The 113,337-nt window shown below is 46.6% G+C and carries 119 protein-coding genes, 3 pseudogenes and 7 riboswitches (1 of these 129 only partly in view); of the genes and pseudogenes, 86 read left to right on the forward strand and 36 right to left on the reverse strand.

Annotated features, from left to right (window positions below):
• The 15 genes from HWY38_RS07480 to HWY38_RS07550 form a co-directional block, all read left to right on the forward strand.
• The coding region (locus HWY38_RS07480) for a transglycosylase SLT domain-containing protein (RefSeq protein ID WP_263433293.1) at positions 1-4,055 on the forward strand (4,055 nt) is incomplete at its 5' end.
• Positions 4,048-4,707 (forward strand): LysM peptidoglycan-binding domain-containing protein, encoded by a 660-nt coding sequence (locus HWY38_RS07485; RefSeq protein ID WP_007610816.1) that lies wholly within the window; start codon positions 4,048-4,050, stop codon positions 4,705-4,707. The genes HWY38_RS07480 and HWY38_RS07485, both read left to right, overlap by 8 nt.
• A 13-nt stretch (positions 4,708-4,720) precedes the next feature.
• Positions 4,721-5,698, forward strand: a complete 978-nt coding sequence (locus HWY38_RS07490; protein ID WP_224181579.1) for a phage portal protein — start codon at positions 4,721-4,723, stop codon at positions 5,696-5,698.
• Positions 5,698-5,964 (forward strand): DUF2577 family protein, encoded by a 267-nt coding sequence (locus tag HWY38_RS07495; RefSeq protein WP_224181580.1) that lies wholly within the window; start codon positions 5,698-5,700, stop codon positions 5,962-5,964. Before HWY38_RS07490 ends, HWY38_RS07495 begins: the two co-directional genes overlap by 1 nt.
• 103 nt (positions 5,965-6,067) lie before the next feature.
• Positions 6,068-6,493 carry a DUF2634 domain-containing protein gene (locus HWY38_RS07500; RefSeq protein WP_003154825.1) on the forward strand — a complete coding sequence of 142 codons (426 nt, stop codon included), beginning with the start codon at positions 6,068-6,070 and terminating at the stop codon, positions 6,491-6,493.
• A complete protein-coding gene (locus tag HWY38_RS07505; protein WP_007610819.1) occupies positions 6,486-7,532 on the forward strand; it encodes a baseplate J/gp47 family protein in 1,047 nt (348 codons plus the stop codon). The genes HWY38_RS07500 and HWY38_RS07505 overlap by 8 nt, the downstream gene beginning before the upstream one ends.
• Entirely contained in the window at positions 7,516-8,094 is a 579-nt protein-coding gene (locus HWY38_RS07510) for a YmfQ family protein (RefSeq protein ID WP_007407262.1), read from the forward strand. The genes HWY38_RS07505 and HWY38_RS07510 overlap by 17 nt, the downstream gene beginning before the upstream one ends.
• Positions 8,091-8,363: a hypothetical protein gene (locus HWY38_RS07515; RefSeq protein WP_224181581.1), complete on the forward strand. Its 273-nt coding sequence runs from the start codon at positions 8,091-8,093 to the stop codon at positions 8,361-8,363. The genes HWY38_RS07510 and HWY38_RS07515 overlap by 4 nt, the downstream gene beginning before the upstream one ends.
• A 2-nt stretch (positions 8,364-8,365) precedes the next feature.
• Positions 8,366-9,988: a pyocin knob domain-containing protein gene (locus HWY38_RS07520; RefSeq protein ID WP_174737428.1), complete on the forward strand. Its 1,623-nt coding sequence runs from the start codon at positions 8,366-8,368 to the stop codon at positions 9,986-9,988.
• A 12-nt stretch (positions 9,989-10,000) separates the two neighbouring features.
• Positions 10,001-10,372, forward strand: a complete 372-nt coding sequence (locus HWY38_RS07525; protein ID WP_224181582.1) for an XkdW family protein — start codon at positions 10,001-10,003, stop codon at positions 10,370-10,372.
• Between the two features lie 4 nt (positions 10,373-10,376).
• The gene (locus tag HWY38_RS07530) at positions 10,377-10,574 is read left to right on the forward strand and encodes an XkdX family protein (RefSeq protein WP_007610833.1); all 198 of its coding nucleotides are present in this window, start codon (positions 10,377-10,379) and stop codon (positions 10,572-10,574) included.
• Positions 10,575-10,630: 56 nt separating this feature from the next.
• Entirely contained in the window at positions 10,631-11,392 is a 762-nt protein-coding gene (locus HWY38_RS07535; RefSeq protein WP_224181583.1) for a phage portal protein, read from the forward strand.
• A 51-nt stretch (positions 11,393-11,443) separates the two neighbouring features.
• Positions 11,444-11,707, forward strand: coding sequence for a hemolysin XhlA family protein (locus tag HWY38_RS07540; RefSeq protein WP_003154815.1), 264 nt, complete (start codon positions 11,444-11,446; stop codon positions 11,705-11,707).
• A 13-nt stretch (positions 11,708-11,720) separates the two neighbouring features.
• Positions 11,721-11,984, forward strand: coding sequence for a phage holin (locus tag HWY38_RS07545; RefSeq protein WP_224181584.1), 264 nt, complete (start codon positions 11,721-11,723; stop codon positions 11,982-11,984).
• A gap of 13 nt (positions 11,985-11,997) precedes the next feature.
• On the forward strand, positions 11,998-12,876 hold the full coding sequence (locus HWY38_RS07550; protein WP_007407257.1) for an N-acetylmuramoyl-L-alanine amidase: 879 nt from the start codon (positions 11,998-12,000) through the stop codon (positions 12,874-12,876).
• Between the two features lie 34 nt (positions 12,877-12,910).
• Here the strand turns inward: HWY38_RS07550 and HWY38_RS07555 are convergent, their stop codons facing one another.
• The 6 genes from HWY38_RS07555 to HWY38_RS07580 form a co-directional block, all read right to left on the reverse strand.
• Positions 12,911-13,036, reverse strand: coding sequence for a hypothetical protein (locus tag HWY38_RS07555; RefSeq protein WP_003154809.1), 126 nt, complete (start codon positions 13,034-13,036; stop codon positions 12,911-12,913).
• A gap of 96 nt (positions 13,037-13,132) precedes the next feature.
• Complete coding sequence (locus HWY38_RS07560; RefSeq protein ID WP_003154807.1) at positions 13,133-13,303, reverse strand: type II toxin-antitoxin system SpoIISB family antitoxin; 171 nt, start codon at positions 13,301-13,303, stop codon at positions 13,133-13,135.
• Positions 13,304-14,050: a type II toxin-antitoxin system SpoIISA family toxin gene (locus HWY38_RS07565; protein WP_007407256.1), complete on the reverse strand. Its 747-nt coding sequence runs from the start codon at positions 14,048-14,050 to the stop codon at positions 13,304-13,306.
• A 104-nt stretch (positions 14,051-14,154) separates the two neighbouring features.
• Positions 14,155-15,153 carry an inorganic phosphate transporter gene (locus tag HWY38_RS07570; protein WP_007610840.1) on the reverse strand — a complete coding sequence of 333 codons (999 nt, stop codon included), beginning with the start codon at positions 15,151-15,153 and terminating at the stop codon, positions 14,155-14,157.
• Positions 15,154-15,165: 12 nt separating this feature from the next.
• Positions 15,166-15,783 carry a DUF47 domain-containing protein gene (locus HWY38_RS07575; RefSeq protein WP_003154804.1) on the reverse strand — a complete coding sequence of 206 codons (618 nt, stop codon included), beginning with the start codon at positions 15,781-15,783 and terminating at the stop codon, positions 15,166-15,168.
• Positions 15,784-16,068: 285 nt separating this feature from the next.
• On the reverse strand, positions 16,069-17,385 hold the full coding sequence (locus tag HWY38_RS07580) for an APC family permease (RefSeq protein ID WP_224181585.1): 1,317 nt from the start codon (positions 17,383-17,385) through the stop codon (positions 16,069-16,071).
• A 322-nt stretch (positions 17,386-17,707) separates the two neighbouring features.
• Between HWY38_RS07580 and HWY38_RS07585 the strand changes: the two genes are divergently transcribed.
• The 3 genes from HWY38_RS07585 (at position 17,708) to HWY38_RS07595 (ending at position 21,981) form a co-directional block, all read left to right on the forward strand.
• Positions 17,708-18,658 (forward strand): ring-cleaving dioxygenase, encoded by a 951-nt coding sequence (locus HWY38_RS07585; RefSeq protein ID WP_224181586.1) that lies wholly within the window; start codon positions 17,708-17,710, stop codon positions 18,656-18,658.
• A gap of 183 nt (positions 18,659-18,841) precedes the next feature.
• On the forward strand, positions 18,842-20,998 hold the full coding sequence (locus tag HWY38_RS07590) for a glycosyltransferase family 39 protein (RefSeq protein ID WP_224181587.1): 2,157 nt from the start codon (positions 18,842-18,844) through the stop codon (positions 20,996-20,998).
• An 11-nt stretch (positions 20,999-21,009) separates the two neighbouring features.
• Entirely contained in the window at positions 21,010-21,981 is a 972-nt protein-coding gene (locus HWY38_RS07595; protein WP_224181588.1) for a glycosyltransferase family 2 protein, read from the forward strand.
• A gap of 42 nt (positions 21,982-22,023) precedes the next feature.
• Here the strand turns inward: HWY38_RS07595 and HWY38_RS07600 are convergent, their stop codons facing one another.
• Both HWY38_RS07600 and HWY38_RS07605 read right to left on the reverse strand, forming a co-directional pair.
• On the reverse strand, positions 22,024-22,200 hold the full coding sequence (locus HWY38_RS07600; protein WP_170919534.1) for a hypothetical protein: 177 nt from the start codon (positions 22,198-22,200) through the stop codon (positions 22,024-22,026).
• 99 nt (positions 22,201-22,299) lie between these two features.
• Positions 22,300-23,649 carry a S1C family serine protease gene (locus HWY38_RS07605; RefSeq protein WP_224181589.1) on the reverse strand — a complete coding sequence of 450 codons (1,350 nt, stop codon included), beginning with the start codon at positions 23,647-23,649 and terminating at the stop codon, positions 22,300-22,302.
• A gap of 285 nt (positions 23,650-23,934) precedes the next feature.
• Between HWY38_RS07605 and HWY38_RS07610 the strand changes: the two genes are divergently transcribed.
• The 10 genes from HWY38_RS07610 to HWY38_RS07655 all read left to right on the forward strand — a co-directional run bounded on the left by HWY38_RS07610 (position 23,935) and on the right by HWY38_RS07655 (position 35,016).
• A complete protein-coding gene (locus tag HWY38_RS07610; RefSeq protein ID WP_224181590.1) occupies positions 23,935-25,494 on the forward strand; it encodes an MFS transporter in 1,560 nt (519 codons plus the stop codon).
• A 155-nt stretch (positions 25,495-25,649) separates the two neighbouring features.
• The gene (locus HWY38_RS07615) at positions 25,650-26,474 is read left to right on the forward strand and encodes a M55 family metallopeptidase (protein WP_007407248.1); all 825 of its coding nucleotides are present in this window, start codon (positions 25,650-25,652) and stop codon (positions 26,472-26,474) included.
• Between the two features lie 14 nt (positions 26,475-26,488).
• Positions 26,489-27,415, forward strand: coding sequence for an ABC transporter permease (locus HWY38_RS07620; RefSeq protein WP_224181591.1), 927 nt, complete (start codon positions 26,489-26,491; stop codon positions 27,413-27,415).
• Positions 27,416-27,420: 5 nt separating this feature from the next.
• The gene (locus tag HWY38_RS07625; protein WP_024085201.1) at positions 27,421-28,368 is read left to right on the forward strand and encodes an ABC transporter permease; all 948 of its coding nucleotides are present in this window, start codon (positions 27,421-27,423) and stop codon (positions 28,366-28,368) included.
• A 5-nt stretch (positions 28,369-28,373) separates the two neighbouring features.
• A complete protein-coding gene (locus HWY38_RS07630) occupies positions 28,374-29,402 on the forward strand; it encodes an ABC transporter ATP-binding protein (protein WP_007610859.1) in 1,029 nt (342 codons plus the stop codon).
• Complete coding sequence (locus HWY38_RS07635; RefSeq protein WP_224181592.1) at positions 29,399-31,018, forward strand: peptide ABC transporter substrate-binding protein; 1,620 nt, start codon at positions 29,399-29,401, stop codon at positions 31,016-31,018. Before HWY38_RS07630 ends, HWY38_RS07635 begins: the two co-directional genes overlap by 4 nt.
• An 87-nt stretch (positions 31,019-31,105) precedes the next feature.
• Positions 31,106-32,041 carry an LD-carboxypeptidase gene (locus tag HWY38_RS07640; protein ID WP_263433303.1) on the forward strand — a complete coding sequence of 312 codons (936 nt, stop codon included), beginning with the start codon at positions 31,106-31,108 and terminating at the stop codon, positions 32,039-32,041.
• 36 nt (positions 32,042-32,077) lie between these two features.
• A complete protein-coding gene (locus HWY38_RS07645) occupies positions 32,078-33,145 on the forward strand; it encodes a dipeptide epimerase (RefSeq protein WP_263433310.1) in 1,068 nt (355 codons plus the stop codon).
• Positions 33,142-34,041, forward strand: a complete 900-nt coding sequence (locus tag HWY38_RS07650) for a C40 family peptidase (protein WP_224181594.1) — start codon at positions 33,142-33,144, stop codon at positions 34,039-34,041. Before HWY38_RS07645 ends, HWY38_RS07650 begins: the two co-directional genes overlap by 4 nt.
• A 3-nt stretch (positions 34,042-34,044) precedes the next feature.
• The gene (locus HWY38_RS07655) at positions 34,045-35,016 is read left to right on the forward strand and encodes an ABC transporter ATP-binding protein (RefSeq protein WP_032874640.1); all 972 of its coding nucleotides are present in this window, start codon (positions 34,045-34,047) and stop codon (positions 35,014-35,016) included.
• 27 nt (positions 35,017-35,043) lie between these two features.
• Here the strand turns inward: HWY38_RS07655 and HWY38_RS07660 are convergent, their stop codons facing one another.
• Both HWY38_RS07660 and HWY38_RS07665 read right to left on the reverse strand, forming a co-directional pair.
• Complete coding sequence (locus HWY38_RS07660; protein ID WP_224181595.1) at positions 35,044-36,093, reverse strand: lactonase family protein; 1,050 nt, start codon at positions 36,091-36,093, stop codon at positions 35,044-35,046.
• A gap of 70 nt (positions 36,094-36,163) precedes the next feature.
• The gene (locus tag HWY38_RS07665; protein ID WP_224181596.1) at positions 36,164-37,024 is read right to left on the reverse strand and encodes a dimethylarginine dimethylaminohydrolase family protein; all 861 of its coding nucleotides are present in this window, start codon (positions 37,022-37,024) and stop codon (positions 36,164-36,166) included.
• A gap of 189 nt (positions 37,025-37,213) precedes the next feature.
• On the opposite strand from HWY38_RS07665, the gene HWY38_RS07670 reads away from it, so the two are divergent.
• From HWY38_RS07670 to HWY38_RS07705, 8 genes are all read left to right on the forward strand, one after another.
• A complete protein-coding gene (locus HWY38_RS07670) occupies positions 37,214-37,732 on the forward strand; it encodes an acyl-CoA thioesterase (protein ID WP_021493808.1) in 519 nt (172 codons plus the stop codon).
• A 99-nt stretch (positions 37,733-37,831) separates the two neighbouring features.
• Positions 37,832-38,377: a GNAT family N-acetyltransferase gene (locus HWY38_RS07675; protein WP_044802884.1), complete on the forward strand. Its 546-nt coding sequence runs from the start codon at positions 37,832-37,834 to the stop codon at positions 38,375-38,377.
• 12 nt (positions 38,378-38,389) lie between these two features.
• Positions 38,390-38,498: riboswitch (guanidine-I (ykkC/yxkD leader) on the forward strand.
• Between the two features lie 66 nt (positions 38,499-38,564).
• Positions 38,565-38,903 carry a DMT family transporter gene (locus HWY38_RS07680; protein WP_007407236.1) on the forward strand — a complete coding sequence of 113 codons (339 nt, stop codon included), beginning with the start codon at positions 38,565-38,567 and terminating at the stop codon, positions 38,901-38,903.
• Positions 38,903-39,217 (forward strand): DMT family transporter, encoded by a 315-nt coding sequence (locus HWY38_RS07685; RefSeq protein WP_007407235.1) that lies wholly within the window; start codon positions 38,903-38,905, stop codon positions 39,215-39,217. Before HWY38_RS07680 ends, HWY38_RS07685 begins: the two co-directional genes overlap by 1 nt.
• A 74-nt stretch (positions 39,218-39,291) precedes the next feature.
• Positions 39,292-40,194, forward strand: a complete 903-nt coding sequence (gene purU, locus HWY38_RS07690) for a formyltetrahydrofolate deformylase (RefSeq protein ID WP_007407234.1) — start codon at positions 39,292-39,294, stop codon at positions 40,192-40,194.
• A gap of 369 nt (positions 40,195-40,563) precedes the next feature.
• The gene (proB, locus tag HWY38_RS07695) at positions 40,564-41,676 is read left to right on the forward strand and encodes a glutamate 5-kinase (RefSeq protein ID WP_038457763.1); all 1,113 of its coding nucleotides are present in this window, start codon (positions 40,564-40,566) and stop codon (positions 41,674-41,676) included.
• On the forward strand, positions 41,673-42,920 hold the full coding sequence (proA, locus tag HWY38_RS07700) for a glutamate-5-semialdehyde dehydrogenase (protein ID WP_224181597.1): 1,248 nt from the start codon (positions 41,673-41,675) through the stop codon (positions 42,918-42,920). Before proB ends, proA begins: the two co-directional genes overlap by 4 nt.
• Before the next feature lie 113 nt (positions 42,921-43,033).
• Complete coding sequence (locus HWY38_RS07705) at positions 43,034-43,459, forward strand: organic hydroperoxide resistance protein (protein ID WP_007610880.1); 426 nt, start codon at positions 43,034-43,036, stop codon at positions 43,457-43,459.
• Positions 43,460-43,486: 27 nt separating this feature from the next.
• On the opposite strand, the gene HWY38_RS07710 is transcribed toward HWY38_RS07705, so the two are convergent.
• Positions 43,487-43,996, reverse strand: coding sequence for a MarR family winged helix-turn-helix transcriptional regulator (locus tag HWY38_RS07710; RefSeq protein ID WP_015417314.1), 510 nt, complete (start codon positions 43,994-43,996; stop codon positions 43,487-43,489).
• Positions 43,997-44,069: 73 nt separating this feature from the next.
• Here HWY38_RS07710 and HWY38_RS07715 point away from each other — a divergent pair, with 73 nt between their 5' ends.
• The 4 genes from HWY38_RS07715 to HWY38_RS07730 all read left to right on the forward strand — a co-directional run bounded on the left by HWY38_RS07715 (position 44,070) and on the right by HWY38_RS07730 (position 46,820).
• Positions 44,070-44,480: an organic hydroperoxide resistance protein gene (locus HWY38_RS07715; protein ID WP_003154758.1), complete on the forward strand. Its 411-nt coding sequence runs from the start codon at positions 44,070-44,072 to the stop codon at positions 44,478-44,480.
• A 140-nt stretch (positions 44,481-44,620) separates the two neighbouring features.
• Entirely contained in the window at positions 44,621-45,205 is a 585-nt protein-coding gene (locus HWY38_RS07720) for a hypothetical protein (protein ID WP_224181598.1), read from the forward strand.
• Positions 45,206-45,226: 21 nt separating this feature from the next.
• Complete coding sequence (locus tag HWY38_RS07725; protein WP_032874655.1) at positions 45,227-45,688, forward strand: hypothetical protein; 462 nt, start codon at positions 45,227-45,229, stop codon at positions 45,686-45,688.
• A gap of 4 nt (positions 45,689-45,692) precedes the next feature.
• The gene (locus tag HWY38_RS07730; RefSeq protein ID WP_224181599.1) at positions 45,693-46,820 is read left to right on the forward strand and encodes a glycosyltransferase; all 1,128 of its coding nucleotides are present in this window, start codon (positions 45,693-45,695) and stop codon (positions 46,818-46,820) included.
• A 20-nt stretch (positions 46,821-46,840) separates the two neighbouring features.
• Here the strand turns inward: HWY38_RS07730 and HWY38_RS07735 are convergent, their stop codons facing one another.
• Complete coding sequence (locus HWY38_RS07735) at positions 46,841-47,914, reverse strand: BclA C-terminal domain-containing protein (protein ID WP_224181600.1); 1,074 nt, start codon at positions 47,912-47,914, stop codon at positions 46,841-46,843.
• Between the two features lie 240 nt (positions 47,915-48,154).
• Complete coding sequence (locus tag HWY38_RS07740) at positions 48,155-49,339, reverse strand: MFS transporter (RefSeq protein ID WP_224181601.1); 1,185 nt, start codon at positions 49,337-49,339, stop codon at positions 48,155-48,157.
• A gap of 81 nt (positions 49,340-49,420) precedes the next feature.
• On the opposite strand from HWY38_RS07740, the gene yeiL reads away from it, so the two are divergent.
• Entirely contained in the window at positions 49,421-50,092 is a 672-nt protein-coding gene (gene yeiL, locus HWY38_RS07745; protein WP_224181602.1) for a transcriptional regulator YeiL, read from the forward strand.
• Positions 50,093-50,140: 48 nt separating this feature from the next.
• Here yeiL and metE read toward each other — a convergent pair whose 3' ends face one another.
• The gene (gene metE, locus HWY38_RS07750) at positions 50,141-52,429 is read right to left on the reverse strand and encodes a 5-methyltetrahydropteroyltriglutamate--homocysteine S-methyltransferase (RefSeq protein WP_224181603.1); all 2,289 of its coding nucleotides are present in this window, start codon (positions 52,427-52,429) and stop codon (positions 50,141-50,143) included.
• 83 nt (positions 52,430-52,512) lie between these two features.
• A riboswitch (SAM riboswitch) is annotated at positions 52,513-52,667 on the reverse strand.
• A gap of 139 nt (positions 52,668-52,806) precedes the next feature.
• Entirely contained in the window at positions 52,807-53,766 is a 960-nt protein-coding gene (locus tag HWY38_RS07755; RefSeq protein ID WP_224181604.1) for a S8 family peptidase, read from the reverse strand.
• 219 nt (positions 53,767-53,985) lie between these two features.
• Here HWY38_RS07755 and HWY38_RS07760 point away from each other — a divergent pair, with 219 nt between their 5' ends.
• A complete protein-coding gene (locus HWY38_RS07760) occupies positions 53,986-54,819 on the forward strand; it encodes an STAS domain-containing protein (RefSeq protein ID WP_224181605.1) in 834 nt (277 codons plus the stop codon).
• 45 nt (positions 54,820-54,864) lie between these two features.
• Here HWY38_RS07760 and HWY38_RS07765 read toward each other — a convergent pair whose 3' ends face one another.
• From HWY38_RS07765 to HWY38_RS07775, 3 genes are read right to left on the reverse strand one after another with little or no spacing between them, the layout of a single operon-like run.
• Entirely contained in the window at positions 54,865-55,626 is a 762-nt protein-coding gene (locus HWY38_RS07765; protein WP_032874670.1) for an energy-coupling factor transporter transmembrane component T family protein, read from the reverse strand.
• Positions 55,601-57,238: an ABC transporter ATP-binding protein gene (locus HWY38_RS07770; RefSeq protein ID WP_224181606.1), complete on the reverse strand. Its 1,638-nt coding sequence runs from the start codon at positions 57,236-57,238 to the stop codon at positions 55,601-55,603. Before HWY38_RS07770 ends, HWY38_RS07765 begins: the two co-directional genes overlap by 26 nt.
• Positions 57,225-57,824, reverse strand: coding sequence for an ECF transporter S component (locus HWY38_RS07775; RefSeq protein WP_007610905.1), 600 nt, complete (start codon positions 57,822-57,824; stop codon positions 57,225-57,227). Before HWY38_RS07775 ends, HWY38_RS07770 begins: the two co-directional genes overlap by 14 nt.
• A gap of 179 nt (positions 57,825-58,003) precedes the next feature.
• Positions 58,004-58,117: riboswitch (TPP riboswitch) on the reverse strand.
• Positions 58,118-58,265: 148 nt separating this feature from the next.
• Here HWY38_RS07775 and HWY38_RS07780 point away from each other — a divergent pair.
• From HWY38_RS07780 to mgtE, 3 genes are all read left to right on the forward strand, one after another.
• Positions 58,266-59,528 (forward strand): glycoside hydrolase family 18 protein, encoded by a 1,263-nt coding sequence (locus HWY38_RS07780; RefSeq protein ID WP_007610909.1) that lies wholly within the window; start codon positions 58,266-58,268, stop codon positions 59,526-59,528.
• An 87-nt stretch (positions 59,529-59,615) separates the two neighbouring features.
• Positions 59,616-59,753 carry a transcriptional regulator SplA domain-containing protein gene (locus HWY38_RS07785; protein ID WP_003154740.1) on the forward strand — a complete coding sequence of 46 codons (138 nt, stop codon included), beginning with the start codon at positions 59,616-59,618 and terminating at the stop codon, positions 59,751-59,753.
• Positions 59,754-59,859: 106 nt separating this feature from the next.
• Positions 59,860-60,025: riboswitch (M-box (ykoK) riboswitch) on the forward strand.
• 234 nt (positions 60,026-60,259) lie between these two features.
• A complete protein-coding gene (gene mgtE / locus HWY38_RS07790; RefSeq protein ID WP_012117400.1) occupies positions 60,260-61,615 on the forward strand; it encodes a magnesium transporter in 1,356 nt (451 codons plus the stop codon).
• Between the two features lie 35 nt (positions 61,616-61,650).
• Here mgtE and tnrA read toward each other — a convergent pair whose 3' ends face one another.
• The gene (gene tnrA / locus HWY38_RS07795) at positions 61,651-61,983 is read right to left on the reverse strand and encodes a MerR family transcriptional regulator TnrA (RefSeq protein WP_003154734.1); all 333 of its coding nucleotides are present in this window, start codon (positions 61,981-61,983) and stop codon (positions 61,651-61,653) included.
• 193 nt (positions 61,984-62,176) lie between these two features.
• Between tnrA and HWY38_RS07800 the strand changes: the two genes are divergently transcribed.
• The 4 genes from HWY38_RS07800 (at position 62,177) to HWY38_RS07815 (ending at position 63,944) form a co-directional block, all read left to right on the forward strand.
• Positions 62,177-62,332: a hypothetical protein gene (locus HWY38_RS07800; RefSeq protein WP_003154733.1), complete on the forward strand. Its 156-nt coding sequence runs from the start codon at positions 62,177-62,179 to the stop codon at positions 62,330-62,332.
• A gap of 88 nt (positions 62,333-62,420) precedes the next feature.
• Positions 62,421-62,603 carry a Fur-regulated basic protein FbpA gene (locus tag HWY38_RS07805; RefSeq protein ID WP_003154731.1) on the forward strand — a complete coding sequence of 61 codons (183 nt, stop codon included), beginning with the start codon at positions 62,421-62,423 and terminating at the stop codon, positions 62,601-62,603.
• Between the two features lie 142 nt (positions 62,604-62,745).
• A complete protein-coding gene (locus tag HWY38_RS07810; RefSeq protein WP_007610911.1) occupies positions 62,746-63,210 on the forward strand; it encodes a MarR family winged helix-turn-helix transcriptional regulator in 465 nt (154 codons plus the stop codon).
• 179 nt (positions 63,211-63,389) lie between these two features.
• The gene (locus HWY38_RS07815; RefSeq protein ID WP_007407215.1) at positions 63,390-63,944 is read left to right on the forward strand and encodes a YkoP family protein; all 555 of its coding nucleotides are present in this window, start codon (positions 63,390-63,392) and stop codon (positions 63,942-63,944) included.
• Between the two features lie 9 nt (positions 63,945-63,953).
• Here HWY38_RS07815 and HWY38_RS07820 read toward each other — a convergent pair whose 3' ends face one another.
• Together HWY38_RS07820 and HWY38_RS07825 are read right to left on the reverse strand one after the other, a co-directional pair.
• On the reverse strand, positions 63,954-65,789 hold the full coding sequence (locus HWY38_RS07820; RefSeq protein WP_224181607.1) for a DNA ligase D: 1,836 nt from the start codon (positions 65,787-65,789) through the stop codon (positions 63,954-63,956).
• Positions 65,790-65,791: 2 nt separating this feature from the next.
• Positions 65,792-66,673, reverse strand: coding sequence for a Ku protein (locus HWY38_RS07825; protein WP_007610913.1), 882 nt, complete (start codon positions 66,671-66,673; stop codon positions 65,792-65,794).
• Between the two features lie 514 nt (positions 66,674-67,187).
• Between HWY38_RS07825 and HWY38_RS07830 the strand changes: the two genes are divergently transcribed.
• The 4 genes from HWY38_RS07830 (at position 67,188) to HWY38_RS07845 (ending at position 71,050) form a co-directional block, all read left to right on the forward strand.
• Positions 67,188-67,823, forward strand: coding sequence for a DedA family protein (locus HWY38_RS07830; protein WP_369878818.1), 636 nt, complete (start codon positions 67,188-67,190; stop codon positions 67,821-67,823).
• A 246-nt stretch (positions 67,824-68,069) separates the two neighbouring features.
• Entirely contained in the window at positions 68,070-68,852 is a 783-nt protein-coding gene (locus tag HWY38_RS07835) for a TerC family protein (protein WP_411908469.1), read from the forward strand.
• Positions 68,853-69,128: 276 nt separating this feature from the next.
• Positions 69,129-69,884, forward strand: a complete 756-nt coding sequence (gene sigI / locus HWY38_RS07840) for an RNA polymerase sigma factor SigI (protein ID WP_003154719.1) — start codon at positions 69,129-69,131, stop codon at positions 69,882-69,884.
• Positions 69,881-71,050 (forward strand): anti-sigma factor domain-containing protein, encoded by a 1,170-nt coding sequence (locus HWY38_RS07845; RefSeq protein ID WP_224181608.1) that lies wholly within the window; start codon positions 69,881-69,883, stop codon positions 71,048-71,050. Before sigI ends, HWY38_RS07845 begins: the two co-directional genes overlap by 4 nt.
• A 6-nt stretch (positions 71,051-71,056) precedes the next feature.
• Here HWY38_RS07845 and HWY38_RS07850 read toward each other — a convergent pair whose 3' ends face one another.
• On the reverse strand, positions 71,057-71,251 hold the full coding sequence (locus HWY38_RS07850) for an alpha/beta-type small acid-soluble spore protein (protein ID WP_003154717.1): 195 nt from the start codon (positions 71,249-71,251) through the stop codon (positions 71,057-71,059).
• A 135-nt stretch (positions 71,252-71,386) separates the two neighbouring features.
• A complete protein-coding gene (locus tag HWY38_RS07855) occupies positions 71,387-72,088 on the reverse strand; it encodes a DUF1836 domain-containing protein (RefSeq protein WP_061581983.1) in 702 nt (233 codons plus the stop codon).
• Between the two features lie 147 nt (positions 72,089-72,235).
• Between HWY38_RS07855 and htpX the strand changes: the two genes are divergently transcribed.
• The 4 genes from htpX (at position 72,236) to HWY38_RS07875 (ending at position 75,581) form a co-directional block, all read left to right on the forward strand.
• Positions 72,236-73,129, forward strand: a complete 894-nt coding sequence (gene htpX / locus HWY38_RS07860; protein WP_224181609.1) for a protease HtpX — start codon at positions 72,236-72,238, stop codon at positions 73,127-73,129.
• 157 nt (positions 73,130-73,286) lie between these two features.
• Complete coding sequence (locus HWY38_RS07865; protein ID WP_007610933.1) at positions 73,287-74,639, forward strand: TrkH family potassium uptake protein; 1,353 nt, start codon at positions 73,287-73,289, stop codon at positions 74,637-74,639.
• A gap of 95 nt (positions 74,640-74,734) precedes the next feature.
• On the forward strand, positions 74,735-75,409 hold the full coding sequence (locus HWY38_RS07870; protein WP_224181610.1) for a DUF421 domain-containing protein: 675 nt from the start codon (positions 74,735-74,737) through the stop codon (positions 75,407-75,409).
• 1 nt (position 75,410) lies between these two features.
• On the forward strand, positions 75,411-75,581 hold the full coding sequence (locus HWY38_RS07875) for a hypothetical protein (protein WP_007610936.1): 171 nt from the start codon (positions 75,411-75,413) through the stop codon (positions 75,579-75,581).
• Positions 75,582-75,622: 41 nt separating this feature from the next.
• Here HWY38_RS07875 and HWY38_RS07880 read toward each other — a convergent pair whose 3' ends face one another.
• Entirely contained in the window at positions 75,623-76,645 is a 1,023-nt protein-coding gene (locus HWY38_RS07880) for an acyltransferase family protein (RefSeq protein ID WP_224181611.1), read from the reverse strand.
• 255 nt (positions 76,646-76,900) lie between these two features.
• Between HWY38_RS07880 and HWY38_RS07885 the strand changes: the two genes are divergently transcribed.
• Positions 76,901-79,120 (forward strand): PAS domain-containing sensor histidine kinase, encoded by a 2,220-nt coding sequence (locus HWY38_RS07885; protein ID WP_032874693.1) that lies wholly within the window; start codon positions 76,901-76,903, stop codon positions 79,118-79,120.
• Positions 79,117-79,614, forward strand: a complete 498-nt coding sequence (locus tag HWY38_RS07890) for a methylated-DNA--[protein]-cysteine S-methyltransferase (protein ID WP_224181612.1) — start codon at positions 79,117-79,119, stop codon at positions 79,612-79,614. Before HWY38_RS07885 ends, HWY38_RS07890 begins: the two co-directional genes overlap by 4 nt.
• 241 nt (positions 79,615-79,855) lie before the next feature.
• Here HWY38_RS07890 and mtnA read toward each other — a convergent pair whose 3' ends face one another.
• The 3 genes from mtnA to HWY38_RS07910 all read right to left on the reverse strand — a co-directional run bounded on the left by mtnA (position 79,856) and on the right by HWY38_RS07910 (position 83,244).
• Complete coding sequence (mtnA, locus tag HWY38_RS07900; RefSeq protein WP_224181613.1) at positions 79,856-80,917, reverse strand: S-methyl-5-thioribose-1-phosphate isomerase; 1,062 nt, start codon at positions 80,915-80,917, stop codon at positions 79,856-79,858.
• A 6-nt stretch (positions 80,918-80,923) separates the two neighbouring features.
• Positions 80,924-82,108, reverse strand: coding sequence for an S-methyl-5-thioribose kinase (gene mtnK, locus HWY38_RS07905; RefSeq protein WP_224181614.1), 1,185 nt, complete (start codon positions 82,106-82,108; stop codon positions 80,924-80,926).
• Positions 82,109-82,217: 109 nt separating this feature from the next.
• Positions 82,218-82,372, reverse strand: a riboswitch (SAM riboswitch).
• 92 nt (positions 82,373-82,464) lie between these two features.
• Entirely contained in the window at positions 82,465-83,244 is a 780-nt protein-coding gene (locus HWY38_RS07910; RefSeq protein WP_224181615.1) for a carbon-nitrogen family hydrolase, read from the reverse strand.
• Between the two features lie 91 nt (positions 83,245-83,335).
• Here HWY38_RS07910 and HWY38_RS07915 point away from each other — a divergent pair, with 91 nt between their 5' ends.
• The 6 genes from HWY38_RS07915 (at position 83,336) to HWY38_RS07940 (ending at position 88,344) form a co-directional block, all read left to right on the forward strand.
• A complete protein-coding gene (locus HWY38_RS07915) occupies positions 83,336-84,532 on the forward strand; it encodes a pyridoxal phosphate-dependent aminotransferase (protein WP_224181616.1) in 1,197 nt (398 codons plus the stop codon).
• A 36-nt stretch (positions 84,533-84,568) separates the two neighbouring features.
• Positions 84,569-84,668, forward strand: a riboswitch (SAM riboswitch).
• Between the two features lie 81 nt (positions 84,669-84,749).
• A complete protein-coding gene (mtnW, locus tag HWY38_RS07920) occupies positions 84,750-85,964 on the forward strand; it encodes a 2,3-diketo-5-methylthiopentyl-1-phosphate enolase (RefSeq protein ID WP_224181617.1) in 1,215 nt (404 codons plus the stop codon).
• On the forward strand, positions 85,961-86,665 hold the full coding sequence (gene mtnX, locus HWY38_RS07925; protein WP_224181618.1) for a 2-hydroxy-3-keto-5-methylthiopentenyl-1-phosphate phosphatase: 705 nt from the start codon (positions 85,961-85,963) through the stop codon (positions 86,663-86,665). The genes mtnW and mtnX overlap by 4 nt, the downstream gene beginning before the upstream one ends.
• Entirely contained in the window at positions 86,623-87,252 is a 630-nt protein-coding gene (locus HWY38_RS07930; protein WP_224181619.1) for a methylthioribulose 1-phosphate dehydratase, read from the forward strand. Before mtnX ends, HWY38_RS07930 begins: the two co-directional genes overlap by 43 nt.
• A 15-nt stretch (positions 87,253-87,267) precedes the next feature.
• Positions 87,268-87,804: a 1,2-dihydroxy-3-keto-5-methylthiopentene dioxygenase gene (locus tag HWY38_RS07935; RefSeq protein WP_032874705.1), complete on the forward strand. Its 537-nt coding sequence runs from the start codon at positions 87,268-87,270 to the stop codon at positions 87,802-87,804.
• Positions 87,805-88,083: 279 nt separating this feature from the next.
• Positions 88,084-88,344 (forward strand): aspartyl-phosphate phosphatase Spo0E family protein, encoded by a 261-nt coding sequence (locus HWY38_RS07940; protein WP_003154690.1) that lies wholly within the window; start codon positions 88,084-88,086, stop codon positions 88,342-88,344.
• Positions 88,345-88,554: 210 nt separating this feature from the next.
• On the opposite strand, the gene HWY38_RS07945 is transcribed toward HWY38_RS07940, so the two are convergent.
• Positions 88,555-90,072 carry an ATP-binding protein gene (locus tag HWY38_RS07945; protein ID WP_046559543.1) on the reverse strand — a complete coding sequence of 506 codons (1,518 nt, stop codon included), beginning with the start codon at positions 90,070-90,072 and terminating at the stop codon, positions 88,555-88,557.
• Positions 90,073-90,270: 198 nt separating this feature from the next.
• On the opposite strand from HWY38_RS07945, the gene HWY38_RS07950 reads away from it, so the two are divergent.
• Complete coding sequence (locus HWY38_RS07950) at positions 90,271-90,717, forward strand: MarR family winged helix-turn-helix transcriptional regulator (protein ID WP_003154686.1); 447 nt, start codon at positions 90,271-90,273, stop codon at positions 90,715-90,717.
• 35 nt (positions 90,718-90,752) lie between these two features.
• On the opposite strand, the gene motB is transcribed toward HWY38_RS07950, so the two are convergent.
• The 3 genes from motB to clpE form a co-directional block, all read right to left on the reverse strand.
• The gene (gene motB, locus HWY38_RS07955; protein ID WP_003154685.1) at positions 90,753-91,538 is read right to left on the reverse strand and encodes a flagellar motor protein MotB; all 786 of its coding nucleotides are present in this window, start codon (positions 91,536-91,538) and stop codon (positions 90,753-90,755) included.
• Positions 91,510-92,325, reverse strand: coding sequence for a flagellar motor stator protein MotA (motA, locus tag HWY38_RS07960; protein WP_007610974.1), 816 nt, complete (start codon positions 92,323-92,325; stop codon positions 91,510-91,512). Before motA ends, motB begins: the two co-directional genes overlap by 29 nt.
• A gap of 169 nt (positions 92,326-92,494) precedes the next feature.
• Positions 92,495-94,591, reverse strand: coding sequence for an ATP-dependent protease ATP-binding subunit ClpE (gene clpE / locus HWY38_RS07965; RefSeq protein ID WP_224181620.1), 2,097 nt, complete (start codon positions 94,589-94,591; stop codon positions 92,495-92,497).
• Between the two features lie 401 nt (positions 94,592-94,992).
• On the opposite strand from clpE, the gene HWY38_RS07970 reads away from it, so the two are divergent.
• The 6 genes from HWY38_RS07970 (at position 94,993) to queF (ending at position 99,835) form a co-directional block, all read left to right on the forward strand.
• Complete coding sequence (locus HWY38_RS07970; protein WP_082997927.1) at positions 94,993-96,030, forward strand: hypothetical protein; 1,038 nt, start codon at positions 94,993-94,995, stop codon at positions 96,028-96,030.
• A gap of 97 nt (positions 96,031-96,127) precedes the next feature.
• Entirely contained in the window at positions 96,128-97,249 is a 1,122-nt protein-coding gene (locus HWY38_RS07975) for a hypothetical protein (RefSeq protein ID WP_224181621.1), read from the forward strand.
• A 108-nt stretch (positions 97,250-97,357) separates the two neighbouring features.
• Positions 97,358-97,402, forward strand: a riboswitch (PreQ1 riboswitch).
• Between the two features lie 96 nt (positions 97,403-97,498).
• Positions 97,499-98,158, forward strand: a complete 660-nt coding sequence (gene queC, locus HWY38_RS07980) for a 7-cyano-7-deazaguanine synthase QueC (RefSeq protein WP_224181622.1) — start codon at positions 97,499-97,501, stop codon at positions 98,156-98,158.
• Complete coding sequence (queD, locus tag HWY38_RS07985) at positions 98,159-98,599, forward strand: 6-carboxytetrahydropterin synthase QueD (RefSeq protein ID WP_007611020.1); 441 nt, start codon at positions 98,159-98,161, stop codon at positions 98,597-98,599.
• Positions 98,592-99,323 (forward strand): 7-carboxy-7-deazaguanine synthase QueE, encoded by a 732-nt coding sequence (gene queE, locus HWY38_RS07990; RefSeq protein ID WP_003154676.1) that lies wholly within the window; start codon positions 98,592-98,594, stop codon positions 99,321-99,323. Before queD ends, queE begins: the two co-directional genes overlap by 8 nt.
• A 17-nt stretch (positions 99,324-99,340) precedes the next feature.
• Positions 99,341-99,835, forward strand: coding sequence for a preQ(1) synthase (gene queF, locus HWY38_RS07995; protein ID WP_224181623.1), 495 nt, complete (start codon positions 99,341-99,343; stop codon positions 99,833-99,835).
• A 248-nt stretch (positions 99,836-100,083) separates the two neighbouring features.
• Here the strand turns inward: queF and HWY38_RS08000 are convergent, their stop codons facing one another.
• The gene (locus tag HWY38_RS08000) at positions 100,084-100,338 is read right to left on the reverse strand and encodes a hypothetical protein (protein ID WP_224181624.1); all 255 of its coding nucleotides are present in this window, start codon (positions 100,336-100,338) and stop codon (positions 100,084-100,086) included.
• Positions 100,322-100,663 carry a winged helix-turn-helix transcriptional regulator gene (locus HWY38_RS08005; RefSeq protein WP_007611023.1) on the reverse strand — a complete coding sequence of 114 codons (342 nt, stop codon included), beginning with the start codon at positions 100,661-100,663 and terminating at the stop codon, positions 100,322-100,324. The genes HWY38_RS08000 and HWY38_RS08005 overlap by 17 nt, the downstream gene beginning before the upstream one ends.
• Positions 100,664-100,831: 168 nt before the next feature.
• Here HWY38_RS08005 and HWY38_RS08010 point away from each other — a divergent pair, with 168 nt between their 5' ends.
• Positions 100,832-101,578 carry an SDR family NAD(P)-dependent oxidoreductase gene (locus HWY38_RS08010; protein WP_224181625.1) on the forward strand — a complete coding sequence of 249 codons (747 nt, stop codon included), beginning with the start codon at positions 100,832-100,834 and terminating at the stop codon, positions 101,576-101,578.
• 136 nt (positions 101,579-101,714) lie between these two features.
• A pseudogene (locus HWY38_RS08015) lies at positions 101,715-101,927 on the forward strand (NADPH-dependent 7-cyano-7-deazaguanine reductase QueF); the annotation flags it as partial.
• Between the two features lie 233 nt (positions 101,928-102,160).
• Here the strand turns inward: HWY38_RS08015 and HWY38_RS08020 are convergent.
• A pseudogene (locus HWY38_RS08020) lies at positions 102,161-102,370 on the reverse strand (helix-turn-helix domain-containing protein).
• A gap of 288 nt (positions 102,371-102,658) precedes the next feature.
• Between HWY38_RS08020 and HWY38_RS08025 the strand changes: the two are divergent.
• The 3 genes and pseudogenes from HWY38_RS08025 to HWY38_RS08035 all read left to right on the forward strand — a co-directional run bounded on the left by HWY38_RS08025 (position 102,659) and on the right by HWY38_RS08035 (position 103,868).
• Complete coding sequence (locus HWY38_RS08025; RefSeq protein ID WP_224181626.1) at positions 102,659-103,138, forward strand: GNAT family N-acetyltransferase; 480 nt, start codon at positions 102,659-102,661, stop codon at positions 103,136-103,138.
• Between the two features lie 30 nt (positions 103,139-103,168).
• Positions 103,169-103,279 (forward strand): annotated as a pseudogene (locus HWY38_RS08030) (hypothetical protein); the annotation flags it as partial.
• A gap of 313 nt (positions 103,280-103,592) precedes the next feature.
• Positions 103,593-103,868 carry a DUF3219 family protein gene (locus HWY38_RS08035; protein WP_045207255.1) on the forward strand — a complete coding sequence of 92 codons (276 nt, stop codon included), beginning with the start codon at positions 103,593-103,595 and terminating at the stop codon, positions 103,866-103,868.
• Between the two features lie 72 nt (positions 103,869-103,940).
• Here HWY38_RS08035 and HWY38_RS08040 read toward each other — a convergent pair whose 3' ends face one another.
• On the reverse strand, positions 103,941-104,126 hold the full coding sequence (locus HWY38_RS08040; protein ID WP_003154669.1) for a YkvS family protein: 186 nt from the start codon (positions 104,124-104,126) through the stop codon (positions 103,941-103,943).
• Between the two features lie 163 nt (positions 104,127-104,289).
• Here HWY38_RS08040 and HWY38_RS08045 point away from each other — a divergent pair, with 163 nt between their 5' ends.
• From HWY38_RS08045 to HWY38_RS08070, 6 genes are all read left to right on the forward strand, one after another.
• A complete protein-coding gene (locus HWY38_RS08045; protein ID WP_029325879.1) occupies positions 104,290-104,484 on the forward strand; it encodes a hypothetical protein in 195 nt (64 codons plus the stop codon).
• 274 nt (positions 104,485-104,758) lie between these two features.
• On the forward strand, positions 104,759-105,382 hold the full coding sequence (locus tag HWY38_RS08050; protein WP_007611030.1) for a cell wall hydrolase: 624 nt from the start codon (positions 104,759-104,761) through the stop codon (positions 105,380-105,382).
• A 115-nt stretch (positions 105,383-105,497) separates the two neighbouring features.
• The gene (locus HWY38_RS08055; RefSeq protein ID WP_007409593.1) at positions 105,498-106,838 is read left to right on the forward strand and encodes a polysaccharide biosynthesis protein; all 1,341 of its coding nucleotides are present in this window, start codon (positions 105,498-105,500) and stop codon (positions 106,836-106,838) included.
• Positions 106,839-106,900: 62 nt separating this feature from the next.
• Positions 106,901-107,395, forward strand: a complete 495-nt coding sequence (stoA, locus tag HWY38_RS08060) for an endospore biogenesis thiol-disulfide oxidoreductase StoA (protein WP_317986214.1) — start codon at positions 106,901-106,903, stop codon at positions 107,393-107,395.
• 242 nt (positions 107,396-107,637) lie between these two features.
• Positions 107,638-109,551, forward strand: a complete 1,914-nt coding sequence (locus HWY38_RS08065) for a heavy metal translocating P-type ATPase (protein ID WP_224181627.1) — start codon at positions 107,638-107,640, stop codon at positions 109,549-109,551.
• Positions 109,552-109,664: 113 nt separating this feature from the next.
• The gene (locus HWY38_RS08070) at positions 109,665-110,759 is read left to right on the forward strand and encodes a M24 family metallopeptidase (RefSeq protein ID WP_007611047.1); all 1,095 of its coding nucleotides are present in this window, start codon (positions 109,665-109,667) and stop codon (positions 110,757-110,759) included.
• 57 nt (positions 110,760-110,816) lie between these two features.
• Here HWY38_RS08070 and HWY38_RS19140 read toward each other — a convergent pair whose 3' ends face one another.
• Entirely contained in the window at positions 110,817-110,942 is a 126-nt protein-coding gene (locus tag HWY38_RS19140) for a hypothetical protein (protein ID WP_003154659.1), read from the reverse strand.
• 99 nt (positions 110,943-111,041) lie between these two features.
• On the opposite strand from HWY38_RS19140, the gene HWY38_RS08075 reads away from it, so the two are divergent.
• The 3 genes from HWY38_RS08075 to ptsG form a co-directional block, all read left to right on the forward strand.
• Positions 111,042-112,007 carry a LacI family DNA-binding transcriptional regulator gene (locus HWY38_RS08075; RefSeq protein ID WP_224181628.1) on the forward strand — a complete coding sequence of 322 codons (966 nt, stop codon included), beginning with the start codon at positions 111,042-111,044 and terminating at the stop codon, positions 112,005-112,007.
• A 50-nt stretch (positions 112,008-112,057) separates the two neighbouring features.
• Positions 112,058-112,924, forward strand: coding sequence for a glucose PTS transporter transcription antiterminator GlcT (gene glcT / locus HWY38_RS08080; RefSeq protein ID WP_224181629.1), 867 nt, complete (start codon positions 112,058-112,060; stop codon positions 112,922-112,924).
• Between the two features lie 230 nt (positions 112,925-113,154).
• Positions 113,155-113,337 carry the start of a glucose-specific PTS transporter subunit IIBC gene (ptsG, locus tag HWY38_RS08085; RefSeq protein ID WP_003154656.1) on the forward strand. The gene runs 1,914 nt beyond the window's last position, so 183 of the gene's 2,097 nt are visible here — the first part of the coding sequence; the start codon lies at positions 113,155-113,157; the stop codon falls past the right edge of the window.

Here is a 113,337-nt window from a genome sequence, read left to right on the forward strand (position 1 = left end):
GTCCTGCAACGATATTAGCCGAACTGGACAAGTTCACGACCTCATTCATGGGGAAAGTAGACGAAATCGCAAGCAAGTTCAGCCCTGCAACGATTTTAACTGAACTGGACAAGTTCACGACTTCATTCATGGGGAAAGTGGACGAAATCGTAAGCAAATTCAGTCCTGCAACGATATTAGCCGAACTGGACAAGTTCACGACCTCATTCATGGGGAAAGTAGACGAAATCGCAAGCAAGTTCAGCCCTGCAACGATATTAGCCGAACTGGACAAGTTCACGACCTCATTCATGGGAAAAGTGGATGAAATCGCGAGCAAATTCAGCCCTGAGACGATTTTAGCCGAGCTGGACAAGTTCACGACCTCATTCATGGGAAAAGTGGACGAGATCGCAAGCAAATTCAGCCCGGAGACGATTTTAGCAGAGCTGGACAAGTTCACGAGCTCATTCATGGGAAAAGTGGACGAAATCGCGAGTAAGTTCAGCCCTGAGACGATATTAGCCGAGCTGGACAAGTTCACGAGCTCATTCATGGGAAAAGTGGACGAAATCGCGAGTAAGTTCAGCCCTGAGACGATATTATCAGAACTGGATAAATTCACTGATTCATTTATGAAAAAGATAGATGACGTTGTCAGCAAATTCAGTCCGGAGGCCATATTGAAAGAGCTGGATCATTTTACTGATTCGTTTATGAAGAAAGTCGACGACGTTGTCGGTAAATTCAGTCCTGATAAGCTAATCGACCGCGCCGAACAATTTGTAAATGACACGATCGACCGAATTTCTGAGAAATGTGATTTTCTCAATCCCGATAAGATTTTGGAAAAAGTGGAGCAGTTTACATCCTCACTGTTCGGAGGCATTGATAAAAAGTTCGGCAAATTCAGTCCTGATGCGATCATCGAAAAAGCCGAGGCATTTGTTGATAAAATTGTCAGCAAGATTGCAAAGAAATTTGAGAAATTCAGCCCGGACAAAATCATCGAAAAAGCCGGGGAATTAATAGAAAAAATATTTTCAGGAATCGCTGAAAAATTAGGCAAACTCAATATCGGCGGATTATTAGGAGGCGGCACGAAAAAAGAAAAGAGTAAGGGCAACAGCCCGAAGCGTCCTGATCTGACAAAGGGTCCGCAGCGCACGGTAACAGCGCCAAAATCTTCAGGAAAGTCAGCCAAAAAAACCGGCGGGGCTTTGGGGGGCTGCTGCTGCTGTACCGGAGTGACGAGGGGCAAAAGCAGTAAAGTCGAAGAGCGGAATAAATCTTCAAAACGAGGTTCATCCGCAAAGGGAAGCAAACAGGCATCCGTAAATACGCCGAAAACAAAAGGGGCAGGTAAAGGCATCGGCGCGCTTTTGAAAGGCTTGGGAGATTCAAAGGCGCTAAAAGGCGGTATGAAAGGGTTAAAAGGTGCCGCTAAAGGAATTCCCGGCATAGGTGAATTGTTATCACTCACTGATTTAGCCGGCATCAATAAAGATAATGCAGGAGAGAAGGTCGGCTCAGCAGGCGGCGGTCTTGCCGGAGCCGCGGCCGGAGCGGCAATCGGCAGCGTTGTTCCCGGAGTGGGCACATTAATCGGCGGCGCGGTAGGCGGCATCGCCGGCAGTTTAGGCGGTTCCAGCTTGGGAGAGGCCTTTGATTCAGGAGCTTTGAAAGACACGTGGAATGATATTTCCAAAGCGGCGCAAAGTGCTTGGACAACAATACAAGATACTTGGGGAAGCGTTTCATCCTGGTTCATGGAAAATGTATGGACGCCGGTTTCATCAGCTGTCGTCGGAGTGGCGACAAGCATCTGGTCAAATATCGTGAATGCGTGGACAACGATTCAAGGGATTTTCAGCACGGTGTCATCCTGGTTCATGGAGAATGTATGGACGCCGGTTTCATCGGCTGTCGTCGGAGTGGCAACCAGCATCTGGTCAAATATCGTGAATGCGTGGACGACGATTCAGGGTGTCTTCAGCACAGTATCCGGCTGGTTTATGAGCACGGTGTGGGGGCCCGTAAAATCGGCTGTCGTCGGAGTAGCGACGTCCATTTGGAGTAAAATCACAGGAGCTTGGGATAAAATTAAATCCGTTTTCAGTACGGTTTCCGGCTGGTTCATGGATATTGTCTGGAATCCGGTGAAAGACATGGTGAAAAATGTCGGTAAAGGAATATCAGATGCTTTCCAGACTGCTTTAGATACGGTAAAGGGTATATGGAAAGGGTTAAGCGGCTGGTTTGAGAAACATATAAAAGAACCTCTTGTAAAAGTGGGAACGGCCATATCAGATGCTTTTTCTGCAGCATTCGACTGGGTGAAAAAGATTTGGGATAAAACCGGCGGCAAAATGATTTCAGGCATAATGAACTTTGTCACAGGAGGCGGCGGAGATAAAAAGAAAAAACCAGACAAAAACGCCACAGGCGGCTACATTACAAAGCCGACCATTTCCTGGATTGGTGAAGCCGGTAAAGAATTTGTCATCCCCGTCGACAACAATCGCGGACGCGGAAAGATGCTGCTTTCACAAGCTGCGTCTAAGCTCGGCATGCGTGTTGTCGATGATATGGGCGCGGCTTCGGCTCAGTCTTCTGCTGTTCCGGCGGGAACGGGCAGTGTTTCTTCTTCTGCATCTGTGTCGGCCGCAGCGTCTGTGGATTCTTCCGGATTTGCCGGGACGGCTTCATCACTCGGCAAACAGTTTACTGAAGGCTTTGACAGCGGAATCAGCGAAAAAGCGGTGGATATGGACGGCTGGAAGGAAAAAAACATCGGAACGCCGTTCAATGCCCTCATTTCGTCTTCATCCGGTTACGGAAAGCAAGTCGTTGCGGGCTATGCCAAAGGTCAGAATACTTCGCCGACGGGCACCGATTCATTTTTAAAAACAAAGGTGAAAACACCTTATCAATCGGCGGTTAACCAATCGTCATCATGGGGCGCCGCAACGGTGAAAGGATATTCGGCCGGACAGAATGCAAAAGATACGGGAACGTCGCAATACGTAAGCACACATATCAATAAACCGTTTGTGCAATCAAGAGATTCCGCGAACGGCTGGGGGTCAGGCCTGATCGGACACTTCGTATCAGGGATGACTGCAAAAGGAAGCGAAGTCAAACAGGCGGCCAAAGATATGGCCAAAAAAGTCGAGGACGCATTCAGGGAAGAGCTTGATATTCACTCTCCTTCCCGTGTCATGATGAGTCTCGGACGCTTTGCTTCAGTCGGCGTCGTCAAAGGGCTCAGCTCAGTTGACGTAAAAAAATACGCCGAAAAACAGGCAGGCTCGCTTGCAGCAGCCTTTTCCGGCATGGGTGCAGCGGGAGGAAGCGTCAAAGAGTGGCTTTTGGCCGCAATGAAAGCAACCAATACGCCGATCAGCTGGCTTCCGGGATTAATGACGATCGCACAGCATGAGTCAGGCGGCAACCCTAATTCCATTAATCTATGGGACAGCAACGCCAAAGCCGGACACCCGTCACAGGGGCTTATGCAGACGATTCCAAGCACCTTTGAAGATCACAAAGCGCCGGGCATGAATGATATCAGAAATCCAATTCACAACGCCGCTGCCGCTATCGGCTATATTAAAAGCCGATACGGCTCGATCAGCAATGTCCCCGGGATTAAAAGTATGGCTCATGGAGGCCCTTATGTCGGTTATGCCAATGGGGGTCTGATTACCAAGGAGCAGATCGCCCGTGTCGGCGAAGGGAACAAACGAGAGTGGATCATCCCTGAAGAGCGGGGCATCCGGGGCCGTTATCTGCTGCAAAAAGCGGCTCAAGCGCTCGGCATGGAAGTGTCCGATCCGTCCCAGACGGAATCGGCGGCGCTTTCAGCCGGCACGGTTTCCGCAGCCGTTAAAGGCGGCGGCCAAACCGTTCAAAAAACGGGAACAAAAGAAATTAAAATCGAATTCAGCGGCGATCAGCATTTCCATAACGGACAGGACGCCGACGGCCTCGCCGCCAAAATCAAACAGGCGCTGATTGATGAACTGCAAAAAGACATTTATACCGGAGCAAAGGGGGCTGTTGCTTTTGACTAAATCTGTTTACGAATTTTGGCTGTCTCAGGGGAAGGACAAGCTCCGGCTTCCCGTTCTTCCTGAAGCGATTGATATCGCAAACAGCGTGCAGAATGATTCCGTGAAAGTCACCGGACTTGGAGAGGTGACGTTTATCGAAGAACCGGGAGCGAAAGAAATTTCGTTCTCTTCTTTTTTTCCGAAACGGTACAGCCCGATTGCCGAATATCAAAGCATCCCTTCGCCGGAAAAAGCCATTTCAGCCATTGAAGCATGGATGAAAGCGAAAAAACCCGTTCAGTTTTTGATTACAGGGACAAAAATCAATGTCACATGCAGCATTGAAAGCTTTAATTACAGCGAAGGTGACAATGAAATCGGCGACCGGAATTTTGATATCGTACTGAAAGAATATAAAACCGCTTCGCCAAGAAAAATCAAACAAAAGAAAAAAACGAAAGCGAAGCGCCCGTCCAAAGCTTCACCCAAAACATATACCGTCAAAAAAGGGGATACGCTTTGGGACATCGCCGGCAAGTTTTACGGAAAACACACGGAGTGGCGGAAAATCTGGAACGCGAATAAAACCGCCATGATTAAGCGCAGCAAACGGAATATCCGGCAGCCGGGGCATTGGATCTTCCCGGGGCAGAAGCTGAAGATACCGCAATGAAACGGGTGAAAAGATGATTGAACTATTTGTCATAAAAGAAACGGAGTGGATCGAGCTTGTCACAGAAAGCGTAACGCTGGAAGGACACAGATATCAGGCGCCCCGCTCCATCGAAGCGACGATTGTTGTAAAGCAGGGCAGCCAGACGTATTACGGCGTATCAGAAGGGGATACGGTTTTGTTCAAATGGAACGGAAAAGAACTGTTCCGCGGCGTTGTTTTTGCAAGAACGCCTGATGAGCATACCGTCGCCTTCACCGCATACGATATGCTTCAATACCTTGTGAAAAACCAGGACGTTTACGTGTTTTCCAACAAGCGCGCCGATCAAATATTAAAAAGGATCGCCAGCGATTTTCAAATTCCCGTCACATCCATTGCCAACACAGGCCATACCATTAAATCACTCGTTTTTAAAAATGATACAAGCCTTTACGATATGATGATAAAAGCGTTAAAGCAGACAAAAAGCCAGACGGGGCGCAATTATCAGCTCTATTCAGAAAAAGGCAGGCTCGGCTTGCGTGAATGGCCGGAGCCGTCTGACATATGGGTGCTGGAAACAGGAGTTAATATTACAGGGTATCAATACAGCACCTCAATTGATGACACCGCAACCCGTGTCGTCATGCGGCTGCAAAAAGACAATAAAACGATAAAGGCTTCCGCCTCAGACAGCGCGGGCATGAAAACATTCGGCGTTTTGCAGTATACCGAAACGGTTTCTGACGACATTAATGAAGCCCAGCTGAAACAGCGCGCAAAAGTGAAGCAGGCTGAGAAAAAAGGCGTTAAGAAAGAGCTGAAAAATATACAGGCGATCGGTATTCCTGGGTTGGAAAGCGGGTTGCCTGTCTATATTTCAATTCCGGAAATCGGGCTGAAGAAAACCTATTATGTAGATACGGACCGCCATGAATTCCAAGGAACAAAACATACCATGACGATTGACGTCACGGAGAAAAATTCACTGCCGGAGGGGACATCCTGATGAGATTAAGTGATGCCATTAAACATTTAGCCGTCGGAGCGATTGACGCCGAAGCGCCGGTGGAGCTGATGCCGGCCGAAGTGACCTCCGTTTCGCCGCTCGAGCTGAAACTGAAAGATCACGACAAACTTTTGATTCCGTCTGATGCACTCATTGTGCCGAAGCGGCTGAGATCCGGAGAAGATGATCAGCTCCAGGCGGGAGATCGGGTGATGACCGCCGCTTTAACAGGAGGACAGTCTTTCTTTATACTGGACAAAATTTAACCGGCATCCGGACGGAGATGTACGAGAATATCAGCCTATTAAAGCCGCTTCATCTGCCGAAGAGGGCTTTTTTACATGAACAAATCTAAAAGGAGCGGGTGCAATGGCCCTGACACCGGAAATCGAATTTGAAGATTTGGAGGATGCGAGTGAGGCCGTTGAGACTTCACAAACCTACCGAATTGATTTTGAAAACAACCGGATTACCAATGAACTGATAAACGGACTGGACGCAATCAGACAATTCGTCTATATCGCTCTTCACACAGAACGGTATTCATATTCGGTTTTCAGCCATGATATCGGAAACGAACTTCAGGAAGTGCTTTCAGATCAGAACACGACGGATGCTTATAAAAAAATGGAGATCCCAAGACTGATAGAAGAAGCCTTGCTGTATGATGACCGTATTTTGGCCGTTACCAATTTTGAGATTGAGAAAAAAGATGATGCCTTCATCGTCTCTTTTACCGTTGAAACTGATGAGGGCATGCTTGAGATAGAGGAGGTGCTGGGTGAGGATGTTTGAAGCTCAGACGTTTGACGACATTATGGACAGAATGCTGGCGCGCGTTACGGCGGATATTGATACGAGAGAAGGCAGCGTCATTTACAATGCGCTCGCGCCTGCGGCCGCTGAGCTCGCAAAGTCTTATATTTGGCTTGATACCGTGCTGGAGCTCGTGTTCTCCGATACGGCTCAGGGAGAATTTCTGGACAGGCGTGCTGCTGAAGCGGGAATTGAACGAACACCTGCCACAAAAGCGGTCAGAGCCGGAGAATTCACAGCGGGCATCACCATTCCGCCAGGCTCCCGTTTCTTCGTTGATAACCTGTATTTTCAATATACGGGGGATGGAACGCTTGAATGTGAAACAGCCGGTGAAGCTGGCAATGCCGGCATTTCAGGGCAGAACATGCTGCCGCTTGATACGATACCCGGGCTTGAGAAAGCAGTCATGCGCGATATATTAATTCCCGGCCGTGAGGAAGAAGATGACAACAGCTTAAGGGCGCGCTATTTTACCCGTGTCCGCCGGGAAGCAGTCAGCGCAAATAAACAGCACTATAAACAATGGGCCGAAGAGGTTGACGGCGTCGGCAGGGCAAAAATCTTTCCGCTTTGGAACGGAGCCGGAACGGTGAAGGTTGTCATCACAAATGCGAATTTGGAACCGGCATCAGATATTCTGATCAAAAAAGTAAAGGATTATATTGATCCGGACGAAGGGCAGGGAGAAGGACAGGCGCCGATCGGAGCGGCAGTAACGGTGGAAAGCGCCGTATGGAAGGAAATCGAAATCTCCGCTTCCGTGCTGCCTGAGCTGAACAGCTCGATCGATGACGTAAAAGCGGAGATTGAAAAAGGCGTCCTGAATTTATTTAAGAAAATGGCCTTCGAAGAAAACACCGTCCGTTTATCACAAATTAACAACATTGTTTATAACTCGGCATCCGTCAGTGACTATGCCGATATCAAAATGAACGGTGCGGCGGAAAACCTCGTGCTCAGTGATGTGGAAATTCCTAAACTCAAAGAGGTGACAATCCTTGAGCAGACTCGATGAGATGACGGCGTACCTCCCGCCGTTTTTAACCCGATTAAAGGAGATGGCACAACTGCTTGAGGCGGAAGCTCCTGAGTTTGAGCGGCAGAATAACGATATTTTCGATTTGACAGATCAGCTCTTTATCACGACGGCGACGTGGGGGCTAGACCGCTGGGAAAAAATATTAAAAATACCGCGGGAATCAGGTGACACGGAGGATATGAGACGGCTCAGGCTGATTTCCAAGATGTCGAATATTCCGCCCATCACACATCAAGCGATCGAGCAGGCGCTAAACCGTTTTTTAAAACATCCGTCAGCTTACGTTCGGATGTTTCCGGGGCAGTATCGTTTTTATGCCGATATCGGGCTTGATGACCTGCAGCACATGAACGAGCTGATTGAAACGCTTGAAAAAATCAAACCCGCTCATTTGGCGTATACACTGAGAGCCGCATTAAACGAAACACTGGAAATCAAAGACCGGGTCATTCTCAACAATCGGAGATACCGAAAAGTCAGTGAACTGAAGGTCGGTTATTCCGTCACACTCAACAATAACGAGGTGGTCTTACCATGATATCAGCCGCTTACAGACAGCGTGCCGCAGCCGATCTGAAAAGCAGGATCACAAAAGTGCTGTTAAACGGCAAAGAAACTCCGATTGCGGACATTTCCGTAAAAGATGCCGCAGTCACCGTTCTCACACGCAGGGAAGAAGACATCAAACACATTGAAACCGTGCAGATGCTTGACGAAACAGGAAGCGTCATCACAGAACGAAAAACAAATTTAGATCTCAACAATAACAGAACGCTTGATTTAAGATTTACCTTTGAGGTGGTGTAACGATGGCTTACGAAGAAAAAACAGACTGGCTTCCGGACGATCCGATTAATGAAGATGACGTCAACCGCTGGGAAAAAGGCATAAAAGACGCCCACACGGATCTGGCGGCCCATAAAAACGACATGAACAACCCGCACAAAACGACAAAGGCGCAAATCGGCCTCGGAAACGTGGACAATGTCCAGCAGGCAGCAAAAAAAGATTTTGACCGGCACAATCAAGATCTGGACCGGCATGTGACGAAGGAAGAGCGCCAGAAGTGGAATAACGGGCAATTGTCTAAAATGACAAAAGATAATGGCTCCGCTTTTATTGATATCTCTGACGGACAGGATTTTCATCAGACCGCTGCCAGCCAGAATAAGACCTTTACTTTCTCAGCAGCTGCAACTGGAGTAAATACCCCGCCTAAACCGTCAGAGGGTATATACCTTTATTCTTCAAAGAATAACGGAGAGGCGGCCGCTTTCTCAGATGACGGGGGATTTTGGAGAAAAACGCTGAAAAACGGCATCTGGACGGAATGGATGCCATTTGAAACAGCTGCCGGAGCACAAGCAAAAGTAAATGAGCATGCCGACAAAACAGATCTTCATGTAACCAAGTCTGACAAAGACAAATGGAATGCAGGGCAGTTATTCAATCTGACTGACAATGACGGGAATGCTAAAACGGTAACGGAAACAAACTTAGACAATATAAAAACGTCCGGCATCTACTATATATCGGTTCAGCATACGGAAAATAAGCCTGCGGAATACGGACAATTAATTGTAATGCAAAGAACCCGCGGAGCATCACCGACTTTTGTCCAAATGTTTATAGACACAGCGACCGCCGGAAATCCCATATACGTCCGAAGTTTCAGCACCAAAGGCGTTTGGTCGGAGTGGAGCCAAAGAGAAACAGATGCAGGCTCTCAAGCAAAAGTAGACGCTCACGCCAATAAAAAAGACATCCATGTCACACAGGCGGATAAAAATATGTGGAACGGCGCACAGCTTTCGAAAATAACAAACGATAACGGCGGCTATCTTCTTACAATTGGTGATGATGATAACTTTCTTGAAAAAATCGTTAAAAACGGCAGGGCGTTCGGCACCTTTTATTCAACCGGCAAAGCGGCAAACAGTCCGAGCAATGCTTCGACCCGCGGCATGTTTCATTTTACCTCTCTTGACAGTGAGGGAAAGGGAACGTTTGGGTATGTCATTGCCGTTGATTATAAAAATAATATGTTCACGAACTATTTGGATTTGAACTTGGGCTGGCAGGGCTGGCGTCGCCTCGTTACTGAACTTGATACTGAGAATGTACCTTGGATAAATGTTCCTTATAAAAATGGCGCTAAATCAGGAGACAGGCCGCTTCAATACCGCAAAGTGGGAAACACCCTTCACCTGAACGGACACGTTCTTACGGACAGAGAAGTGGTATTCGGGAGTGTGCCATCCTCTTGTGCGCCGGCCAAAGGCGTTGTAACGATGGTTGCAGCCAGCGGCACCACCGGTTACAGCAAATTTATTATTTATTCTAATGGAGATATGAAGCTGACGGGAATTATGGCCAATATAGAAAATAATGTGAACGGCTATTATATTGACCTTGTTTTGGCACTCACGTAAAGGAGCGAGAATATGAAATTAATATTTCCGTATGACAATGACAACATTTATACAGGCACTCCGATTGAGCTTTATCCGGATTCTGAGACAGGAGATTATTTGATGCCGGCTAACGCTGCGGACGTTCCGCCGGAAATAAACGGCGAAGGCATGTGGCGCCCATTTTTTGATGAAGAGAAACAAGAATGGGTGGAAACGGCTGACGAAGCATATAAAGACAGCTTAAAAAAAGATACGGCGCCCGATTCAAACCAGCTTGCAGGCCTCGGGGGACAGCTGGCGAATGAGAAATTGGCCAGAAAAGCAGCCGAACAAGCGCAGCAGTCACTCGGTAGGCAATTAGCGTCTTTAAAATTAGAATTATTAAACGTAAAAGGAGAATGAAAAAATGAAGAGACTTAACTTTTGGGTTTACGCTTTGTTTTATAAGTGGGCCTCAATAGAAATGGTAAAACAGGCTATGGGCTATGATGACTGCTCTGCCGAAGATCTGGCTGAAGGTGTGGCCGCGAAATATATCACGCCTGAGGAATTTCAAGAAATAACGGGTGAAACATATGAAAATTATAAAAATGCTGTGTCATAAGCCAAACGGCTTTTTTTATTTGTCATTTTTAATAAATGAGAAAAGGAGGACGGCCGATGAAAAAGCATTCATTTGAATTTCCCGCCGATCAACTTGGCAGACCCGGCGCAGTAAAAGCTTATCGCGGTAACAAAAACGATTATGTCACACCGGTTGCTGATTTGTCCGGAATGGCAGAGCTTCTTACCAATACGCCGCTAGAAGCGATTGAAGTTTACAGCCAATTCGGACAAGACCGTTTAGGAGCCGTCTTAATAGACAGAGCACAGGGGTGGGCTTATTCGGACCGCAGCGGAACTCTTTTTATTGAAGAGAGCGAGGATAACAATTCGTGGACGGCTTCACATTCTCTCGCAGTCAAAGGCGGAGTGCTGACCGCTTCAGGGTGGGTCAGCCTGACAAAACGATATTACCGATTCCGTTTTGAAAATGGAAATCAAAAGCAGTCCGAATTTGTTTTATACCAATCTGTCGGTACAGGCGGTGATATGGCGTTTTCATATACAGACGTGATTTTTCATGAAAATGCAGAAGAGGCGGGCGAGGGAAGCATCTTCTCGGCGGGCGCTTGGAAAAAACTTCTCGTCGAAATCACCGGCACGGCTGAGTCGGGCCATGTCGCGTTTTGGGGGAGATCCATCTCGGGAAAAAATGTGCCGATCAGAGGAATCAGGTCTGAAGACGGAACATCAGCCGCCGGTACGTCAGGCACAGAAGAAGTGTGGTCATTTGATATTGCCGGTTTTAAGGAAATCATCATGGAAATCAAAAGCATTTCCGGCGGGAGCCTTTCTGTCAAAGGCACGGCATTTTCTTAAGAATGAAACTTCCGAAGGGAGGTGAGAACAATGTAAGAGGGGGGAGCGGAAGTGCTTCTGGATGAACAAGCGGTGCAAAAAGAATTCGCAGGCATCAAAGGTGAACAAAAGGTGCTTGAACAGCGGGTGGCCGCATTAGAGCGGGTATCCGACCGGCAGGATCAGCAAATCATGACGCTGAATGAAAAACTGAACAAAATTGACGAAAACACAACATGGATTAAGCGGACCATTACAGGAGCGATCGTGACAGCAATCTGCACGGGCGTCATTGGCGGAGCCATCGCCATCATGTACAATCTGTTGCAAAAGTAAGGGGGAAACCGATATGAAACTCGCGGACAAAGGCACGGTCGTCAGGACGGTGCTTCTTTTGCTTGCTTTATTGAATCAAACTTTGCTGATGTTCGGCAAATCGCCGCTGAATATTCAGGAGGACCAGGTCAGCCAGCTTGCAGATACGCTGTATGCCGCCGGGTCGGCCGTTTTTACAATCATAACGACTGCCGCCGCCTGGTTTAAAAACAATTACGTTACAGCAAAAGGGAAAAAACAGCAGGCTTTATTAAAAATAAACAACTTATCGAAATAGGAGAGATGAGAATATGGTAAAAATCACACAGGATTTTATCCCGGCAGGAAACAATAACCGCCCAGGCTATGCAATGACACCGATTTACATTACGGTGCACAATACAGCCAATACCGCAGTCGGAGCTAACGCCAAAAGTCACGCAAGTTATGTGAAAAATCCCGATACACCGACAAGCTGGCATTTCACAGTCGATGATACGGAAATTTATCAGCATCTTCCGCTGAACGAAAACGGCTGGCATGCCGGTGACGGAAACGGGGATGGCAACCGTAAATCCATCGGTATTGAAATTTGTGAAAACGCAGACGGCAACTTTTCACAGGCCGTGGCAAACGCCCAATGGCTCATCCGCACATTAATGACGTCGCACGGCATCCCGCTTGCAAATGTCGTTGCGCACAAGCATTGGTCAGGAAAGCTTTGTCCGAGAAGACTGTTGGATACATGGGATGAGTTTAAAGCGGGAATCGGTTCTGGGGAAAGACAGACGTATACCGTTCAAAAAGGAGATACGCTGTCGGCGATCGCGCGGAAATTCGGCGTCAGCGTGGCCGATCTGCAGAAATGGAATAACATCGCTGACCCGAACCTGATTAAAGTCGGACAAGTACTGATCGTCAGCCCGCCGGTTGAAGCACTGTATTCTCTTCCGGACGAGGTGATTCAGCTGACAGAGCCGTACACGTCCGGCGAAAAGGTATACCAGGTGCAAAACGCGCTCGCCGCGCTTTATTTCTATCCTGAAAAAGGAGCTGTCAATAACGGAATTGACGGTATCTACGGTCCGAAAACCGCAGATGCCGTGGCCCGCTTCCAATCTGTAAACGGACTGACGTCTGACGGCGTCTACGGCCCCGCTGTAAAAGCGAAAATTCTGATGCAGCTTTAACAAAAAAGGCTGAGTCCCGTTCATATTGCGGGATTCAGCCTTTTTTCTTTTTTAACCGGTTCAATAGCCCGAGATTCCTCGCCCGCATCCTCAGCGAATAAGCGGAAAGCCCGAAGCGTCCGTAATCCACAAACTTTACGCGCCTGACAATTTTCTTCACATCATCACCTGTCGCATCTCTTTGTTGGTTTTATTATATGAAAGATAAGGAAAAAAGGAATAAGGACAAGAGCCGTGTCTCCTGTCCTTAGTGTAATCAAGCTTTTTTTTGTTTATACTTGTCAATCAGCCGCTCGTTTTCTTTGAAAATTCTGGCGGTATGAGGGCTGACCTGGTAACTTGCGATACTTGTCATTGAACGTTTTTTAAACATTTTGAACGGTTTCGCTCTTTGTTCCGGCTGCCCGTTTTGAAATGCCTGCTCCATTTAACCGTCACCTTCCTCTTCTATTGGCAGCATTAAATCATAAATGCTCGTTAGCGATGTGAAAAGCAAATAATCGAATTCCGTCAACAGGTTCTCCGACGTGAGTTTGATCACGTAATGGCGGTTCTGGACTGTAAACGGAATAAGCACAAGCCTGCCTTTTTGATCATAGTAGACGTCTTTACGGTTAAGACGGGACTGAACGTCTGCCGCATCAGGCATATGCTCCGTCAAGCGGTCCTTATCCGATTGTGCGGAATAGTCGCACAAGGAAGCCGTGACATTCATTTTTTCGGCATAAGCGGCCAGCAGTCTGCTGATGCCTTCCGCATAAGCTTCTGTACTTCCATAATATACATGGATCGGTTCATTTTTCAACAGATATTGATAGGTTTTCAGTTTTTCAAGATAGGAGTGAAGCATTTCGTTATTTTCTTCTAAAATTTCCCGCGTATCCGTCTCTAATTCATTGCCGGCGAGCTTTTTGATATACGCGCTCAAAAAGATAAACGCATCAATAAGGGCAAAGCAGACGGCAACAATCAAATATTGTCTCCATGCGGCAAAGAGCGATTCAGGATCATATGTCCAATAGACCATGGAGCCCAGTACAAATAGTAAATACCACGTTTTACGGATGGCAAACATTTTTTCTTTTACCTTTGCCTCATACCGCCAGGATGCGTACACATATAAAATGAGTGCGGCCGCCATCGTCCACACCATGATCTGAAAAAACAAAAGCATGAGCATCCCTCACAATTTGAAAAATGGTCTGCTATGTTCATTCTATGTCATGACATCATTTTCCTGTCACAAAAAAAACCGCTTCTGTAAAGAAGCGGATGTCATCAGAAAAAGAGATCTAGGATGAAAAAGGCGATGGCGCCGAGTGTACCTGCAATCGGCAGGGTGATGACCCATGTAATGAGCATCCGTTTAGCCGTTCCCCAGTTCACGCCTTTTACGCGGTGGGAAGCGCCCACACCGAGAATGGAAGACGAAATGACGTGCGTCGTGCTGACAGGGAGATGAATAAACGTGGCCCCGAAAATAATGGCTGCGCCGGTTAAGTCGGCAGATACGCCGTTTACCGGACGGATTTTCATAATTTTTCCGCCGACGGTTTTAATGATTTTCCAGCCGCCGATGGATGTGCCGAGACCCATTGCCAGGGCACAAGAGAGCTGCACCCAAAAAGGAATGGCATCACTTTTATGTAAATTGGCCGTCATAAGCGCCATCGTAATGATACCCATCGCTTTTTGCGCGTCGTTCGTTCCGTGTGTATAGGACTGAATGGCAGCCGTCAAAATCTGCACTCTGCGGAAGCGTTTATTTGTTTTCGCCAGATTGCTGTCTTTAAAAATCAGCTTCACGATCGAATATACGATAAAGCCGAGAACAAAGGCGATGATCGGCGATAAGATAAGTGCTTCGATAATTTTAATGAACCCTTTATAATTAAGCGTCGCAAAACCTGACGCTGCAATGGCCGCTCCGGCGATCGCTCCGATAATCGCATGTGAAGAACTGCTCGGAATGCCGAAATACCATGTGACCAAGTTCCAGGCGATTGCGGCGAGTAGAGCCGCAAGAATGACAACTGACCCATTGTCTAATGTATAAGGATTCACAATGTCCTTTGTAATGGTTTTCGCCACACCGGTAAATGTCATCGCTCCGAGAAAGTTCATGATGGCGGCCATGACGATTGCGTGCCGCGGCTTCAGCGCTTTTGTCGAAACTGAGGTGGCGATTGCGTTTGCGGTATCGTGAAATCCGTTAATGAAATCAAATACCAAAGCGCATATGACAATTAATATCGTTAAAAGTAATAGAGTATCCATTATAACCCCTCGTTACGCGTTTTTCATAATAATGGTTTCAAGGTTATTGGCAACGCTTTGGCAAGAGTCGGCAATTTCCTCAAGCGTTTCGTAAATCTCGCGGTACTGAATCACTTTAATCGGATCGGTTTCTGTGCCGAACAGATTTTTTAATGATTTACGGTGCAGGTTATCACAGCTGTGCTCGTATTCCTTAATTTTAATGGCGTGAGGGTGAATGTCCTTCAATCGGTTTTCTGCAAGCAGCTCAATCGTGATTAAAATTTCCTTCGCACACTCTCTGATGTATCCGCTGAACTTATCGATATGCTCATCGGAAGAAGTGATCGAGAAAATCTCCATCATTGCTGAAAAATGTTCGATTCCGTCAAGCACGTCATCGAGGCTGTTTGTCAGCTCCAGGATGTCTTCACGTTCAATGGGAGTGATAAAAGCTTTGTTCAGCTCTTTAATCATGACATGAACATGATTATCTCCTTTTGTTTCAAACTCTTTTAACGTATCGGCAAATTCCTTTAAAGTCGTCTGGTTCGTCACTTTAAAGTTGACAAAGTATTCTGCGGTTTCGTCTATATTTTTTGCGATTTCTGTTAAAAGGAGTGAGAACTTATCTTTTTTTCTTTTTATCATTAAAAACCCTCCATTGTTTGAATGAGACAATGCACACATCAAATTATTATATAGCCTTTTGTCGAAAAAAAACAGATAAAGTCGAAAAAAACGCCTCTTGATTTTTTCGAAAAAACGTGTCTCATCCTGTTTTTCTTATGTTACCCACTTCGCCAAAAAAACGTAACATACTTCGAATTCAGACATCTTGCTTAAAAAGTATAACAAAAGATGTGAATTTGCTGTCAACTTTTGCACGTGATTTTGCCAGAAAAAAAACGGCTCCCGTAAAAGGAACCGTTTTTATCAGTTTTTTCTGCCGTTTTTCAGCCAAAAATAAAGCGGCAGCCCGGCGAGGCCGATCAAGAGGGACAGCGCGCAGCTCAGTGTATCTGTAATGATCGTGCTGATCAGCACAAACAGTGAACCCGCGATGGCCAAAACAGGAATGATCGGATACAAAGGCACGCTGTAGGCGCGCGGTTTTCCGCCGCTTTTTTTTCTGAGGATAAACACGGCGAAAAAGGCCATGACGTAAAAAATATAAATCATGAAAATAGAGATTTCAGACAGCTTATCGGGATTGCTGGCGATCATAAAAATAATGGCCAGCGCGATCTGAAATGACACGGCAATCCACGGGGTGCGGAACGTCGGATGCACCCGCGAAATCTGTCCGGCAAACGGCAGCTGTTTCCGTTCCGCCATCGCAAACGAGACACGCGGAAAAGCGAGAATCTTTCCGTTTAAACAGCCGAAGATGCTGACGATGATTCCGACGCTGATCAATTTTCCCCCGATGTCGCCAAACAGCATTCCGGCAGCGGTGCCGGTCGCATTTTCACCGAGTTTAACGATGTCGGTCGCAGGAAGAATGTGCAGCAGCGCAAAGTTAATGAAAAGATAAATGGCGGTGACGACCAAGAGTCCGCCTGTCATCGCTTTCGGGAGCAGCTTTTCCGGATTTTTCATTTCGCCGCCGAGTGCCGCAAGCAGAATCCATCCGTCATAAGCAAACAAGGTGGCCAGTATGGCAGCGCCGAAATTCATGTCCGACATGCTGCTTGTAACGGCTGTGAAAATATGCTGATCGCCTTTCCAAAGGCCGAACACGATCATGCAGATAATCGGAATCAATTTGCCGACAGTCGTAATTCCTTGTACGATGCCGCCATATTTCGTTCCGATAATGTTAATGATGCTTAAAAACAAAACGGCTGAAATCCCGATTAATTTAGACCAGCCGGAATCCCAATTGAACAAGTGCGCCATCAAAGAGCCGAAATACAAGCCGATTGCTCCGATAATCGCAGGGCCGTAAATGATAATTTGAACCCATCCGCACAAAAAGCCCCAAAATTCGCCGTACACTTCTTCGAGATATGTATAAAGTCCGCCCGTTTTCGGGATCTGAGTGCCGATTTCCGCAACGGTCAAGCCGCCGGCAAGCGTCAAAATGCCTCCTAACAGCCACGCGATAAGCGCGGTTTTCGCATCACCGGAGTAGGCAAGCACGGCGCCTGGTTTCATAAAGACGCCGGAACCGATGATGGTGCCGATAACAAGTGAGAGGGCGATGGTAAGTCCGATCTCTTTTTTAAGTCCGTTTTCTTCAATCTGCATATCCTTTCCCTCCAGATGTAAAATCGTCATGCTGAAAAAACTATTTTCCATATTGTAAACCCTAATTGCTGAAACACGAATAAAATAAATTTTCTGATTTTGTCGTTTTGCCTAAAAGATAAAGGTTTCTGCTTTTGAGAAGGAAAAAATTCTGTTTTAAAAGCGAACATTAATGGTTTTTTTATATTTAAGGTTCGTTATTTAGGGAGCGGCAGTCTGCAGACCGTCTGTGAAGCAGATGGGTTGACTTTACGATCCGGATAACATAAATTGTATATATAAAATATCTCGAAATCGAGATAATTGACTGGAGGATAACATAATGAAAGTTAATGGAATACACCATGTATCAGCATTGACGGCTGATGCGCAGAAAAATTTAGATTTCTATCGGAACATCCTGGGACTGAAGCTTGTGAAAAAGTCCGTAAACCAAGATGAACCGACGATGTATCATTTGTTTTACGGTGATGAAACAGCCAATCCGGGATCTGAATTGACGTTTTTCGAGATTCCGCGGATTGCGCCGTTTCATGCGGGGACAAACAGTATTTCTTCAATCGGCCTGCGTGTCCCGGATGCACAAGCGCTGCAATATTGGAAAAAACGATTTGAAGAGCATCAGGTCTCTCACAGTGAGATCGTGAAAATAGCGGGCAGGGACACACTCGCTTTTCAGGATCATGAAGGACAGCGGCTTGTGCTGACAGCTGACGAAAAAGGAAAAGACATCGGTGAAGCGGTGAAGCAAAGCGGTATACCGGAAGAATATTCTTTCCGCGGTCTTGGTCCCGTTGAATTGACCGTCCCGTATGCAGAACCGACGCTGCGTGTGTTAACCGATGTGCTGGGCTTCACTGAAATCGGGAAAGAAACGCATGAAGACCGGGGCGCGGTTACGGTGCTCGAATCCGGAAACGGAGGCGCGCGTACAGAAGTCCATCTCATTGAAAGAAACGATCTTCCGCGCGAGCGTCCTGGAAAAGGCAGCGTGCACCATGTGGCCTTCCGCGTTCAGAATGAAGAGGAGCTTGCTTTATGGCACCGCATCATTACGAAAGAAGGTTTCAGCAACTCAGGCATTGTAGAGCGTTATTATTTCAAAGCGCTGTACTTCCGGGAACCGAACGGAATTCTGTTTGAATTGTCAACGGACGGTCCGGGATTTATGGTTGATGAAAAACCTGAAGAGCTGGGCAAAACGGTTGCGCTCCCGCCTTATCTCGAACACCGCCGTTCTGAAATAGAAGCGCGGCTGAAACCGATTCAGTAAATTAGAAATCATGACAGATGCCTTCCGGCTTGACGGGGGCATCTTTTTTTTGATTTTTTACCCGTTTTGTCATTCTTTTTACCTATTTGTAAACGGCAAAATAATTGTCTTTGTTTATTAATAAATTTTTCACATTTGGTTGTTACACTTGTTCAAAGTTAAACAAAAGGAGTGAAAACACAGGTGAAAATGAAAAAACGCGAGATAGACGCAGTCTTAATTCTCATTTTACTCGCTTCCGCATTCTTGAATATGTACAACATCTGGAATGACGATACGGTGAATCCTTATTACACCGCAGCGGTAACGAGTATGCTTCAAAGCTTTCATAATTTCTTTTACGCTTCATTTGACGCAGCCGGGTTTATCACGGTAGATAAACCGCCTGTTACATACCAGATACAAACGATCAGCGCGCTGATATTCGGTATGCACGGGTGGAGCGTCATCCTGCCTCAGGCATTGGCGGGTGTAGGTTCAGTTCTATTCATGTACTTATTAATAAAGCCGACGTTCGGAAAAACGGCGGCGCGCATCGCCTCATTTGTCATGGCGTGTACACCGATCGCAGTAGCGGTCGCGCGGACGAACAATGTCGATGCTTTACTGGTCTTTTTCCTCTTGTTCGCCACATGGCTTCTCTTTAAAGCGATCAGAAAAGGCAGACTGATCTGGCTTTTGGCGGCATTTTTTGTCGTCGGAGCAGGCTTTAACACAAAAATGCTTCAGGCTTATATGATTTTGCCGGCCTTCTTACTGTTCTATATGATTGCGGCAAACACCACGATTAAGAAAAAAATCATTTCATTGGTAAGCGCGTTAGCCGTTTTAACAGCCGTTTCATTGTCATGGCCGCTCATTGTTGACAATATTCCTGCCAGCAAAAGGCCATATGTCGGAAGCAGCCAGACAAACTCCGTATTGGAATTGGCTTTCGGATATAACGGGATTCAGCGGCTGACAGGGCAAAGTTCCGGCGGCGGCCAAGGCGGGCCGGGCGGAAACGCATCGAAAGAGATGTCTTCTTCCGGCAGTTCTTCACAAAAGCAAAAACCGCCTGGCCAGTCTTCAAGCAGCAGTTCAGCAAGCGGAGACAAATCACAAAACGGCAGTATGACGGCACCTCCATCTAACGGGAAAATGCCAAGCGGCGATCAAGAAGGCCCTCCAAGCGGCGGAGATGGCGGCAAAGGCGGTCCTGGCGGAGGAAAAAGCGGTGCAGGCACCGGCTCGAAAATGCAATCAGGTTCAGGAATGTTCGGTACGGGAACCCCTGGTCCGCTGCGTCTTTTCCAAACGGAATTATCTGATCAGATCAGCTGGCTCCTGCCGTTTGCGATTTTTGGAATGGCCGGTTTATTGATCGCCGGGGCGAGAGAAAGAAGACGATTATCAGCAGAACAGAAGGAAACGATCTTTTGGGCAGCGTGGCTTGTGCCGATTGCCGGATTCTTCAGTGTCGCAGAATTTTTCCACCATTATTATCTCATTATGCTGGCGCCTCCGATCGCGGCACTTGTCGGTGCGGGATGGGTCGCCCTCGTTCATCTGTACCGCAAGCAGGCGGGATGGAAAACTTGGCTATTGCCGGCCGCTATTCTTGTGACAACCGGATTTGAGCTGTTTATCCTCAGAAACTACAATGATCAAATCAGCGCAGGCTGGAGCATCGGAGCAGGCGTTCTCGGCGCAGTGGCAGCAATCGCCCTGTTCGTATTCAAACAGCGCCAAAAACCGCTCAGTTACTATGTTTCACTTGCAGCCCTTCTCGTCTTGATGGTGATGCCGATTTATTGGGCGAGCACACCTCTTCTGTACGGAGGCAACAGCTCATTGCCTGAAACAGGCCCTCAGCTCGCTTCAACAAGCGGAAAAGGCATGGGAATGGATAACGCATCTGTCAATACAAAACTGATCAACTATTTAGAGAAACATAACGCCGGAGCGGACTATCTATTTGCTACAACCGATTCCAACACGGCGGCGCCTTACATTATTAAAACGAAAAAAGCGGTCATGGCGATCGGCGGATTCAGCGGGTCTGACCCGGCCATTACGCTGACTCAATTTAAAAAGCTAGTAAAACAAGGGAAAGTAAAATACTTCTTAACATCCGGAATGGGCAAAGGCGGAAATAACGATATTGTGCAGTGGGTTGAGAAAAACGGAAAGAAAGTATCTTCAGATAAATGGCAATCAAGCACAGATCAGAAAACGAAAAATCATGATGCAGCTGATACAAAAAGCAGCAAGGCCGCGGGTAAAAACAGCCGAATGAGAGGCGGGCCGGGCGGAATGAATCAATCAGCTTCACTATACGAACTTCAATCTGATGAATAGGAGGAAAAAACATGAGCAGACATATTCAATATTCAATAGTCGTCCCGGTTTATAACGAGGAACTCGTCATTCAGACAACCTATCAGCGCCTGAAAGAAGTCATGGATCAAACAAAAGAGCATTATGAATTGATCTTTGTCAATGATGGAAGCAAAGACCGCAGTATTGAGATTTTAAGAGAGCAAAGTCTGATTGATCCGAGAGTGAAAATTATTGATTTTTCCAGAAACTTCGGACATCAGATCGCGATCACAGCGGGTATGGATTATGCAGAGGGGAATGCAATCACCGTCATTGACGCCGATTTGCAGGACCCTCCTGAATTAATCCTTGATATGATTGAGCAGTGGAAAGAAGGCTACGATGTGGTGTACGCCGTCAGAACGAAACGAAAGGGAGAAACCTTTTTCAAGAAACAGACGGCCTCTATGTTTTACCGGCTGCTGCGGAGCGTGACTGATATTGATATTCCGCTCGACACCGGAGATTTCCGCCTGCTGGACAGAAAAGTCTGTGATGAGATGAAAAGGTTAAAAGAAAAAAATCCTTTTGTCAGAGGACTCGTCAGCTGGGTCGGCTTTAAGCAGACTGCTGTAGAATATGAACGAGATGAGCGGCTTGCGGGGGAAACGAAATACCCGCTTAAAAAAATGCTGAAGCTTTCCATGGACGGAATCACAACGTTCTCTCATAAACCGCTCAAGGCGGCAAGCTATGCGGGAATGATCATGTCCGGAGCGGGTTTTCTCTATATGTTTATCGTTTTATACATGAAGCTGTTTACGAACAGCACCATTACGGGCTGGTCCTCTCTGATTGTGATACAGCTGTTATTCAGCGGCATCGTTCTATTAATGCTCGGAATGATCGGCGAATATATCGGAAGGATTTATGACGAAGCAAAAGACCGTCCGCTCTATATTGTGCAAAAAGCGTACGGCATGAAAAACGAAAAGATTTATCGGGACCAGCATATGTCTTAACCGAAACACCCTGTCCGGCCAGCGGACAGGGTGCTTTTTTATTCATCTGCGGCCGGTCTGCGTGTGCAGAGAGCGCATGATCAGTCCGGTTCCCGAAAGGTTCAGTAAAATGCTTGCGCCAAGCGTCATTCCCCAAGCAGCGTTTTGCTGAGGAAGCTGAATGCTCAGCTGCAGTAAGATCAGGCCGATAACGACCAGCAAAAGTCCGGTTTGTTTCATGTGTGTGTATCCTCCTTTGTACACTAAGTCATACGGCTGATCCAGGCCTAAAGTTTCATCCGTATATAAAAAATCCAAGGCGGCTGCCTTGGATTTTTGTTAAGAAGATGTTTCTTCTTTTTGAGTCAGTTTCATTTTTTTCGTCATTTCCTTGCCGTTTCTGATAATCTTCACGTCAACGGTGCTGCCGACTTTCGTATTCTTGTAGAGAATATTGCGAAGTTCGCTGCCCGTGTCGGTTTCTTTCCCTTTTAAGCTGGTAATGATGTCTTCTGCTTTTAATCCGGCTTTGGCTGCAGGTGAGCCCTGCGCCACTTCGCGAATATAAACGCCTTTATTCAGCTGTTTGCCGAAAAGCCCGAGTGTGCCTTCCTGATAGTTTTGCGGCACTTGTTCCAAGTCGATCATGCTCACGCCGATATAAGGGCGCTCCACCTGTCCTTTCGTGAGAAGCTCTTCGGCGATCGGTTTTACATCGTTGCTCGGGATGGCAAAGCCGATGCCTTCTACATCACTTTCGCTGATTTTCATGCTGTTGATGCCGATGATTTTGCCGTCTGTATTCAAGAGCGGTCCGCCGCTGTTTCCGGGGTTGATGGCGGCATCGGTTTGGATGACGTTGATGCTTGACTCACCGGCTGACGTAGAGATCGAGACGGTTCTGTTTAAGCCGCTCACGATGCCCTGTGTGACGGTGCGGGAAAGGTCTTTGCCGAGCGGATCACCGATGGCGATCACGGATTCACCCGTTCTGAGAGCGGATGAGCTGCCGAAGCTTGCCGTTTTTGTCACGTGTTTATCACTGATTTCTAAAACGGCCAAGTCTGTCAGAGAGTCGCTGCCGACGAGTTTAGCTGTTACATCGGTGCCGTCATATAATGACACTTTAAGGGAAGAGGCGCCTTCGACCACGTGGTTATTCGTAATAATATACGCTTTGCCGTTTGCTTTCTTAAAAATAACGCCTGAACCCGATCCCGTTTCCGCATCTTCACCCGATGAATTGGAGTTTGAATCTGAGCTTGATCCGAATCCGAACAAATCGGAACTGCTTTGCTGCTTCTGCAGATTGGTGATTCCGACGATCGCCGGTGAAATGTCTTCCACCATATTCGAAATGCTGCTTGAATTTGCCGATGAGCTGTTTGCCGATTTGCCGCTGCCGGAATCAGAAGATGTCTGCTTGGCGGTTACCGATGACGTTTCCTGAGCGGGAGCCGGATTGGAAGTATCTTGAGTCTGATGGTCTCCAAGCGGCGTAAATGTATAGATGCCGAGGGCGAGCCCTCCGCCGATCACTCCGCCGAGAAGCGGTCTGAACCAGCCGAAGCTTCGTTTTTTCTTGTCCTCGTCCGGCGCGGAATATCCGGCCGGCTGCGGGTTTTCTTTTACTAAAAGGACTTCCTGTTCTTTTTGGTCTGTCCGATTTTCATCACGATAGTTATCCATCATGTTCACTCCGTTTCTCTATTTCATCATAGCATGATTTGCCTATTATTACTGACTCCATCTTAAACAAAAAGTGTGGGATAATAATGAAAAGATTGTGGGAAATTGTGAAAAAGACGAAATCGGACGGCGGCGCTTTATATTGACAATTTCCATCGGATTTGAAATAATAAATGAATATTATGTTCAATCCTTCACATGAAAAGATACGAAAATTCTGTCAAGCTAATGGGGGAAATCTGTTAGCTTTTTCACTTTGTCAAATAGTCAGAAAGGAGCTGTCACATGAAAGAAAAACATCACTGGATCATTTCTCTGCTTGCTGTATTGGCGGTCGGGCCGGGGCTGATGTCGAATACCGCTCTTTCGGCTGTCCAAAGCCTTGTCCGGCAGACGGTCGGCGGGGAAAACTTTGACTCTTTTCATCCGATTATTATCGGTAATATGGCATTTGCCTTATTCGTGCCGGCGGGGCCGTATTTAAGAAAAAGATTCGGCTCTCGGCCTGTCTATATGATTTCGATGGCCGCGGGTGTCATCGGAGCGCTCCTTGCTGCTGTGACAAATGATATTTATCCGCTCGCCGCGGGCCGTTTTTTACAGGGAGCTGCGGCGGGCACTATGCTGATGATTATGATTCCGATGCTGGTGCTTTCGTTTCCGATTGAGCGCCGGAATTACGCATTATTTGTGTTAATCGGCGGATTTTACGGTTCCGTCATTATGGGGACCGTTTTAGGCACGGCGGCGGCAAGCGCCGGCCATTGGCATTGGCTGTTCGGCATTTTTGGCCTGCTGTCTTTTTTCGGCCTCATTTTCAGTTATATGTGGCTGCGGGATGACGCTCATAAAAATGCTGAAAAATCTCCATTTGACGGCATCGGTTTTCTGTTAGCGGGTGTATCAGCCGTGCTGACCGCCTATACATTTATTCATCTGCCGAAATGGGGCTTTTCATCATGGCAGACATTGGCGGGATTTGGAGGAAGCATCGTCATTCTTCTGATCTTGCTGATCATGCAGTACAGAAACGAACATGCGCTGATTTCGATTAAACTTATGCTGATTCCAAAGCCGATTCTGGGTGTTTTCATGATCGCTGCGGGCAGTATTTCCATAGCGGTCAGTCTTTCTGCATTTCACGGGGAGCTTCAGACCGCATATCATATGTCACAAACTCAACAGATATTCCTTTATGCGAGCCTTTTAGGAGGCGTGGCCATCGCCGCTGTCATCAGTGCATTAGCATATGATAAAGTCGGTCCGGGCATGCTCGGCATAACAGGCTCTGTTATACTGGTGTTCGTGAATTTCCAATGGATGACGGCAGATCATCATATACCGCTTATTCTATTTGCGGGGCTTTTCGTGATGCTGGCGGCCGGGACAGGGCTTATTGTGGCAGCCGGACTGATGGGAGCCGCGTTGGGCGGACCGCTTCCGGAACTGGTGAAACGCATGACGGCAGTTCAGTTTTTAAGGCTGTTCATTTATATGGGCGCACCTGTTTTAATAGGGTATTTTACGAAAAGAGATGCTTCCGGCACGCTTCGGGGCGCGCGCGGCACACAATCGCCGCATGACCTGCTGATGGGGACATACAGCGATTTGTTTCTTATTGCTTTCATCTTAAGTTTGCTTTTAGTGTGTTTATCATTTGTCATGAATGCGACCGGCATGGGGCATAAGCTGGCGCATAAACCGCATGCCGTCCGTAAGCAGGCGGCTGAAGAGCCTTCGCCGCAGGCCCCTGAACCGATCAGGCATCAGGTCATTCCCGATCATGAATACAGAAGTGCGGTCAGACAGTTTCAGCGTCATCATATAAGCAAAAACAGTATGTAACTTTTTCTATCAGCAAACCCTTTTCCCGGTGAAAAGGGTTTGTTTTTTCCCATAATGGCAGAATGGTATATTGCATGTTTCATCCTTTTTTAATATAATTTGTTAGAATATTCATAATTTAATATCGAAATTTTAAGTAAAAAAGGAGGCATTATATGAAACTGTATCTATCTGTGGATATGGAAGGGATTTCCGGACTGCCTGATGAAACATTTGTCAATTCCCGCATGCACAATTATGAGCGCGGCAGGGTTCTGATGACCGAAGAAGCGAACTGGTGCATCGCAGAAGCGTTTAATAACGGATGCACGGAAGTGACCGTGAATGACAGCCACTCAAAGATGAATAATCTGCTCGCGGAAAAACTTCACCCTGAGGCAGAGCTGATTACGGGGGATGTCAAGCCGTTTTCCATGATGCAGGGGCTTGATGAATCGTATTCGGGCGTGATGTTTATCGGCTATCATGCGAGAGCGTCGATGCCGGGCGTTATGTCGCACAGCATGATATTCGGCGTCCGCCACTTTTACATAAATGATAAGCCGGTCGGTGAACTGGGGTTAAATGCCTATCTCGCGGGATTTTACGATGTCCCGGTCATCATGGCTGCCGGAGATGATTGCGCCGCAAAAGAAGCGGAGGAGCTGATCCCGAATGTGACGACTGCCGCCGTCAAACAAACCATTTCAAGAACCGCGGTCAAATGCCTGTCCCCTCAAAAAGCCGGACGGCTCCTGACGGAAAAAACAGCCTATGCGCTCAAAAATAAAGATAAGGTCAAACCGCTGACTCCGCCTGAAAGACCTGTATTAGGCATTGAATTTGCCAACTACGGACAGGCTGAATGGGCCCATTTAATGCCGGGCACAGAAATCATCCCGGGAACGACAATCGTTCAATTTCAGGCAAAAGACATGCCGGAAGCCTATCAGGCCATGCTCGTCATGACAGAACTCGCCATGAGAACAACATTCTGTTAAAGGGGTGAACGGCATTGCTGCGGTATTTTATCAAACGTTTTATCGCCATGATGATGACCGTCCTCGTCATCACCACTCTGACATTTGTCATGATGAAAGTGATACCCGGCTCGCCTTTTAACGAAGAGCGGGGCACAAACGAAGCGGTCCAGCGAAATCTCGAATCCTACTACCATCTGAACGAACCTCTTATCACTCAATACGCCATCTATCTAAAATCCATTCTTACCTTTGATTTCGGTCCTTCAATTAAAAAACCGTCAGACAGTGTAAACGCTATGCTTGAACGCGGGTTTCCGGTCTCATTTGAGCTTGGGATAACGGCGATCATCATCGCTGTTATTTCCGGGCTCGCGCTCGGCATAATGGCCGCTCTCAGGCGCGGCGGATTTCTCGATTACGCGGCTATGAGCCTTGCGGTGCTCGGGATTTCCATTCCGAATTTTATTATGGCTACACTGCTGATTCAGCAATTTGCGGTTCATCTGAAATGGTTTCCGGCAGCTACCTGGACGAGTCCCGTTCACATGGTCCTGCCGACTGTTGCGCTTGCCGTCGGTCCCATGGCCATTATCGCGAGGCTGACAAGATCAAGCATGGCCGAAGTGCTGACTCAGGATTACATCCGCACGGCAAAAGCAAAGGGGCTTTCTCCCGTCAAAATTGTGATCAAACACGCGTTGAAAAACGCTCTTATGCCTGTTGTGACAGTACTCGGGACGCTTGCCGCAAGTATTTTAACGGGCAGTTTCGTCATCGAGAAAATTTTTGCCATACCGGGAATGGGCAAATATTTCGTAGAAAGCATCAATCAGCGTGATTACCCGGTCATCATGGGAACGACCGTATTTTACAGTGTGATTCTGATCGTCCTGCTGTTTCTGGTTGATTTGGCATACGGCCTGTTAGACCCGCGCATAAAACTTCATAAGAAAGGGTGATCCTGATGAATCTCCCGCAAGAAACGGTAAAACACACAGAAGTGCCTGATGACTGGTTTCAGCCGGGCGCGGAAAGAAAGGGTGAAACCGAGTCGGTCAAGCGTCCGAGCCTGTCTTACAGTCAGGATGCGTGGCGGCGGCTTAAAAAGAACAAATTGGCGATGGCCGGACTTGTGATATTATGCTGCCTGTTTCTAGCGGCTGTGTTCGGTCCGCTGATATCACCGCACAGCGTGACAAGGCAGACGCTCGCCGAGCAGAATCTTCCGCCGTCTTTTTCACACTGGTTCGGAACCGATGAACTTGGCCGGGACGTGTTTACAAGAACATGGTACGGAGCGAGGATCTCTTTATTTGTCGGTGTGATGGCGGCGCTGATTGACTTTTTGATCGGCGTTATCTACGGAGGCGTCGCCGGCTACAAAGGGGGCCGGACAGACAGCGCCATGATGAGAATCATCGAGGTTCTCTACGGTTTGCCTTATCTGCTCGTTGTCATTTTGTTAATGGTGCTGATGGGGCCGGGGCTCAGTTCCATTATCGTCGCTCTGACCGTGACGGGATGGGTCGGCATGGCGCGGATTGTCAGAGGGCAGGTGCTGAGGATGAAGCATGATGAACACGTATTGGCTTCGAAAACGTTTGGAGCGAAAACATTTCGGATCATTAAGAAAAATCTGCTGCCGAATACGATGGGAGCCATTATTGTCCAAATGACGCTTACGGTGCCGGCGGCGATTTTTGCGGAATCATTTTTAAGTTTTCTCGGACTCGGCATTCAGGCGCCGTTTGCAAGCTGGGGAGTCATGGCAAACGACGGGCTGCCGGCGATTTTATCAGGCCATTGGTGGCGGCTGTTTTTCCCCGCTTTTTTCATTTCCTTGACGATGTACGCGTTTAACGTACTTGGAGACGGCTTGCAGGACGCGTTAGACCCGAAACTGAGGAGGTAGGAAAAATGGCGCAGCAAGTTCTTTCCGTTCAAAATCTGCATGTTACTTTTTCAACATACGGAGGCACTGTAAAAGCCGTCAGAGGCGTCAGCTTCGATTTATATAAAGGTGAAACGTTTGCGATCGTCGGCGAATCTGGCTGCGGAAAAAGCGTGACGTCACAAGCCGTGATGGGCCTTCTTCCGAAACATTCGGCAAAGATTGAATCCGGAAGCATACAATTTAAACAGAAAGACCTTTGCCAAATGTCGGATCGGGAAATGCGGGCAATCCGGGGGCGCGATATTTCTATGATCTTTCAGGACCCGATGACGGCGCTCAATCCGACTTTGACCATAGGGAATCAGCTTTCAGAAGCGCTGTTGGAACACCGCGCCATGACAAGAAAACAAGCTGAATCCGAAGTTCTCGCCATGCTGGATCTGGTCGGTATCCCGGACTCGAAATCCCGCCTGAAGCAGTACCCCCACCAATTAAGCGGGGGCATGCGGCAGCGGATCGTGATCGCGATGGCTCTGATCTGCGAGCCGGAAATTATGATCGCCGATGAACCGACAACGGCCCTTGATGTGACGATTCAAGCACAAATCCTTGAATTATTTAAGAAGATTCAAAGAAAAACAGGCGTGTCTATTATTCTGATCACACACGATCTCGGCGTCGTCGCTCAGACCGCCGACAGAGTCGCCGTCATGTATGCGGGGAAAATCGCCGAAATCGGCACGAGGCATGATATTTTTTACCGTCCGGCTCATCCATACACAAAGGGGCTGCTTCGTTCAGTGCCGCGGCTGGATATGGAGGATAGTGAGCTTTCGCCGATTGACGGGACGCCGCCTGATTTATTCGATCCGCCGCCGGGCTGCCCGTTTGCCGCCCGCTGCCCGGACAGGATGATCGTCTGTGAAAAGGTATACCCGGCAACAACCATGAAATCCAAAAGCCATATCGTCAACTGCTGGCTTCAGGATCACCGTGCAGAGCGGCTGAAGCAGCAGCTGACGGCAGCAGAGGAAAAAGGGGGATTGAAATGAAAAAGAGATGGGCGATCGGTGTGATTGCTGTTGTTTCGTTTGCTCTGATGGGCTGTACAGCCAATGAACAGACGGGGACAGAACCCGGCAAAGCAAAAGAACAGGAGGGTGAGACGGTGCTGCGGCTCAATAACGAAAATGAGCCGACCTCACTTGATCCGCCGATTGGATTTAATAATGTTTCCTGGCAGCCGCTGAATAACATCATGGAAGGATTGACGAGGCTCGGAAAAGATAATAAGCCCGAACCGGCCATGGCGGAAAGCTGGAAGGTGTCCGCTGATAAGCTGACATATACCTTCAATATCCGTGATAACGCCGAATGGACAAATGGCGATCCCGTTACGGCGGAAGACTTCGTGTACGCCTGGAAACGGATGCTCGATCCGAAAACGGGCGCATCTTCCGCATTTCTCGGCTATATGATCAAAGGCGGGGAAGAATTTAACAGCGGGAAAGGCAAACAAGAAGACGTGAAAGTCACGGCAAAAGATAAAAAAACGCTTGTCGTCACATTGGCGGCACCGCAGGATTATTTTCTGAGCGTCGTGTCCAATCCGGCGTATTTCCCGATTAATGAGAAGGTCGCCAAGGCTGATCCGAAATGGTTCACTGAAGCAAAAACTTTTGTCGGCAACGGGCCATTCAAACTGACGGAATGGAAGCATGACGACAGCATGACGATGGTCAAAAACGAGACGTATTGGGATAAAAAGACGGTGAAACTGGATAAAGTCACATGGGCGATGGTCAGTGACCGGAATACCGATTATCAGATGTTCCAGTCGGGGGATTTGGATACCGCCTTTGTGCCGGCAGAGCTGAGCGAGCAGCTGATGGGAGGAAAAAATGTCCGCACGTGGGATCAGGCCGGACTCTATTTCTATCGTTTTAACGTGAAAATGGAGCCGTTTCAAAATGAAAAGATCAGAAAAGCGTTCGCGGCAGCGATTGATCAGAAAGAAATCACGGATTATGTGACCAAAAACAGTGAAAAGCCGGCACATGCCTTTGTATCCCCTGGATTTACTCAGCCTGACGGGAAAGATTTCCGCGAAGCGGGCGGCAGTTTATTAAATCCGGATGAATCAGAAGCCAAAAAACTGCTGGAAAAAGGCATGGCGGAAGAGCATTATGACAAGCTGCCCGCCGTTACATTGACATACAGCACAAAACCGGAGCATAAGAAAATAGCGGAAGCGATTCAGCAGAAGCTCAAAAGTGTGCTCGGTATAGACGTTAAGCTCGCCAATATGGAATGGAACGTCTTTTTAGAAGAGCAGAAAGGGCTGAAGTTCCAGTTCTCTCAAAGCTCATTTTTACCGGATTACGCAGATCCGATCAGTTTTCTTGAGGCTTTCCAGACGGATAATTCCATGAACCGAACCGGCTGGGGCAGCGCGGCATACGACGGCTGCATCAAGCAGGCAAAACAGGAAGCCGATGCCAAAAAACGTTTTGCGCTCATGCATAAAGCGGAAAAACTGCTCATGAACGAGGCTCCGATCATTCCGATTTACTTTTACAATCAGGTGCATCTGCAGAACAGCGGCGTGAAGGGCATTGTCCGGCACCCCGTCGGTTACATTGATCTGAAATGGGCGGAAAAGTCCTGATCTTACAGCGGAAACATATGCCGCTCTTTTGCCGTTAAAGGAGCGGCGTGTTTCACTTTTCAATCCGGAAAGGAGATTGAAAAAGTCATGAACCATAAACCGAAAGCACTGCAAAAAGGCGACACGGTCGGTGTGATTGCGCCCGCAAGCCCGCCTGAGAGCGGGACGCTGCAAACCGCGCTGCTGTTTTTAGAGAATGAGCTTGGCCTTCATGTGAAACCCGGCCGGGCGCTGAAGACCCGTCACGGCTATTTGGCGGGAGAAGACCGGGCGCGCCTCGATGATCTCCATGACATGTTTAGTGATCAGAATGTCAAAGCGGTGATATGCGCGTGCGGAGGATTCGGCACGGGCCGCATTGCCGCCGACATCGATTTCGGCTTAATCCGCCGCAATCCGAAAATTTTCTGGGGCTACAGTGATATCACGTTTTTACATACCGCCATTCATCAAAATACGGGGCTCGTCACATTTCACGGCCCGATGCTGAGCACGGATGTCGGGCTTGAAAATGCTGATCCCCTGACGAAAGCGTCATATCATCAGCTTTTTACAGAAAAGGAATTCACCTATACGGAGGACATTTCTCCGCTTGAGGTGCTGACAGGCGGAAGGGCCGAGGGAGAGCTTGCAGGCGGCAACCTGTCGCTCATTACCTCCACGCTCGGCACGCCGTTTGAAATTGATACGAAAGACAAATTGCTGTTTATCGAGGATATTGATGAGGAGCCGTATCAAATCGACAAAATGCTGAATCAATTAAAGATGGCCGGAAAACTGTCAGACGCAGCCGGAATACTGGTCTGTGATTTTCACCAATGCGAACCGAAAAACAAAGAAAAGTCCCTCACCTTAGAGCAAGTGCTGAATGATTACATTGTCAAATCAGGGAAGCCCGCGCTTAAAGGCTTTAAAATCGGCCATTGTTCACCGAGCTTCGCCGTTCCGATCGGAGTCCGCGCGGTTATGGATACGGCGGCTAAAGCGGTAACGATTGAATCGGGGGTTTCCGGAAGGGAGTGATCAGGCGTGAGGATTACAGATATTCAAACGGGACGGATGTCCGTGCCGCTGACAAAGCCGTTTAAGACCGCTTTACGCACGGTTTACAATGCTGAATCGGTCATTGTGAAGCTCACTTTTGACAACGGTCTTACTGGCTGGGGGGAGGCGCCGCCGACGGTTGTCATTACAGGCGACAGCGCGGACGGTATTGAAAGCGCCATCCGCGATGTGCTGAAGCCTGCTCTCTTGGGACGGAGCCTTTCCGGCACGGAAGCTGTTCTGTATGATATCAGCCGGCTGTTGGAAAGAAATCAAAGCGCAAAAGCCGCGGTGGATATGGCTGTATATGACGGATGGGCGCAAATGCACGGACAGCCGCTTTACCGGCTTCTCGGCGGCTATCGGAATACACTGGAAACAGATTTTACCGTCAGCGTTAATTCTCCTGAGGAGATGGCGGGGGATGCAGACCGTTATGTGAACAAAGGATTTCATATTTTAAAGGTAAAAGTCGGCATAGGTGACATATCGGACGATGTTGCCCGGATTCAGGCGATCAGATCACGTGTCGGCGGAAACGTCAAACTGAGATTGGATGCCAACCAAGGCTGGACGCCGAAAGAAGCCGTGACTGCGATCCGAAAGATGGAAGACGCCGGCCTCGGCATTGAGCTGGTCGAGCAGCCTGTTCACAAAGACGATATCGCCGGGCTGAAGCAGGTCACAGATGCCGTAGACACGCCGATTATGGCGGATGAGAGCGTCTTTACCCCCCGTCAGGCCTTTCACGTGCTGCAGACGAGAAGCGCCGATTTAATTAATATTAAGCTGATGAAAGCGGGCGGCATAAAGCAGGCGGAAACAATCAATGCGATGGCGGAAACGTGCGGCGTGGAATGCATGGTCGGCAGCATGATTGAGACCAAGCTCGGCATCACCGCCGCGGCTCATTTTGCCGCGGGCAAACGGAATGTGACAAGGTTTGATTTTGATGCGCCGCTTATGCTGAAAGATGATTTGATTCAAGGCGGCATTACATACAGCGGCAGTCAGATTACGATTCCCGATGAACCGGGTCTCGGCATTACCGGTGTGTCGATACAAGAGGAGGCGAAAAGATGAGAGCAGCCGTTACAGCGGCGGCAGCCAACGTATGGACACTGCCGTCATCTCCCCGTTCGGATGATGCGCCGATGCTCGAAAACCCGCCGCAGATCAGAAAATGGTTAGCGTCTATGGGATATGAAGAGCGGCTGCAATTATGCACAGACAACCTTGTCCAAACGCAAGCGGTTTTCGGGGAAGAGGTGATCATTCTTAAAGAGGAAGGGGAATGGGCTTTTGTCGCCGTTCCCGGCCAGCCTTCAAACAAGGATGTGCGCGGATATCCGGGCTGGATGAAAAAAAGCCAGCTTTCAAAAGACGGCCTTCATACATCTTCCCCCGCAGTATGGATTACCAAACCGACAGCTATTTTATATCACACAAACGGCGAACCGGACTTGGAAGTAAGTTTCTTAACGCGTCTTCCGGCATCAGGACGTGAGAAAGGCTTTTTCCGGGTGGTGACGCCGCTCGGAGAACGGTTCGTAAATGAAGCTGACGCATACGAGTGCCGGCATACGGAAGGACGGGCGGCCGATGTCATCGAAACGGGCATGATGTTTCTCGGGCTTCCGTATTTATGGGGAGGACTGAGCGGTTTCGGGTTTGACTGTTCCGGGTTTATGTATTCGATATTTAAAGCAAACGGCTATACCCTTCCCCGTGATGCAAAGGACCAAGCAAAAGCCGGATGCAGCGCGGCGGTAAACGATATCCGGCCGGCTGACCTTTTGTTTTTCGCCTATGAAGAAGGAAAAGGCGCGATCCACCATGTCGGTTTGGCGCTGGGAGACGGCCGGATGCTGCACTCCCCGAAAACGGGAAAAACAATCGAAGTGCTGTCTTTGGAAGGAACCGTCTATGAAAAAGAATTATGCACCGTACGCCGCTGTATAAGCGAAAAGGGGGAATAGAAAATGACGGCATCTCCGCTCCTTGAAGTCAGCGGGCTGAAAATGCATTTTGACGCAGGAAGAAAGAAAGCCGTAAAAGCAGTCGACGGTGTCAGCTTTCACATTAAAAGAGGGGAAACATTCGGACTTGTCGGAGAATCGGGATGCGGTAAATCGACGCTCGGAAGGGTTATTCTCCGTCTGTATGACCCGACGGCCGGTTCGGTATCATATGAAGGGACGGATATACACCGTGCCGCGGCAGAACAGCGGTCGGTCTTCTTCCGCAAGCTGCAGATGATTTTCCAAGACCCTTACGCCTCGTTAAATCCGCGCCTGACCGTAAGGGAAATTATTATGGAGCCGATGGAAATTCACAATCTTTACAATACAAAAAAAGCCCGTCTGATGATGGCTGATGAACTGCTTGAAGCTGTCGGACTCCATCCGGATTTCGGCAGCCGGTATCCCCACGAATTCAGCGGCGGACAGAGGCAGAGAATCGGGATTGCCAGAGCGCTCTCTCTGCATCCCGAATTCATCGTGGCGGATGAGCCGATTTCCGCGCTGGATGTGTCGGTACAGGCTCAGGTCGTCAACCTTTTAAAAAGGCTTCAGAAAGAGAAAGGGCTGACATTTTTATTTATCGCCCACGATTTATCAATGGTCAAGCATATCAGCGACCGGATCGGCGTGATGTATTTGGGCCGCATGATGGAAATTACAGAAAGCGCTGCGCTTTACCGGGAACCGCTACACCCTTATACGAAGGCGCTTTTATCCTCAATCCCGATTCCTGATCCGCTTCTTGAGGACAAGCGTGAACGGATTATTCTGAAAGGGGAGCTGCCGAGCCCCCTTAACCCGCCGAGCGGCTGTGTATTCAGGACGCGGTGTCCTGAAGCGATGGAGCTCTGCGGTAAGATAACGCCTGAGCTTGAAGAAGTGAAGGCGGGGCGTTTTGTCGCCTGCCATTTATACAAAAAAGAAAGCTGACTTTATATTGTCAGCTTTCTTTTTTGATTAAACCTGATGCAGAAATGACACGCAGACCGGATACGGAACCGGAATGTCAGATTGGAGCAGAGTCAGTCTGCCTGTTTCGGAGTCGCGTTCAAACAAAACCAGATTTCCCGTTTCTTCGTTTGACGCGACAAGGAATGTCTCGGAAGGGTCAAACGCGAAATCACGCGGCCAGTTTCCTTCTGTCGGCACCCATTCAATAAGAGACAATTCACCGGAATATTGGTTGATCTTATAGATGGCGATGCTGTCATGTCCGCGGTTGGCGGCATAAAGAAATCTGCCGTCTTTAGATATGCGGATCGCGCTGCCTTGCGATTTGTCCGTAAAGCCTTCAGGCAAAGCGGAAATGACCTGCAGCTCTCTGAATTCACCTAAGGTCGGGTTGTATTCAAGCGCGATGACTTCATTACTGATTTCCGTCATGACATAGGCGTATTTTTCCGCCGGATGGAAAACGATGTGGCGCGGCCCTGAACCCGGTGCGAAAGAGTGAGTTTTCACCTCTGTGAGCGAACCGTTTTTCATTTGGTAAGTATACAGCGTATCCGTCCCTAAATCGACGGCTGCAATGTAGTTATGCTCAGGTGTATAGCCTGCGAAATGGGTATGCGGTTTCTCTTGTCTTTCATGAGGACCTGTTCCCGTATGAGCGGCTTCGGCAGCCGGCTCCTGCAGACTTCCGTCCTCATTGACGGGAAAGGCGTGCACTTTTCCGCTGTGGTAATTAGCGGTTAACACATATTCATGTTTATCATCAATGCTGACGTGGCATGGAGACGGGCCTTCAATCAGCTGGTGGTTCACAAAAGTTAATTCCCCGCTGTTCTGATGAATCTGATAGGCTGCGACACCGCCTTTTCCGTCTGCCTTTTCAATGGAATACAGCATGCTGTTATCAGAATTCGGAGTGACGTATGTCGGGTTGCCGAGCTTTGCTGCCAGCTTCGGCCGGCTGAGCCGTTTCACTTCTGTATCAAGTTCAAAACAATAAATGCCTTCGCTTCCGCCTTTTGTATATGTTCCCGCGTATCCTATGTACTTAGCCATTCGGTTTCCCCCTTTAGAGTCTTGTCTTCTCTATATTAACGTATCTTGAAGGAAACTGCCTTGTAAATGTTTAAGATGTTCTGACCAGCGGCAAGGTGCAGCAGCGGAAGGAACCGCCTGATTTAATAATTTCGGAAAACTCGGTTTCAATGACTGTATAACCTCTTTTTCTGAGCTCGCGGTTCGTGTGATGGTGCTGCGGCAGGCTGATAATTGTCCGATTGCCGATTGACAGGATATTCGGGCCGAGCGTGAATTGCTCTTCTTCAGGCACTTCTATCATCTCAAAACGTTCGGCGAGAAGATCAATTTCTTTCTGCCGCAAGCCATTTTTGCAGTATAGCGCTTCCGTTTCCGAGATCATATTAAATACACAGTCCAAATGTAAGAAATCCTCCTTGAGAGGGATCGGCACAACCGTCATCTCCGGCAGCGCCTCCCGCAGCTCCCGGACAGCCGCTTTATCCGTGCGCTTGCTCAGCCCGGCGTAAACGGTGCCGTCTGCGATTAAGATGTCGCCGCCTTCAATGTTCGCTTTTTTCAGTCGCGTATAAGGGATTTTCTTATTGTCAAGCAGGTTTTGAAACACTTTTTCTTCTCCCTGCCGGACTGAAGCCGCCATGTTTGAAATAAACGCCGTCTCGCCTAAGACAAATCCGATATCCCGGGTGAATACCTGCTCAGGCAATGCGGGATCGGCAGGAAGCAGGACGACTTCAATCCGGTGAGATCTTAAAATGTCAATAAACTCACTATGCTGTTTGAGGGCAACGGGTATGTTAATATTTTCTTGTTTGAAATGTTTCTGCGTTCCGTTAATAATATCCTTGATGGCCATGTGTTCCGGCCGGCATAAGATAACTGTCTGCAAAGCATCAAACTCACTGCGGCAAGCCGGTTTCCGCGTGGATTTGGGAATGGATACGTTCATGTGATATCCTCCTATCGGTATTCAATGTGCATTTATTATTCCCGGATGTGATGAATAATGAAACATTTATGAGAGAATATCTAACCAACTTAATATTTAAAATTTTAGACAAAACGGTCAAAGTATTGTTTAATAGGGTACAGATGAATGAGTCAAAACGACCAGACACCAAAGGGGAGTTTAAATAACATGAAGTTGCCAGAATCAAGATTTTGCAAAGAAACAAGGGTTGTTAAAACAAGCAGGGTTTTTCCGCTTGATACGAATAATCACAATACGCTGTTTGGCGGAAAGCTGATGAGCTACATTGATGATATCGCTTCAATTTCCGCGGCCCGCCACTGCCGGTGTGAAACAGTCACGGCTTCAATGGATTCTGTAGATTTTTTGCGCCCCATCGGCCAACAGGATTCCGTATGCCTTGAATCTTACGTCACATGGGTCGGCACATCGTCTATGGAGGTGTTTGTCAAAGTCATTAAAGAACATCTGATGACGGGCGAACGCGAGCTTGCGGCAACGTCGTTTCTGACCTTTGTCGCGCTTGATTCAAACGGGAAATCGGTACCCGTTCCGCGGATCGTGCCGGAAACCGAGGAAGAAGTCATGCTTCACAATACGGCCGTTCAGCGCGCCGGAGAACGAAAAAACCGCTTAAAACACAGCAAGGCCCTGGCCGAGGCGCTCGGAACAGATAAACCTTGGTAATCGTCAAACCGCTTTTTTAAAAAGCGGTTTTTTTATGCTGAAAAAGGACTTTTCCTGCCGGATCCATAATCTATTACAGGGAAAGGAGACGTGGCGTGCATGATGAAACATAAGTCTTCCGGCACCATCCTGACAACCGGGCGTATCCGTCTGCGGACTATGCGGGATGACGATGAAGAAAATTTGTACAGGCTGTTTACCGACAGAGAGGTCATGAAATATTATCCTTCTCTTAAAAGCAGACGGGAAACAAAGGAATGGATTGCCTGGAACAAACGATTGGCGAAAGGATACGGCGTCAGTCTTTGGATCGCAGAGGATAAAGAGACAGGCGCATTTCTCGGTCAATGCGGAATCGTTCCGCAGACGGTAAACGGAAACACTTTGATGGAAATCGGCTATATGTTTGCCCGCCGCCGCTGGGGCCGCGGCTATGCGACAGAGGCGGCGAACGCCTGTCTGGACTACGGTTTTCATACGCAGCAATACGGACGCATAGCGGCGCTGATTGATCCGGAAAACGCTGCCTCCGTCCGTGTCGCGGAAAAAATCGGTATGGTGCCCGGTGAGACCGTTACCAAATGGGAGAGGCAGCTGACGGTTTTTGACATCACATCTGACGTTGAACGTTTCGGCGAAATGTAGTATGATACGAACAGACATGTTTTCTAGGGTTCCGCATGTTCATACATGGCCTGGTCCGAGAGAAAACACATATGCGGACATATCCCGCATATGCGCACGGAGGGAAAAAAGCCCGGGAGAGTCAATCTCATGTGAGACGACTATCCGGGCTTTTTTGTATTGTCCGGATACAGAAAGGGTGAAGAACATGAAATGGGGTTTAGTGGTCATAGCGGCCGTATTTGAAGTGGTATGGGTCACCGGCCTGAAACATGCTGATTCGGCACTGGCGTGGAGCGGCACGATTACGGGAATCATCATCAGTTTTTATCTATTAATCAAGGCGACAGACAGCCTGCCCGTAGGAACGGTATATGCGGTCTTTACCGGACTCGGGACAGCGGGCACCGTGCTCAGTGAAATCCTGCTTTTCAAAGAACAGGCCGATCCGGTGAAAATCGTGCTGATCGGCGTTTTGCTGATCGGCGTCATCGGGTTAAAGCTGGTCACACAGGATAAGCCTGAGACGAAGGAGGAGAAGGCGTAATGCATTGGATCAGCCTGATAGCCGCGGGTCTTTGTGAAATGCTCGGGGTGATTTTAATGAATCAATTTCAAAAAGAAAAGAAAGTCAAATGGATTCTTTTCATTATCGCCGGATTTGCGGCTTCTTTTTCCCTGCTTTCTTATGCGATGGAGACAATCGCGATGGGCACGGCCTATGCGATCTGGACCGGTATCGGCACAGCGGGCGGCGCACTAGCCGGCATTCTCTTCTACGGCGAGCAGAAGGATGCGAAGCGCATCTTTTTCATTGCGCTTATTTTATGCGCTGCCGTAGGGCTGAAAATTCTTTCGTAAATTGATTTTTATTAAATCTTCAGTATAATCTATTAGTAAGTTACGAATTATGAAGATACGAGGGATTAAAACAGATGAATTCATATATGACACAGCGGCTGAAAGAATACCGCCGCGGGAATGAGGAAAAAGGGCGCCTGCTCGTCAGCTGCCCCGACCAGCCGGGAATTGTATCGGCCGTGTCGGCGTTTTTGTTTGAACATGGCGCAAACATTATTGAATCAAATCAATACACGACTGACCCTGAAGGCGGACGGTTTTTTCTTAGGATCGAATTCGACTGCAAAGGCATTCGTGAGAAAAAAGAGGACTTACAGCAGGCTTTCGCCTCAATCGCCCAGACATTCGGCATGACATGGAGCCTGTCTCTGGCAAGTGAGCTGAAGCGAGTGGCGATCTTTGTATCGAAGGAGCTGCACTGCCTTCATGAACTGATTTGGGAATGGCAAAGCGGCAATATGATGGCCGAAATTGCGGTCGTCATCAGCAACCATGAAGAGGCCAAAGAAGTGGTTGAACCGCTGAATATTCCGTTCCATTACATGAAAGCTAACAAAGACATCCGCGCCGAAGTGGAGAGGCGCCAGCTTGAGCTGCTGGAGCGGTATAAGATTGATGTGATCGTTCTTGCCCGCTACATGCAGATCTTGACGTCTGATTTTGTATCTGCCCATCCGAATCGGATTATTAACATCCACCATTCATTTCTGCCGGCCTTTATCGGCGCTAATCCGTATAAACGGGCTTATGAGCGCGGAGTGAAATTAATCGGCGCGACCTCTCACTATGTGACGGACGACCTTGACGAAGGGCCGATTATTGAACAGGATATTGAACGCGTCGATCACAGAGATCACGCAGAGGATCTGAAGAATATCGGCAGAACGATTGAGCGGAGCGTGTTGGCAAGAGCCGTAAAATGGCATCTGGAAGACCGCGTCATCGTTCACGGAAACAAAACGATCGTATTTAATTAATGACGGTCCGCCGGGGAGGCGGACTGTTTTTTATGGATGAAAATGTCTTGACAAGAACCTGTTTTCTTTGCATAATAAAAAAAAATCATTGAGCGTTGAAGAGGATCAGTACGCAGAACTTTCTGTGACAGAGAGCAAAATGGCCCGCTGAAACATTTTGCCGCATGAAACCTGCCGAACCTGCCTTGGAGTCCTGAGGGGAAAACTCAGGCGCGATAACCTGGCGTTACAGGAAAGCGGGACGCGTGAAAAACGCGTTCAAACAAGGTGGTACCACGGAAAGCCCATTTCGTCCTTATTTTTCAGGACGGAATGGGCTTTTTTTATTGACGAGAGCCGGTTTGGATTGATTGCCACGGAGGAGAAACGATGAAAAAACAAAGAATTGTTGTGAAAATCGGGAGCAGCTCGCTCACCAACAGTAACGGAAGTATTGATGAAGCAAAAATCAAGGAACATACGGAAGCCATTTCTTTATTAAAAGAAAACGGGCATGAAGTGATCCTCATTACCTCAGGCGCGGTGGCAGCGGGTTTTTCCGCTCTCGGCTATCCGTCGCGACCCGTTACGATAAAAGGAAAGCAGGCAGCTGCCGCAGTCGGCCAGACGCTTTTAATGCAGCAATATATGGACCATTTAAAAAGATACGGTCTGACGCCGGCACAAATTTTATTAACAAGAAATGATTTCTCAAAAAGAGAGCGGTACAGAAATGCCTATGCTACTGTAATGGAACTGTTGGAGCGCGGCGTCGTGCCGATTATTAATGAGAATGATTCCACATCAGTTGAAGAGCTGACGTTCGGTGATAACGACATGCTGTCGGCGCTTGTAAGCGGTTTGATTCATGCAGACCAATTAATGATTCTCACAGACATTAACGGGCTGTACGATGCCAATCCGAATGAAAACCCGGACGCAAAGCGGTTCGACTATCTGAATGACATCACACCAGAATTGCTCGGGTATGCCGGATCAACAGGCTCAAAGGTCGGCACCGGAGGCATGAAGTCAAAACTTCTCGCCGCCCAGACCGCATTGTCGCTCGGGGTGAAGGTGTTTATCGGAACCGGCTCCGGACGGGAAAAACTGATGGGAATTTTAGACGGAAAAGGCGATGGCACATATATCGGCGATAAAGACCTGTCCTCAGTGAATAATACACGGCAATGGATCATGTTTCATTCTCCGATATCAGGGGAAATCATCATTGATGGGGGAGCGGAGCAGGCGATGATCCATAACGGGTCAAGTCTCCTCCCGGCCGGCGTCGCCGATGTCTGCGGCAGTTTTCCGAAAGGGGCCGTAGTGGAAGTCAGAGGACCCGGGGGCATTATCGGCAAAGGGCAGACGCAGTACTCATCCGATGAAATTTTAGAAGCCAAAGGGAAGCGGAGCGACCAGCTTTCAGGAACGAAGCAGGTGGAAGTGATTCACAGAGATGATTGGGTGAATTTATTTGACGAGGGGGAACACAAATGAGTGAAGTATTGCAAAAGGCGGCTTTGGCAAAAGAAGCGGCTGCCGAAATGGTCATGAAAACGACGGCTGAAAAAAACGAAGCGCTCCAATGTATTGCAGACGGACTCAGAAATGAACGCCGGCTGATTTTAACAGCGAATCAGAAAGATATTGAAGCGGGACGGAACAGAGGACTGACACCTGACATTATTGACAGGCTGACTCTTGATGAAAAACGCCTGCTCGATATCGCGGACGCCGTGGAACTGTTAATCGGTCTTGAAGATCCCGTCGGTGAGTCGCTGGAGACCATTCAAAAAGAGAATGGATTATCCATTGAAAAAATCCGCGTGCCCCTCGGAGTAGTGGGCATGATCTATGAGGCCAGACCGAACGTTACCGTAGACGCGGCCACACTCTGCCTGAAAACCGGAAACGCGGTTGTGCTCAGAGGAAGTTCTTCCGCCATCCACAGCAACATAGCGCTTGTCAGTGTGATGAAACGCGCACTGGGGCTGTCAAAGCTTCCGATTGATGCCGTTCAGCTCATAGAAGATACAAGCAAAGAAACCGCCAAACAGCTCTTTACATTAAATGACGGGCTGGATGTATTGATCCCGCGCGGCGGTAAAAATTTAATTGATCTTGTGGTCAGGGAATCAACCGTACCCGTGTTGGAAACCGGAGCGGGCAATTGCCACGTGTACATAGATGAGTCAGCAGATCCTCAAATGGCAAGCGAGGTCGTCATCAATGCCAAAACACAGCGTCCTTCGGTCTGCAACGCGATTGAATCTCTTTTGATTCATGAAAAATGGGCCGAAGAACACGGACGAAAGCTGCTGAATCAGCTGACAGAAAAAGGGGTGGAGCTCCGAGGAGACCAGGTGATTTGCAGACTGGAGCCTCAAGCGAAACAAGCAGAAGAAGCCGATTGGGGAGCGGAGTACCTGGCGCCGATTCTCAGTGTGAAAACGGTGCAGGACGTACAGGAGGCGGTCCGCCACATTCAGCAGTACGGCACAAACCATTCAGAAGCTATTCTGACGGAGAACGCCGAGCATGCGGCTTACTTCCAGACCGCCGTTGACGCCGCCGCCGTGTATCATAATGCTTCAACCCGGTTTACGGACGGCTTTGAATTCGGATACGGAGCCGAAATCGGCATCAGCACGCAAAAGCTTCACGCGAGAGGGCCGATGGGACTTCCGGCGTTAACATCTACAAAAATCATCATCAAAGGAAACGGACAAATCCGCGTATAATCTTTTAAGCTTATCCTTCAAAAAGGGTAGGCTTTTTTTATGCGGAAAGATTGACGCCCTCTATTATATTGTGTAATATTAAATTGCACACAATATAATAGAGGTGAATTTACATGACAAAACCATTATTTACTGCAACCGTATCAGCCGCCGGCGGACGTGAAGGGAAAGTCACGTCTTCTGACGGAGTGCTGAATCTTGATGTTGCCATGCCGGGAACGCCAAGAGCAAAAAAGCTCGAGCATGCTACAAACCCTGAACAGCTATTTGCCGCAGGATATTCAGCCTGCTTTGACAGCGCTCTTCAGCTCGTAGCAAGAAAAGAGCGTCTGAGTATTGAAACAGAGGTCACTGCGCATGTTAGTCTGCTGAAAGATGAAGCAGACCAAGGATATAAACTAGGCGTTACGCTTGAGGTCAAAGCATCCGGCATTGATAAACAGGAGCTTGAAGCCCTTATCCAAAAAGCGCACGGTGTCTGTCCGTATTCAAAAGCGACAGCGGGAAATATTGAAGTGAAGCTTCTGGCAGCAGAATAAAAATAAGGATGCCCATTCGGGGCATCCTTATTTTTTGCCGTGCAGCGTATTCAAAACCTCATAAAGCGACTGCTTTAACTGCTTTAATTCCTCTTTTGACCGTCCCGTCTGTTCCAGCATGGCAATGGGAATATCCGCCGCTGTTTTCTGCAAGGCCCGTCCTTCATCTGTGAGCCTGATCGTCACGGATCGCTCGTCTTCAGCCGATCGCTTTCTCATGATGATTCCGTGCTGCTCCATCCGTTTCAGCATCGGTGTCAGCGTTCCGGAATCCAGGTACAAAAGCTCACCCATCCGTTTCACATTCAGTTCCTCGTGCTCCCATAATAAAAGCAGCGCCAAATACTGGGGATAAGTTACGTTGAGCTTATCAAGCAGCGGTTTGTACCGTTTCGTCATTTCCCTTGAGCTTGCGTACAGCAAAAAACAAAGCTGATTCTCCAGTTTCATATGTTCAAAATCTTTTTCTGCCATTACTTCTTTCACCAACTCTTTGTTTGTTAACGTTACCCCTATTGTAGCTGAAAACCGGCCCATTTCCTATTCCTCATGTTTAAAAATATGAGCAGGGGCAATATATACAGTAAGTACAATGAGGAGGCTGATAATAATGGCATTATTTACTTCAAAAGCGACCGCAGTCGGCGGACGGGCAGGACATATTAAATCCGAAGACGGGGTGCTGGATTTTGACATCATCATGCCGAATGCAAAAAAAGACGGAGAAACCGGCACAAACCCTGAACAGCTCTTTGCGGCAGGATATGCTGCCTGCTTCGGGGGAGCGCTTGAGCTCGCCGCCCAAAAACAAAAAATCGACATGACCTCTGAAATTGAAGGACAGGTCAGCCTTTTAAAAGATGAGAGTGACGGAGGTTACAAAATCGGCGTAACGCTCGTCATTGATACAAAAGATCTTGACAAAGAAACGGCGGAGAAGCTTGTGCACGCCGCTCACGAGTTCTGTCCGTATTCAAAAGCAACAAGAGGAAATGTAGACGTCAAACTTGAATTAAAATAAATCAATGAACGAATATCCCGGATTTTATATCCGGGATATTTTATTAACGAAAACATCAGTAATGATCTCTTCTCTCCCGGAATAAGAATACGATATAACACTTTTGCATAACGACACCAAGAGAAAAGAGGGAGAAATCGATGTCTCTTCCAAACATACCGAACATCACCCCCGACATTACACTCTCCAGATGTGAGACCCTGAACCTCCTTCTTTCATCCGTGGCTATGGAAGAAATCGGACTATCCCATATTCTGCAGGCGGAAGCGGAAAGGATTCAAATGTTTCTCGGCGCTTCCGGCGATCCCTCCTTGGAGGAATTGTCATCAATCAATAGAAGCACTGAACGGCTCCTGCGCACCGTCATGAAATCACAACTCCTTTTGCAGACGAAGCTTGAGGACATTATCTTCTTACAGGATTCTGAAGCCTGTATGGACCGGGACGACCCAAGTAATCCGAGTATTCCGGGCGATCCTGATGACCCGTGGAATCCGGACGACCCAAGTAATCCGAGTGATCCGGGCGATCCCGATGACCCGTGGAATCCGGACGACCCAAGTAATCCGAGTGATCCGGGCGATCCTGATGACCCGTGGAATCCAGACGATCCCAGTGATCCGGAAGATCCGTGTGACGGCCTGTTTTACGGCCGCATTGGCTGCTGTGAGTGCGGGGATTGTGAGGACTGCGGTTGGAAGAAAAAAGGCGGGGAGCGTTCATAAAAAAAGAGACGGGTGAAGCATATGCCGTATCCAAGCATTTCAAAAGCGAAACAGGCATCTTTTGAAGCCATGCATTGTCTCACGATTGCGCTGTTACATATATTATCTGTGACCGTGGATAAAAGAAGGGGTTCAAATTACAAAGAAGAAATCAGGCTGTTCTCCGCATTGTGCCGCTGGCAGATGGAAACAGGCGGCCGTCTGTTTTTAATGATCAGCTTGGAAGAAGAGCAGAAGCAGATGTATGAGCGGCACTTTCTTGAAATGAAGACAGTGACGGAACGAACGAAAAAATTCATTTTTGAAAGCCCACGCGAATTCCGGGCGCATCCCATTACGAAGCGGGCTGTCAGGCAGCTTCAGGAATGGGATGCGGAAACTGCCGAACCTGCCGTCAGATGGGTGCGGCCTGTCATCATAACGATGAACGGCACTCCTGAACGGCCTTGGTTCAATCAACAACTCCAAAATCGGGAAAGGTGAGAAAATGAGCGGAAATGCTGAATGTAAACTGACTCTTTGCATGATTGTGAAAAACGAGGAGAGATACATCTCCCGTTGTTTATCAAGTGTACAAGATATCGTTGATGAGATCGTCATCGCAGACACCGGATCACAAGATAATACAAAAGATATATGCAAAAGCTTTCAGGCAAGAGTATTTGAATTCAAATGGGAGAATGATTTCGCAAAGGCCAGAAATTACGCCCTGCAGCATGCCGAAGGAGATTGGATTTTAGTGCTTGACGCGGATGAAGAGCTCGATCAGGAGACGGGCCGCTTTTTAACTTCGCTGCTTCATGACGGATTACCGAGCCGGGGGCTTTTGAAAATCATCAATTATACGGGGAAGCAGCTCGATGAAAACGAAGCGTTTGAAAGCATGCAGCCGAGACTGTTCCGCAATCATAAAGGCCTTCTGTATCAAGGCAGAATTCACGAGAATATCTCGGCTCCCAATGAGGAAGAAAACAATGCTTTTTTCACGCTCCCATGTGTGATTCATCACTACGGCTACTTGGAGCAGGAAGAAAAGATCAAGCAAAAACATAAACGGAATATCAGCATTTTAAATGAAGAGCTTTCAGAGGAAAATCCTGATCCGTGGCTTGTCTATCATTTGGCAAGTGAATGCTACAGAATAAAAGACTATGAAAAATCATTACATCTTGTCAACGGCTCAATTTTTCAATTTTTAAGCGAAAAACGAATGCCTCCGTCTCTCCTGTATTATTTGAAATATACAATATTGCTTGAGCTCAAACGGTATGAAGAAGCCGAACAAGGGATTGAAAAAGTGCTCAAGCTATATCCTGATTACAGCAATCTTCATTATTATAAAGGCCTTGTATTATATCATTTGGAAAAGTACAGAGCGGCAATCAAAGCATTTGAAAACGGAACGCAGGTTGAAGGAGAAAACGCTGATCACTTCATTTTAAAAGGTGCCGCCGATTTCAGAGCTTTTTATTATATGGCGAAATGCCATGCTGCATTAAACCATGATATGACGGCCATCGCCTACGCCAAAAAATCGGTGAAGTTCAATCCTCAATACAAACCCGCACAAGAGCTTCTGTCTCAATTAAAAAAGGATCAGCGGACAAACGCCTGATCCTTTTTTTGCATGTTCCATTAAGATAATCGAATAATGTTTAAAGCTGCACCGGCGCTTCCTCCGAGCAATGTGACCGCACCCAATAATCCGAACAGCTGAAGCTGGATGGTGCTGCCTGCTGGCAAAGTCACAATAAAGGAGTTATTAAAGTTTGCCAAAGACGCGACCGGGGCGATAATCGAACTTGCAGGAGGAGTGCCGTTGATTAAAATACGCGAACTTACAAGCAGGCCGGCCGTTAAATTAATATGGTAGGAAATATAGTACCGTCCTGCCGGAGCAACGGTAAATATGGTATTTGCGGCATTAGCCGTAATATCTGCCGAAAGGTTTTGTTCATTCGGTAAGGAAATGGTCGTGCCGCCGGCAATAACTGCGACAACACCGCCGCCCGTATTGCTCGCATAGCCGGAAGTTGCTGTCAGACTTGTTCCGGTGATCCCGGTCGGTCCGATGCCGCCAGTAGCGCCGGTGATTCCGGTTGGTCCGGTGCCGCCAGTAGCGCCGGTGCTTCCCGCCGCAGCTAAAAGTGTATAGTCAGCTGAGGCTCCAGGGGTTCCCGCCGGGCTGTTTACGTTTGCGACGTAAGAGCTGCCGTTATACAAGACAACCTGTCCGGTTGTGTAAGTGGGGGCGATCAGCGGATTAAAAGCAACAATCCCTTGAAGACCCGCACCGGTGACCCCCGTCGGTCCGGTTGGCCCTGTCGCTCCGGCCGGTCCGATTGCTCCCGTAGGTCCTGCGGGCCCGCCGGCTGGTCCTGTCGGCCCCGTAGCACCAGTCGGTCCCGCCAGTGTAGGGATATTTGAGATACTGTCCAATTTTGAACCGAGAAGAAGCTCCTGTTTCATTAAGCTGTCAAGCGTATCACGGACGCTCTCATTCAGGTTCAGAATATCCGTGAGACTTGCCGGGGGCCCTGTTAATCCGGGAATCGTTCCGAGCGCGTATTGGATTTTTTCCCCTTCCGCATTCAGAATATGTGCCATTCCCAGCTCTTCCATTGCAATTGACGAAAGAAGAAGGTTAATGGTATCGTCTCTGGAAAGTGTAACGACAGGGGTGATATTAGGCAAATTAGGCTGTGACACAATGTCCCTCCTTATGAGTTGGCTGAAAATCATTTTATTACGAACAAAGTTCCCCGAAATAAGCGTAAGCAGTACTGTATCAGTATATTCACTGACTCTGTCCAAGTTTCTGAACGAATTCCCTTCATTAAATTCATCATATATGAAGGAAATACTTTAAATATAGAGAAAATACATCGCACAGCATTCGCAAATCGGTCAAAATGACAGCGGGACATGTGATCGTCTATAAAGCGATGGCTATATATCTTGTGCGTTTCCTGCAAAAACTCTCTTTTTCATTTCAAGTTTTCTGTATACAAGGGCGAGTAGCATGGATGGGATCGTACAAACAATCATTCCGATAAAGGCATACCGGGGTTCAATTTCATATAAAAAACCTCCGAAAATAGTAAATACCGCAGTGCTCCAGCTGAGAGCAAGCGCTGAATATATGCCTTGGGCTTTCGGGATTTGCGCGGGTGAAATATTTTTAATTAAGTATTTCATAAATGCATAGTGTCCCATCGCGAATGAACAGGCATGCAGCGTCTGCGCAATACAGAAAATGATGACATGCGGAAAGGCAAATACGAGTATCCAGCGTACGGTAGCACCAAGCGCCGCCAGGGCGAGCAAAGAGCCTGCCGTAAATTGATGAAAGTATCGGTCAGCGATTGCAAAGAAGATAATCTCCGCGATAACGGCGATGTTGATGATGATTCCGATGGCATATGCGGGCGTATCGATTTCCTTCAAAAAGAGATAACCGTAATTGTAGTAAGATGCATGTGCCGCCTGCAGTAAGATAACGATTGCAAGCACCAGACCGAAATATTTGATGCGGAATAAGGCAAACATGCCCTCTTTTCTTGCGCGGTCTGTTTCCGGCCGTTTTGAAAGAACAGCTGGCGCATGCATAAAGCTGAGGCATGCGAATATCAGGGTGCCCAAAAGCAGTGCCCATAAAATCGCTTGATCTCCGAATATACCTGTAAAGACGGACAGGATGACGCCGGCTGAAACAAAACCCGCGGACCCCCACTGGCGGCTTGTCCCATAAGCCTTTAATTCGTTATGCTGTACAAGGACGCCGCAAGCGCTGTCTAAAGCAGGCATTAAAGCAGGGTAAAACACATGCAGCACTAATGTGACAAGAAGCAGGCTTTGAAAAGAATCAGCGGGAATATAACATAAAAGTGCGAGAAGCGTCCCGATTCTGGCGCCGTTTAATAAGGCTTTGCTGCTGAATTTTCCTGATAAATAAGGGAAGAAAAATAATGTGGAAATCCCTCTTGCCGCCAAGCCCAGGCTCATAATGAAACTGGCTTCGGATACGGAAACCCCTTTTATATGCACCATCCATCCCGTCCAATAGGGCAGAAAAACACCCCATGTCATAAAAAAACTAAAAAAATGCAGACTCATCCAGCGATATGCTTTCATTCCCGTTCCTCCTTTAATTGGCATGTTATCATGTAAGGACATAAAGACAATATGAGATATCTCATATTTTTGGGGTGGACGATGGAAATTTATAAAGGCGAGAAAAAGAGACATCAGTTAGAAAAACACTCAATCGCGCATTTATTCTCTTTCCCCGCTGAAGAGTTTATGGAAGTGCGCGAATATGAGCGGGACGAATGGATTATTCAAGAGGGCAGGAGGCCTGACTTCCTGTTTTACGTGATTGAAGGAAAAGCGAAAATATATGTAACCCATCAAAACGGGAAAGTTTCTTTAATTAATTTTATCAACAAAAATGATTACATCGGAGAGATGGAACTATTACATGAAGTGTATTACACAAAAGGAATTCAAGCCTCAGCGAAGACTGTTTGTTTTGCTCTGCCTATTTACCGCTGCCGCGCGCAATTGCTGCAGGATGCGAAATTCCTGCGTGAGTTGGCTAAGTTTTTAAGTGCTAAGGCAACGCTTATGGCTTCGAAATATTCACAAAGTCTGGCGTTCCCGCTTGAAAACCGGCTGGCTGATTTTATTTTGCAGACGGCTTATGAAGGGGTTTATAAAGAGAAGCACGTAACGGTCTGTGATTATTTGGGTGTATCTTACCGTCATCTCTTGCATGTGCTGACGCAATTCTGCCAAAAAGGGCATTTGCAAAAAGAAGGGCGGGGCTATCAAATTAAGCAGTATGATTCATTATATGAACTTGCAGAAGCGCTGAAGAATAAGTAGCACGCCCAGAAAAAACAGCCACCCGCGATTTGCGGATGGCTGTTTTTTTTATACAAGCTGAGCTTGTTTTTTTCGTGCCTGTTTCGCGGCGTCGACCATATTTTTTAATGCCGCAACGGTTTCTTCCTGCTGTCTTGTTTTCAGTCCGCAGTCCGGGTTTACCCAGAAGCGGTCAGTCGGACACACTTCAAGCGCGTCATCAATAATTTGATAGATTTCTTCAGTTGCCGGCACACGCGGGCTGTGAATGTCGTATACACCGAGTCCGAGGCCTTTCACGTAAGGATGTTCTTTCAAGTATTCTAAAAATCCTCCGTGGCTTCGGCTGTGTTCGATTGTAATGACATCCGCGTCAAGATCATTGATCGTATCTACGATATCTTCAAAGTTGCTGTAACACATATGCGTATGAATCTGCGTCTCATTTTGCACAGAAGACGTCGTTAACCGGAATGCTTCTGCGGCCCAAGTTAAATATTCATCCCAATCCTGCGTTTTTAACGGCAGTCCTTCGCGGAGCGCGGGTTCATCCACTTGGATAATCTGAATACCGGCATCTTCAAGCGCTTTTACTTCTTTTCTGAGGGCAAGCCCGATCTGGAAGGCGATTTCTTTTCTTGAAATATCCACACGCGGGAATGACCAGTTTAAGATGGTGACAGGTCCCGTCAGCATGCCTTTCATGTGTTTTTCCGTCAGCGATTGGGCGTAGACCGTATCTTTTACCGTCATCGGTTCGATAAATTCGACATCTCCGAAAATGACAGGCGGACGTACGCAGCGTGAACCGTAAGACTGCACCCATGCATATTTCGTAAAGGCGAATCCGGCCAGTTTTTCACCGAAGTATTCGACCATGTCCGTACGCTCAAATTCTCCGTGAACGAGCACGTCTAAGCCGATTTCTTCCTGAATGTCAACCCAGCGCTTCGTTTCCGCATTAATAAAGGCTTGGTACTGTTCATCAGTCCAATCTTTTTTGCGCCATTTTTGCCGTGCGCTCCGCACCTCTGCAGATTGAGGGAAACTTCCGATTGTCGTCGTCGGCAGAAGGGGGAGACCGAGTGATTCATTCTGCAGCGCCAATCGTTCTTCAAAGCTTGCCGGACGGGAGAAATCTTTTTCCGTCAGCTGATTCAGCTCTTCTTTTTGAGCTGAGTTCGCTCCTGTTGCGAATGCTTTTAAAGCCTTAAGTGCCGCTTTTGATTCTTCGATCTGCTCACCGACGGCCGCTTTTCCGGACAGAAGCCCTTCTTTTAAGACGCCGAGTTCCGCCAGTTTTTCTTTAGCGTATGACAGGCCGTTCAGCAAATCCTTTTCAAGATGCTCGTCAGGGTGTTTCGCCACCGGCACGTGCAGAAGGCTGCTTGAAGGCTGAATCCATAACTCCTCAACATCAGCGTGGCTGAGGATATCCAAAGCCGCGTCAAGGCGTTCTTCAACATCGATTTTCCAAATGTTCCGGCCGTCGACCACACCGGCTGCCAGTACTTTATCTTTCGGGAAGCCGTGCTTTTTCAGCTGCTCAAGGTTTCTGCCTTTATCATGTACGAAGTCAAGCCCGATTCCCTGTACAGGATAAGAAACGAGTTCTTCATATGCATCAACCGAATCGAAGTATGTCTGCAGGAGGACATTCAGTCCTGAAAGCTCTTTTGTGATCGCCTCATAGAGGTCTTTGGCGGCGCGGACATCTTCAGAAGAAGCTGTCACAAGGGCAGGCTCATCAATCTGAACCCATTTGACGCCTTCTGCTTCAAGCTCTTTCAGCAGCTGCACATAAAGAGGAACAAGGCGCTTTTGAATCGCTTTCGCTTCTGATTCTTCGTATCCTTTCGCAAGTGTGACGAATGTGTACGGACCGACGATGACAGGTTTTGTTTCCGCTCCGAATTCTTCTTTGATCCGGCGGTAGTCGTCAAGCTGTTTGTTTCTCGTCAGACGGAATTCAATGCTTTCGTCATATTCAGGAACGATGTAATGGTAGTTGGTATTGAACCATTTCGTCATTTCACTGGAAACGGCGTCTTTTACACCGCGGGCAATCGCAAAGTATGTATCAACGGGATCCGTGATGCTGCGGAATCTTTCCGGAATCCAGTTAAAGCTGACGGCTGTATCAAGCACATGGTCATAATGGGTGAAATCAGAGACCGGCACGATATCGATATGTTGGTCAAGCTGTGTTTTGACAGCTGATAAGAATAAACCGTCAAGCTCTTTAAGAAACGTTTCTTTATCAGTGTTACCTTTCCAATAAGCCTCAAGCGCTTTTTTCCATTCTCTGTTCAAGCCGATTCTCGGAAAACCGAGGTTCGAAGTTTTGATTGTTGTCATTAAGTTTCCTCCTTTAAGTGAGATGTAACAAAAAAGCCTCTTTCTCAAGAGAGAAAGAGGCTTTAACTTCAAAATGCAAGCCTCTCTTATCTCTCAGATCACGTCTGATGGAATTAGCACCGTGCCTTATGAGACAATCGTCTCGGCGCAAAAATCACGCGCCCCATTTCACAATGGAATTACGGTCGGTTGCTGTTGGGGTCAAAAGGCCAATCCCTCGCCCAACTCTCGATAAGAGAAAATATTTCAATTTTTTTGAAAAGTTACATCATTTGTTGGTTATCTTATCAGCTTATTCAGATCACTGTCAATAGAAAATCTCACAATTTAAAAATTGGTGATATGACAAGCTGATTAATCATTATACGAGAAAAATATCAGAAAGACAGCAGCTGGGCCTGTTCGGCTCTTTCCATCAGCACTTCAGGCGCGTCTAAATACAGAAATCCGTTCCCGGCCAATGTTTTGGAGATGTCCAAAGGAAGGGTCCGCCGCACGAGCTGGGCGTAGACTTCAGCCTCAGAAAGCGTCCGCTGAAACGCGTCCTGTTCAAGCCCTTTTATTAAGGCAAGCGCTCCGCTCACATGCGGGGCGGCCATTGAAGTGCCCGTCAGCTTCCCGTATTTATGGTTGGGAAGGGTGGAGAGAATATTTTCTCCCGGAGCCACCAGGTCAATCTCTTTATTTGCGTTTGAAAATTCAGACGATTTACGGGCGATTGAGACTGATCCGACTGCGATCACTTCGTTGTAAGCGGCCGGATACGACAATTCCTCTGTACGCTCGTCTCCGTCGCCTTCGTTTCCTGCTGCGCAAACGACCAGAACACCGCTTTTTACCGCATTTGTGACGGCTTCTTTCAATTCAGGCACATCGCTTGGCCCGCCGAGTGACATGGAAATGATATCGGCCTTTTGTTCAACGGCGTAGTTGATGCCGTTAATGATCCATTCGTATTTGCCGCTGCCGTTTTGACCGCCGAGAACTTTAACGATTAAAAGGCTTGCTTCCGGCGCGACACCCGAAATTCCGCCGTTTGAATCATTGGCGGCAATCGTTCCGGAAACGTGTGTCCCGTGTCCGTTATAATCGGAAACCGCGTCTTCTTTGCCTCCGTCATCATCGGTGAAGTTTTTCCCGCCGACAATCCGGTCTTTCAAATCAGGATGATTGATGTCGCAGCCTGTGTCAAGCACCGCGATTTTAATATCCTTGCCTTTAAACCCTTTTGCCCACAACTCTGGCGCCTTAATCACTTTAATCCCCTCAGGAAGCTCGTTCACATCCATGATCTGTTCATCCGTGACATAAGGAATCAAATGCATTTCACCATTCATAAAAAAGCCCTCCTTTTTTATGCTTGCGAGTGGATACAAGGGTGTTGCTACTATTTTATGGCAGAGCATGCCGGCCGGAAAGAGTCATTTGAAGCATTTTCATAAAAAAGGCGTAATCTATCGTACTAAAAAATTTCAAATATATGGATAGTTTGACAGCTTTCATTTTCATTCATGACCCGCTGACGCTATAATTGGAAATGGGAAAGGAGAAGAGATATGAAGATAAGTGAAGCATTATACAACTATTTTTCAGAACAAGTGGATCAAATTGCGAAAGAGTGGATCGAAACGATGGAAGATTCGGATCCGAATTCGATTTATTCTTTGACAAATCCCGTCATCACAGAAGAACTGACGGAGCAGGATAAAGAATTTTACCGGCATATTAATAAAATGTATATTATGCCGCAAAAAGAATTTTTAGAAGAGTTCGAGCGGTGGGTGATTGAGCTCGCGAAAGACCAGAAGCATCTGGATACACCCGTCCAGTATGTGGTCCGTGAATTCATGAGAAACCGGAGACTATACATCAGTTATTATGATGCGTTTGCCGATAAACATGAATCTTCGTTTGCACAGGGAGAAAGGAAGAAATGGGAGAATTTAATTGTACAAGTATTTGATTTTACGATTTACACGTTTGTCGATCATGCCGAGCATAACTCGAAAATGCAGCTGAACGCGCAAAGAGAAATGATTTTGGAGTTAAGCTCGCCGGTTATCACGCTGAGCAAACGGACGGCGCTGCTGCCGCTTGTCGGCGATATTGACACGGAGCGCGCCAAATTCATTCTTGAAAATACGCTGAGCACATGTGCCAAACGGCTGATTGAACATCTGTTTATTGACTTGTCGGGTGTAGTGGTTGTCGATACGATGGTGGCGCATCAGATTTTTAAATTAATTGAGGCGCTGAACCTGATCGGCGTCACGTCCACTTTATCCGGAATCAGGCCGGAAATGGCTCAGACCGCCGTACAGCTCGGCATTAATTTCTCAGATATTACGATCAAGTCCAATCTCGCTCAGGCTCTCAATTATCATCAATAACATACATAACAAAACAGGCTGCCGAATCACTCCGGCGGCCTGTTTTTATATAAACAACAATGAAATGAGCCAGCTTGCGCCGAATAACAGAAGCACGAGCAGGAAAAAGCACCAGTCGGCGCGGCGCACAGTAACAGTTCTGTAAAACGTGCGGTTTCGGCTCCCCGTAAAGCCTTTAGATTCCATCGCGATCGCCGTGCGTTCCGCCTTTCTGATTGCGCCTGCCAATAGCGGAATGGTGAAGCGCCTGACGGCGGAGAGCTTTCCTTTCAGCCCGGAATCAGACGCCGCGCCCCTGATTCTGTGCGCCTGCCGGATGATCAGGATTTCATCTTTCAGAAGAGGGAGAAACCGGAACCCCGCGATAACGCCGTATGCAAGCTTGGGCGGCAGCTTACACTGCTGAATCAGACTGAGCATGAACAGAATCGGATCGGTTGTGAAAAGAAACATCATCGACAAAGCGGAAAAACATAAAATACGAAACGCGATAGAAATCCCGAGCGCCGCGTTATCACTGTTGACGGCAATCGGCCCGAGCTTAAACAGCAGGTTGCTTCCGGTTGTCGGGATGTTTCCGAATACGGCGGCTGTCCATAAAGAACCGAAGGCCAGAATGACAAACGGAATCGTGAACAGCAGCCATTTTTTCAGCGGCACACGCCCCGCCGAGAGGACGCCTCCCGCTATGATGATATAAAACAAAGCAGGGGTGTACGGATTATAAATAAACGACAGCATAATGACGCATAACAATACAGCCGCCGCCTTTATTGACGGGTTAACAGCCTCCAGCCGCAAGTTCATTTCTCCGCCTCCTGTCGTGTTTCATCCATTCATACCGCAGCGGCAAAGCCAAATGCGCCTGCTCGGCGATCCCGGTGTTATCAGAAAACAAAGCGTCGGGAGTTCCCCGGAATACCAGTTTCGTGCCGCAGAGCACAAGGATCGTGTCAGCATAATCTGAGACGAGTTCCATATCGTGTGTCACCATTAAAACAGCCGTTCCTTCCTTTTGAATCTCACGGAGCATTTGCATACACTCCCGCGCCGTTTTGGCATCCTGTCCGAAAGTCGGTTCATCAAGCATCAAAACGTTCACATTGTGCATAAGCATCGTCGCGACGCTGAGCCGGCGTTTTTGTCCTTGGCTTAAAGAAAACGGATGCTGTGAGGCATGGCGTCTCAGGCCGAATCGGGTTAACAGCTGAAGAGCTTTCTCCTGTGCGGCTCTGCTGCTTTCAAAACCGAACATCAGCTCTTGAATGACGGAATCTGTGACAAACTGGTGTTCAGGATTTTGGAAAACATATCCGATCAGCCGCCGCAGCTCTTTTTCAGAATAGGAATCAATCGGTCTGCCGTCTATTTTGATGTCTCCGCCCAGCGGACGGATGAGCTTGGCCGCGGCAGAAAGGAGCGTGGATTTTCCTGTTCCGTTAGGGCCGGCAATCGCGGTGATTGAACCTTTTTTTACGGAAAAGCTCACATCCTGAAAAATGACATCTGCTCCTCTTGAGAATGACAGCTCGTGAACGCTCAGCGCGTCTTCTGCCGAAAGAGCGGCGCGCCGGGATTCGGGCAGAGATGGTACAGGTTCGTGAAACAGCTTTTCTTTACACAATGTAAAAGGAATGCTGACGTGCTCCTGCAATGAGATCACACGCGGAATCGGAATGCCGAGCTGCATCAGCTCTTCAATCTTTGTTTCAAAGATAATGTCCGTTTCTCCGTCCATCACCTTCTGACCCGTTTCGTCAAGGACAATCGTCCTGTCCATCCACGGCGCCCAATGATCAAGCTGATGTTCGATAACGAGAAGGCCGAAGCCTTTTTTTGCTTGAAGATCTTTGATCAGACGCACTAATTCACGTGCGGAATATGGATCAAGCTGTGCCGTCGGTTCGTCCAAAATAATGAGTTCCGGTTCCATCGCAATGATACAGGCAAGCGCCACTTTTTGTTTTGAACCGCCTGACAGCGAAGCGATCGTTCGCGTTTTCAGATGAGTGATCTCTAATTTTTCTAAAACGTCATCGATGATTGCGTCCATATCTTCTTTTGTATATTGCAAATTTTCCAGGCCGAAGGCGATTTCATCTTCAACCGTCAGCATGCAAAACTGCTGGTCCGGATCTTGAAACACGACGCCGATGGATCTGGCGGCGGGTTCTGTCAGATGTGAAAGAGGTGTTCCGTATAAAGAAACGGTTCCCGATTGAACCCCATCGCATGCTTCCGGGTACAGACCGTTTAAACAAAGAGCGAGCGAGCTTTTGCCGCATCCGCTCGGCCCGAGCAATAAAGCCCGCTCTCCTTTGCGGAGCTGAAAGGACACGTTTTGAAGAATCGGCTTTTCATTCTGATCATAAGAAAAGGTAAGACGGCCGGCCGATAGAAGGGGTTCAGATGCCTGCATCTTGGTTCACCTGTTTCTTTTTCTTCTTGAATTGTTTTCCGAGCGCCATGCCGTTCAGCACCCCTGTGTAAGCCAGCGCATCACTGATTGCTTTGCCGAGAAGGCCGGCAAGAAGCGCACCTGAGACCAGACGGATGAGAAGCATGACGGCTAATAAACCCGGATTCAAAACAGAGTATCCCGAGACGAACAAGTCATAAATGAAGCTTGTCACAGAAGACCCCATACCGGATAAAAGAAGCACGGGCAGGGTATAAATGCGCCAGCGTGTCGCAAAAAAGACCGCTTCCGCACCGATTCCCTGTGCGATCCCGATCAGAATCACCATCGGTCCTGACGGATTTCCGAGTAAGCACTCCACAAACGCGGCGATGATTTCAGAAACGAGAGCAGCTCCCGGTTTTTGAATAATGTACGCGGCAATCACCGAGACGATAAACCAGATACCGTAAATCGGTTCGTAGCTCATCCGGCCGAAAAATCCTGCCGCTATATTGCTTGCATGAGTTGATACTAAATAAATGACAGCAAATACAACACTGATGACGGACATGACAACAATTTCTCTCATTTTCCAATTTTTCATTGTGATCTCCTGCTTTCTTATCGGATAGTCGTATGTATGAAAGAGTTGATTTTACAGGCGGTTTATATTCAGTTTCATATTGCTGTGTCCTCCCCCGTTTTTTAATGAAAAATAAAAAACTGCATATCCGAGGGAATATGCAGCAGCAGAACGAAAACGCATGGGGAAAAACCCTGCGCTCCGGTCAATCTGCACTTCCCCACGCTGGTATTATCCAGATCGGGTTATAAGGGATCAAAACACGCCTGCCGCATGTTTTATCTCAGCCGATAACAGCACCCCTAGTGCGTTTCCTATACAGTTTTTTATGATGACATCATCATAGTTGATCATGTCTGATTTGTAAACAGCCTTTCTCCGAACAGAGTTTGGAATCGGACCGGAAGATCATTCATAAAGATAAGTAGAGCCCTTTTGATCAAAAGGAAACGGAGGACATCTATGTTTGTTCATACAGTGCAGTCTGGCGACTCGTTATTTTCCATCAGCAGAAAGTACGGATACCCTGTTGACAGCATCAGAAGCGTCAACGGGCTTGAGGAAACGAATATCGTTCCGGGGCAGGCGCTTTTAATCCCTCTTAATGAATATACGGTTCAGCCGAATGATACGTATGCCGTTATCGCAGGTAAGGCTTATGTGCCGCAGATGCAGCTGATGCAAGCAAACCCGGATATTCCGCCGAACCGGCTGCGGGCGGGTATGAAAGTGAAGATCCCTGATATCTCTAACTATCTTGCGGGGACCCTGCAATTTTATGTCATTCGGACGCCTGAAGCGGATAGAGAGTTAATTAATGATTTTGCGCCGTATTCTTCGGCGATTTCTTTGTTTGAATATCATTTTGGCCCGAACGGAGATATCATTAACGATTTAAACGACAGAACCGCAATAGAAACCACATGGCAGAACAGAGTGCGCCCGCTTGCCGTCATTACGAATCTGACAGAAGGGGGATTCAGTCCGGAATTAGCCCATCAAGTGCTGCAAAATCCGACGGCAAGAACGAATCTCGTCAACAATATCGTCTCCTTAACCGTAAGAAAGGGATACGGCGGAGTAAATATCGATTTTGAACGGGTCAGAGAAGCTGACAGGGACCTCTTCACAGGATTTCTCCGGCAGTTAAAAACCCGGCTTTCAGAGCATCACCTCGCGTTAACGATATCGGTTCCGGCGAAAACAAGTGATGCAGTGCCGTGGCTGAGGGGATATGATTACGGCGGAATCGGAGCTGTCGTCGATTATATGTTCATTATGGCGTACGACTGGCACCACGCCGGCAGTGAGCCGGGACCCGTGGCGCCTTTGACAGAGGTCAGGCAAACGATCAATTTTGCTATCAGCAGGGTGCCGAGAAGAAAAGTGATTCTCGGTGTTCCGCTGTACGGGTATGATTGGGTGATTCCGTACCGTCCGGGAACGATCGGATCCGCAATCTCCAATCAGCGCGCCATGGAAACGGCCATGAAGCATCAATCAGTGATCCGTTATTCTCAGCAGGAGCGTTCCCCTTACTTCCGGTATACTGATGAAAATGGAAGAACGCATGAAGTGTGGTTTGAGGATGTACGGAGCATGAGTGAAAAAATGGTTCTCGTTCGGGAGTTCGGACTGCAGGCGATCGGCGCGTGGCAATTAACGCTCGGTTTCAAACCGGGCCCGTGGCTGCTTAGGAACTTTTTCACGATCCGAAAAATATAGCTGCATGTCCCGCTCCGCAAGTGATTTTTTTCCTATGATAACGGGTCTTCTTTTGGACAATCTAAAATTGAACAGGAGGTCTGTCATATGAAGAAAAGGGAAGAGCAGTATATCAACGAGGCTGAGTATGTACCGCATCCGACAAAAGAAGGGGAGTACGCCCTCATGCTGCATGAATCCTATCATTTCCTTTCAGAAGAGGATGAAAGCGATTTGCCGGAATAAGGGCTTTATGCCTTTATTCCGTTTATTTTATAGGCATGTGCTGAAATCACAAATTTAAGGTTGACACATTCCTTTTTTTTCTGTAATCTCAGTGTGTCAATTCAAATAAGAACTTCGTTAGGTGAGGCTCCTGTATGGAGATACGCTGCTGCCCAAAAATGTCCAAAGACGCCAATGGGTCAACAGGAATCATCGACATAAGGTGATTCTTAACGCAGCTGGATGGCTGTCCTATGCCATACAGTGCTAAAGCTCTACGATTGGAGGCCCCGCACGTTTATTTGCCGTGCTTGTTTTCGCCTTCATATCAGAAGGTTTTTTTTATGCCTCAAAACGTACACGACTGAGCATGATAAGGAGGTGCGGAGTATGGATTCTCCCCATTCGAGTATGTCAGAAGAAGTACCCATATACAGCCAGATAACCAGTGACGACATGATGAGGAGACAAACCGCCGCACTTCCCTTGACGGACGGCGCGTCTCCGTAAAGGAGGTACGAGTCCCGATGGTCCAAAACATGACCTATGACGAACTCATATTACGCATTATCATTTTATTGCGGGACGGAAAAATAAAAGAATTCCGAAACATGATAGATGAGCTTCAGCCCTATGACATGGCATTTTTGTTTAAAGAAATGCCGGAAAAGCACCGGGCCCGCTATCTGTCATATATGACGGTTGATGACATCACCGATATGATCGGAGAGCTGGAGCGGGAATTTCAGCTTGCCGTTTTGCATAAAGTCGGTAAAACGAAAGCCACTCTCGCAATGAATAAAATGGATAACGACGATCTCGCCGCATTGCTGGAAGAGATGGATGAAGAACTGAAAGAACAGCTTTTATCCAGCATGGAGGCTGAGGAATCAAAGGCCGTACAGCTTTTGATGAACTATCCGCAAGAATCGGCGGGCCGGATGATGACGAACCGCTTCGTCTGGATTCCGCAGCATTATACAGTAAAAGATGCGGTCGTGAAGCTGAAAAGCTTTGCAGAAATCGCAGAATCAATAAATTATTTGTACGTGATTAATGACAGCAAGCAGCTTGTCGGAGTGCTCTCATACAGAGATTTAATTCTCGGCGAGCCTGAGGATAAAGTGCAGGATCTCATGTTTACGCGTGTCATCTCGGCCGGGGTGCTCCAAGACCAGGAAGAAGTCGCCCGGCTGATCCAGCGGTATGACTTTTTAGCCATTCCCATCGTGGAAGAAAATCATGTGCTTGTCGGTATTGTCACTGTCGATGATATTATTGACGTCGTGATTAAAGAAGCCGATGAAGATTACGAAAAATTCGCAGCCTCCGGTAAGGCGATTACATTTGATACGAAAGCGTACGTTGCGGCGTACCGCCGTTTGCCGTGGCTCATTCTGCTTTTGTTTATCGGATTGATTTCCGGAAGCATTCTGAATTATTTTGAAGATACATTGCAAAAAGTCGTCGCCCTCGCGTTTTTCATGCCGATGATCGCGGGAACGACGGGTAATACAGGCACACAGTCACTCGCCGTCGTCATCAGAGGACTGGCTAAAGAAGAAATGAATAAAAAAACCATCTTTAAACTGATTTTCCGTGAACTAAGAACCGGTATCTATATCGGCATCGTCTGTGCGATCGCGATTACGATTGTCGCAACCGTCTGGCAGAAAGACTTAACGCTCGGTTTTGTCGTCGGTTCATCGCTGCTTGCAACGTTGATTATCGGTACGATGGCCGGAACGATCGTCCCTATTATTCTTCATAAACTGAACATTGACCCGGCGATTGCATCAGGACCGCTGATTACGACGCTGAACGATATTTTGTCCTTATTAATTTATTTCGGCATTGCAACTGCATTTCTTCATGCTTTATAAAAAAAGTCCGTCTCACAGGAGGCGGACTTTTTTGATCAGCGGTTTTTATACTTAAAATGAGCATTAAGCTGTCCTTCCAGCATTTTTTTGCGGAGCTGCGGGTCGTTTTTGAGAGCCTGTTCTTTTTTTCGCATGTCTTTTAAAATCTCAGCCGTCTGCACGCCGTCTTCCCGCTTGTTGGCAATATCCATCAGCCGCTCAACGTCCGCGAAGGAATACTTTCTCGTTCCCCGTGATGAACGCTGCGGGTAGATTAATTTCCGTTCTTCATAGTATCTGATCTGTCTGACTGACAATCCGGTTAATTCGCTTACAATGCCGATCGAGATTACTTTTTTATCTTTGTAAGATTGTTCGTCTGTCGTCATTTTTCCACCCCTGGATGTCTTTTACTCATATTATATAAGAAAAAAAGAGAAAAAACCTGACGCTTGTCAGGTTTTCTGACGCGGAATAGAAAATTTTAGAAAAAAAGCGGCAGAAAAATTGACAAGGTTAATGCATGGTTCTGTGCCCCGTTTTATGCTTACTGTACAGACACAATGAGGAGGAAGGATAGGAATGGAGAAAGAAAAAGCGGTTTCGCTGGCAAAAGAAATCATTGAATTAGATATGAAACGCGATGAAATGCTGGAGGCGTTCATGCAGCTTGCCGGGGAACACGCTTTTCCGCTGCTCAGAGCCGTCCAGAACGGACTTTACCGAAAAACATCATAATCTACAGAAGTTTTACAATGGCTTTATACATCTTTGATATAAAAGCGTTATTCTGATCATAGAATAACGGAAAACAAAGGAGGGCGCCATGAGTCGTTTGCTTCAAAATGCATTGGACAAAGAGAGAAACCATTATTCCAAAAAGCTTCTGCAGATCGGAGTCTATACGAAAGAAATACTCAATTCCATGACAATTACGGAGCTGAGAAAGGAATACGCGTATTTTTTTCGGAACATTCCCTATAAAGAACGGAACCCTTATACAAATTAAATGATGTATAAGGGTATTTTTTTATATAAAAAAGAAGGAATTCTGAAAAACGGCACGAATAGAATATAAAACAAAGAACGACTCTTATGAATTGTAAGGGTTTACATTATTTTTTTATAAAAATCTTAAATACGGGGTAGATATGATGAGATTATCATTTAACGAAGAAGAAGTGATGCGTTCGATGAATTTGTACAAAGTTTTTGCAAGGGCTTTCAAGAGTGTGTCTGAACACAGCATCCGAGACAGTAAAGAACACGGTTTTAATCCGACTGAATTTGCCGTTTTGGAGCTGCTCTATACGAGAGGACCGCAAAAGCTTCAGCAAATCGGGTCGCGTCTTTTGCTTGTCAGCGGGAATGTCACCTATGTCATCGACAAGCTTGAAAGAAACGGGTTTTTGGTCAGAGAACAAGACCCGAAGGACAAACGTTCTGTTTACGCCCATTTAACTGATAAGGGAAACGAGTATTTGGATAAAATTTATCCGATTCATTCATTGAGAATTGCGAGAGCGTTTTCAGGACTTATGCCTGAGGAACAGGAACAGCTGATAGCCCTACTGAAAAAAGCGGGAATTCACAGCCAGCATTTGCTTTTCCGTTAAAAGAAAGCGGATACAGACACTCTTCTTCACGAAGAGTGTTTTTTTTCTGTTCCGGACAGTAGAGCCTGAAGCGGTTTTTGCATAAGCTGATACAGGTCGGCATCATTATTTACCAATCATAATGTGACATGCCCCATGCCAAAATATGAGGGTGCTTTGAATATAAAGAAGGTGAACATGTGAGAAGCTGTCTGCTGTCTATATGGTACTTACTTGATCCGCTTTATTTCTTCTTTACCCGGCTGACGCTGATTGATAAACGGCAATCGAATGTATTCCGCGTCCGTTTGACTAGATATAAAGGAAAAGAAGTCATCCTGAGCGACGGAACCAGAATTAAAAAAAACGACGTGTTAGTTAAGATTCATCTTCATAATGTCAAACTCCTGAAAGAGCTGCAGCCTATTGAAAGCGCGGTCAGAAGGGGGATTATGCTATATCAGAAGGTATATCAATCCATGCCTCATTTAGCGGATTATATTAACCAGCATAAACGGAAAGACGAGATTAAGGGAGTCGTCGGCATTACAATGCTTCATAAAGGAGCGGCGAGACTCGGTTTTGATGTGATAAAACCGTCCAGCGGCTGCTACAGGCTGTTTAAGAAAGCGGCCCATATTCCCATTTTATACTTTACTGCAAAACAGCTCACCCTCAAAAACATTCCTTACTCCTGCTATTTATTTATTTCCAAAGAAAAATTGATGTGCACGTATCAGACTGAAAAGAGCTGACAAAAAGCGTCAGCTCTTTCTCTTGATTTGCTCAAGCACGATTGAAAGCGGGCCGTCCTGCGGATTCCGGTAAAAATCATAAAACGGATCTCCCTCTGTCCTGACGCGGTTCACTACTGTATCGATCGTATAATCATCAGGTGTTAAAGAGGAGTTGACTTCGCTCCAATAAAGGGGAGCCGCAACCGTTCCCAATTCGTTGCCCCGGGTCGAATAGGGGGCGATAATGGTTTTCCCTTCGGCATGCTGCAAATAATCTAGGTAGAGCCTGCCGTTTCGGTTTTTGATAAACCGCTCTGTCGTAAAAAGATCCGGACGCGTCCTGACGCAATAATCGGCGATGAGCATTGTGAACGCACGGGTTTCTTCATAGGTGAATGCTTCCGGTGAAAGCGGGATGTAGAGCTGAATGCCTTTATTTCCGGAGAGCTTCGGGAATGACGTAATACTGAATGAATCAAACAGCTGTTTCAGCACATGCGCAGCCTCCACTGCCATGGGAAAATCATTCCTTGACGGAGGATCAAGGTCAATGACAATCTCTGCGGGTCTTTCAGAATGCACTGTCTGAAACGGAACGTGAAATTCAAGCGCCAGCTGATTAGCCAGCCATAAAAGTGACGGTATGCTGCTGCATACGATGTGCTCGTGGCTCCCGTCAAACACGCTTGAGACAAAGTCCGGCGTGTAGTCCGGTTTGTTTTTTTGAAAAAAAGATTCGCCAGGCGCGCCGTGCGGATAACGGATCACCGTGACGGCCCGATCTTTAAGAAAGGGCATAAGAAAATCGCTCATTTTCACCATATAACTAAGGAAATCTGCTTTTGTTTTTTCACGTTTTTTAAAAACAATCTTATCCAGGCTTGTGAACTGCAGCTTCGGCGGCAGCGTTTTAGAGTGAAGGATAAGCTGCTGATACGTGCATTCCGTCCAATCCATTTCAAACTGAAAAGACACAAAAGATACTTCACGCAGCGTGTCCTGCAATATGGTTAAATACTGCACGGTCATGCAGATAGAAGGCTCAAGTGTATACTCGCCGCTTTTTTGTTTTTTTCCGTGGGTCTCCATAATGGTTCTGACGGCGTTTTTTTCTTCCGCCTGCATGCCGTGGGAAACGGAAGCGATCGGGACGGCGGTGCCGTCTTTTAAAACAGAGGCCGTTACATACCCGTTCTTCGGGTTAAACCCGGTTAATAGCACATGTGCCGTTTTCATATGTTTATACTTTTGCCAGTCGGGAGAGCGTTTATTTTCCGCCCAGCCGCTGGAAGCCCTTTTTGCTACGATACCTTCTCCGTCATGGCGGACGACCTTGTCCCAAAGCGCATCAAAGTCAGTGTGCTCCGGAATGTATTGAATCGCTTCTTCCGCTAAGTGATGAGGGCAGGCGGGAAGATTTGCTTCTTTAAACAGTTTGGAAAGGGCGCGTTTCCGTTTCACATACGGTAATGAGACGGTGCCGGCGCCTTCCAGAACGAGGAGATCAAATGCCAGAAAGCGGCACGGCCGTCTATCAGCGGTGCTTTCAATTGCTTCCGTCCGTTTTAAACGACCGCGGATTTGAAGATGCTCAAAATCCGCTCTGTACGGATTGATTAAATAGACAAGCTCTCCGTCAAGCGTAATGGGAAACTTGTCTTTCATGTGCTGAAAACACCGGGCCGCAAAAGCCGTGATTTCCGGAAATTGATTCGTCAGCGTCTGTCCGTTTCTGCTGGTTAATGTAACGCCGCTTTCGTCTATGCGGAGAAGACAGCGGAATCCGTCATACTTTACCTCATAGCGCCACTCACTGCCTTCAGGCGGTACAGAGATCAAAATCGGCTGCATCGTCAGCACCATGATTAAGACGTTCCGGCTTTTTGTCTGGTCGTCTTCTGCTTTTTGCCTCCGCCGCCTGCTGACGCGGCGTCTTTTGTCCGCGCCGGTGCAGCCTGTTCGCGATCCGGCCGCTTCGTCCGGTCAATGCTTGCCTGAAGCGCGCTGACAAGATCGATGACATCTTCGCGCGGGCCGGCAGCAGCCGGTGTCACGCCCGCTTCTTCATGTTCGAGCTTATCGTTAATTTTAGCGAGAAGGGCTTTCCGGTATGTGTCTTCGTATTGTTCCGGGTCAAACTCGGTTGTCAGCTCATTAATTAACGTAATCGCCGTCTGCAGCTCTTTTTCATTAACGGCTGTCTGCTCGGGAACGCCCGGCACATGTCCGGCGTTTCTGACTTCATCCGGATAATGAATGGATTCCATCACGATGCAGTTGTCATACACGCGAAGAATCGCAAGCTGCTGTTTAGAGCGGATCGTAATGGAGGCAATCCCGATTTTACCCGTCGTCCTCAGCGCTTCCCGCAGAAGTGTATAGGCTTTTGTGCCGTTATCTCCCGGCCCGACATAATAAGACCGGTTAAAATAAATCGGATCAATTTCCTGCAGCTGGACAAAGTCAACAATCTCAACCGCTTTTTCTTCATGTTCCTGTTTTACGTCTTTCAAGTCTTCGTCTGTCATAATGACGTATTTCCCTTTTACATACTCATAGCCTTTCACAATTTCATCAGGTTCCAGACTCTTTTCACATCCGGTGCAGATTTTTTCGTATTTAATCGGCGCATGGTCTTCTTTATGAAGACTGCGGAATTTTATATCTTTATCTTCAGTGGCCGCAAAGAGCTTGACCGGGATATTGACGAGGCCGAAACTGATCGAACCCTTCCACATCGTGTGCATGAATAAAAACTCCTTTTTGTCTTTATTGTGGATAAACGAGTCCGTTCCATGTGTAGCAACTTATGGGTGATGCGGCGCTTCATGGAGCGGCTGTTCCATTTCCTCAGGCGGAAATGGTCGGCTGAAAAGCAAATGAATTCTTGATTTACAATCAGTGAATCGGTAAGTTCTTTAAAGCGCTGAAGTCCCAGAAAATCATTCCCCGGGAAATGCCCCGCATTCCCATGTAGTGACTGAGAAAATTTCCCGCTCCCATATGAACTGAATCCGCGGTCAGCCGCCGCTTACCGCGAAGGGTAAATTTTTCCGGAGAACTTAAGTGATATAACCGCCGCCAGACAAGCAATCAGGAGACAGGCGGGACGTTGTATTGCGCATGTCATTCCCTCCCGCTATACCGATCTGAAACGACTCACATTTATAACGGGCATGTCTAAAAGATATTTCAGACTCAAGGTTTTGTGTTAAAATCATTCTTAAGTTTCAGAATATAGACGTAAGCCGGGAGTGATAAATCATCGAAGATTTCATCATATCAATAATTGAAGCGTTTAAAAGCTTATCTTACGCCGGGATTTTTTTGGCGCTCAGTATAGAATTCATCCCGGCGGAAATTGTTCTTCCGCTTGCGGGCTATTGGGTCTCAAAAGGGGATATGACGCTTGCCGGGACCGTGTTTGCCGGTTCGCTCGGCGGTGTTTCAGGTCCGCTTGTCTTATATGGAATCGGCAGGCTGGGCGGTCGGCCGTTTTTGCTGAAATATGGAAAGTATATATGGATAAAACCCGAATCCCTGCAGAAATCAGATGATTTCTTTCAGAAGCACGGAGGTTTGGTCGCGTTCAGCGGCCGTTTTATACCGGGGGTGAGGACGCTGATTTCTTTGCCGTGCGGCATTGCGAAGATGAATGTCTGGGTGTTCTCTCTATATACATATGCAGCGATGCTGCCGATTACATTTGCTTACGTATACCTCGGAATGAAACTCGGGGAAAATTGGAAAAGCGTCGGTTCCATCCTCGATCAATATATGCTGCCGCTCGGTATATTCATTGTGTTGCTTCTCATTCTTTGGATGTTTTTAAAGAGAAGAAAACAGCGGGCCAAAACAGAAAAAATTTCTCAATTTGTTAAAAAAGTTAAGCGTTGACAAATGATGAAACAGGCTTTATCATGAGCGTATAAACAAATATTTCTTGAAATCCCAAAGGGGAGTAGCGTCCGGATATTCCGGAAACAAAGTCGTCAATTCATGGATCATATCCATCGGCTTTGTTGGCATGCCAATCATTCATGTCTAGCAAGACCTTTGCCTTATATCGGCAAAGGTCTTTTTTGCGTAAAAAAACCGCCGGTATAAGCTCGGATGATAGAAAAAAGAAACGGAGGGAATGGATTGGACTTTGCATTATTATTGGAGTATGGATGGGTTCTTCTCGTTTTAATCGGGCTGGAAGGGATTTTGGCGGCGGATAACGCGCTGGTGATGGCTGTGATGGTGAAGCATCTTCCTGAAAAACAAAGGAAGAAGGCTTTATTTTACGGATTGGCGGGCGCATTTATTTTGCGTTTCGGGTCACTGTTCGCCATTTCTTTTCTGGTGAATGTTTGGCAGGTCCAGGCCGTCGGCGCTTTATATCTGTTTTACATTGCGGTCAGCCATTTGCTGAAGCGGTATGTATTTAAAGATAACAACGGTCAGAAAACGCAGAAAGAAAGCGGGTTTTGGCAGACTGTCTTGAAAGTGGAGCTAGCGGACATCGCTTTTGCCGTTGACTCCATTTTAGCGGCGGTCGCGCTTGCCGTAACGCTCCCGGGAACACAGCTTCCTGCCATCGGCGGCTTGGACGGCGGTCAGTTTCTCGTTATTTTAGCCGGCGGTGTAATCGGTTTAATCATTATGCGTTTTGCGGCATCAATGTTCGTATCCTTACTGAAAACCAGACCGGGCCTTGAAACGACGGCATTTGTGATTGTCGGATGGGTAGGCGTGAAGCTCGCTCTTTATACATTGGCCCATGAGGAACTCGGTATAATTCCGGCAGATGTCATCCATTCGGCGGCCTGGAAAATCATTTTCTGGGCGGTTCTGGCTGCCATTGCGATTTGCGGATGGTTTATGTCAGGAGCAAAACAAATAGAGTCTGGCGCGGAATTGGAAAAAAGAGAACACGCGTAAAATGATCAAAAAGGGAGTCTGGCTTTTTAAAAAGCAGGTTCCCTTTTTTGTTTGAAACGCTTACATTTAAGACATATGATAACAATTTTATAACAGCATTGTTACAAAAAACACAGAGAAAACCCCCTTAATTCTGCATGGGGGCACGAAATCATGTATAGTACGTCTTATTGGCTTGTCATAATTGAGACAAATGAAATCGATTTCTCTTTTTCTTCCTTTGCGAATCCCTACTAAATTAGCTATGATTATGAGTAGTTATAGGGAGGAACTGAGGTGAAACCAGTGCTTAGCCTTTTGTTTAAATTGGGAAAAAAGAAGCAAACGCTTGAAACATCTGTTGAAAAAATACAAAAAGGCGACAAAGATCTGCAGAACGATTTAATACAGCAATATAAGCCTTTTATCGCGAAGACGGTTTCATCCGTTTGTAAACGATATATAGATGAAAAAGACGACGAATTCAGCATCGGGCTGATCGCGTTTAACGAAGCCATTGAAAAATATTCGGCTGAAAAAGGTAATTCGCTGCTTGCATTTGCAGAGCTGATTATAAAAAGAAAAGTGATAGACTATATCAGAAAAGAAGCAAGAACCGCTCAGCATATCAATATGGATGTGCAGGAAGGCGACGACCAGGAATCTTCGCAGAGCCTTATTGAAGCGGAGCTTTCCATTGATGAATACCGCAAACAGATAGAACAGGAACAGCGCCGGGAAGAAATTCTTTTTTTTCAGAAGCAGCTGAAAGAATACGGCCTGTCTTTTAAAGAGCTGCTGGAACAATCGCCGAAGCATACAGATGCGAGGCAGAATGCGATTAAGGTAGCCTACACGCTTGTTGAAAATGAAGAGCTGGCGTCCATTTTGCACCAGAAAAAACAGCTTCCTGTCAAACAGCTGGAGCAGCTCGTGTCGGTCAGCAGAAAAACGATCGAACGGAACCGAAAATATATCATCGCCATGAGTATTATTATTACCGGTGATTATATTTATTTAAAAGATTATCTTAAAGGGGTGTTGCACTCATGAGAAGAGGGATCATAGTAGAGAAAAATAAAAAATTCGTCACGTTGCTAACCCCTGACGGACAATTTTTAAAAACAAAAAATGATCACCGCACTTGTGAAATCGGAGAGGAAATTACGTTCGAAGGCGAAACGCGTATGGGAAGAAGGGCCAGCTTTTTTGATTTTCTGAAACTGCGCCCTTTTAAATTGGGAGTGTTTACGATGACTGCTATTATTTTGTTTATTTTAATTTTGCTCCCGGTTTTTTCTGATAACAAAGCTTACGCGTATATGACGCTTGACATTAATCCCAGCATTGAAATGGCTTTAAACAGCAAATATGAAGTCATTGAACTGACACCGCTGAACCATGACGCCAAACAGGTCATCAGTGACATCGGAGATTGGAAAAGCAGCGATTTTAAGGAAGTCATCAGTAATATTATTACCGATTGCAGCAAGCATGGATATGTAAAGGAATCAAAAGAGATTTTAATTTCCACGGTTTATGAAAATACAGATGACAATACATATAAAAAAGGCGTTAAAAAACAGCTGGCCGACATGACTGAAAAATATAAGGGCACCTACCAGGTCCAATCGCTTGAATCTGATATGGAAACAAGAGAAAAAGCAAAACAGGAAGGGATGTCAACAGGCAGCTACATAAGAAGAAACGAAAAGAAAACAGAAGAAAAACAGCCTGAAAAGCAAACCGACGGCAATGAAACAGATCAAAAAGATACCGAAACAGACGCTGATCAAAGCGAGCAGCCGGACACAGAAAAGCCGGCGGCTGATGAAAAGACAGCTCCTGATGAAGAAAAGGCAGCAGAGAAGCCGGGAAACAATGAAACAACGCCCGGTACGGAAGAAGCGAAGCCGGACAGTCAGGACGGCAATCAGCAAACCGAAAAAAATGCAGCTTCCGGATCAGAGGAAAACACACAGAAGGAACAAGATGGGGAAACAGAGCAGCCCCCAACACAAAATCCTCAGGAAAACGGAAATGACAAAGAGCCTAAGCAAAAGTATTACAATCATTACTGGAATCATGATCGCAATGAACATAGGGAATCCTATCGGCATCATGAAGATTCGTCAGACCGAAGGAATCCGAACGGCTACCGGCACGGAAAGGAGAATGCCGATAAATATCAAAATTCGCCGAGAAATCCCGGCGAATAAGCTGCATTATTGATTTTTCCCGTTTAATTGTGATTGAGCCTGCTGTACAAGACGTTTTGTCATTTCCCCGCCTACAGAGCCGTTTGCGCGTGCTGCTGTATCAGAGCTAAGGTTCACGCCGAATTCTTGAGCCACTTCGTATTTAAATTGGTCAAGTGCCTGCTCAGCCCCTGGAACTAAGAGTTTATTTCTGCTCGCCATCTTTTTCATCTCCTTTTCTCTGGCAAGATGTGTTTTCGCATTTTAGTTTCAAACGGAACGGTATTGATTATGCTGGCAATTGTTGTACAGCAAAAAAACCCCGGCGCAGACACCGGGGCGAAGAAGCGTTATGAATTATAATAAATGGCTGATCATTTTGTAGGCTGAGGCTTGAATATGGAAAGTCAAAACGGAGAGCACCGTGACGGCGATTATGGATCTGATATCGTTCCATTGTCCGCTTCCGAGTTCTTTAAAGCAGCCTTTGAGCTTGTCCGTCTGCTCTTCGACGAGCTCCTGCAGGCTCGTTTCCTTCATCGGCGGGTTTGCCTTATGATGAAGATAATCAATCACTTGGGCGCAGCTTTCATAGTACCTGATCGGGCTGATGACGTCGTCTGATCTGTCTGTGATCGTGTTAAAAGCGATTTTTAATATGCCGCGTATATGTTCGAAGTCATAAATTGATTTTAAATCACGTACAATGAGAAGGATGACAGCTTGTTCAATTGTATATTTTTTGCCGAGTAAGGGGTGGCCGATTAAATCTTTAATATCGCGCTTTACCCAGTTTTGGACGGCGGTTGATTTTAAAGACGTCAGCTCGCACAGATTTCCCAGCTCGACAATCTCGTTAGTTGAAAGCCCGTATTCCTTTTTCTCTTTTTTTCGTTCGAATCTCGTCAGAAATTCAGGGATATGCAGACGGCTTTCCGCTTCATCCAAGGTCATATCCGCTGATTGCAATAAGATTTGGAGAGGAGTTGCGTCTCCTTGGCCTTTTAACGCGTAAAGAAGCCGGACCATATCAGTTCGGGTCAGTTTAAACGTGTTCATGGTTCACCTCTGATTGATTACGTGTTACTTTCTAATATCAATGAGAATTACATTAACATCATACGTCGAAATTGTTGCATTTTCAAACAGATCATTTATAATTTAAGTAAATAAGTTCTTTTGATCTTAAAAAAGACGGAGGTAATTATGGCGAAAAGAATATTTCTGTTTATTTTAACGAACCTTTTGGTCATTACGACAATCGGAATTGTGCTTACGATTATTACAAGCGTTACCGGTGTCGGCTCATATATTCAAAATGGCCGCATTGATCTGATGGCATTGCTCGTGTTCAGTCTTGTCGTCGGTTTTGTCGGTTCTTTTATTTCTCTCGGAATGTCCAGATGGATGGCCAAAACGATGATGGGCGTCCGGGTGTTAAATCCGAAGAAACAGTCGCTCAGCTGTGAAGAACAGCAATTGGTTGACCGTGTGCACAGATTGGCCCGTGCCGCAGGGATGACGAAAATGCCTGAAGTCGGCATTTATCATTCCCCGGAGGTCAATGCTTTTGCGACCGGGCCTTCTAAGCGCCGTTCGCTTGTCGCAGTTTCTTCAGGTTTATTGCAGCAGATGGATGATGCTGCGGTGGAAGGGGTTCTTGCCCATGAAGTCGCACACATCACAAACGGTGATATGGTCACGATGACGCTGCTGCAGGGAATCGTCAATACGTTCGTCGTATTCCTTTCCCGAATCGCGGCATGGGTTGCGAGCCGCTTTGTCAAAGAAGACCTCGCGCCGGTCGTTCATTTTATCGCGATGATCGTGTTTCAGATTATCTTTTCCATTCTCGGCAGTCTTGTCGTCTTCGCCTACTCGCGCCATAGAGAGTTTCATGCTGACCGCGGCGGTGCAGACCTTGCCGGCAAGGATAAAATGATTCACGCCCTGCGTACGCTGAAGTCTTATACAGGACATGTGAATGAAGAGGACCAGACGGCGGTGCAGACGTTAAAAATTAACGGCAAAAAGCATTCGTCACTGTTCTCCACACACCCTGATCTCGATGAGCGCATCCGCAGGCTGGAAGCAAAATAATCAACAAAACCTCTGACAATCGTTTCAGAGGTTTTTTGTTTAAAGATCGGCAAATTACATAAGGTAATGAAAAATCTTTCTAAAAGACCTTTAAAAATTCTCCCAATATCATTAGAATAATTACGTACTACATTTGAGAGGCAGAAGGAACTATCTTATGAAATTAAAACTGAAGAAATTCATACAGATCTTGTCGCCTGCACAGCTGATTGCATTATATTATTTTCTTGCTGTGACGGTGGCATTTATTTTGCTAAGTCTGCCGGCCGCCCACAAACAAGGGGCCAGCTGGTCGTTTATAGACGCGCTGTTTACGGCTGTCAGCTCAGTCAGTGTCACCGGTTTAACGGTCGTCAACACGGCTGATACATTCAGCACGGCCGGGATTGTCATTTTGGCTTTCGTGCTTCAATTCGGCGGAATCGGCATCATGACGCTCGGAACATTCGTCTGGCTCATTATGGGCAAACGGATCGGTCTGCGGGAACGGAAGCTCATCATGGTGGATCAGAATCAATCGCAGTTTTCCGGTATCGTCAACCTGATGAAGCAAGTGCTGTTTTTGATTTTATTAATCGAGTTTTTAGGCGGCATCATCTTAGGAACATATTTTTTAACGTATTATGATTCGTTTGAACAGGCGTACTTGCACGGATTCTTTGCGAGCGTCAGCGCCACGACAAACGGCGGTTTTGATATTACGGGAAATTCACTCGTCCCGTTCAGACATGACTATTTCGTGCAGTTTATTACGATGCTTCTGATTATTTTCGGTGCGATCGGTTTTCCGGTGCTCGTAGAAGTAAAAGACTTTTTGTTTTCAAAACAGCGCAGATACTCATTCACGCTGTTTACGAAAATTACGACCGTTACGTTCGGAATGCTCGTTTTGTTCGGAGCCGTGGGCATTTACGCGCTTGAAGCAAGCCATGTCATGAAGGGGAAAAGCTGGCATGATGTTTTATTTTTATGTCTCTTTCAATCAACCGCTACGCGAAGCGGCGGGCTTGCGACAATTGATATCAGCCAGCTGTCGGCGCCGACATTATTTTTCATCTGTGCCCTCATGTTTATCGGCGCATCACCGAGCTCGGTCGGCGGCGGAATCCGTACGACGACATTTGCGCTTAACCTGCTTGCCCTGTTTCATTTTGCCCGGGGGAATAAAGCGGTCAAGGTCTTTAAACGCGAGCTTCATCAGGCTGATGTCATGAAGTCGCTGGTCGTCACGATGATGGCGATTCTGCTCGTGTTCGGATCGACGCTGATTCTGTCCGTGACGGAGAAAAATCAGACGCTCCTCGGACTGCTTTTTGAAGTGTGTTCCGCATTCGGAACGACCGGCCTGTCGCTTGGGATTACTCCGCATTTAAGCGACATCGGAAAATGTGTGATCATGATTGTGATGTTTATCGGCCGGATCGGCATTTTGACGTTCCTTTATTTGATCGGCCGAAAAGAAATCGAAGCAAATTATCACTATCCGAAGGAAAGAATGATTATCGGCTGACACCGCTTTTCAGAAAGCGGTGTTTTTTTATTGCCGTAAAATGGATGTGTGGAAACAGTTTCTTTGGAGATTCTACTTGTAAAGAGGTGACGTCATTGTTTGCCGTATTTTGGAAGTCGGTAATTATGATAGCGGTCGGTACCTTTTTATTGCGGATTGCCGGACGGAAATCAATCAGCCAGCTGTCGGTGACCCAGACAGTCATCATGATTTCGATCGGCTCGATTATTATTCAGCCGTTTATTGAACATAATTTATGGGAAACCATTTTCGCGGCGGCGATTTTTATTGCGGTATTAATCCTGATGGAATATTTAGAAATCAAATCAAGCTTTTTTGAGTTTTTATTTTCAGGAAAAACCGTCGCTGTTGTCAGAAACGGAAAAATCATCCCGGAAAATTTAAAAAAAATGCGTTTTACCGAAGCTCAGCTGTCAATGAGGATCAGGCAGGAAGGCCTCGGAGACATTCAAGATTTTAAATATGTGCTGCTTGAGCCGAACGGACAGATCGGCTATGAACTCATTGATGAGGCCAAAAACGTGACAGTGCGCGACTTGAAAAAAATGCTTGATGAATTCAAAACAGATTTGCTGACAGAAGGAGGAAATCAAATGAAACGCAAAGCAGCAAAGAATGAAGCTTTGACCAACAACAACACACCGACTGAGAGCATGGACAAAGATGCATACAAAACACAATATGACGGTGATCCCGGACTGAGAGGCGCAAACCGCAAATCAAAACACGGCAAACAAGGAGGCGAGTAACATGACGAAAAAAAACCGCCACAGCAAAGACATGCAAAACCATAAAAAGCCGATGGACCCTAAATTGCTTGAAGAAGAGTTTGCAAGCGAGCTCGGTGATTATAACGCCGGAAAATGGATTGAAACGCTTGAACAGACGAAGCCAAAGAAAAAAGAAGACGGCAAACAATAAAAAATACCTCTTAGGCGGCAACGCTTAAGAGGTATTTTGCATTATTTCGAATAAGCACCGTTTCTTGTTCCTTTCACCGCTTCAAGCAAACCGGTTATCCGCAGCTCAATAAACGGCTGTGCGGCCGTTTTCACCGCATTGCTGGAGAGAATGGACGTAAGAGCGGCCGTTAAAATTAAGAGCATGACTAAATTCTGATAATCAGACAAGTGATCTTCAAGCCCGATCTGCCGCAGCGTTTTTATAATGAATCCATGCAGCAGATACACGTAAAACGTTCTCGTACCCCATTTCGTAAAGAAATAACGCCTTTGCGGAACGAGCGCCAAAAAGCTGAAAGTGGCGGCAAAGGCCAAAACATACCAGCCGATGCGCGACAGACCGCTCAACAGCGACACCGTGCCGAATGTGGAATAAGGCTCCGATCCGAACAGCCACGAGTAATCAAAATCAATACACCAGCATAACAGGAAAACAATCCCCAGTACGCCGGCGGCAATCTGCCTGCCTCCTTTAGCCCGAAGCAAATCAAAGTGCTGTTTCTTTAAATAAAACCCGACGAGAAACATCGGAAGAAAAACAAACGTCCGTGAAAGACTCAGCGTGCTGCTGATAAAATCAAGATACCCGATCATGACGGCAAGCCCGCAGCTCGCCCCAAGCGCCCACATCTTCGGCAACTTTGTAAAAGGATAAAGCAGCAGATTCCAAAAGAATAAGCTGACTAAAAACCAGAGAGACCACTGCGGATCAATTGGATTGACGCTTGCCATGCTTTCATCCTGAATCAAATAGTAAAAAACTGAGTAAATGCCCTGAAAAATCAGGTACGGAATAATCAGTTTCACAGCCAGCTTCTTCACATAACCTTTCCGCTTAAAGTTTTTTGCGAAATAGCCGGAAACCAGGATAAAGGCCGGCATATGAAAAGTATAAATGAATTTGTAGAGATGGAGCATAAACTCATTTCCGTTAATAAATGACCGGAGGATATGGCCGAACACCACCAGAAAAATCAAGATAAACTTGGCGTTGTCAAAGTAACTGTCTCGCGATTTTGTCATAGCATCACCTTCTCTTCAAAAATCATCCACTGCATGATTATTTCCTGTTGTTGTTCATTTTAAAATAAAAAATAAAAAATTGAAGGAGGACAAAAGGGATTGTTAGGATGATGTAATGGGGAGGTAAGGATCGTAGAAAAAGACTTTAACTTGTCATATCATTGAAATTTTCTGAAATGTATAGGGCGAATGAAGGAAGATGAGGTATTTTGTAGAAATATTGAAGGATAGGTTTTTGAAGAAGGAGTGTACTGAATGGCTGAAACTCTGGATTTGCAAACAAAAGAGTCGCTGAAAGAGCAGCTGAAGCGGATGAAAGAGGAAAATGACCGCCTGAAGAGTGATTTGAACCGGTATCACGTGATTATGAATAACACGCTTGATGCCATTTTTATATGCCGTAAGGAAATGAAAATCGTCCAGGCGAACGAGGCTGCGGCCCGGATGATGCAGATTGAGGCAGAGAGTCTCATTAACCGCTCCGTCCTGGATTTTTTATATTCCGTGCCTCAGGAAGAACTGAATAAGGCCGTGAAAAAGTTTTTAAAAAAAGGCCATCTGTGGAAAGAGGTGCCGATTAAGCTTGACAGCGGCGCGACGAAATACATTGAATTCCTCGCCAGAGACGGAATTGGGGAGGATTATTTTTTTGTGGTGATGAGGGATATCTCCTCTAAAAAAATATTAGAGCGCGAATTCTCCATGAACGAGCAGCTGTTTAAAGATTTGTTTGACAGGGCTGTCGACGGCATCGTGCTGTTTGATAAGGACGGCGGGTTTATTGATGCGAACCTCTCTTTTTGCAAAAGCTTTGAGATCGGCCAGAATGAATTGTCCCATCTGTCGCTCCGCCATTTTACCGACGGAGAAAACAAAAAGCATCTGAAAGAAATCTGGGAAACCCTCCGCAGAAAAGGTAACGCCAAAGGAGAACTGCCCGTCAAGCTTCGGTCCGGCGAAGAGAAGCTGTTTGAATTTACGATTACGTCCAACTTAATCAGCGGGTTCTACATGTCTATTATGAGAGACATAACAGAGAAACGGTTGATGGAATTGAAACTCTTTAAAAGCGAAGAGCGATTCCGCGAAATTTTTGAAAACGCCATGGACGCGATTGTCATTTGGTCTGATGACGGAAAGATTGCCAAAGCAAACGAATCGGCGTGCCGCATTTTCGAACTGCCGATGGATAAGCTGGTGGAGCGGAATTTATGTACGTTTATCGTTGATCCGCAGAAAAAATACAAGCAGATTAAGAAAAAATATGAAAAATACGGAGAAATCCGTGAAGAGATGCTGTTTCAGATGGCAAACGGCCAATTTAAAGAGCTGGAATTCACATCAAAACGAACCATACTTGAAGGTCAGCATTTAACCATTTTAAGAAATGTCAGCGATCGTAAGCGGATGGAAAAAGAATTGCGGGAAAGCGAGCTGAAATTCAGAAAAGTATTCAACGGCTCAATGGACGGCAAGGTCTTATTTGACAACCAATTCCGCATTATTGACGCGAATCCTCTCGCAAGCCGTATACTCGGTATGCCGGATGAGGAGCTGAGAGCGTACACCGTTCCGGATATTCTTTCTTTATTTGATATTGAAAACGCGGGTGTTCCCGCCAGAAAGATTGATTTAGAAGGAATGGATAATGAAATCCCCTTCCTGTTAAGCAGCAGCGACAGCCGCAAACTGGAATTCTCCTTCAAAAGAAATATCATTCAAAATATGAATCTGGCCATCTTTAAAGATGTCACAGAGGCCAAAGAGCTTGAAGAGAGGCTGCGGAAATCCGATACTCTTCATGTTGTAGGGGAGCTGGCGGCGGGCATCGCCCACGAAATCAGAAACCCGATGACGGCGCTGAAAGGGTTCATTCAGCTTCTTCAAGGAAGCATTGAAGGCGAATATTCTCTGTACTTTAACGTTATTACCTCAGAATTAAAACGCATCGAGTCTATCATCACTGAATTTTTAATTTTAGCGAAACCCCAGGCGATATTATATGAAGAAAAAGACGTGACGCAGATTATGAAAGACACGGCTGATCTTTTGAATGCCCAGGCCAATCTTGTCAATGTGCAGATCCATCTGAACCTGACTGGAAACATCCCGCCGATTTACTGTGAACCGAATCAATTAAAACAGGTGTTTATCAATATTTTAAAAAACGCCATTGAAGTCATGCCGGGCGGCGGCAATATCTACGTGACCATTCAGTCTTCTGATCAAGACCACATTTTGATTTCTATTCAAGATGAAGGAACAGGCATTTCCGAAGACAAATTAAAACGTCTGGGTGAACCATTTTACACGACAAAAGACAGGGGAACGGGCCTCGGTCTCATGGTCAGCTATAAAATCATCGAAGAACATCAGGGACGCATTCATGTGGAAAGTGAAGAAGGGAAGGGCACCGTTTTTCATTTGACGCTTCCGGTCCGGCAGAATACGGAAGAAAGAAGGAGCGGGGAATGATCTGTTTTACAAGTGTGAGAGCGCCGTTTGGAACCGTCATCGTAACAGAGGAAGAGAGCTTTATTACCGGCCTGTTTCTCACCGGGGAAGATTTTGAGGAATGGCGGAAAGACGCGCCCGGCGTAAAGCCGTGCGAAACCGCTTTGCTGTCGGAGGCGAAACAGCAGCTGACATCATATTTTTCAGGAGAAAGAAAGCAATTCTCTCTGCCTCTGAGACAAAAAGGCACACCCTTTCAGGAAAGAGTATGGAACGCGCTGACGATGATTCCTTACGGGGAATCCCGAAGCTACGGCGATATGGCTGAAGCGATCGGAAAACCGAAAGCGGTGCGCGCCATCGGACAAGCCAATAAACGAAACCGGCTGCCGATTTTGATCCCGTGCCATCGGGTAATCGGCAAAAACAGCGCCTTAACGGGATACGCGGGCACGAAGACGGATGTAAAAGCGGTGCTGCTGAACATCGAACAAATATCCTATAAAGAAAAATAAAGCGTATGGCACGTTCCGTTTTTTCACGTCCGACATATCATTTTATTAAGTGAAAAAAGTTGGTCTGATGAAAAAGGAGGACGAAGCCTGATGAAAATGAGCCGCCCGCAAAAGATAGCCGGTTATGCAGAACTGTTTTTTAAAATGCATCTCATTACAGCCGTCCAAAAAGATGAAGTGATTACATTGTGCAGACAAAAAAACCGCTGACATTGCCTGAGGCAATATCATCAGCGGTTTTTCAGCTCAGCTGGCAGTCAGCGAATAATTGTTCAATTTCTTCCGTGTAAGAACCGGTCACAATTCCTTTCTCGGTTATAATGCCGGAAATCAGGCTGCCCGGTGTGATGTCAAAGGCCGGATTGAAGACCGGAACATCCTCGGGAGCGGTGCGTATGCCGGAGATCTGTCTGACTTCATCCGGATCTCTTTCTTCAATCGGAATCTGATCGCCGTTTTCAATCTGCAAGTCAAATGTCGAAAGCGGTGCGGCCACAAAAAACGGAATTTGAAAGGCGTTTGCCAAAATAGCGAGGCCGTACGTTCCGATTTTGTTGGCCGTATCACCGTTTTTTGCAATTCTGTCAGCGCCGACAATGACTGCAGAAATATGTTTTTCCTTCATTGTATGGGCGGCCATGCTGTCGGTAATGAGCGTGACATCGATTCCGCCCTGCATCAGCTCCCACGCCGTCAGCCGTGATCCTTGGAGAACGGGTCTTGTTTCACATGCGTAGATATGAAGGCCGAGGTCTTTTTGTTTCGCTAAGTAAAAGGGAGCAAGCGCCGTACCGTACCGGCTTGTGGCGATCGAGCCCGCATTGCAGATGGTCATGATCTGGTCGCCTTTTTTAAAAAGGTGCAGCGCATTTTGGCCGATCATACGGCATGTTTCTTCATCCTCAATCTGAATTTGAATGGCTTCATGGACGAGCGTTGTCTTCGCTTCATTGATTGAGATCGCACCCCTGATGGAATCCGTCAGTCTGTCAAGCGCCCACGCGAGGTTGACGGCAGTGGGCCTCGAACTGTTTAAATACGCTTTGACATCCGCGAACTGACGTCGGAAATCTGAAAGGTCGCGGGCTTCAAACGACTTGGCGGAGAGCGCGAGTCCGAACGCCGCAGTTATACCGATGGCCGGGGCGCCCCTTACTTTCAGCGTGACAATCGCGTCGAATACATCTTCCTTTGTTTCAAGTTCCGCATATTCAGTGACGTCGGGAAGCTTTTGCTGATTTAAAATGCGGATGTAGGTTTCTTTCCATTCTACAGAACGGGGGATGGCAAATTCATTGGTCATGCTGCATCATTCCTTTACACGGAGCTTAAATTGGTCCAGAACCTCGGTGATATGCTTCAGTTCTTTTCTGTTTTCGATATAATAGGCGCCGATCTCAAGCGCCAGCTTCTTCCGTTCGATTCGTTTGTCAAACGGAGTGATTTCATCTAAGTCAGCCACATGGGCGAGTCCGATCGTGCGCCGGATCAATTCGCATCCCGCAAAACCGACCGCTTCCTCAAACGCGTTTTTCAGTGTGTCTTCCAGCAGGTGTCTGCGGGAAGGCAGGCAGTCTTTCTCCCATGCTTCACTGAATGTTTTCACAAATGTATCCCATACGGCGGCAGTATAGTCATATAACGGCTGTCTGTCGTCACCGTCGCGGCTGAGGGCGTTTAAGAGCAGATTGGCGATAAATTGGCCGATGTCAAACCCGATCGGTCCGAAGAAAGCAAACTCGGGATCAATCACCCTTGTTTCATGTTCATCTGCGAAGATGCTTCCCGTGTGCAGATCGCCGTGAACCAATGTTTCCGCGGAATTCAGAAAGATGGCTTTCAATTCGTCAGCGCCTTCTTTCAGCCGGGAATTGTTCCAAACTTTTTCTGCGTATGGGCGCAGCTCCTCTTCAAAATCGTTTGTCTCATGGTCGAGAAACGGTTCTGTAAACACAAGCCTTTCTGTAATATTGCAAAGCTCAGGATTTGTAAACTGCTTTGCGAGCTGCTGTTTTACTTTCGTATCAAGCGCATAATCGGATGAGTAAAAAAGCGTTTTCCCTAAAAATTCACCGATATGAACCGATAAGTTCGGATAATGCTGCCCTTCCAGCAGCCCTTTTCTTGAAATCCGCAAATGGGAGAGGTCTTCCATTACCGTGACGGCCATCTCAGTATCGGAATAGTAAACGGCCGGAACGAGGTGCGGCACGTGTTCGCCCTGGCGGATGAGGGCGCTGCTTTCGATTCTCGCCCGGTCAATGGTAAGCGGCCAGCTTTCACCGACGACTTTCGCGTAAGGAATCGCCTGTTTGATAATCAGTCCTTTTTTGTTTTCTTTATCGTAAACATGAAAGACGTAATTTAAATTGCCGTCGCCGATTTCACGGCATGTCAGAGTGCTTTTGCTTTGGAATAAGCCGAGCTTGACGGCTAACGCGGCGGCGGAGCTTTCTGTTAATTGTTCATAAAGACTTGTTTTAGTTGCTGACATGGATTTACCCTCCAATTATGTAGTGGCAGTAAGAGATCGTGACGGAGAATACGCCCGAAAAAAAGCCTCCTTCTCTGAAAGAGAAGGAGGCTGAAACAGTGCAGTCCGCCTCTTATCTCTCAGATAACATCTGATGGAATTAGCACCGTGCCTTATGAGACAATCGTCTCGGCGCAAAAATCACGCGCCCCATTTCACAATGGAATTACGGTCGGTTGCTGTTGGGGTCAAAAGGCCAATCCCTCGCCCAACTCTCGATAAGAGAAAAATATATTGATTTGTATCACAATTCGGATTAATCAGTTGATGAAAATATTAGCAGGTTCCGGATATTCTTGTCAACATTTTTTTGAAAATTAATATAAATCACGCCGCAAGTCTTGGAAAACCGGAATGGCTCCCCGCACGTCCGCGCTTTCTGACACATCGATTTCCGCCCGGACTGCGCCTTCCGTCCGGTCTCCTTCGGCTAAAATCCGGCCCCACGGGTCAATAATCAGGCTGTGGCCGGCAAATTCATTATCGGGATTGGACCCCGTGCAGTTAGAGGCTGCGACAAAACATTGGTTTTCAATTGCTCTGGCGATAAGCAGGCTTCGCCAATGATCAAGGCGGGGCAGAGGCCATTCCGCAGAGATAAACAGGACATTCGCGCCCTGGGACGTATGCTTTCTGATCCATTCGGGGAAACGGATATCATAGCAGATCAGCCCGGCGCACTTGACACCGTCAAGCTCAAAGGAACCGTCGCTGTTTCCTGCTGCCAAGTAAAGGTGTTCATCCATCAGCTGAAACAGATGGGCTTTCTGATACCGCTTCACGATCTGTCCGCTGTTATCGGCGATGTACATGGTGTTATAGACATTTTCGCCTTCTTTGACCGCAAAAGATCCGGCAACGAGGTGTACGTTGTATGTTTTTGCCGTTTCTTTAAGCCATTGTTCCGAAACTTTGCCGTTTTCATCCGCTAGCTGGTCTAGCCGTGTGAGATCATAGCCGGTTGTCCACAACTCAGGAAGCACGATTACATCCGCATGGCGGCTTTCTTGCTCAATCAAAGATTCTGCTTTTTTAAAGTTTTCTGAAGGATTTCCGTATGAAATATCAAATTGCAAACAGGAAACGGTCCATTTCATTATTTAACACCTCAAGTTTCTCTTTACTTTTTTTATTTAACCATATATGATGATGGACTATCATTTCAAGACATTTTTAGAAGGTGAAAATATGAACTTTGAAATCTCAGATGTTCTCAAACAGCTGCCAGAACAATTTTTCGCATCATTGGTGCAAAAAGTGAATCAAAAGCTGAAAGAAGGCAGAGACATCATCAACTTAGGGCAGGGAAACCCTGATCAGCCGACGCCTCAGCATATCGTTGAAGAAATGAAGCGCGCCGTCGAAAGGCCGGAAAATCATAAATACTCATCATTCCGGGGCGCTTACAGCTTCAAAAAAGCAGCCGCTGCATTTTATGAAAGGGAGTACGGGGTCACGCTTGATCCGGAAACGGAAGTCGCCGTGCTGTTCGGAGGCAAGGCGGGACTTGTTGAGCTTCCGCAATGTCTTTTAAACCCGGGAGATACCATTCTGGTGCCTGATCCCGGATATCCTGATTACTGGTCAGGCGTCGCCCTTGCGAAAGCGAAAATGGAAATGATGCCGCTGACAGAAGAAAGAGGGTTTCTCCCTGATTACAGCGTAATTCCTGAAAAGGTGCGGAGCGAGGCGAAGCTGCTGTATCTCAATTATCCGAATAATCCGACCGGCGCTGTGGCGACAGAGGCGTTTTTCGAGGAGACGGTCGGTTTTGCGGAGCAAAACGGCATTTGTGTCGTTCATGATTTCGCGTACGGAGCCGTCGGCTTTGACGGTCATAAACCGCTGAGCTTTTTGCAGACCGAAGGCGCAAAAGAGACGGGAATCGAAATCTATACCTTGTCCAAAACGTATAATATGGCGGGCTGGCGGGTCGGATTTGCCGTCGGAAACGCTTCTGTCATCGAAGCGATCAACCTTTATCAGGATCATATGTTTGTCAGCCTGTTTCCCGCGGCGCAGCAGGCGGCGGCAGCCGCTCTTTTAGCGGATCAGGCATGCGTCGCAGCGCAAAATGACAGATATGAATCGAGACGCAATGCATGGATTAAAGCCTGCCGCGATATCGGCTGGGATGTGACGGCTCCGGCGGGCTCCTTTTTTGCATGGCTCCCTGTGCCTGACGGTTATACGTCACAGTCGTTTTCAGATCTGCTGCTCGAGAAAGCGGATGTCGCGGTCGCTGCCGGAAACGGGTTCGGAAAATGGGGGGAAGGCTATATAAGAGTCGGTCTTCTGACAAGTGAAGAAAGACTTAAAGAAGCTGCGGAACGGATCGGGAAACTGAATCTTTTCACCCGAAAAAGCATTGACATATCAGGATAACAATGCGATAATTCAAAATACTTTATAAAATCATTATTCTTATCAAGAGCAGGCAGAGGGACGAGCCCGATGAAGCCCGGCAACCGACTGATAAAGCACGGTGCTAATTCTTGCAGCAGGAGCTGAGAGATAAGATTCGGACATAACACGAAGCCTCTTTCTGCTCATACGGAAGAGGTTTTTTTATGTTTTGCGAAAGAAAGAGAGGCGTTCACGCATGAGCGAAGTATTGGCAACATATCTTCTGACAGACACAACGGACAGTGAAAAGCGGGCGGAACAGATTGCGGCGGGGCTGACGGTAGGCTCCTGGACTGACCTGCCCCTGGTGAAGCAGAAACAGCTCAGAAAACATAAAGGGCGGGTCGTAAAAGTTGAGGAGAAAGAAGGAACCTCAGAAAACGAAACACAATCCGTCATCACCATCGCCTATCCCGAGGCGAACTTTTCAAGAGATATTCCGGCCGTCCTGACGACGGTATTCGGAAAGCTGTCACTGGACGGAAAAATAAAATTGACTGATCTTGAATTTTCCGAAGGGTTTAAACGCTCCCTTCCCGGGCCGAAATTCGGTATATACGGCATCCGCAAACTGCTGGGCGAATTTGAAAGACCGCTTCTGATGAGCATATTTAAAGGCGTGATCGGACGGGATCTCGCCGACATTAAAGAACAGCTCAGACAGCAGGCGCTCGGCGGCGTGGATCTTATTAAAGATGACGAAATTTTCTTTGAAAATGAACTGGCTCCGTTTGAAACCCGCATTATCGAAGGAAAACAAGTCCTGAAGGAAACCCGGGAGGAGACGGGGCATAAAACGCTGTATGCCGTAAACCTTACGGGAAGGACCGCTGAATTGCGGGATAAAGCGAGGCGCGCGGCAGAACTCGGGGCGGACGCGCTTTTATTGAATGTGTTCGCTTACGGTTTAGATGTGATGCAGAGCCTTGCTGAAGATAGGGAAATCCCCCTTCCGATCATGGCGCATCCGGCAGTCAGCGGCGCGTTCACATCATCTCCCGTTTACGGCTTGTCGCATGCGCTTTTGCTCGGCAAGCTGAACCGCTATTGCGGCGCTGATTTCAGTTTATTTCCGTCACCTTACGGATCCGTTGCTCTTCCGAAGGAGTCCGCACTTGCAATCCATGATGAATGTGTAAAAGACGATGTCTTTCATCCGTCGTTTGCCGTCCCGTCAGCAGGCATTCACCCCGGTATGGTGCCATTATTGATGCGCGATTTCGGCATCGATCACATCATCAATGCCGGCGGAGGCATTCACGGCCATCCGAAAGGAGTCGAGGGCGGCGGAAAAGCGTTCCGCGCCGTCATTGATGCGGTGCTTGAAGCACAGCCGATTGAAGAAAAAGCCGCGTCGTGCAAAGATCTTCAGCTCGCATTAGACAAATGGGGAAGGGTGGAAGCCGTATGACCCGCACACCGCTGATTATTTGTGATTTCGACGGAACGGTCACCATGAACGACAACATTGTCAGCATGATGAAAGAATTCGCGCCTCCTGAGTGGCTTGAAATAAAAGACGGTGTTCTGTCTAAAAGCATATCAATCCAAGAAGGAGTCGGACGGATGTTCGGACTGCTGCCGAGCAGCTTAAAAGAAGAACTGACCGGCTTTATCCTGAAGGATGCGAAAATACGGGACGGCTTTTTGGATTTTGTCTCGTTTGTCCGGTCAAACGGCCTCCCGTTTTATATCGTAAGCGGGGGAATGGACTTTTTTGTGCATCCGCTTTTGGAAGGGATCGTAGAAAAGGAGCGGATTTTCTGCAATCATGCATCCTTTGACAATGAATATATTCATATAGACTGGCCGCACGCCTGTGACGGAGACTGTACCAATCGATGCGGCTGCTGCAAACCGTCAGTCATCCGGAAGCTATCCGATCAGCAGAAATTTCTCGTTATGATCGGTGATTCGGTCACGGATGTCGAGGCTGCAAAGCTATCCGATATGTGTTTTGCGAGAGATTATCTTTTGAATGAATGCAAAGAACTCGGCCTCCGGCATCTGCCTTTTCAAGATTTTTATGAGGTAAAAATAGGCATTGAAAACATCGGGGAGGTGCAGGCATGGCTGCAAAAGAAGAACGCTGGCGCGAACTTGCCGAGGTAAAACGCGAGCTGGCCGAAAGAGACTGGTTCCCGGCAACGAGCGGAAATCTTTCCATCAAAGTATCCGACGGGCCGCTGACTTTTCTCGTTACGGCGAGCGGAAAAGACAAACGAAAAGAAACAGACGAAGATTTTCTCTTAATCGATGAGTACGGGAAGCCCGCTGAGACCGGCCATTCTTTAAAACCCTCAGCGGAAACGCTTCTCCATACTTACTTATACCAAAAGACAGACGCCGGCTGCTGTCTGCATGTCCATACCGTCAATAATAATGTCATCTCAGAGCTTTACGGGGATGAAAAACAAATCACTTTTCAGGGGCAGGAGATGATTAAGGCGCTCGGATTATGGGAGGAAAACGCGTCCGTGACCGTTCCGATCATTGACAATCCGGCGCACATCCCGGCATTGGCCGAAAACTTCGCGCACCATGCGGACGCCGGCGCAGGCGCGGTGTTAATCCGCAATCACGGCATTACGGCATGGGGGCGGACCGCATTTGAAGCGAAAAGGGTGCTGGAAGCCTATGAATTTTTATTCAGCTGTCACCTCAAGCTTCTGTCACTTCGTCCGCAGCTGGTAAAATAAAAGGAGGAATAGAAAATGGCGACCATCAGAATTCATGACGAAAAGAATACGCTCATTGAAAAACAGGAAGAAGTAGCGCGCTTCTTAGACGAACAAGAGGTGATCTATGAGCAGTGGAACATTGAAAAACTTCCGTCTGGGCTTTCGGAAAAATTCGATCTAACCGAAGATGAAAAAGAACGGATTCTCGCGGCGTTTGACACGGAGATTCAGGACATTTCAGCCCGGCGCGGATATCAGTCTCAGGATGTCATTTCTTTATCAGATACCACGCCGAATCTTGATGAATTATTAAAAAATTTCCAAAGAGAACATCACCACACGGATGATGAAGTCCGCTTTATCGTCAGCGGACACGGCATCTTCGTCATTCAAGGCAAAGACGGCACATTTTTCGACGTTCGTTTAAATCCGGGAGATTTGATTTCAGTTCCGGAGAACATCCGCCACTACTTTACGCTTCAGGAAGACCGCCGGGTCGTCGCAATCCGAATCTTCGTGACGACTGAGGGCTGGGTGCCGATTTACGAGAATGAAAGTGTGCAAAACTGATAGACGCCCGAACCTCTCATGCCCCCGCCGGCATGAGAGGTTTTTTATTGTAATGTAAAGTCAGCTGTGGCTGTTTTTTAAATCTTGAATATGCCGCATTCTGTTTATATCATTACCCGAATGGGTATTATTCTCGTATTCATGCAAAGATTCCAATACGAAATGAAAAAATAAGTTATTTAGTAAAAAAATGTTTACAAATAAAGTATAATCTGTAATAATGCTCAATAACCCAATCAAACTTGTTTCCTATTCTTTTAGCGGTGAGGGGTGAAGTGAATGGGCAGTTATTCTGAACAAGAAAAATTGCTTGTATCTATTGATAAAAAAAGAAAAATGATGATAGATGCGGCTAACAGGCAAGGGTTTACAGGATATGACACGATCAGGCACAGCCAGGAACTGGACTGTCTGATGAACGCGTATCAGCAGCTGGTAAACCGTGATCGCACACATCACCAAGGAATACAGGGCCTTGTGAAGAAAATAGGCTTGTTCTCCCGCGGTGACGTCATGCCTGCATATGAAGCAAACAAATGATTGATGATAAAACAGATAACGAAGACTGAATGCGCTTCCTGATCAAGCGCCGCATCCGAAAGATGACCGCGTACTGTCAGCACATTTTTCCGCTGGCACGGCTCACGAAGCGCCTCGTACTATCTGCCGGCCATGATACCGTTCCTCTGGTATATCCTCTTACACATATTCTTCTTTAAATGAAAAACACCCCGATCCAGGGTGTTTTTTTCATCGAGAAGCGGCAGGGAGGGTAATGGTGACCTCTGTGCCCTTATCGACTTCGCTTTGAATGTCAATTGAACCGCCGTACATCAGCATGATTCGTTTACATACGACAAGGCCGAGGCCGGTGCCTTTTTCCTTTGACGTTACAAACGGAAGAAAAATGTGTTCAAGCATATCTTCAGAAATGCCCATTCCGTTGTCGGCCACCTTAATGACTGCTTTATGATCGCGGGCTTCTAAATAGATGGACAGCCGGCCGCCTTCCTGCATGGATTCCAAAGCGTTTTTCGCGACATTTAAAATCACCTGTTTAATATGGTCTTTCGTGCAGTTGACCTTGAGCGGCCGATTGACGAGAATCTCCACGTTCACTTCCACATTATACAGATTCCCTTCAGAATAAATAATCGGCATAATCTCATCAAGAATATCCTGCAGCGAGTTCACTTCCAACCGTTCAGCAGTGGGTTTTCCAAGCACTAAAAACTCACTGACAATCTGATTGATCCGTTTAATCTCCTGCTCAATAATTGAGAAATACAGCTGATCTTCCTCCGATTTGTATTTTTTCTGCAAAAGCTGAATGAAGCCGCTGATCCCTGTAAGCGGGTTGCGGATTTCATGGGCGGTGCTGGCGGCAAGCGTTCCGATCAGCTCCAATTTCTGCGCTTCATTTTGAGCGCGCTCCAGCTGGGTCTTGCGCTTAAGCAGATAATATTGAACGAGAATGAACAGAATATTCAGCAGCACGGCAATACTGGACATCGGCAGCAGCACGCTTTTGGTCAGCTCATTCAGCTCAACCGGTTTCGGATAAACATTGATATTCCAATTAATATCATCCAGATAGCCGCTGACCGGTTTCACACCTTCTGATTGATCAGCCCGTCCGCTGGCAAATATCACTTTATTCTGATTGGTTGCCTTGACATAAACGTCAGGGCTCAGCATATTGATCATATTTCTCAAATAATCGACTTGTATGGCGGCTACTAAATAATCCGTGACTTCCCGTTTTGCGTCTAACACCGGCACGCAGATCGTGAAGATGCGCTGGCCTGTAATTCTGCTGGAGTAGTCATTTGTGATGACCGTTTTTTTCGTCTTTTTCGCCTTCGTAAAATACGGTCTGTCGGCCAAATTCACCTTTGATTTCAGATCAGTCGTGCTTGCGATGACATCACCTTTGGAATTCAGCATATACAGTCCGCTGAATCTGGGTTCATCCTCAAAAGCCTGATCGAGAATGTCAATGATCTTTTCTTCATTGACAGGCTTATCGACAGCGATCGCAAGTGTTGTCATCCGGGCTTTTGTTTCACCGATTAAATAATTGAGCTTATTGCGGTGAAGGTTGAGCATCATACTGGCTTCCTGTATGTGTTTATCGGCTATTTTCTGCTTTTCTTTTTCATAAATGAAAAAGCTGATAATAAGTGCCGGGATGATCACCAATATGAGATAAAGCTTGATCTTTCCCCGGGCACCTTTAAATGTATTCACTCTGCATCGCTCCAACATTACACTTGAATAGAGGTATTATATCATCTTTATACTTCTTTAATAAGAAAAAATAACCAAAATGATAGAAAAACAAATTATTTTATTAAGGTCAGACAAAAAGAAGAGAAATTTTGGAAACATTTTTGTTGACATTTTTCATTTTGTTTATTAATGTTTCTCTGTAACGGTTTCTTTTGTAAAAGGATGATTGAATGTATGACGGATAAAACAGAAAACTCATTGAAATTATTTATTGTACTGTCACGTGCGTACCGATCTATTAACGACCATATGAATAAACATATTCATAAGCACGGTCTGAACCCGACGGAATTTGCGGTGCTTGAGCTGCTGTACCACAAAGGCAACCAGCCGCTTCAGCAGATCGGCGACAAAATTTTATTAGCGAGCGGAAGTATTACATACGTTGTTGACAAATTAGAGAAAAAAGAACTTCTCATCAGAAAAGCCTCGCCGACTGACAGAAGAGTGACTTTCGCGCAGATTTCTGAAAAGGGAATCCGTCTTTTGGACGATATTTTCCCTGATCATGCTGAAGAAATTAAGGAAATGATCAGTGTGCTGAGTGATGAAGAGATAGAAATGTGTACGGAAATGCTGAAAAGAGTGGGGTTAAACGCTAAACATTTTCATCAGAAATAAAAAAGGAAGCCATTTGAAAGGCTTCCTTTTTTATATTACTGATTTTGGTCAGTCGCGGCGTTTCTAGGCTGTATCAATACCTCGACGCGCCTGTTTTTGCTGCGACCTTCAGCGGTTTTGTTTGACACGGCCGGTTTATACTCTCCGAAACCTTTGGCGCTGAATACTTTTGCGTCAAGTTTCGGGTTTTCTGTCAGAATAGCCATGAAGTTGACGGCCCGCATGACGCTTAAATGCCAGTTAGATTGATATTGTGAGTTTTTAATCGGCACATTGTCCGTATGTCCGCTGATGATAATGTTCCTCGGCGGATTCAGAACAAGGAGATTCGAGATTTCCTTGGCAAGCGGAATATCTTCCTGACGGATATCCGCCCGTCCGGAATCAAAAAAGATACTGTCTTTAATCGTAATTAAGAGTCCTTCTTTAGTCAGCTTTGTTTCCAGCTGAGTTTCAAGCTTTTTATTTTTTATAAATTGATTGACTTGCTTTTGCACGCCTTCAAGTTCTTCGCGGTCGGCTGCTTCTCTTTCTTTCTTTTTCTGTTCTTTATCTTTTTCCTTGTCTTTTTTTAACTGATCAACGCCGTCTTTTTCGTTTTCAGGAGGGGTGACGCTTGAATATTCAAGAACACCCGTGCCTCCGGTAAACACGGCGTTAAATGATTTAGACAGCATTTGGAATTTCGCCGCATCGACCGAGCTCATGGCGAACAATACAATGAACAGAGCCAAAAGAAGGGTGAGCAAATCCGCGTACGGGATCAGCCAAGACTCATCCACATGCTCGTCATCATGCTTCTTCTTCTTTTTTCTCGCCATTGTTTGTCTCTCCTTCTTGTTCAGCGACTTTTGCGCGTTCATTCGCAGGAAGATACATGAGAAGTTTTTGTTCGATCACTTTAGGGGCCTGTCCTTCAAGCACTGACAGAACGCCTTCGATCATGATTTCACGCAGTTTGACTTCCTGCTTTGATTTGCGTTTCAGTTTGTTGGCGAAGGGATGCCATAGTACATATCCTGTGAAAATCCCGAGAAGGGTGGCGACAAACGCCGCACTGATGGCATGTCCGAGCGCCTCGGTATTGTTCATGTTGGAAAGAGCGGCGATAAGGCCGATGACCGCACCCAAAACGCCGAGTGTCGGCGCATATGTGCCGGCTTGTGTAAAGATGGCTGCGCCGGCCTGGTGTCTGTCTTCCATCGCTTCAACTTCCTCAGTCATAATATCTCTGATAAATTCTGCGCTTTGTCCGTCAACCGCCATGCTCAGGCCGTTTTTCAAAAATGCGTCATCCACGTCTTCAATGCTTGCTTCCAATGCGAGCAGACCTTCACGTCTGGCGATTTGCGCCCATTGAGAGAACATAGGAATTAATTGCGCAATTGTCAGCTGTTTGTTTTCTTTAAACAGCACTTTAAAAAGGGCAGGCACTTTTTTGATTTCTTTTCCGGGGAATGCGATGATCACCGCAGAAATCGTACCGAACAAAATAATCAGAATAGCTGCCGGGTTAGCGAGTGCGCTTAAGCTGACCCCTTTCAGCACCATGCCCACGCTTAAAGCAATCAAGGCGAGGATGATACCGATAATCGATGTTTTATCCATAGTTTTCACCAAATCCTTTATACTAGCTTTCTATGGTTAATATCGGTGGCAGTGCATGGAACTTTAGGGTGATTGAGAAATTGTTCCCGAATTCTTCACAGTTTCTCCCTTCCGGCATGGAGAAAGAAACAAAAAAGCGGCTCCCCGCGAGGAGGGAACCGCTTTTTTCTTATTGTGCCCGGACTTTGATGCCGTCCTCTTCCATTACGACATGGAAGGCTTTTATTTCGTTGTCATCCAATAAGAGATCTGTCATTTCGTCCTCGATCAATTCTTGGATGGTTCTTCTGAGCGGGCGTGCTCCGAAAGCTGGGTGGTAGCCGATTTCAGCGATTTTTTCTTTCGCATCATCGGTGACGTTCAGGCTGATGCCGCGCTCTTTTAATGTGTCTTCAAGCTCTGTGAGAAGCAGGCTGACGATTTTCACGAGATGTTCTTTTTTCAGGGATTGGAATTCAATAATGCTGTCAAACCGGTTTAAAAACTCCGGTTTGAAGAACGCGCTCAGTGAATCAATCAGCGTTTGTTCTTCCAGGACGCTCTCTTCAGATTGGAATCCCACTTTCACCTGTTTTTCGCCGGTTCCAGCGTTGCTTGTCATAATCAAAACGGTATCTTTGAAGCTGACCGTTCTGCCCTGGCTGTCTGTCAGACGGCCGTCCTCCATAATCTGCAGAAACATATGCTGGACATCAGGGTGGGCTTTTTCAATCTCATCGAGCAGCACGATGCTGTACGGATTGCGGCGCACTTTTTCCGTTAATTGCCCGGCTTCATCGTGTCCGACATATCCCGGCGGTGAACCGATTATTTTTGATACGGCGTGTTTTTCCATGTATTCACTCATATCGAGACGGATAATGGAATCTTTTGTACCGAAGAGTTCATCTGCGAGTGTCTTTGATAACTCGGTTTTTCCGACTCCGGTCGGTCCGACAAAGAGGAAGGAGCCGACAGGTCTGTTTTTGGATTTTAAGCCGGCGCGGCTTCGTCTGACCGCTTTCGCCACTTTTTTCACGGCTTTTTCCTGACCGATGACGCGCTGATGAAGATGCTCTTCAAGTTCCTTCATTTTGACTTGTTCATCAGCCTGGAGTTTTCCGACCGGAATGCCTGTTTTCTGTTCAATGATGGCTTGAATATGCTCCGCCCCGATTTCAGGTGAAGAGGCCGGAGCTTCTTGCGCCAGCTGCTTTTCCAACGCCGCTTCTTCATCACGCAGTTTCGCGGCAAGCTCATAATTTTCTTCATGAAGCGCTTTTGTTTTCTCCGCGTCAATTGCTTTGAGTCTCTCAGCCGCATCTTCTTCATTTACGGTATCAAGCTCCAGGTTCGCCTTAGAGCCGGCTTCATCTAATAAGTCGATCGCTTTATCCGGCAGGTGGCGGTCCTGAATGTAACGGGATGAAAGCGTAACACAGGCGTTTATCGCTTCATTGCTGAATGTGACGCCGTGGTATTTCTCGTATTTATCTTTAATGCCTTCCAGAATGCTGATGGTTTGTTCTATTGTAGGCTCGTGAACCAAGACAGGCTGGAAGCGTCTTTCAAGCGCCGCATCTTTTTCAATCTGGCGGTACTCTTTCAGCGTTGTCGCCCCGATGACCTGCAGCTCGCCTCTGGCAAGCGCCGGTTTCAGGATGTTCCCGGCATCCATTGATCCCTCGGCAGAGCCGGCGCCTACAAGAAGGTGAATCTCATCAATGAACAAGATAACGTTTTTCCGTTCTTTTAATTCGTTCATTAATTGTTTCATTCTTTCTTCAAACTGGCCTCTGATCCCTGTATTGGCGACGAGAGAAGCGACGTCAAGCAGGTAAAGCTCTTTGTTTTTCAATTTGTTCGGCACATCGCCCTCAGCGATTTTAAGCGCGAGGCCTTCTGCAATAGCCGTTTTACCGACGCCCGGCTCACCGATCAGCACCGGATTGTTTTTATTCCGGCGGTTCAAAATTTCAATTACGCGCGCCACTTCATTATCGCGGCCGATCACAGGGTCAATCAGACCTGCTTTTGCGCCGTTTGTGACGTTTTGAGCGAGCTCGTCGAGCAGGCCTTTTTCAGGGCCGGCCTGCTGTTTATTTTGATTGGGAGCGAAACCTTGCTCAAACGGGAATCCGAATGATTGCGGCCCCATGCTCATAGACGGTTTTCGGGTTAATTCTGTATAACATGTTTCACATAAAACGAATTGTTTTTGAATGGAATTGACTTGCATGTTCAGGCGAATCGTCGCCTCGTTTTTCTGACAATGTTGACAACGCATTTGCCAAAACCTCCTCGGAAAATGTTTGATCATCTTTGACCAAATGAATTAGAAAATAAGGTCTTAACTTTGACCTTCTTTGATTAATAGTATACTCTGACCTTCTTTGACTTTCAAGCGTTTTGTTTCAAACCCTGAAAAATAAATGTTTACAGCATGATAAGTGATATTTGTGAGGTCTGATTATCTTTGACCAATATAGTCAGAAAGGAAATGAAATGCTTTGACCTTTCTTGATGAAGAGTATACGCCGGCCCTTTTTTTCTTTCAATATTTTTGCTTAGAGGAGAGAGCTGAATCTGTTTTCTCCGGGGAAGAGCGATTTGTTCGTCTTTTCAGGCAACTTGTCTCATAAGCATATATAAAGGCCTGGACAAATCTGCGCTTAGCCGGAGGGTGAAATGGGACAAACAAAAGGTTCTGCAAGTCAGCTTGCATTTGTATACGTAGGCACGGTTGTAGGAGCCGGTTTTGCCACGGGAAGGGAAATCGTTGAGTTTTTTCTGAAGTTTGGCTGGATCGGTCTGTTCGGTATCGTGGTAAGCGGTCTGATGTTTACATATTTAGGCGCCAAAATCATGATCATTTCCAAACGGATTCACGCAGCATCTTATCAGGAATTGAACACATATTTATTCGGCCAGTCCATCGGCCGCGCCGTAAACATGTTTATGATGTTTATATTGCTGGGAGTGACCTCTGTCATGCTGTCCGGAGCGGGAGCGCTGTTTCATGAACAGCTTGGCTGGCCCGCACAAGCGGGGATCCTTCTGACGATCGTACTGAGCTTTGCCGTCATGACAAGCGGCGTTAAAGGTGTGTTCGGCGTCAATATATTGGTTGTGCCGCTTTTGATTTCTTTCTCTTTTATCGTGACAGCTGATTCATTTGTATTTACAAGCACGAGAAACGCGGACGAATGGGTATGGCCTGACAAGTGGAATTGGCTTTTGTCCGCCGTCTCTTACGGCGCGTTAAATTTATCGCTCGCCCAAGCCGTCCTTGTGCCGCTTGCGAACGAAATGTCTTCAGAGAAGGTGATCAGAAGGGGGGCTTATATAGGCGGCGTTCTGTTGACACTGGTGCTTGCCGCGAGCTTTTTATCATTATCGGTGCTGCCGGATGTGCTGGAGTTTGACATTCCGATGGCTCAAGTTGTCTATTCGTATTCGCGTTCGCTTCATATCATTTATTTGTTTATTATTTTCGGGGAAGTGTTTACGTCGGTCATCGGCAATTTATACGGATTGGAAAAACAATTAAACAGTTTTCTTCATATAAGAAGTACATATATTTACGGCGGCATTTTGGCGTTTGCTTTCATTATCAGCCAAATCGGCTACGGACAGCTGATTTCCACCGTTTATCCGGTGTTTGGATATGTGAGCCTCGCTTTCATCGGCGCATTGATTTGCAAAAAAATCCCGAAAGAAAAATAAGGATATAAGGAAAACGTCTGTATTTTTTGGGAATTCCCCTTCTTTTTTCCTGGCATTTCTGTATAATGAATTGGGAAATGATGGGGAGGAGTAAGAGATGAAAGCTCGACGTGTATTATTGGGATTTATTTTTATTTGTATCGGCATTGCGTTTTTTTTACAGAAGGCGGGAGTTATACATATATCCGCAGGTTCGGCGTGGCCGTTTCTTTTCATTATAATGTCCGCAGGGTTTCACGCCGGATTTATTTTTGCGAAAAAAACGCCTGACCAGGCGGGACTGCTCGTTCCGGGCGGTATGTTTCTTGTGCTGGGCTGCCTCTTTTGTTTTGAGACCGCAACAGGATGGACGTATTCAGGCGTGACGTGGCCTGTTTATATATGGGTGCCTGCTCTCGGTCTGTTTGAGCTGTGGTATTTCGGCGGGAGGAAGTTAGGTGTATTGATTCCTGCTTTCATCCTGACAGCCGTGGGAGCACTATGCTTTGCCGGTATGCTGATGACGGGGCTGTGGCCGCTTTTGATCATCGCAGCCGCGCTTTTGTTTCACGTCGCTGCCTTTATGCAGCCGAAAAAAAGATCGGGCCTTCTTATTCCGGGCGGCATTTTGCTTGTGACGGGCGGGTTGTTATGGTTTGAAACGCTGACGGATTGGACATACGCAAATGTGACATCGCCTGTCTACCTCTTTGCCGTTGCGTTCGGCCTGTTTGAAGCCTGGCTGTTCGGCAGAAGGCAAAGAGGGCTTTTGACTGCTGCTGCGGTTCTGTGCGCCGCGGGCATTTTCGCCATATTCACCAATGTAAATGAAGTCATCAGCGAACGCGGCTGGCCCGCTCTCATTCTTTTGCTGGGCGCCGCTTTTCACATTCCGATTTTCGGCCCGAAACCTATCAAAAACGCGGGGCTTCTCGTACCGGGCGGCATCTTATTGATTACGGGGATCTTGTTTGTCTTTGAAACGGCAACCAATTGGTCCTACTCCGGTGTGACATGGCCTGTTTATCTGCTTGCAACGGCATTCGGTTTATTTGAGCTGTGGCTGTTCGGCGGGAAAGAGAAGGCGCTGCTCATCCCGGTTGCGGTGCTGACCTTGACAGCACTTTCTTTTATGATGACGAATCAGCCGATCATTCCGGTTTCTGTTTTCTGGCCTGCTTTATTTGTTCTGATCGGGATTGCGCTGATGGTATTTCCCGGGAAAAAACGCGGGGCTTAAACCCGATTTTGCAGCCTGACACAGGGTTCAGGCTGTTTTTTTATTGTCACGGGAAACAACATTATGGTATGATAGCAAAAGTGAAAAAAGAAGAAAATCCGTATTGATGCGGGAGAGGTTCTAGCTACACCCTCTATAAAAAACTAAGGACGAGCTGTATCCTTGGATACGGTTTTTTTATGTTTTTTAGGGCGCCTTCTCCGAAAAAGGCGCTTTTTTTATGGAATGATAGATAAGGGAGAGAAAGACATGAAAAAAGAAAAAGCAGTTGTGGTGTTCAGCGGAGGCCAAGACAGCACGACTTGTTTATTATGGGCTTTGCAAAACTTTGAAGAAGTGGAAACCGTTACATTCCATTATAATCAGCGTCACCAAGAAGAAATCGATGTGGCAAAATCGATTGCCGAAAAGCTCGGTGTCAAAAATCACTTGCTTGATATGTCTCTTTTAAATCAGCTCGCGCCGAATGCGCTGACAAGAGATGATATCGAAATTGAAGTGAAGGATGGGGAACTGCCGACAACCTTTGTACCGGGACGCAACCTTGTATTTTTATCCTTTGCATCGATTCTTGCATATCAAATCGGCGCGCGCCACATTATCACCGGTGTTTGCGAGACTGATTTCAGCGGCTACCCGGACTGCCGTGACGAGTTTGTCAAATCCTGCAACGTCACCGTCAACCTGGCGATGGAAAAGCCGTTCGTCATTCATACGCCGCTTATGTGGCTGAACAAAGCAGAAACGTGGAAACTTGCGGATGAGCTCGGCGCGCTTGATTTTGTAAAGAATAACACACTGACTTGCTATAACGGCATCATTGCAGACGGATGCGGCGAATGCCCGGCATGCCTGCTCCGCAATAAAGGATATGATGAATATATGAAAATGAAAGGAGAGCGGAACTAATTGCTTTCTCAAATTTACCCGCAGGTTCAGCATCCTTATTCGTTTGAGTTGAATAAGGATATGCACATTTCAGCCGCGCACTTTATTCCCCGCGAAAGCGCCGGAGCGTGCAGCAGAGTCCACGGGCACACGTATACAGTAAATATTACAGTTGCGGGGGATGAACTGGACGATTCAGGCTTTCTCGTGAATTTCAGCGTGCTGAAGAAATTGGTGCACGGCGCTTACGATCATACATTGCTGAATGACCATGACGAATTTTCTGAAGATGACAGATATTCACTGCCGACGACCGAGGTCGTGGCCAAAACGATTTACGATAAGGTGCAGTCCTACCTTGAAACACTGGAGAATCAGCCGGTCTGCGTGCAGATTTTTGTCAGGGAAACCCCGACAAGCTATTGCGTATACCGCCCGAAAAAAGGTGATAGGAATGGCTAAAGGAATTCCGGTATTAGAAATTTTCGGACCGACGATACAAGGGGAGGGCATGGTTATCGGCCAGAAAACCATGTTCGTCCGCACGGCGGGCTGCGACTACTCCTGCAGCTGGTGCGACTCCGCTTTTACATGGGACGGCTCAGCCAAAAAAGATATCCGCTGGATGACGGCGGAAGACATTTACCGCGAGCTGAGAGAAATCGGCGGAGACGCCTTTTCCCATGTCACCATCTCAGGAGGAAACCCGGCGCTGTTAAAGCAGCTTGACGCGCTGATTCTGCTGCTGAAAGAGCACGGGGTGCGCGCCGCTTTAGAAACGCAGGGAACGGTCTATCAGGATTGGTTTACAATGATTAACGACCTGACGATTTCACCGAAGCCGCCAAGTTCGGGGATGACAACCGATTTTGCAAAGCTCGATCACATTGTGTCTTCGCTTGATGCGGCAGAAAGGCTTAACGCGGTCAGCTTAAAGGTCGTCATTTTTAATGATGAAGATCTGCAATTCGCGAAAACCGTGCACAAGCGGTATCCGAATATCCCGTTTTATCTTCAGGTCGGAAACGATAACGTCCATACGACGGACGACCGGGCATTGATCGCACATCTGCTCGGAAAATACGAAACACTCGTTGATAAGGTTTCAGCCGATTCGGATCTGAATCTCGTCAGAGTCCTGCCTCAGCTGCATACATTGCTTTGGGGCAATAAACGGGGAGTTTAATAGAAAGGGAGATTTATATGACAAGAAAAGAATCAGAATTAGAAGGAGTTACGCTCCTGGGGAATCAAGGGACAAACTATTTATTTGAATATACGCCGGAGGTTTTGGAATCATTTCCGAATAAACACGTGAACCGTGATTATTTCGTTAAATTCAACTGCCCGGAATTTACGTCGCTTTGCCCCAAAACGGGACAGCCGGACTTTGCAACCATCTACATCAGCTATATTCCGGACGAAAAAATGGTGGAAAGCAAATCGCTGAAGCTGTATCTTTTCAGCTTCCGCAACCACGGAGATTTCCACGAGGACTGCATGAACATTATCATGAATGATTTGATCGAATTAATGGACCCCCGCTACATTGAAGTATGGGGCAAATTCACGCCAAGAGGCGGAATCTCCATTGACCCGTATACAAACTACGGCAGACCGGGAACAAAATATGAAAAAATGGCCGAACATCGGATGATGAATCATGATATGTATCCGGAGACGATTGATAATCGGTAATTATTCCGTTGTGTGATACGGAGTGTGAAACGAAGTGGAGTCACAGTAAAATCCGAACATTCAGTGCTGATTTTCAGCGGAATTGTGACCCGCACTAAGCTCAATAAAAGTGTGACCTGAGGTGCAACCTGAACTGTGACTTTTATGCAGTGAAAAATTGATAGTACAGAAGCAGATTAAGGCGTACAATTTGTACGTCTTTTCTTTTTTATCCGAAAGAAAAAATGCCTATCTAGAGATCATAGGCATTAAATATGATTATCAATATCTTCATTTATTTTTTGGCTAAGTTTCTGAACCTTCTCTTTAACATTTGAAACAGCTCTTTTTTGAATTTCATCAAAGTTCTCCTGAATATAGTCCATGACACTTCTTATTAGAACTTCACTTTCAAAATTGAATATCTCATTTATTTCTGACTGTTCTTCATCTGTTAGGTGATGGTATTGAAGTTGTTTAGCATTTACTTCAGCAGCTACATCAATCCTAACGTACAATTTCATATTCACCTTCTGCATACTCTTGCTCCGCATAATGGCTTCCCCATTGACAGAGCTCCTGCAAGATAGGTTTAAGAGATTCTCCAAGTTCAGTGGATGAATATTCAACCTTCGGCGGTACTTGATTATACATCTTTCTGCTCACAAGTCCACTGGCTTCAAGTTCTCTAAGTGTTTGAATCAGCATTTTCTGAGTTATATTTGGGATAATGCGCTTTAATTCACTCGTTCTCTTTGGCCCATTCATTAAAAAGTATAATACAAGGCCTTTCCATTTTCCGCCAATGACTTCCTTTGTCACTTCAAACCCACAGCTAAATTTTTTCATGTCTAAAGCTCTCCATTCCACATTTATTACTTTTTAGTTACTATATCACAAAAAAGTGGGTACTTCCGATAATGTGCTTACTGAAGGATACTATATCTTGTAAGTTGTTCTTCAAGTACTTAAAGGTACTAGACGTAAAATAAAATGAATTCTAAAGGAGTGTTAAGTATGGGTAAATTTGAAGGTAAAATAGCGCTTGTAACGGGTGGAACAAGTGGGATTGGTCTTGCTGCAGCACAAAAATTTGTAAACGAAGGTGCATATGTTTATATCACGGGACGTAGACAAAACGAACTTGATAAAGCTGTTAACCAAATTGGCAAGAATGTAACCGGTGTTCAAGGTGATATTTCTAAGCTTGAAGACTTAGACAAACTATATGACATGATAAAGCAGGAAAAAGGTAAGTTGGACATTCTTTTTGCTAATGCAGGCATCGGCAACTTCCTTCCATTAGGTGAAATTACTGAAGAGCAGGTTGATAGAACGTTCGACATTAACGTTAAAGGAACCATCTTTACTGTTCAAAAAGCGTTATCACTATTCCCGGACAAAGCAGGTTCTATTATTGTAACGGGCTCTACTGCTGGATCAATTGGCAACCCAGCGTTTAGTGTATATGGAGCATCTAAAGCAGCATTAAGAGCACTAGTTCGCAACTGGATTCTTGACCTAAAAGGTACTGAAATCCGTGTAAATGTGGTTAGTCCAGGAGCTATTCTTACACCTGCATACGATGAGCTTTTTGGCGATGCACTTGAAGGAGCAATGGAAAATGCCAGAAATACTGTTCCAGCTGGAAAAGTTGGGACACCTGAAGAAGTAGCAAACGCTGTATCTTTCCTTGCTTCAGACGAAAGCAGTTACTTGACGGGTGTTGAATTGTTCGTAGATGGCGGGCTAGCACAGGTATAATTTCACTGCGCAGAGATTACAAATAGTCCCCAAAAAAGGTTAAAATCAATCGTTTGGTAAGGTGTGAAATTGGTGTGACTTCATGATTAATGTCTAGAGCAAGTACTTATGGGACAAGACTTTGACCTGCCTTTTCTACCACGAGGACTGCATGAACATCATCATGAATGATTTGATCGAATTAATGGACCCCCGCTACATTGAAGTATGGGGCAAATTCACGCCAAGAGGCGGAATCTCGATTGACCCGTATACAAACTACGGCAGACCGGGAACAAAATATGAAAAAATGGCCGAACATCGGATGATAAATCATGATATGTATCCGGAGACGATTGACAACCGTTAATTTTCAGACGGAGTACGGTCTCGGAATATAACCTAAATACCCCCGGTTGTGGTCGGAAGTGTGAAACGGAGTGAGGTCACGGTAAAACCCGAACATTTAGCGTCAGTTTTAGACGGAAATGTGACCGAGTCACAATTTGGCGGCCCTCTTGTGACTACACCGTGACCGGAAATATACAAATGTGTGACCACGATCCCTGTCTTTTTAGGCGGGGATTTTTCAATACCTTCTATTTATTCAGCGTCCTCAATTTCGAATAGCTCATCGACTTCTACGTCGAGCGCTTTCGCAATCGAAAAAACGTGCTAGTCTTCGTGGCGACTATTCTTATCGAAGCGCGATATCGAACCTTGTGGCACACCAGATGCTTCCGAAAGTCTTACCTGCGTCCATCCTTTCGCCTTCATAACGGCGTTTAGGCGCGGCGTTGCATTTAGTTTCATTTTGACCACCTCTGCGACCATTATAAGTCTTTTTAAAAGAGCAAGTATAGTCTATTCAGTTTATTTCTAAGATTGCTTACGCTCAGGTATACAAAAATATATAAAATGCTATTCATCTAAATGGTGAAAACGAAAGCAATTGCAATAAGAGCAGTTGCTTTTTTTAGCCGGGCAGCATTCCTGTAATAAATAAAAATTTAATTTACGGAAGAAACATGGCAGTCAGCATAACAGAAAATTATAAAAAAGATATAATAGTTCTAGATAATATCAACTTGGAGGGGAAAAATGAATTTAGAAATACGATTAGCAAGTGCAGAAGAATATCAGATTGTGCATCAAATTATGTTAGAGGCATTTGAAGAATATAGATTTCTTGAAGTTCCCTCTAGTGCATTAAATGAACCGTTAGATCATCTATTAAATGCAATGAAACAAGGATTAGAAAAAGCATTGTTGTGCTTTGTAGATGGGGAACCAGTTGCTTCTTCTAGAATTACATTAAAAGATACCTCGATATATTTTTCAAGATTATCCGTTACATCACACGCAAGAGGAAAAGGGATAGCGAAAGCAATATTATTATGGATTGAGAATTATGCTATTGAAAATAAAAAAAAGAAAATAGAATGCCGTGTTCGTGCATCATTATCAAAAAATATAAGTTTGTACGAAAGAATGGGTTACATAGTTTATAAAGAAGAAACGGTTACCAACCCTAAGGGTTATGAAGTTAAAACAGTGGTAATGGAAAAAACTATACTTTAGAAACTAGGTGAACTTCTTGTAACAAATGAACCAAATTGGACAGCAGGACGATGTGATAACTGCGACTGTACGCTATTCAAAAGTTCGGTGAAGAATGGGAAGTTTCCTCGGGAGTGCCGGCGGTCTCGGAATATAACCTAAATACCCCCGCCTTTTAAGCGGGGGTATTTTTCGTCTGTGCCGCGCAGCCAAAAAGGTGCATGATATTTGCACAGAACTTCTATAAGGAAAAGAGAGATCATTTGGAGAAAAGAAAAAGACGAGTAAACCCGGGGGGAGTGTACTCGCCGCTTCAATACGTGACGGGTGCTGGATGGCAGCTCGTCTGTTTCATTATAAAATAGGGAACATACGTTTGTAAAGGCCTGCGCTGTTTTTTCTCATTCGGAGCGGATCAATTGTAAAGGAATGGTCAGCATGATAGCATGTCCTGTAAAAAGAAGGAGTGTTCGTTATGGAGCCGTTAGAGTTAAACGGTGTAAGGCTGAAAATGTATGATTGTAAAGAAAGTGCGGGCAAAAACGGCCGCATGATTTCATTTGTATTGAAGGTGACCTCTGAAACGTATCATGATATTGCCGTCCTTTTGTATGAAAAAACATTTGACATCAAGGCGCCTGAGCGCGGGCTTGAATTCCGCGGTGAAATAACCAACTACCATACATCCGTCACAAATCTTTACAATAAAGATCAGACCGGTGATTTTTTTGTAGAAATGACCGAGATCTGAATTCATTTGAAAAAGCTGCCGGACGGCAGCTTTTGTGCGGGATATGTAAATGGTTCGGATTGTTCGGGGGGTTTAATAGGAGTCTCTGATGATTTTATAATTCTTATGGTTGACGACAGTGAGGGAATCTAATTCAAGATCACGATAATTATCCATGATGGTTACATCAACGATGACGGAGTTTTCATTTACTTTTTCAACAATACCGGTTAATCCGTTTTTAAATTCAATGACGTTTCCAACCTTAGCAATTTTCACGAGCTTCCTCTCCTTTATCATAAATCCTGTTTGAAAATATTTTGCAGTATTTTCTTTAAGAAGTAAAGCGATATGGGTATCAGCCCGCTCAATCATTGTCCCGGCGGGGGAAAGATGGTATATTGATTTTCGGGAAAAAGCCGAGAAAAGGAGGCTGTGTTCGTTGCTGCCTGAGGAAATTTCAGAATCTATCAACCAAATGCGCACCGGTGAAATCAAAGAATTCAGGGTGCAGAAAGAACATTTTCTTGCATTTCGAGCAGTTTTATCGAAGCAGGAAGATTTTAAGCATTTCCGCGGTATTGCACAGCAGGGCGGAGATGTTATCTTCCAGTATTTAGAACAGCCAAGAAGCTGACGGCTCCTCGCACTTGAGGAGTCTTTTTTTTGGTTTCAGTTTCTCATTTCATCTGGCTGTAACAGATGTAAACAAAATGTAAAATCCCTCCGATGGATACTTTTACTGCTATTTGGTTAATGTTGTGAAAATGACGGCTGTTTTCCTGCCAATAACAAGGCCGTTAACGAACTTCTTCCATCATAAAAGCTGATTGGGAGCACTGGAAAATCTTTAACCGTGAATTTGCGCACAGCTCTTGTTAAGGTAGTGAAGTATTTAAGGAGGAAATCGTATGACGACAAAATTTGCTGCCTTGGCTGTCTTTTTTCTATGTTTTATGCCTGCATCAAAAATTGAACATACAGAAGCTCTGTTTACTTTTGCGAAGAAGCCAAAGCAAGAACCCAGCACACTGGTTGCTGATTTAAATAAAAAAAGCTCGGTTCCGAAGCTTTCAAAAACGGATCATAAGCATTCTATCCAACCGATAAAGCTGTCATCTCACCAAGAGAAGGAAGCCAAACCGGAGGAGACGGCTTATCAGCCGCCGAAAAAAACGTATTCCCGCGCTGACAGACAACTTCTGTCGCGTCTCGTTCACGCAGAAGCGAAGGGTGAGTCTTATAAAGGGAAGGTTGCGGTAGCCAGCGTAGTGCTGAACCGGACTGAAAAGAACGGCTTCCCGGATACCATTCGGGGCGTGATCTATCAAAGGAATGCATTTGAACCGGTAGCAAACGGAAGTATTAATCAAAAGCCGGATAAGGATTCCATCGCCGCCGCAAATGAGGCGCTTGACCATCCGGGCAGAGAAACGAACGCGTTGTTTTTCTACAATCCGAAAACGGCATCTGACCACTGGATTCGTTCCCGAAAAATTATCGAACGGATCGGCAGACACGTATTTGCGATGTAAGCATAGCGGGATCAAAAATATCCCGGCTATGCTTTTTTCAATTTTGAGAAATCGAAAATATTTTCAGAACTTGTCTCATATGATGATGGAAGAACGAGAGACAAGGAGAGACACCATGAATCGATTTGTGAAAGGGATCATTCTTTTATCCATCGCCGCCTTTTTCGCGGAATGTCTGGAATTTGTCGTGAATATGATACTGGCGCGGGAGCTTGGCGAGCATGGGATGGGACTTTACATGAGCATTCTGCCCACCATTTTTTTAATTATCGTCATCGCCAGTCTGGAGCTTCCGATCTCCATTTCAAAATTCATCGCGGAATCCAATCAGAAGCTGCATGAAAGCATGCTCCGGCATGCCTTCAGAATGACCGCCGTTTTTACCGCGTTTTCAACCGCGGCCGCAAGCATCGCGCTGCCGTTCATTCCTGTATTCGATACGTATCACCCGTTTATTAAAGGGATTGTCATCGGGCTGATTCCAGTCGTCGCTTTTACATCCATCGCCAGAGGTTATTTTATGGGTGTGCAGCAAATGGGAAAAATCGCGGTTGCGAATGTCATGAAAAAAATCATTCAAGTGCTTTGTCTGTTTATCTTTTTTCAATGGTACTCTTTTGAAATTGATATGGCCGTGCTCATTTCATTATTTGTGCTGGTCGCAAGCGATGTCGTGGTGTTCGTTTACTTGTATACGCAGTTTATTTTGGCGCGGAGGGCGCTTTCCGGCCATCAGCACATTCATCTTCGCGGGAAAGACGTGCGGAAACGCCTTCTGGCCGTGTCCATCCCGACAACGGGACTTCGTATATTTCATGCGGTGACAAACGCTATTGAACCCTTTTTAGTGAAAGGAGCGCTGCTGGCGTCCGGGGCAGCCGGGACAGCCGCGATTGATCAATACGGCATGCTTGCCGGTGTAGCGATGACAATCGGTTCGTTTCCCGCATTTATCGCCCATTCGCTGATGGTCGTCATGATTCCCAGCATTTCAGAAGCGTATGCGCTGTCCCAATATGATATTGTGCTGAAACGGCTCAGACAAGCGATTTTTATTACATTCGGCTACGGCATTCCGGCAGTCTGGGTCATGTTTCAGTTCGCGGGCCCGCTGACCCATTTGTTTTTTCAGTCTCCGGAAGCGCAGTATTATTTGCAGCTTTTGTGGCCGTTTTTTCTTTTTCATCTGTTTGTGATGCCGCTTCAGGCCTGTCTGATCGGTATCGGCCACGTGAAAACGGCGTTTTATCATAACGTATGGAGCAGCATTGTAGGGCTTTCGATGATGTATGTGCTCGGTTCTATGCCGGAATTGCAAATGCTCGGCATTATACTCGGCATGAATACCGGCATGATTCTTCTGACAAGTTTACATTACGCGACGATCTGCAAAGACCTCGGTGTCTCCGTGTTTTTGACGGGCGGCGGAAGAACAGCGCCCCGGATCGAAAGCTGAAAAGGCTGATACATTTCAATAAGGAAGGGTAAGCTATCCGAAACGCGTGAAAGGAAGATCATATGCATAAAAACCGCCTAATTGTATGTGCAGTCCTTTTGATAGCTGCCGCCGTCTGGATGCCTGAAGCAAAAGCCTCATCAGAAAAACAGGCAGTTCCTGCCGTGTTTCTGATGAAGACGATTGAAGGAGACGAGATATCGATTCCGAATAAAGGGCAGAAAACGATTTTGCATTTTTGGACATCGTGGTGTCCGCCGTGCAAAAAAGAACTGCCGCAGTTCCAAACGTTTTTTGAACAGCATCAGTCCGATGATGTAAGCCTTGTAACGGTAAATTTGATGAATGCCGAGCGAAACAAAAATACCGTTCAAAACTTTGTCAGTCAGCATCATCTCACTTTCCCGATTGTTCTTGACACGAAAGGCGAGCTTATGAAGGAATACGATGTCATGACGATTCCCACGTCATTTCTGCTGAATGAAAAAGGAGAAATCGAAAAAAAGATCGTCGGTCCGATGACCGCCTCACAATTAAAAGAATGGTCAGAGAAATAAAAAGGTGCGGGAGGAATTCCTCCCGCACCTTTTTTGCATATAATGAACAGCTGAAGAAACACTAATGATAATTATTATCAAAAAGAAATTAAAACAATTATAATTGAAATCTTCCGCCGGCATGCTATAATAAAGAAAACACTGCGATAACACTGTGAAAATGCTGCCTGTCAGGCGGCTGTTTTGCTTTTATCGGGGAATTGAAGATGATTTGCGTTCTCAATTAGAGAGGAGAATTCATAATGAATGAACAAGTGATGACACAAACCCATTCACAACAGCACATACAAGAAGAGCGGGCCGGAAAAAAGTGGCTCCAGCATGCAGAACTCATTGCGGCGCTCGTATCCGGCGTCCTTATTCTTGCGGCCTGGTTTTTTACCGAAACAAAAGGCCTGTCCGTCACTTTGTATATCCTTGCCTTCCTGATCGGGGGATTTGCAAAAGCGAAAGAGGGAATTGAGGATACCATTGAGACGAAGGCGTTAAATGTGGAACTGCTGATGATTTTTGCGGCTGTCGGCTCCGCCCTGATCGGTTATTGGGCTGAAGGCGCTGTTCTTATCTTTATTTTTTCGTTAAGCGGCGCGCTCGAAACATATACGATGAATAAAAGCAGTCGTGATTTAACCTCTTTAATGAAACTGGAACCGGAGGAAGCGACACTGCTTGCGGACGGACGGGAAAAGCGGGTGCCGGCTGCTGAACTTAAGATCGGTGACATGATCGTCATTAAGCCGGGCGAACGCGTAGCAGCAGACGGGATCATTGAGTCTGGCGTGACGAGCCTCGATGAATCGGCGCTTACGGGTGAAGCGATGCCGGCGGAAAAAACAGCCGGAGATTCTGTGTTTACAGGAACGGTAAACGGAAACGGCTCCTTAACGGTCCGTGTGACGAAAACAAATGAACAGTCTTTATTCAGAAAAATCATCCGGCTGGTGGAATCAGCCCAAAACAGCGTGTCACCGGCTCAGGCATTTATTGAACGATTCGAAAGTGTCTATGTAAAAGGCGTGCTGTTAGCCGTGGCTTTGCTTTTATTCATTCCTCATTTCGCTTTAGGCTGGAGCTGGAGTGAAACCTTTTACAGGGCGATGGTGTTTATGGTGGTCGCCTCCCCGTGCGCGCTTGTCGCTTCTATTATGCCCGCTGCGCTTTCCCTTATCTCAAATGGGGCCCGCAACGGATTATTGGTTAAAGGAAGTGTGTTTTTAGAGCAGCTGGGAAGCGTCCGGATGATCGCTTTTGACAAAACCGGCACGGTCACAAAGGGACAGCCCGCAGTCGCGGCATTTCAAGCTGCGGAACATGTGAATGAAGATGAGATCATGCAGGCGGTGTATACGATAGAAAAGCAATCAAGCCACCCGCTTGCAAAAGCGATAGCTGAATTTGCCGAAAGCCGGGGCGCCGCGCCCGCAGGACATCTATCGATTGACGAGACGTCCGGATTCGGTGTTCAGGCTGAAATAGAAGGCGTCAAATGGATGGTCGGAAAAGCGGGGTTTGCAGGTGAAGATGCGGCAGATGCTTTTTTGCAGACATCGGGAAAAGAATTAAAGGATAAAGGTTTTACACTGGTCTTTGTTAAAAAAGATGACCGGATTGCGGGCTGCTTTGCCTTAAAGGATCAAATCCGACCTGAAGCCAAAGCTGTAATGGCTGAGCTTGGATCACTGGGCATTCAAACAGCCATGCTCACCGGCGATCAGTCTGAAACTGCGGCTGCCATCGCAAAAGAGGCGGGCATGACGACGGTTGTTGCTGATTGTCTGCCGGACCAAAAGGCAAAAGAAGTGAAGAAGCTGAAAGAAACGTACGGCACAATCGCCATGGTGGGGGACGGCATTAATGACGCGCCCGCTCTGAAAACCGCTGACGTCGGTATCGCGATGGGCGGGGGAACGGACGTGGCCCTTGAAACGGCTGACTTAGTCCTTATGAAAAATGATCTTCACAAGCTTGTGAAAATGTGCAGACTCTCAAGGAAAATGAACCGGATTATTAAGCAGAATATTGTTTTCTCGCTCTCGGTCATCTGCCTTTTGATCTGCGCTAACTTTCTGCAGGTGATGGAACTGCCGTTTGGCGTGATCGGGCATGAGGGGAGCACGATTCTGGTCATATTGAACGGACTGAGATTATTAAAATAAACATGACAGCCGCACATCGGGCGGCTGTTTTTTTAATGTTCGTTCACAGCATAAACGCCGGAAAACTGATAGAATGAATAAAGAGTCACTTTGGTAAGGAGGAAAAGCAAAAAATGAACAGATTAGAACGTGTTTCATCTTGGCTGAAAAAAGAAGGACATGATGCGGCATTTATACATACAAAGGAAAACGTATTTTATTTAACTGATTTTTACACAGATCCGCATGAGCGGTTAATGGGATTGTTCCTGTTTCAGGAACAGGAGCCGTTTTTCGTTTGTCCGGGAATGGAAGCCGGACAAGCCCGAAGCGCCGGGTGGGAGCATGGTATTATCGGCTACGGCGATCACGAAGATCCGTGGGAGCTGATCAAAGCCGAGCTCACAAAACGAAATGTGCGGCTTGATTCCATCGCGGTTGAAAAGGATTCGATCTCTCTTTCCCGCTCAGAACAGCTCAAACAAGCTTCAGGGGGCGCGGCATTTGTTTCGGCAGAAGAAACGCTAAACCAATTCCGTCTCGTGAAAGATGAGAAGGAAATCAGCATTCTCAGGGAAGCGGCAAAACTCGCGGATTACGGAGTTGAAGTCGGTGTCGCGGCGCTTAAAGAGGGTGTGAGTGAAACGGAAGTACTCGCGCAGATTGAGTTTGAGCTGAAGAAAAAAGGTGTGCAGGGCATGTCATTTTCAACGATGGTGCTGTTCGGGGAAAAATCAGGCCAGCCCCATGGGAATCCGGGTGCAGACCGGTTGAAAAAAGGCGATTTCGTTCTGTTTGATCTGGGCGTTATTCTTGACGGCTACTGTTCAGACATTACGAGAACATTCGCATACCAATCAATCAGCCCGAAGCAGGAAGAGATTTACGAAACGGTGCTTAAAGCTGAACAGGCGGCGCTTCAATTAAGCAAACCAGGTGTCAGAATCGGCGATCTTGATTTAAAAGCCCGCGGCATTATTGAAAAAGCCGGATACGGAGACTATTTCCCGCACCGCCTCGGCCACGGACTCGGGATTTCGGTTCACGAATATCCATCAATGAGCAGCGCGAACGACACACTCCTCAAAGAAGGCATGGTCTACACGATAGAACCGGGGATTTACGTGCCGGATGTCGGCGGCGTGCGCATTGAAGACGATGTGTTCGTCACAAAAGACGGCGCCGAAGCACTAACGCAGTATCCGAAAGAATTAACGATTCTGAAATAGAAAGCTTTGTGATAAAAAAGGACGGTTCTGGAACGCAGCGTCCTTTTTTATCACCTTTTAAATGAAAAAATCATCAAAATGCTGAAATGGTTTGATGTCATGCTTTTCATTCAGGGGCCGCAGGGCAAGGTAACTGCCGCCGAGTATGGCCAGACACAAACCGATTAAGCAAAGAATCCCCATCGCTGTTCTTCTCCTTTCAAACGAATAGGATGTATCTGTTTCTAGCTTACTGTATGAAACGCATTCCAGATCAAGGGAAAAAAAGAAAGGGGGGACGCCATGGCTACGATCAGAGACATTGCCGGCGCTGCCGGGGTTTCTGTTACAACGGTATCAAGAGTTTTAAACGATCATCCTTATGTAAGTAAGGACAAAAGAGAAAGAGTGAAAAAAGCGGTGCAATCGCTCGGATATACGCGCAACATTCATGCTGTGCATTTATCCAAAGGTTTTTCCGATATGATCGGCGTTGTGCTTCCGTCGGTGAATCTTCCGTATTTTGCAGACCTTGTTGCAGGTATTGCCGAGGCTGCCGAAGCGTCAGGCGTGCATCTTTCTTTATACCAGACAGATTATCAGCAGCAAAAAGAACGTTTTGCTTTATCACAATTACAGGAGCGCCAAGTGGACGGCCTGATTATCTGCTCCAAAGCAATTCCTGATGAGCATCTGCTTACCGTGAAAGAACCGCTCATCCTCTGCCAGTACACTGATGCGGCAGGGCTTTCCTCCATCAGTAATCCGCATCGGGAAGCATTTCGGCACGGTCTGGATTATCTGATAGAAAAGGGACACCGGAAAATAGCGATCAGCCTGGCCAGAAAAAAGGGAAAAAACAGTCAAGTCCGCATCGCCGCATACAAAGAGGCGCTGAATAAGACCGGGCAGCCTTACAGGGAAGAGCTGGTTGTGGAAAAGGCGCTGACGCTGCTTGACGGGAAAGCCCTTTTTCATAGATGGAAGAGCTGGGATGACAAACCCACTGCGCTGTTTGCGGCGAATGATCAAGTATCCGCAGGTCTTTACCTTGAAGCCAAGGCAAATGGGACACGCATCCCGGAAGAGCTTGCGATTTTGAGCATCGACAATCATGATATCAGCAAGATGTTAGGTATTTCTACAATAGATATACAAACAAAAGAAATGGGAAAGCAGGCTTTTCACATGCTTGAGAACCGGATCAGCGGCGGGCCTCCGGCAAGGAAAGTTCTTGATTACCGCCTTATTGAACGATCAACCGTCTAAAAAAAGAATTGACGCGCTTTCCGTTCGTTTTGTACGATATGATGTATTGAATGACAAAGGAGCTGAGGATCATGAAGGGGTCCTTTACAGTTGAAAAGGTATTAAATAACAATGTGCTCATCGCAACACATGATAGATATAATGAGGTCGTCTTAATCGGAAAAGGGATCGGCTTTGGAAAAAAACAAGCGGATGTTATTGAAGATAAAGGGTATGACAAGATGTTCATCTTAAAGGATGAAAAAGAACAAAAACAATTTAAAAAGCTCCTCGGTTATGTGGACGAGACACTTGTCGACATCTCCAATGACGTCATTTATCATATCAAGAAGCGGACAAGCCAACCGTTAAATGAGCACATCCATATTGCGCTGACTGACCATATCGCCTTTGCGGTAAAGCGGCTGCAGCAGGGTTTTGACATTAAAAACCCGTTTCTCATGGAAACCGAAACGCTTTATCCGGAAGAATTCCAAATTGCCCGTGAAGTCGTCGGCATGATTAATGAGAAGACGGGAATCTGCCTTCCGGAAGGAGAGATCGGCTTTATCGCTCTGCATATCCACTCCGCCCTGAGTAATCGGCCCCTTTCAGAGGTCAATCAGCATTCACAGCTGATGTCCCGGCTCGTTCAGGTGATTGAGGAATCTTTCCAGATGAAAGTGAATAAAGAAAGCGTCCACTATTTGCGGCTGATCCGGCATATCAGATTTACCATAGACAGGATTAATCGGGAAGAGCAGACAAAAGAACCAAAAAAGTTAATGTTATTATTGAAAAATGAATACCCGCTATGCTACAATACTGCTTGGAAACTGATAAAAATCTTGCAGCAAATACTGAAAAAACCAGTTCATGAGGCGGAAGCGGTTTATCTCACGCTTCATTTGTACCGATTAACCAATAAAATTTCATAATTTCAGTTGAAACCTTAAAAACGTGTCACTGATTCGATCAGGCATGAGTGATTGAGGGTAAAAAACGGGAAGAACGATCCCGTTATTTTGCACACCCTTTTTACTCATGCCTTTTTTGTTGTGTAAAAGGGCAAATGTAAACGGTTAAACTGAAGACTTGCGCCAGTGAATTCGTTGTCATGAATTTTCGCTGTAAGGTCACACTAGCTAACAGAGGAGGTACATCTTTTATGTTTAAAGCATTATTCGGCGTTCTCCAGAAAATCGGCCGTGCTCTTATGCTTCCGGTTGCGATTTTACCGGCTGCGGGGATCTTGCTTGCGTTAGGGAATGCCATGCAGAACAAAGATATGATTCAAGTCATGCATTTCTTAAGCAATGATAACGTTCAGCTTGTGGCGAACGTCATGGAA

It is taken from the genome of Bacillus sp. KS1, from assembly GCF_020075515.1.
GTDB lineage: Bacteria > Bacillota > Bacilli > Bacillales > Bacillaceae > Bacillus > Bacillus velezensis.

Excerpts from the sequence above, each read along its gene's own strand:
- HWY38_RS07490 (WP_224181579.1), top strand. The coding sequence starts at position 4,721 with ATGATTGAACTATTTGTCATAAAAGAAACGGAGTGGATCGAGCTTGTC.
- HWY38_RS07495 (WP_224181580.1), top strand. The coding sequence starts at position 5,698 with ATGAGATTAAGTGATGCCATTAAACATTTAGCCGTCGGAGCGATTGAC.
- HWY38_RS07500 (WP_003154825.1), top strand. The coding sequence starts at position 6,068 with ATGGCCCTGACACCGGAAATCGAATTTGAAGATTTGGAGGATGCGAGT.
- HWY38_RS07505 (WP_007610819.1), top strand. The coding sequence starts at position 6,486 with ATGTTTGAAGCTCAGACGTTTGACGACATTATGGACAGAATGCTGGCG.
- HWY38_RS07515 (WP_224181581.1), top strand. The coding sequence starts at position 8,091 with ATGATATCAGCCGCTTACAGACAGCGTGCCGCAGCCGATCTGAAAAGC.
- HWY38_RS07520 (WP_174737428.1), top strand. The coding sequence starts at position 8,366 with ATGGCTTACGAAGAAAAAACAGACTGGCTTCCGGACGATCCGATTAAT.
- HWY38_RS07525 (WP_224181582.1), top strand. The coding sequence starts at position 10,001 with ATGAAATTAATATTTCCGTATGACAATGACAACATTTATACAGGCACT.
- HWY38_RS07530 (WP_007610833.1), top strand. The coding sequence starts at position 10,377 with ATGAAGAGACTTAACTTTTGGGTTTACGCTTTGTTTTATAAGTGGGCC.
- HWY38_RS07535 (WP_224181583.1), top strand. The coding sequence starts at position 10,631 with ATGAAAAAGCATTCATTTGAATTTCCCGCCGATCAACTTGGCAGACCC.
- HWY38_RS07545 (WP_224181584.1), top strand. The coding sequence starts at position 11,721 with ATGAAACTCGCGGACAAAGGCACGGTCGTCAGGACGGTGCTTCTTTTG.
- HWY38_RS07550 (WP_007407257.1), top strand. The coding sequence starts at position 11,998 with ATGGTAAAAATCACACAGGATTTTATCCCGGCAGGAAACAATAACCGC.
- HWY38_RS07560 (WP_003154807.1), bottom strand. The coding sequence starts at position 13,303 with ATGGAGCAGGCATTTCAAAACGGGCAGCCGGAACAAAGAGCGAAACCG.
- HWY38_RS07565 (WP_007407256.1), bottom strand. The coding sequence starts at position 14,050 with ATGCTTTTGTTTTTTCAGATCATGGTGTGGACGATGGCGGCCGCACTC.
- HWY38_RS07570 (WP_007610840.1), bottom strand. The coding sequence starts at position 15,153 with ATGGATACTCTATTACTTTTAACGATATTAATTGTCATATGCGCTTTG.
- HWY38_RS07575 (WP_003154804.1), bottom strand. The coding sequence starts at position 15,783 with ATGATAAAAAGAAAAAAAGATAAGTTCTCACTCCTTTTAACAGAAATC.
- HWY38_RS07580 (WP_224181585.1), bottom strand. The coding sequence starts at position 17,385 with ATGCAGATTGAAGAAAACGGACTTAAAAAAGAGATCGGACTTACCATC.
- HWY38_RS07585 (WP_224181586.1), top strand. The coding sequence starts at position 17,708 with ATGAAAGTTAATGGAATACACCATGTATCAGCATTGACGGCTGATGCG.
- HWY38_RS07595 (WP_224181588.1), top strand. The coding sequence starts at position 21,010 with ATGAGCAGACATATTCAATATTCAATAGTCGTCCCGGTTTATAACGAG.
- HWY38_RS07600 (WP_170919534.1), bottom strand. The coding sequence starts at position 22,200 with ATGAAACAAACCGGACTTTTGCTGGTCGTTATCGGCCTGATCTTACTG.
- HWY38_RS07605 (WP_224181589.1), bottom strand. The coding sequence starts at position 23,649 with ATGGATAACTATCGTGATGAAAATCGGACAGACCAAAAAGAACAGGAA.
- HWY38_RS07610 (WP_224181590.1), top strand. The coding sequence starts at position 23,935 with ATGAAAGAAAAACATCACTGGATCATTTCTCTGCTTGCTGTATTGGCG.
- HWY38_RS07615 (WP_007407248.1), top strand. The coding sequence starts at position 25,650 with ATGAAACTGTATCTATCTGTGGATATGGAAGGGATTTCCGGACTGCCT.
- HWY38_RS07625 (WP_024085201.1), top strand. The coding sequence starts at position 27,421 with ATGAATCTCCCGCAAGAAACGGTAAAACACACAGAAGTGCCTGATGAC.
- HWY38_RS07630 (WP_007610859.1), top strand. The coding sequence starts at position 28,374 with ATGGCGCAGCAAGTTCTTTCCGTTCAAAATCTGCATGTTACTTTTTCA.
- HWY38_RS07635 (WP_224181592.1), top strand. The coding sequence starts at position 29,399 with ATGAAAAAGAGATGGGCGATCGGTGTGATTGCTGTTGTTTCGTTTGCT.
- HWY38_RS07640 (WP_263433303.1), top strand. The coding sequence starts at position 31,106 with ATGAACCATAAACCGAAAGCACTGCAAAAAGGCGACACGGTCGGTGTG.
- HWY38_RS07645 (WP_263433310.1), top strand. The coding sequence starts at position 32,078 with ATGTCCGTGCCGCTGACAAAGCCGTTTAAGACCGCTTTACGCACGGTT.
- HWY38_RS07650 (WP_224181594.1), top strand. The coding sequence starts at position 33,142 with ATGAGAGCAGCCGTTACAGCGGCGGCAGCCAACGTATGGACACTGCCG.
- HWY38_RS07655 (WP_032874640.1), top strand. The coding sequence starts at position 34,045 with ATGACGGCATCTCCGCTCCTTGAAGTCAGCGGGCTGAAAATGCATTTT.
- HWY38_RS07660 (WP_224181595.1), bottom strand. The coding sequence starts at position 36,093 with ATGGCTAAGTACATAGGATACGCGGGAACATATACAAAAGGCGGAAGC.
- HWY38_RS07665 (WP_224181596.1), bottom strand. The coding sequence starts at position 37,024 with ATGAACGTATCCATTCCCAAATCCACGCGGAAACCGGCTTGCCGCAGT.
- HWY38_RS07670 (WP_021493808.1), top strand. The coding sequence starts at position 37,214 with ATGAAGTTGCCAGAATCAAGATTTTGCAAAGAAACAAGGGTTGTTAAA.
- HWY38_RS07675 (WP_044802884.1), top strand. The coding sequence starts at position 37,832 with ATGATGAAACATAAGTCTTCCGGCACCATCCTGACAACCGGGCGTATC.
- HWY38_RS07680 (WP_007407236.1), top strand. The coding sequence starts at position 38,565 with ATGAAATGGGGTTTAGTGGTCATAGCGGCCGTATTTGAAGTGGTATGG.
- HWY38_RS07685 (WP_007407235.1), top strand. The coding sequence starts at position 38,903 with ATGCATTGGATCAGCCTGATAGCCGCGGGTCTTTGTGAAATGCTCGGG.
- purU (WP_007407234.1), top strand. The coding sequence starts at position 39,292 with ATGAATTCATATATGACACAGCGGCTGAAAGAATACCGCCGCGGGAAT.
- proB (WP_038457763.1), top strand. The coding sequence starts at position 40,564 with ATGAAAAAACAAAGAATTGTTGTGAAAATCGGGAGCAGCTCGCTCACC.
- proA (WP_224181597.1), top strand. The coding sequence starts at position 41,673 with ATGAGTGAAGTATTGCAAAAGGCGGCTTTGGCAAAAGAAGCGGCTGCC.
- HWY38_RS07705 (WP_007610880.1), top strand. The coding sequence starts at position 43,034 with ATGACAAAACCATTATTTACTGCAACCGTATCAGCCGCCGGCGGACGT.
- HWY38_RS07710 (WP_015417314.1), bottom strand. The coding sequence starts at position 43,996 with ATGGGCCGGTTTTCAGCTACAATAGGGGTAACGTTAACAAACAAAGAG.
- HWY38_RS07715 (WP_003154758.1), top strand. The coding sequence starts at position 44,070 with ATGGCATTATTTACTTCAAAAGCGACCGCAGTCGGCGGACGGGCAGGA.
- HWY38_RS07720 (WP_224181598.1), top strand. The coding sequence starts at position 44,621 with ATGTCTCTTCCAAACATACCGAACATCACCCCCGACATTACACTCTCC.
- HWY38_RS07725 (WP_032874655.1), top strand. The coding sequence starts at position 45,227 with ATGCCGTATCCAAGCATTTCAAAAGCGAAACAGGCATCTTTTGAAGCC.
- HWY38_RS07730 (WP_224181599.1), top strand. The coding sequence starts at position 45,693 with ATGAGCGGAAATGCTGAATGTAAACTGACTCTTTGCATGATTGTGAAA.
- HWY38_RS07740 (WP_224181601.1), bottom strand. The coding sequence starts at position 49,339 with ATGAAAGCATATCGCTGGATGAGTCTGCATTTTTTTAGTTTTTTTATG.
- yeiL (WP_224181602.1), top strand. The coding sequence starts at position 49,421 with ATGGAAATTTATAAAGGCGAGAAAAAGAGACATCAGTTAGAAAAACAC.
- metE (WP_224181603.1), bottom strand. The coding sequence starts at position 52,429 with ATGACAACAATCAAAACTTCGAACCTCGGTTTTCCGAGAATCGGCTTG.
- HWY38_RS07755 (WP_224181604.1), bottom strand. The coding sequence starts at position 53,766 with ATGAATGGTGAAATGCATTTGATTCCTTATGTCACGGATGAACAGATC.
- HWY38_RS07760 (WP_224181605.1), top strand. The coding sequence starts at position 53,986 with ATGAAGATAAGTGAAGCATTATACAACTATTTTTCAGAACAAGTGGAT.
- HWY38_RS07765 (WP_032874670.1), bottom strand. The coding sequence starts at position 55,626 with ATGAACTTGCGGCTGGAGGCTGTTAACCCGTCAATAAAGGCGGCGGCT.
- HWY38_RS07770 (WP_224181606.1), bottom strand. The coding sequence starts at position 57,238 with ATGCAGGCATCTGAACCCCTTCTATCGGCCGGCCGTCTTACCTTTTCT.
- HWY38_RS07775 (WP_007610905.1), bottom strand. The coding sequence starts at position 57,824 with ATGAAAAATTGGAAAATGAGAGAAATTGTTGTCATGTCCGTCATCAGT.
- HWY38_RS07780 (WP_007610909.1), top strand. The coding sequence starts at position 58,266 with ATGTTTGTTCATACAGTGCAGTCTGGCGACTCGTTATTTTCCATCAGC.
- HWY38_RS07785 (WP_003154740.1), top strand. The coding sequence starts at position 59,616 with ATGAAGAAAAGGGAAGAGCAGTATATCAACGAGGCTGAGTATGTACCG.
- mgtE (WP_012117400.1), top strand. The coding sequence starts at position 60,260 with ATGGTCCAAAACATGACCTATGACGAACTCATATTACGCATTATCATT.
- tnrA (WP_003154734.1), bottom strand. The coding sequence starts at position 61,983 with ATGACGACAGACGAACAATCTTACAAAGATAAAAAAGTAATCTCGATC.
- HWY38_RS07800 (WP_003154733.1), top strand. The coding sequence starts at position 62,177 with ATGGAGAAAGAAAAAGCGGTTTCGCTGGCAAAAGAAATCATTGAATTA.
- HWY38_RS07805 (WP_003154731.1), top strand. The coding sequence starts at position 62,421 with ATGAGTCGTTTGCTTCAAAATGCATTGGACAAAGAGAGAAACCATTAT.
- HWY38_RS07810 (WP_007610911.1), top strand. The coding sequence starts at position 62,746 with ATGATGAGATTATCATTTAACGAAGAAGAAGTGATGCGTTCGATGAAT.
- HWY38_RS07820 (WP_224181607.1), bottom strand. The coding sequence starts at position 65,789 with ATGGTGCTGACGATGCAGCCGATTTTGATCTCTGTACCGCCTGAAGGC.
- HWY38_RS07825 (WP_007610913.1), bottom strand. The coding sequence starts at position 66,673 with ATGCACACGATGTGGAAGGGTTCGATCAGTTTCGGCCTCGTCAATATC.
- HWY38_RS07845 (WP_224181608.1), top strand. The coding sequence starts at position 69,881 with ATGAGAAGAGGGATCATAGTAGAGAAAAATAAAAAATTCGTCACGTTG.
- HWY38_RS07850 (WP_003154717.1), bottom strand. The coding sequence starts at position 71,251 with ATGGCGAGCAGAAATAAACTCTTAGTTCCAGGGGCTGAGCAGGCACTT.
- HWY38_RS07855 (WP_061581983.1), bottom strand. The coding sequence starts at position 72,088 with ATGAACACGTTTAAACTGACCCGAACTGATATGGTCCGGCTTCTTTAC.
- htpX (WP_224181609.1), top strand. The coding sequence starts at position 72,236 with ATGGCGAAAAGAATATTTCTGTTTATTTTAACGAACCTTTTGGTCATT.
- HWY38_RS07865 (WP_007610933.1), top strand. The coding sequence starts at position 73,287 with ATGAAATTAAAACTGAAGAAATTCATACAGATCTTGTCGCCTGCACAG.
- HWY38_RS07875 (WP_007610936.1), top strand. The coding sequence starts at position 75,411 with ATGACGAAAAAAAACCGCCACAGCAAAGACATGCAAAACCATAAAAAG.
- HWY38_RS07880 (WP_224181611.1), bottom strand. The coding sequence starts at position 76,645 with ATGACAAAATCGCGAGACAGTTACTTTGACAACGCCAAGTTTATCTTG.
- HWY38_RS07885 (WP_032874693.1), top strand. The coding sequence starts at position 76,901 with ATGGCTGAAACTCTGGATTTGCAAACAAAAGAGTCGCTGAAAGAGCAG.
- HWY38_RS07890 (WP_224181612.1), top strand. The coding sequence starts at position 79,117 with ATGATCTGTTTTACAAGTGTGAGAGCGCCGTTTGGAACCGTCATCGTA.
- mtnA (WP_224181613.1), bottom strand. The coding sequence starts at position 80,917 with ATGACCAATGAATTTGCCATCCCCCGTTCTGTAGAATGGAAAGAAACC.
- mtnK (WP_224181614.1), bottom strand. The coding sequence starts at position 82,108 with ATGTCAGCAACTAAAACAAGTCTTTATGAACAATTAACAGAAAGCTCC.
- HWY38_RS07910 (WP_224181615.1), bottom strand. The coding sequence starts at position 83,244 with ATGAAATGGACCGTTTCCTGTTTGCAATTTGATATTTCATACGGAAAT.
- HWY38_RS07915 (WP_224181616.1), top strand. The coding sequence starts at position 83,336 with ATGAACTTTGAAATCTCAGATGTTCTCAAACAGCTGCCAGAACAATTT.
- mtnW (WP_224181617.1), top strand. The coding sequence starts at position 84,750 with ATGAGCGAAGTATTGGCAACATATCTTCTGACAGACACAACGGACAGT.
- mtnX (WP_224181618.1), top strand. The coding sequence starts at position 85,961 with ATGACCCGCACACCGCTGATTATTTGTGATTTCGACGGAACGGTCACC.
- HWY38_RS07930 (WP_224181619.1), top strand. The coding sequence starts at position 86,623 with ATGGCTGCAAAAGAAGAACGCTGGCGCGAACTTGCCGAGGTAAAACGC.
- HWY38_RS07935 (WP_032874705.1), top strand. The coding sequence starts at position 87,268 with ATGGCGACCATCAGAATTCATGACGAAAAGAATACGCTCATTGAAAAA.
- HWY38_RS07940 (WP_003154690.1), top strand. The coding sequence starts at position 88,084 with ATGGGCAGTTATTCTGAACAAGAAAAATTGCTTGTATCTATTGATAAA.
- HWY38_RS07945 (WP_046559543.1), bottom strand. The coding sequence starts at position 90,072 with ATGTTGGAGCGATGCAGAGTGAATACATTTAAAGGTGCCCGGGGAAAG.
- HWY38_RS07950 (WP_003154686.1), top strand. The coding sequence starts at position 90,271 with ATGACGGATAAAACAGAAAACTCATTGAAATTATTTATTGTACTGTCA.
- motB (WP_003154685.1), bottom strand. The coding sequence starts at position 91,538 with ATGGCGAGAAAAAAGAAGAAGAAGCATGATGACGAGCATGTGGATGAG.
- motA (WP_007610974.1), bottom strand. The coding sequence starts at position 92,325 with ATGGATAAAACATCGATTATCGGTATCATCCTCGCCTTGATTGCTTTA.
- clpE (WP_224181620.1), bottom strand. The coding sequence starts at position 94,591 with ATGCGTTGTCAACATTGTCAGAAAAACGAGGCGACGATTCGCCTGAAC.
- HWY38_RS07970 (WP_082997927.1), top strand. The coding sequence starts at position 94,993 with ATGGGACAAACAAAAGGTTCTGCAAGTCAGCTTGCATTTGTATACGTA.
- HWY38_RS07975 (WP_224181621.1), top strand. The coding sequence starts at position 96,128 with ATGAAAGCTCGACGTGTATTATTGGGATTTATTTTTATTTGTATCGGC.
- queC (WP_224181622.1), top strand. The coding sequence starts at position 97,499 with ATGAAAAAAGAAAAAGCAGTTGTGGTGTTCAGCGGAGGCCAAGACAGC.
- queE (WP_003154676.1), top strand. The coding sequence starts at position 98,592 with ATGGCTAAAGGAATTCCGGTATTAGAAATTTTCGGACCGACGATACAA.
- queF (WP_224181623.1), top strand. The coding sequence starts at position 99,341 with ATGACAAGAAAAGAATCAGAATTAGAAGGAGTTACGCTCCTGGGGAAT.
- HWY38_RS08000 (WP_224181624.1), bottom strand. The coding sequence starts at position 100,338 with ATGAAATTGTACGTTAGGATTGATGTAGCTGCTGAAGTAAATGCTAAA.
- HWY38_RS08005 (WP_007611023.1), bottom strand. The coding sequence starts at position 100,663 with ATGAAAAAATTTAGCTGTGGGTTTGAAGTGACAAAGGAAGTCATTGGC.
- HWY38_RS08010 (WP_224181625.1), top strand. The coding sequence starts at position 100,832 with ATGGGTAAATTTGAAGGTAAAATAGCGCTTGTAACGGGTGGAACAAGT.
- HWY38_RS08025 (WP_224181626.1), top strand. The coding sequence starts at position 102,659 with ATGAATTTAGAAATACGATTAGCAAGTGCAGAAGAATATCAGATTGTG.
- HWY38_RS08035 (WP_045207255.1), top strand. The coding sequence starts at position 103,593 with ATGGAGCCGTTAGAGTTAAACGGTGTAAGGCTGAAAATGTATGATTGT.
- HWY38_RS08050 (WP_007611030.1), top strand. The coding sequence starts at position 104,759 with ATGACGACAAAATTTGCTGCCTTGGCTGTCTTTTTTCTATGTTTTATG.
- HWY38_RS08055 (WP_007409593.1), top strand. The coding sequence starts at position 105,498 with ATGAATCGATTTGTGAAAGGGATCATTCTTTTATCCATCGCCGCCTTT.
- stoA (WP_317986214.1), top strand. The coding sequence starts at position 106,901 with ATGCATAAAAACCGCCTAATTGTATGTGCAGTCCTTTTGATAGCTGCC.
- HWY38_RS08065 (WP_224181627.1), top strand. The coding sequence starts at position 107,638 with ATGAATGAACAAGTGATGACACAAACCCATTCACAACAGCACATACAA.
- HWY38_RS08070 (WP_007611047.1), top strand. The coding sequence starts at position 109,665 with ATGAACAGATTAGAACGTGTTTCATCTTGGCTGAAAAAAGAAGGACAT.
- HWY38_RS19140 (WP_003154659.1), bottom strand. The coding sequence starts at position 110,942 with ATGGGGATTCTTTGCTTAATCGGTTTGTGTCTGGCCATACTCGGCGGC.
- HWY38_RS08075 (WP_224181628.1), top strand. The coding sequence starts at position 111,042 with ATGGCTACGATCAGAGACATTGCCGGCGCTGCCGGGGTTTCTGTTACA.
- glcT (WP_224181629.1), top strand. The coding sequence starts at position 112,058 with ATGACAAAGGAGCTGAGGATCATGAAGGGGTCCTTTACAGTTGAAAAG.